Annotated in this window: 74 protein-coding genes and 1 pseudogene; 25 read left to right on the plus strand and 50 right to left on the minus strand. The window is 32.9% G+C overall.

Annotation, left to right across the window (positions count from 1 at the left end; all coding sequences use genetic code 11):
- Positions 1-21 precede the first annotated feature (21 nt).
- Positions 22-399 (plus strand): GtrA family protein, encoded by a 378-nt coding sequence (locus B2G86_RS09375; RefSeq protein WP_078357841.1) that lies wholly within the window; start codon positions 22-24, stop codon positions 397-399.
- A 379-nt stretch (positions 400-778) separates the two neighbouring features.
- Here the strand turns inward: B2G86_RS09375 and lrgB are convergent, their stop codons facing one another.
- From lrgB to B2G86_RS09405, 6 genes are all read right to left on the minus strand, one after another.
- Positions 779-1480 (minus strand): antiholin-like protein LrgB, encoded by a 702-nt coding sequence (gene lrgB / locus B2G86_RS09380; RefSeq protein ID WP_078357842.1) that lies wholly within the window; start codon positions 1478-1480, stop codon positions 779-781.
- Positions 1477-1893 carry an antiholin-like murein hydrolase modulator LrgA gene (lrgA, locus tag B2G86_RS09385; RefSeq protein ID WP_078357843.1) on the minus strand — a complete coding sequence of 139 codons (417 nt, stop codon included), beginning with the start codon at positions 1891-1893 and terminating at the stop codon, positions 1477-1479. Before lrgA ends, lrgB begins: the two co-directional genes overlap by 4 nt.
- A gap of 120 nt (positions 1894-2013) precedes the next feature.
- Positions 2014-2736: a response regulator transcription factor LytR gene (locus tag B2G86_RS09390; protein WP_078357844.1), complete on the minus strand. Its 723-nt coding sequence runs from the start codon at positions 2734-2736 to the stop codon at positions 2014-2016.
- Positions 2736-4490, minus strand: coding sequence for a sensor histidine kinase (locus B2G86_RS09395; RefSeq protein ID WP_078357845.1), 1755 nt, complete (start codon positions 4488-4490; stop codon positions 2736-2738). The genes B2G86_RS09390 and B2G86_RS09395 overlap by 1 nt, the downstream gene beginning before the upstream one ends.
- A 205-nt stretch (positions 4491-4695) precedes the next feature.
- The gene (gene kynA / locus B2G86_RS09400; protein ID WP_078357846.1) at positions 4696-5538 is read right to left on the minus strand and encodes a tryptophan 2,3-dioxygenase; all 843 of its coding nucleotides are present in this window, start codon (positions 5536-5538) and stop codon (positions 4696-4698) included.
- Between the two features lie 2 nt (positions 5539-5540).
- Positions 5541-6161 carry a cyclase family protein gene (locus B2G86_RS09405; protein ID WP_078357847.1) on the minus strand — a complete coding sequence of 207 codons (621 nt, stop codon included), beginning with the start codon at positions 6159-6161 and terminating at the stop codon, positions 5541-5543.
- Between the two features lie 137 nt (positions 6162-6298).
- On the opposite strand from B2G86_RS09405, the gene B2G86_RS09410 reads away from it, so the two are divergent.
- The gene (locus B2G86_RS09410) at positions 6299-8557 is read left to right on the plus strand and encodes an ATP-binding cassette domain-containing protein (protein WP_078357848.1); all 2259 of its coding nucleotides are present in this window, start codon (positions 6299-6301) and stop codon (positions 8555-8557) included.
- Between the two features lie 181 nt (positions 8558-8738).
- On the opposite strand, the gene abc-f is transcribed toward B2G86_RS09410, so the two are convergent.
- Entirely contained in the window at positions 8739-10373 is a 1635-nt protein-coding gene (abc-f, locus tag B2G86_RS09415; RefSeq protein ID WP_078357849.1) for a ribosomal protection-like ABC-F family protein, read from the minus strand.
- A gap of 232 nt (positions 10374-10605) precedes the next feature.
- Positions 10606-11118 carry an immunodominant staphylococcal antigen IsaB family protein gene (gene isaB / locus B2G86_RS09420; protein ID WP_078357850.1) on the minus strand — a complete coding sequence of 171 codons (513 nt, stop codon included), beginning with the start codon at positions 11116-11118 and terminating at the stop codon, positions 10606-10608.
- A gap of 616 nt (positions 11119-11734) precedes the next feature.
- Here isaB (B2G86_RS09420) and B2G86_RS09425 point away from each other — a divergent pair.
- The gene (locus B2G86_RS09425) at positions 11735-12472 is read left to right on the plus strand and encodes a transglycosylase family protein (RefSeq protein ID WP_078357851.1); all 738 of its coding nucleotides are present in this window, start codon (positions 11735-11737) and stop codon (positions 12470-12472) included.
- A gap of 72 nt (positions 12473-12544) precedes the next feature.
- Here the strand turns inward: B2G86_RS09425 and B2G86_RS09430 are convergent, their stop codons facing one another.
- Together B2G86_RS09430 and B2G86_RS09435 are read right to left on the minus strand one after the other, a co-directional pair.
- The gene (locus B2G86_RS09430) at positions 12545-13105 is read right to left on the minus strand and encodes an RBBP9/YdeN family alpha/beta hydrolase (protein ID WP_078357852.1); all 561 of its coding nucleotides are present in this window, start codon (positions 13103-13105) and stop codon (positions 12545-12547) included.
- A 17-nt stretch (positions 13106-13122) separates the two neighbouring features.
- Entirely contained in the window at positions 13123-13482 is a 360-nt protein-coding gene (locus B2G86_RS09435) for a helix-turn-helix domain-containing protein (protein WP_078357853.1), read from the minus strand.
- Positions 13483-13770: 288 nt separating this feature from the next.
- On the opposite strand from B2G86_RS09435, the gene B2G86_RS09440 reads away from it, so the two are divergent.
- Positions 13771-14688: a nucleoside hydrolase gene (locus B2G86_RS09440; RefSeq protein WP_158079034.1), complete on the plus strand. Its 918-nt coding sequence runs from the start codon at positions 13771-13773 to the stop codon at positions 14686-14688.
- Positions 14689-15424: 736 nt separating this feature from the next.
- On the opposite strand, the gene B2G86_RS09450 is transcribed toward B2G86_RS09440, so the two are convergent.
- The 3 genes from B2G86_RS09450 to B2G86_RS09460 all read right to left on the minus strand — a co-directional run bounded on the left by B2G86_RS09450 (position 15425) and on the right by B2G86_RS09460 (position 18275).
- Positions 15425-16807: an amino acid permease gene (locus B2G86_RS09450; RefSeq protein WP_078357855.1), complete on the minus strand. Its 1383-nt coding sequence runs from the start codon at positions 16805-16807 to the stop codon at positions 15425-15427.
- A 242-nt stretch (positions 16808-17049) separates the two neighbouring features.
- Positions 17050-17904: a fructosamine kinase family protein gene (locus tag B2G86_RS09455; protein ID WP_078357856.1), complete on the minus strand. Its 855-nt coding sequence runs from the start codon at positions 17902-17904 to the stop codon at positions 17050-17052.
- A gap of 77 nt (positions 17905-17981) precedes the next feature.
- A complete protein-coding gene (locus B2G86_RS09460; protein WP_078357857.1) occupies positions 17982-18275 on the minus strand; it encodes a winged helix-turn-helix transcriptional regulator in 294 nt (97 codons plus the stop codon).
- A gap of 212 nt (positions 18276-18487) precedes the next feature.
- Between B2G86_RS09460 and B2G86_RS09465 the strand changes: the two genes are divergently transcribed.
- The gene (locus B2G86_RS09465; RefSeq protein ID WP_078357858.1) at positions 18488-19180 is read left to right on the plus strand and encodes a GNAT family N-acetyltransferase; all 693 of its coding nucleotides are present in this window, start codon (positions 18488-18490) and stop codon (positions 19178-19180) included.
- Positions 19181-19237: 57 nt separating this feature from the next.
- Positions 19238-20131, plus strand: a complete 894-nt coding sequence (locus B2G86_RS09470; protein WP_078357859.1) for a VOC family protein — start codon at positions 19238-19240, stop codon at positions 20129-20131.
- A gap of 69 nt (positions 20132-20200) precedes the next feature.
- On the opposite strand, the gene tenA is transcribed toward B2G86_RS09470, so the two are convergent.
- The 5 genes from tenA to B2G86_RS13210 form a co-directional block, all read right to left on the minus strand.
- Complete coding sequence (gene tenA, locus B2G86_RS09475; RefSeq protein WP_078357860.1) at positions 20201-20878, minus strand: thiaminase II; 678 nt, start codon at positions 20876-20878, stop codon at positions 20201-20203.
- A gap of 61 nt (positions 20879-20939) precedes the next feature.
- Positions 20940-22556 carry a poly(glycerol-phosphate) alpha-glucosyltransferase gene (locus B2G86_RS09480; RefSeq protein ID WP_078357861.1) on the minus strand — a complete coding sequence of 539 codons (1617 nt, stop codon included), beginning with the start codon at positions 22554-22556 and terminating at the stop codon, positions 20940-20942.
- A 17-nt stretch (positions 22557-22573) separates the two neighbouring features.
- Complete coding sequence (locus B2G86_RS09485) at positions 22574-24610, minus strand: Mur ligase family protein (RefSeq protein ID WP_078357862.1); 2037 nt, start codon at positions 24608-24610, stop codon at positions 22574-22576.
- A gap of 176 nt (positions 24611-24786) precedes the next feature.
- The gene (locus tag B2G86_RS13565; protein ID WP_142242936.1) at positions 24787-25065 is read right to left on the minus strand and encodes an LPXTG cell wall anchor domain-containing protein; all 279 of its coding nucleotides are present in this window, start codon (positions 25063-25065) and stop codon (positions 24787-24789) included.
- Between the two features lie 68 nt (positions 25066-25133).
- Positions 25134-27029, minus strand: a complete 1896-nt coding sequence (locus B2G86_RS13210; protein WP_420798274.1) for a hypothetical protein — start codon at positions 27027-27029, stop codon at positions 25134-25136.
- A gap of 659 nt (positions 27030-27688) precedes the next feature.
- On the opposite strand from B2G86_RS13210, the gene B2G86_RS13215 reads away from it, so the two are divergent.
- A complete protein-coding gene (locus B2G86_RS13215) occupies positions 27689-28318 on the plus strand; it encodes a hypothetical protein (RefSeq protein ID WP_142242934.1) in 630 nt (209 codons plus the stop codon).
- Positions 28319-28332: 14 nt separating this feature from the next.
- On the opposite strand, the pseudogene B2G86_RS13645 reads toward B2G86_RS13215, so the two are convergent.
- From B2G86_RS13645 to B2G86_RS09505, 4 genes and pseudogenes are all read right to left on the minus strand, one after another.
- Positions 28333-28431 (minus strand): annotated as a pseudogene (locus B2G86_RS13645) (YSIRK-type signal peptide-containing protein); the annotation flags it as partial.
- Positions 28432-29051: 620 nt separating this feature from the next.
- On the minus strand, positions 29052-29408 hold the full coding sequence (locus tag B2G86_RS09495; protein ID WP_078357864.1) for a DUF2200 domain-containing protein: 357 nt from the start codon (positions 29406-29408) through the stop codon (positions 29052-29054).
- 18 nt (positions 29409-29426) lie between these two features.
- The gene (locus B2G86_RS09500) at positions 29427-30602 is read right to left on the minus strand and encodes a YbfB/YjiJ family MFS transporter (protein WP_239700440.1); all 1176 of its coding nucleotides are present in this window, start codon (positions 30600-30602) and stop codon (positions 29427-29429) included.
- 158 nt (positions 30603-30760) lie between these two features.
- Positions 30761-31759: an NADP-dependent oxidoreductase gene (locus B2G86_RS09505; RefSeq protein WP_078357866.1), complete on the minus strand. Its 999-nt coding sequence runs from the start codon at positions 31757-31759 to the stop codon at positions 30761-30763.
- Positions 31760-31981: 222 nt separating this feature from the next.
- Here B2G86_RS09505 and B2G86_RS09510 point away from each other — a divergent pair, with 222 nt between their 5' ends.
- Positions 31982-32269: a putative quinol monooxygenase gene (locus B2G86_RS09510; protein WP_078357867.1), complete on the plus strand. Its 288-nt coding sequence runs from the start codon at positions 31982-31984 to the stop codon at positions 32267-32269.
- A 44-nt stretch (positions 32270-32313) separates the two neighbouring features.
- Here B2G86_RS09510 and B2G86_RS09515 read toward each other — a convergent pair whose 3' ends face one another.
- Entirely contained in the window at positions 32314-33582 is a 1269-nt protein-coding gene (locus B2G86_RS09515; RefSeq protein WP_078357868.1) for a pyruvate MFS transporter, read from the minus strand.
- Positions 33583-34396: 814 nt separating this feature from the next.
- Between B2G86_RS09515 and isaB (B2G86_RS09520) the strand changes: the two genes are divergently transcribed.
- Complete coding sequence (isaB, locus tag B2G86_RS09520; protein WP_078357869.1) at positions 34397-34903, plus strand: immunodominant staphylococcal antigen IsaB family protein; 507 nt, start codon at positions 34397-34399, stop codon at positions 34901-34903.
- Positions 34904-35207: 304 nt separating this feature from the next.
- Here isaB (B2G86_RS09520) and B2G86_RS09525 read toward each other — a convergent pair whose 3' ends face one another.
- Complete coding sequence (locus B2G86_RS09525; protein ID WP_078357870.1) at positions 35208-35918, minus strand: MerR family transcriptional regulator; 711 nt, start codon at positions 35916-35918, stop codon at positions 35208-35210.
- A gap of 360 nt (positions 35919-36278) precedes the next feature.
- On the opposite strand from B2G86_RS09525, the gene B2G86_RS09530 reads away from it, so the two are divergent.
- From B2G86_RS09530 to B2G86_RS09555, 7 genes are all read left to right on the plus strand, one after another.
- Positions 36279-38264, plus strand: a complete 1986-nt coding sequence (locus tag B2G86_RS09530) for a BglG family transcription antiterminator (protein ID WP_338011996.1) — start codon at positions 36279-36281, stop codon at positions 38262-38264.
- A 19-nt stretch (positions 38265-38283) separates the two neighbouring features.
- Positions 38284-38751, plus strand: a complete 468-nt coding sequence (locus B2G86_RS09535; protein WP_078357872.1) for a PTS sugar transporter subunit IIA — start codon at positions 38284-38286, stop codon at positions 38749-38751.
- Between the two features lie 55 nt (positions 38752-38806).
- Positions 38807-39085 carry a PTS sugar transporter subunit IIB gene (locus tag B2G86_RS09540; RefSeq protein WP_078357873.1) on the plus strand — a complete coding sequence of 93 codons (279 nt, stop codon included), beginning with the start codon at positions 38807-38809 and terminating at the stop codon, positions 39083-39085.
- An 89-nt stretch (positions 39086-39174) separates the two neighbouring features.
- A complete protein-coding gene (locus B2G86_RS09545; RefSeq protein WP_078357874.1) occupies positions 39175-40434 on the plus strand; it encodes a PTS galactitol transporter subunit IIC in 1260 nt (419 codons plus the stop codon).
- Positions 40435-40454: 20 nt separating this feature from the next.
- The gene (locus B2G86_RS09550; RefSeq protein WP_078357875.1) at positions 40455-41486 is read left to right on the plus strand and encodes a zinc-binding dehydrogenase; all 1032 of its coding nucleotides are present in this window, start codon (positions 40455-40457) and stop codon (positions 41484-41486) included.
- 40 nt (positions 41487-41526) lie between these two features.
- Positions 41527-41685: a hypothetical protein gene (locus B2G86_RS13430; RefSeq protein WP_088369002.1), complete on the plus strand. Its 159-nt coding sequence runs from the start codon at positions 41527-41529 to the stop codon at positions 41683-41685.
- A 30-nt stretch (positions 41686-41715) separates the two neighbouring features.
- The gene (locus tag B2G86_RS09555; RefSeq protein ID WP_078357876.1) at positions 41716-42753 is read left to right on the plus strand and encodes a galactitol-1-phosphate 5-dehydrogenase; all 1038 of its coding nucleotides are present in this window, start codon (positions 41716-41718) and stop codon (positions 42751-42753) included.
- A 952-nt stretch (positions 42754-43705) separates the two neighbouring features.
- Here the strand turns inward: B2G86_RS09555 and B2G86_RS09560 are convergent.
- Positions 43706-44593 (minus strand): nuclease-related domain-containing protein, encoded by an 888-nt coding sequence (locus B2G86_RS09560; RefSeq protein ID WP_078357877.1) that lies wholly within the window; start codon positions 44591-44593, stop codon positions 43706-43708.
- A 205-nt stretch (positions 44594-44798) separates the two neighbouring features.
- Here B2G86_RS09560 and B2G86_RS09565 point away from each other — a divergent pair, with 205 nt between their 5' ends.
- Positions 44799-45383: a LysE family translocator gene (locus tag B2G86_RS09565; RefSeq protein WP_078357878.1), complete on the plus strand. Its 585-nt coding sequence runs from the start codon at positions 44799-44801 to the stop codon at positions 45381-45383.
- 38 nt (positions 45384-45421) lie between these two features.
- Here the strand turns inward: B2G86_RS09565 and B2G86_RS09570 are convergent, their stop codons facing one another.
- Positions 45422-47065 carry an alpha-keto acid decarboxylase family protein gene (locus B2G86_RS09570; RefSeq protein WP_078357879.1) on the minus strand — a complete coding sequence of 548 codons (1644 nt, stop codon included), beginning with the start codon at positions 47063-47065 and terminating at the stop codon, positions 45422-45424.
- Between the two features lie 214 nt (positions 47066-47279).
- Between B2G86_RS09570 and B2G86_RS09575 the strand changes: the two genes are divergently transcribed.
- Positions 47280-47726: a MarR family winged helix-turn-helix transcriptional regulator gene (locus tag B2G86_RS09575; RefSeq protein ID WP_078357880.1), complete on the plus strand. Its 447-nt coding sequence runs from the start codon at positions 47280-47282 to the stop codon at positions 47724-47726.
- Between the two features lie 217 nt (positions 47727-47943).
- Here B2G86_RS09575 and B2G86_RS09580 read toward each other — a convergent pair whose 3' ends face one another.
- Complete coding sequence (locus B2G86_RS09580) at positions 47944-49293, minus strand: amino acid permease (protein WP_078357881.1); 1350 nt, start codon at positions 49291-49293, stop codon at positions 47944-47946.
- A 250-nt stretch (positions 49294-49543) separates the two neighbouring features.
- Between B2G86_RS09580 and add the strand changes: the two genes are divergently transcribed.
- Positions 49544-50521 carry an adenosine deaminase gene (gene add, locus B2G86_RS09585; RefSeq protein WP_078357882.1) on the plus strand — a complete coding sequence of 326 codons (978 nt, stop codon included), beginning with the start codon at positions 49544-49546 and terminating at the stop codon, positions 50519-50521.
- Between the two features lie 109 nt (positions 50522-50630).
- On the opposite strand, the gene B2G86_RS09590 is transcribed toward add, so the two are convergent.
- Positions 50631-51251, minus strand: coding sequence for an NDxxF motif lipoprotein (locus B2G86_RS09590; RefSeq protein WP_078357883.1), 621 nt, complete (start codon positions 51249-51251; stop codon positions 50631-50633).
- Positions 51252-51410: 159 nt separating this feature from the next.
- Between B2G86_RS09590 and bioB the strand changes: the two genes are divergently transcribed.
- On the plus strand, positions 51411-52373 hold the full coding sequence (bioB, locus tag B2G86_RS09595; protein WP_078357884.1) for a biotin synthase BioB: 963 nt from the start codon (positions 51411-51413) through the stop codon (positions 52371-52373).
- A 147-nt stretch (positions 52374-52520) separates the two neighbouring features.
- A complete protein-coding gene (locus B2G86_RS09600; RefSeq protein WP_078357885.1) occupies positions 52521-53882 on the plus strand; it encodes a CitMHS family transporter in 1362 nt (453 codons plus the stop codon).
- A gap of 336 nt (positions 53883-54218) precedes the next feature.
- On the opposite strand, the gene B2G86_RS09605 is transcribed toward B2G86_RS09600, so the two are convergent.
- The 3 genes from B2G86_RS09605 to B2G86_RS09615 form a co-directional block, all read right to left on the minus strand.
- Positions 54219-55157 (minus strand): mechanosensitive ion channel, encoded by a 939-nt coding sequence (locus B2G86_RS09605; protein WP_078357886.1) that lies wholly within the window; start codon positions 55155-55157, stop codon positions 54219-54221.
- Positions 55158-55386: 229 nt separating this feature from the next.
- Positions 55387-55872 (minus strand): GNAT family N-acetyltransferase, encoded by a 486-nt coding sequence (locus B2G86_RS09610; RefSeq protein WP_078357887.1) that lies wholly within the window; start codon positions 55870-55872, stop codon positions 55387-55389.
- A gap of 164 nt (positions 55873-56036) precedes the next feature.
- A complete protein-coding gene (locus B2G86_RS09615; RefSeq protein ID WP_078357888.1) occupies positions 56037-56366 on the minus strand; it encodes a DUF4889 domain-containing protein in 330 nt (109 codons plus the stop codon).
- 180 nt (positions 56367-56546) lie between these two features.
- Between B2G86_RS09615 and B2G86_RS09620 the strand changes: the two genes are divergently transcribed.
- Positions 56547-57437 carry a fructose bisphosphate aldolase gene (locus B2G86_RS09620; protein ID WP_078357889.1) on the plus strand — a complete coding sequence of 297 codons (891 nt, stop codon included), beginning with the start codon at positions 56547-56549 and terminating at the stop codon, positions 57435-57437.
- Between the two features lie 80 nt (positions 57438-57517).
- Here B2G86_RS09620 and B2G86_RS09625 read toward each other — a convergent pair whose 3' ends face one another.
- Complete coding sequence (locus B2G86_RS09625) at positions 57518-58969, minus strand: SulP family inorganic anion transporter (RefSeq protein ID WP_078357890.1); 1452 nt, start codon at positions 58967-58969, stop codon at positions 57518-57520.
- 88 nt (positions 58970-59057) lie between these two features.
- On the opposite strand from B2G86_RS09625, the gene B2G86_RS09630 reads away from it, so the two are divergent.
- Entirely contained in the window at positions 59058-59600 is a 543-nt protein-coding gene (locus B2G86_RS09630; RefSeq protein WP_078357891.1) for a recombinase family protein, read from the plus strand.
- A 270-nt stretch (positions 59601-59870) separates the two neighbouring features.
- Here the strand turns inward: B2G86_RS09630 and betA are convergent, their stop codons facing one another.
- Together betA and betB are read right to left on the minus strand one after the other, a co-directional pair.
- Entirely contained in the window at positions 59871-61553 is a 1683-nt protein-coding gene (gene betA / locus B2G86_RS09635) for a choline dehydrogenase (protein WP_078357892.1), read from the minus strand.
- A gap of 41 nt (positions 61554-61594) precedes the next feature.
- Positions 61595-63085: a betaine-aldehyde dehydrogenase gene (gene betB, locus B2G86_RS09640; protein WP_078357893.1), complete on the minus strand. Its 1491-nt coding sequence runs from the start codon at positions 63083-63085 to the stop codon at positions 61595-61597.
- Positions 63086-63294: 209 nt separating this feature from the next.
- On the opposite strand from betB, the gene cudC reads away from it, so the two are divergent.
- Positions 63295-63849 (plus strand): choline uptake/conversion transcriptional regulator CudC, encoded by a 555-nt coding sequence (cudC, locus tag B2G86_RS09645; protein WP_078357894.1) that lies wholly within the window; start codon positions 63295-63297, stop codon positions 63847-63849.
- Between the two features lie 175 nt (positions 63850-64024).
- Here cudC and cysC read toward each other — a convergent pair whose 3' ends face one another.
- The 15 genes from cysC to B2G86_RS09720 form a co-directional block, all read right to left on the minus strand.
- Complete coding sequence (cysC, locus tag B2G86_RS09650; protein WP_078357895.1) at positions 64025-64624, minus strand: adenylyl-sulfate kinase; 600 nt, start codon at positions 64622-64624, stop codon at positions 64025-64027.
- Between the two features lie 19 nt (positions 64625-64643).
- Positions 64644-65822 (minus strand): sulfate adenylyltransferase, encoded by a 1179-nt coding sequence (gene sat / locus B2G86_RS09655; RefSeq protein WP_078357896.1) that lies wholly within the window; start codon positions 65820-65822, stop codon positions 64644-64646.
- A gap of 15 nt (positions 65823-65837) precedes the next feature.
- The gene (locus B2G86_RS09660; protein ID WP_078357897.1) at positions 65838-66746 is read right to left on the minus strand and encodes a sulfite exporter TauE/SafE family protein; all 909 of its coding nucleotides are present in this window, start codon (positions 66744-66746) and stop codon (positions 65838-65840) included.
- A 3-nt stretch (positions 66747-66749) separates the two neighbouring features.
- Complete coding sequence (locus B2G86_RS09665; protein ID WP_078357898.1) at positions 66750-67382, minus strand: NAD(P)-binding protein; 633 nt, start codon at positions 67380-67382, stop codon at positions 66750-66752.
- A 25-nt stretch (positions 67383-67407) separates the two neighbouring features.
- Positions 67408-68148 carry a sirohydrochlorin chelatase gene (locus tag B2G86_RS09670; protein WP_078357899.1) on the minus strand — a complete coding sequence of 247 codons (741 nt, stop codon included), beginning with the start codon at positions 68146-68148 and terminating at the stop codon, positions 67408-67410.
- 15 nt (positions 68149-68163) lie between these two features.
- Positions 68164-68934 (minus strand): uroporphyrinogen-III C-methyltransferase, encoded by a 771-nt coding sequence (cobA, locus tag B2G86_RS09675; protein ID WP_078357900.1) that lies wholly within the window; start codon positions 68932-68934, stop codon positions 68164-68166.
- A gap of 19 nt (positions 68935-68953) precedes the next feature.
- The gene (locus B2G86_RS09680; protein WP_404932025.1) at positions 68954-70657 is read right to left on the minus strand and encodes an NADPH-dependent assimilatory sulfite reductase hemoprotein subunit; all 1704 of its coding nucleotides are present in this window, start codon (positions 70655-70657) and stop codon (positions 68954-68956) included.
- Between the two features lie 15 nt (positions 70658-70672).
- Positions 70673-72493 (minus strand): assimilatory sulfite reductase (NADPH) flavoprotein subunit, encoded by a 1821-nt coding sequence (locus B2G86_RS09685; RefSeq protein WP_078357902.1) that lies wholly within the window; start codon positions 72491-72493, stop codon positions 70673-70675.
- A gap of 109 nt (positions 72494-72602) precedes the next feature.
- The gene (locus tag B2G86_RS09690; RefSeq protein ID WP_078357903.1) at positions 72603-73334 is read right to left on the minus strand and encodes a phosphoadenylyl-sulfate reductase; all 732 of its coding nucleotides are present in this window, start codon (positions 73332-73334) and stop codon (positions 72603-72605) included.
- Between the two features lie 225 nt (positions 73335-73559).
- Positions 73560-75182: a BCCT family transporter gene (locus tag B2G86_RS09695; protein WP_078357904.1), complete on the minus strand. Its 1623-nt coding sequence runs from the start codon at positions 75180-75182 to the stop codon at positions 73560-73562.
- Between the two features lie 362 nt (positions 75183-75544).
- Positions 75545-76234: an LrgB family protein gene (locus tag B2G86_RS09700; protein ID WP_078357905.1), complete on the minus strand. Its 690-nt coding sequence runs from the start codon at positions 76232-76234 to the stop codon at positions 75545-75547.
- Positions 76231-76614: a CidA/LrgA family protein gene (locus tag B2G86_RS09705; protein ID WP_078357906.1), complete on the minus strand. Its 384-nt coding sequence runs from the start codon at positions 76612-76614 to the stop codon at positions 76231-76233. The genes B2G86_RS09700 and B2G86_RS09705 overlap by 4 nt, the downstream gene beginning before the upstream one ends.
- A gap of 307 nt (positions 76615-76921) precedes the next feature.
- Positions 76922-77806 carry a cidABC operon transcriptional activator CidR gene (cidR, locus tag B2G86_RS09710; RefSeq protein WP_078357907.1) on the minus strand — a complete coding sequence of 295 codons (885 nt, stop codon included), beginning with the start codon at positions 77804-77806 and terminating at the stop codon, positions 76922-76924.
- A gap of 35 nt (positions 77807-77841) precedes the next feature.
- Positions 77842-79176: a sodium-dependent transporter gene (locus B2G86_RS09715; RefSeq protein WP_078357908.1), complete on the minus strand. Its 1335-nt coding sequence runs from the start codon at positions 79174-79176 to the stop codon at positions 77842-77844.
- 140 nt (positions 79177-79316) lie between these two features.
- Complete coding sequence (locus B2G86_RS09720; protein ID WP_078357909.1) at positions 79317-80390, minus strand: YkvI family membrane protein; 1074 nt, start codon at positions 80388-80390, stop codon at positions 79317-79319.
- Between the two features lie 187 nt (positions 80391-80577).
- On the opposite strand from B2G86_RS09720, the gene B2G86_RS09725 reads away from it, so the two are divergent.
- Positions 80578-81012: a VOC family protein gene (locus tag B2G86_RS09725; protein ID WP_158079035.1), complete on the plus strand. Its 435-nt coding sequence runs from the start codon at positions 80578-80580 to the stop codon at positions 81010-81012.
- 96 nt (positions 81013-81108) lie between these two features.
- Here the strand turns inward: B2G86_RS09725 and B2G86_RS09730 are convergent.
- A partial coding sequence (locus tag B2G86_RS09730) for a sugar phosphate isomerase/epimerase family protein (protein ID WP_142242935.1) occupies positions 81109-81615 on the minus strand: 507 nt, incomplete at its 5' end.

Raw genomic sequence — 81615 nt, forward strand, 5'->3', positions numbered from 1 at the left:
GTTTTATAAAGGAGCAACATCATGTACAAGAAATATGGAGAAATCTTTCGTTTCATTATCGTAGGCGGTATTAACACAATCAATTATTACTGGGTATACTTATTATTGTTAAAAGTATTAGATATTAACTATTTAATAAGCCATATATCAGGATTTATTATAAGCTTTATCATATCGTTTTATCTAAATTGTTATTTTGTATACCATGTACAACCAACATTTAAAAAATTCATTCAGTTCCCTATCACGCAAGTTGTGAATATGGGTTTACAAACATTATTGTTGTATATATTTGTGCAATGGCTACATTTGAACGAAACTTTCGCGCCATTCATAGGACTTGTCATTACAATACCAATAACATTTGTATTGTCTAAGTGGATATTAGTCGATAAATAAAAACACAGAGGGTGAGACAATTAATTGTCTCACCCTCTACTCCTGATTGGACGACGAAAATAAGGATTTTTTGAAAATGAGCTAAGTTGTAGATTAATTAAGCAGTTAATCTAAGAGTTCGGCTAAGTTGTAGATTAATTAAGCAGTTAATCTAAGAGTTCGGCTAAGTTGTAGATTAATCCAGGAGTTAATCTAAGAGTTCGGCTAAGTTGTAGATTAATTAGGCAGTTAATCTAAGAGATCGACCAAGTTGTAGATTAACTAGGTAGTTAATCTAAGACATCTCAAAATTAACACTACATAATGAAAGAGCTTGAGACATAAATGTCTCAAGCTCTCATTTTTGTAATCAAGTCTACTTTCATAGTTACATATCTCTTTATAACAAGAACATCACAAAGAATGGTACGACTGCGACTACTACTATTCCTACTAGAACAAGTGAAATACTTGCCATTGATTCTTCTACTTCACCAAGCTCTTTTGCTGCTGCAACGCCTAATGTGTGTCCACTTGTTCCTAATGCTAATCCTCTTGCTATAGGGTTCGTTATGTTAAATAATTTTAATAGCTTATTCCCTAATGCCATGATAATTACTGCATTTAATATAACAGCTAATGATGTTAACTCTTTAATACCTGATATACCTTCTGAAACTGGTAAAGCTATTGCTGTTGTAGCTGCTTGAGGTAACATAGATGCGATGATATCATCACCAAATTGGAATGCTTTTGCTACTATATAAATAATGACTAATGCAGCTACTGTTCCTACTGCAATTCCCCCCATAATATGGTGCCAATGTTTCTTCAAGACTTCGCGTTTTTTATACAAAGGAATTGCGAAACATATTGTCGCTGGTTCTAAGAAGAAGTTAATAATATCTCCACCGATTTTATAGTTTTCATATGGTATACCTGTAGCTTTTAAAAATACGATACCAACTACCATACTGAAAAATAATGGTGCAAATAAGAAAAATCCATTTGATCGTTTAAATAAATATGTACCGATTAAGAATACTGCAACTGATAATCCAATACCGAAATATGGTGTATTGACTCCTAAATGTTCCATCATGCGTAATCACCTGCCACACGTTTATGTTTAATGTCTTTGACACTTTTAGATGTTTTTTCACTTGGTTTAATAATCATTTGTGAAAATATGCCTGTACAAACGAGTAATAAAATTGTTGATATAATAATCAATAATATGATGAGAATTGGACTTGTACTCAATACGCCTAATGAGTTAATAACTGAAATACCTGCTGGTACGAAAAGGAATCCAATATTATTTGTTAATGCTGTTCCAACCGCTTCTACTTGCTCTAATTTAATAATACCTGTCGTTAATGCGACAAACATTAATACTAAGCCAATTACTGATGCTGGCATTGGAATTGGCATAAAGCTTTCTATTATATGTGATATCAATAATATTATGGATATCGTTAATACTTGCTGAAAGAAGTTATTTACTTTTTTCATTCTGACAACCTCCCGAATTAATCTCTTAAGGTTATCTTAATATGAAAATAATGAATTAAAGCGTTTTCATGGCGAAATGCAATATTTGAAGTCTAAGTTACTAAATAGTTACTGTGAAAATTATACTAACCCTATTTCTGATTTAAACGTTTTCATATAAGAGCGACTTACCTGTAATTTGATATTACCTGTCAATGTTACTTGATACGTAGAATTGAACCAGTGTTCAACAGATTGGATATGCTTTTTATTGATGATACTTGCGCGATGTATACGTAAAAACTTTGTATCATTAAGCTTTTTTTCATAAAAGCTGAGTGGTTCGCTTGTTTCATATTCAGTTTCTACTGTATTTATAGTCGTAACACCTTGATTAACCGAAATTGCAATGATGTCATTTATATTTAATACATAAATACGATCTTCTATTTCAATCGGTAACACTTCATCTTGATTCACTTGTTTTGTCTCAATTGTATGATGGCTTTCAGCATATGTAATTTTTTTAATTGCTTGTTCAATTCTTGATTTTTCAAATGGTTTCAAAATATAGTCTGTAGCTTCTAACTCAAACGCTTGTACTGCATACGTGTCATGAGCAGTTGCAAATATAATATGAGGAACATGTTTCATTTTGTTGATTTTCTTTGCCAAATCTAAGCCACTTTCTTCCATTAAATTAATATCTAAGAAAATGACATCAAATTCGTGAGATAACAATTGCTCTAAAGTTTCTTCGATATTTTCTGCTTCTTCAATTTGACTAAAAGAACCAATTTGATTGAGTAAATATTTTAGTTCATTACGTGCCAATGGTTCATCGTCAACGATAAGTGCTTGCATTACATACCCTCTTCTCTATATTTATGCGGTATTTCAGTACTTACTTCTGTACCTTTATTGCTCGTTTCTATTTGTAATTCTGCCGAGTGGCCACACAATCCCATTAATCTTTTATTTAAATTTTCAAGCGCACTACCTGTTCCCGATTGAGATTCTACAATAGCCTTTCCTATGATGTCTTTCTTATCTTCCGGAATACCTTGTCCATTGTCTTTTACTGATAATTTAATCGATTGATTTTGATTGAGAACAGATACCCAAATTCGATTATCATCTTTTCTATTTGTAAATGCATGTTTAATAGCATTTTCGACTAATATTTGAATGACAAACGGTGGGACAAGTGATGAATGGTTTTGGTCAGGTATATCATATTCAATAACAAAGTGATCAGGATATCTTGCTTGTTCTAAAGCAATATACGCGCGCACTTGTTCAAGCTCTTTTTCTATCGTAATCATATTGTTTCTAGCACCTTGTAAATTAGATCGGAAGAAGTGACTCAGTTGTAACAATAATTGACGCGCTTTTTCATGATCTATTCGGATAAGTGCCGAAATTGTGTTCATTGCATTAAAGAAGAAATGTGGATTCACTTGCGCTTGTAATGACTTAATTTCAGCGTCTTGAAGTAATTGTCTTTGCACTTCTACAGCACCTAATTCTAACTGGCTAGAGAATATTTTAGCCAAACCTTCTGCAAGTCGTTTCTCCACAAATGTTAAATCATGATAATCTGTAAAATATAACTTCAAAGTACCTACAATATCATCATGCACATATAATGGTATGACAATAGCCGCTTCTAATGGACAATTAGGATGTTGACACCCTATATCTTTACTTGTATAAACTTCTTTTTGATCCCCTGTTTCAATTACCTCTTTAGATAAATCTGTAATAATAGTTTTGTCAGGTGTATGATGATCACTTGCGACACCAACATGCGCTAATATATGCGTTTTATTAGTAATTGCCACTGCTGATACCTTCATTAAATCTTTTATAATTTTAGCAGCTTGATGAGCAGAAGATTCTGTTAACCCTTCTTTAAAATAAGGCAAAGTGTGATTAACTAATTTCAAAACATCATGCGTTTGAATAGCCCTCATTTGCTCTTCTTGTTTAACAGTTGAAATGATTATAGACATAAATATTGCCGTACCTAAACCATTTATAATAATCATTGGTAGTGCTATAAGTTGTACAAGTTCCCATGCATCAGCCTTTTGAGAAGAGAATATTAATATACAAATCATTTGTATCACTTCTGTTGAAGCACCTACTATAGCGCTTTGTGAAACTGATAAATAGCCTTTAGATTTCATTGCATATGTACCAAAATAGCCTGCAACCAAACCAATAACAATAGATGATATTAAATAAGTATAAGCATCTGCACCACCTATATAAACTCTAAATATTCCCGATAGTACACCTACAAATACACCTACAAAAGGTCCACCAATAAGACCCGAAACACCAATAGTTAATACACGGGTATTGGCAAGTGATACTTCTGGACCAAGATGTAAATAAATCATACTTGATACAATTTCTCCATTATGAATAGCAACACCAGTAAAGTTAGACAGTAGTGCAAATGAAGAGAATACTATAATTAAACGCCATTTTACATACCATTTTTCACGCTCACCCATCATATTTTTAAAGTACGATGTATTCATTAATATATACGCTACAAGGATAATGAGACCTACACGTTCTAATAGTAAAACAAATAAATTCAACATATTTACACCCATCATTCCTATAATTTTTATTCGATTTTATACCAACAAATATTTTACCATACGAAAGTTGAAAAATATTATATAAAGTGTCATTGTTATATTAATGAATATACTGTTAGCTATTGTTAATATATCGAAAAGAGCTTAGAACATTTACGTCCCAAGCTCTTTCAATTTTTTATCAAACCCTATCATCACATATGCACTATAATTCTGTTCTAAGTTCCCACAATTCTGGGAAGAATGCTTGATCAATGACACGTTTCAAATAGTTAACGCCTGAACTTCCGCCTGTCCCTATTTTAAATCCTATAATTCTTTGTACAGTCTTCATATGTCTAAATCGCCATTGACTATATCTATCTTCAACGTCTGTTAATTTTTCTAGTAATTCATATAGTTCAAAGTAATCTTCTGAATTTAAATAAATTTCTTTAAATGCTTCTTTGACTGAATCATTGCGTTCGTAATTCTTTGTTACTTCTCTGTTTAACACATCTTTATCGATATCGAATCCTGCTCTATTCACTGCTTTAATTGTTTCATCGTATATACTTGGTCTTTCAAGTTGATTTTTTAATTGATTATAAATATTTGGGTCTTTTTCATATATTTTCAACGCGTGTGTTGTTTTATAACCTAGGCTATATTCAATCATTCTATTTTGAAAAGATTGGAATCCAGAAGAGTTTCCTAAATCTTCTCTGAATTTCAAATAGTCACTTGGTGTCATCGTCGATAATACTTCCCATACTTGAATGAGTTGTTTTTGAATATTACCTACTCTTGCTAATTTTTTAAAAGCTTGTTTATATTGATCTAGTTTTATATCTTCACAAGCTGAATTAATTTCATGAATAATCAAGTTCATCCATAGTTCTGAAACTTGATGTACAATAATAAATAATTTCTCATCGTGTGCATCTGTTAAGGTGTGTTGTGCTGATAATATTTTATCTAAACCTAAGTACTCACTATATGTCATATCTTCTGTAAAATCCGTTTTAACACTTTCCCCTTTAATTGATTCATCTTGATAATGGCTCATTATTATTCCCCCTTTTTTGCTATAGTTGCTCTTATTGGTGAACCGTCTGCACCAACGATATTCAATGGTAACCCTATAAAATCATAATATCCTTGTGTAACATCTTCTAATAATAAATTTTCAATATTGATAATATCATAGCGATTAAACGCATGATGATTATCTAAAGTTTTAGAATCTATGTCATCTACTGAAGGTACATCAATTCCAAATACTTTTATACCAATTGATGACAAATAAGCGATTGCTTCTTCAGTTAGGACTGGAACTGTATCCGGAAACACATCAGCATGAGCTTGAGACTTTGTTTTAATCATAATTATTGTCCCTTTAATATCGAAACCTTCTAGTATCTCTCGCGTAATAAGCGCTTCTCCAATTACTTCTACTAAAGTAGCTTCTCCAATTAGTCTATTCACATCAATCTCATGAATCTTTATTCCATCATTATCAAAATGAAATGGTGCGTCCATATGTGTCCCTATATGCGTGCTCATTGAAATACAACCAATATTTACAGACCCTGTTTCTTCTTTAGTTGCAGATAATTCAAAACGGAAAGGCTCATCTCCTGGCCAATTTGCTATATCATTTGTTAATGGTTGTGTAATATCAATCCACATAAACATGCTCCTCTACTTGTGTAATCGTTTTCATTTTACCTTCTTTTAATTCTATTGTACATGAATTCTGATATTTAAGGTGGATACTGTTTAGCAATGAATGATATTTGGGTAAACTCATAATGAGGTGAATGAACATGTCATACATACGTGTACACGGAGCAAACCAGAATAATTTAAAAAATATTAATATAGATATCCCGAAACATCAATTAACAGTCTTCACTGGAAGATCTGGTTCGGGAAAATCATCACTCGTTTTTAGTACTTTAGCAGCTGAATCTGAACGTTTATTAAATGAAACTTATTCAAGCTATGTACAAAATCAACTGACATCTTATGAAAAGCCGGATGTTGATAGAATAGAACATCTACCAGTTGCCATGATTATAAATCAAAAAAGATTGGGTGGAAATTCACGTTCAACTGTAGGAACAATATCTGACATTTACGCTTCAGTTAGACTTTTATGGTCAAGAGTGGGTGAGCCTTTTGTTGGATATTCGAGCGTATTTTCATTTAATAATCCAAGTGGCATGTGCGAACGTTGCCAAGGACTCGGTTATGTTGAAGATATCGACTTAAACGAGTTGTTAGATTATGATAAATCTTTAAATGAAGATGCGATAAAGTTCCCATCATTTAGACCAGATAGCTGGCGTGGCAAACGTTATTTATATAGTGGTTTATTTGATAATGATAAGAAGCTTAAAGACTTTACTAAAGAAGAAATGGACACATTTCTTTATACAAAACCAAAAAAACTTAAAAATCCCCCAGAAAATTGGCCAAAAACTGCTAAATTTGAAGGTTTGATTCATCGTTTTAGACGCTCATTTCTATTGAATGATAATTTCGAAAAGAAACGTTTTCTAGAAGACGTAAATAGAGTTGTCACTTCCCATAAATGTCCAAAATGTCATGGTAAAAGACTAAACGATAAAATTTTAAGTTGTAAAATAAATGGACTGAGCATTACTGATTTTACAGCTCTTTCAATAGATGATGCGATTGAATTTCTAAATAAACTTAAAGACAAAAAAGCTGCATATATTATTAAACCATTATTAGAGCAGTTAGAAGCTTTATCTTATGTTGGATTAAATTATTTAACATTGGACCGTAAGACACCTTCTCTATCAGGAGGAGAATCTCAACGCATTAAATTAATACGTCACTTAAATAGTCCACTATCTGACCTCGTCTATATTATTGATGAACCTAGTGTTGGCTTACATCCTGAAGATATTGAAAAAATAAATGACATTATGAAATCTATAAGAGATAAAGGCAATACAGTACTCGTCGTAGAACATGACCCTGACGTTATTCGTATTGCAGACCACGTTATAGACATTGGACCCGGTGCAGGCAAACATGGTGGTAAAATTACATTCACAGGTACTTATCATGAATTGTTACAATCTGATACTTCTACTGGTAAAGCTTTAAAACGACAACACAAATTAAAAACATTACCTAGAAACGCACAGAGCTACATCAATTTAAAAAATATATCAGAAAACAACTTAGTAAACGTGTCCGTTGATATACCTAAAAATATTTTGTCTGTTATTACAGGTGTAGCAGGTTCCGGAAAAAGTACATTATTAAAAGCAGGACTTAAATCTCAGAAAGAGACTACTTTCATTGACCAAAAACCTGTACATGCTTCAAATCGTTCAAACTTACTAACTTATATGGATCTCTTTGATGAAGTAAGAGAATTCTTCAGCAAAGAAACAGGACTAAAGAAAAGTATGTTTAGCTACAACTCAGAAGGTGCCTGTCCAGAATGTCATGGTAAAGGCGTTATCAAAACAGAACTTGCATTTATGCCTGACTTTTCACAAGTTTGCGAAGTGTGTAAAGGGACCAGATATAAACCAGAAGTATTAGAAGCCAAAGTAAACGGTTATTCAATAGCAGAAGTATTAGCACTAACAGTTGAAGAAGGAATGAACATATTTAAAAATAACAATAAAGTATACACACGTCTTAAACATTTAGAATCAACCGGCCTACATTATATGACTTTAGGACAATCACTAGATACATTATCAGGCGGAGAAATACAACGCGTTAAACTGAGCAGATATTTAGATCAATCCGCTTCAAACCAAATATTCATATTCGACGAACCAACAACAGGACTGCATGAAGATGACATACCAACATTATTAGCATGTTTCGAACAACTCATCCAACAAGGCAACACCGTCATATTAATAGAACATAACTTGACTATGATGACACATGCAGACTGGATAATTGACGTAGGACCCGGAGCAGGCATGAACGGAGGTAAAATATTATATAGTGGTGAACCAAAAGGCTTATTAGAAATAGAAGAATCAGTAACAGCCAAACATTTGAATAGATATGTAGAAATATAGAAAACACCCCACCTAATTCGAAGAAGATAAACTTTCGAAATAGGTGGGGTGTTTTAATATAGGAAGTAAATAAGTTTCATGTTAAAGAGATATCGTGCGTTTTGCTCGGATTTGACTCGAATCGCACGATATCTCCTCAGTCTTCGTGCGATTCTAATCAGACCAATATTAAGATCGAAGTTTATACTTCAAATTCTTCTTTTTCTCTTAATTTTTCTTTAACGTAATCATAGTTTCCTTCAAATTTAGTTAATTTTTTATCTTTTAATAAATATGTTATATCAAATAGCTTATTCAAGAAGTATCTATCATGTGAAACTGCGATGATTGTACCATTATAATCTAACAATGCGTCTTCTATTGTTTCTTTTGCATCTATATCTAAATGGTTTGTTGGTTCGTCTAATACTAGCACGTTAAAATCTTGATTCACAATTTGTGCCCAACGTAATCTCATTTTTTCTCCACCACTTAGACTACTGATTTTATTAAATACATCTTCTCCATAAAACATAAATTGTGCAAGTATATGTCTTGCTTGACCTTCTGTTACATGAACTACATCTCTAAATGTTTCGATAACTGTTTGGTTATCAATATTTTCAAAAGTGTGTTGTGATAAATAACCTATTCTTAAATTAGATGCTCTTTTAACTATTCCTTCATCTGGTTCTATTTGATTAATCATCATTTTTAATAATGTACTCTTTCCTGTTCCATTATCTCCTATTATAGATACATGTTCTTTTCTTCTAATGAGTAAATCAATTTTTTCAAACAATATATCTTCGTACATCTTAGAAACACTTTCTAATTCTATTACATTGTTAGAAACACGTTGTCCTTCTGCTAAATTCACGTTCATTCTTTTATGTTCTAGTATAGGCTTATCTAATTTCTTTATTCTATCCAATGCTTTTTCCATACTTTTTGCCCGTTTAAATAAAGCTGCATTTGGTGGATTTGCTTGGCTTGCCCATAATCTTAATTGCTTAATCGAGTCTTCCATTTTCTTAATTTTCTTTTGTTGTGTTTGATATGCTTCAAATTCATTTATAATTCTTACTTCTTTTTCTTTAACAAAATAACTATAATTACCATGGTATACATGCAATTGACCTTGATCAATTTCTAATATTTGATTAACAGTGTCATCTAAAAAGTATCTATCATGAGAAACTATGACAACTGCGCCTGAATATTGCTTAATAAAATCTGCTAACCAATCAATAGATGAAATGTCTAAATGATTGGTAGGTTCATCTAATAATAACAATTTAGGTTGTTGTAATAGTATTTGAGCTAACCCTACTTTCGTTCTTTCTCCTCCAGAGAGTTTCTCCCACGTATGATTTAATAAATGATTTATTTTTAATCCGTGACTTACTCGTCTTATTTGAGCATCTATTTCATATCCACCTAGTTGTTCGAACAATTCTTGTAATTGCCCATACTTCTTTAATAATAGTTCAATTTTGTCAGTTTCATTAGCCATCTCAGCTTCGATTAACTGCATTTTCTGTGAAATGTTATTAACTTCTTCAAATACTTCAGTTAAACATTCATATACTAGTTTGCCATCTTCATAGTTTGGTAATTGATTCAAATATCCAATTGATATATTCTTCTGCCAGCTTATTTGCCCTTCTGTAGGCGATTCTATACCAGCCATCAATTTTAATAATGTACTTTTACCTTCACCATTTCTTCCAACTAGACCTACACAGTCCCCTTCATTCAAATCATATTTAATATCTTCAAATATAACATCACCTGTATAAGACTTAGATAATTTAGACATATTTATAATATTCATATTGCTTCCTCCAAAATCGTGCTACAAGGAAGCTTGTGTCAGACATTCCTTATAGCTATATTTTTCTTCAAAAAAGACATACTTCACCAATTTTGGAGAAAAATTCGCAAATTTGTTGCGTACGATTACAAAGAATCTGCAACTATGAGCTAAAAGAAACATCTGAAACACCTCCGTTCATCAAAGTTATCTTTATTATATTACTGGTATTGTTATTTTACAATGCGATTCATTATTCTAAATCTTCGCCGATATTAACATTTGTGACGTAATTATCTACTATTGTAAATATAATAAGATTCCCCTCTACAATGAATCTATAATTTTTTCCGTTACTAGTTTCTTCTATAGTATAATCATTTCCATAAACATTCATAATTTGTGATTTAGATATATGTTTCTGTTTCACTGGAAACTTGACACTAGCAGCATAATTATCGTTGTGGTTATTACCAAAATAAAACGTTTGATCATAAGAATTCATATTTTTAAAAGTTTCTCCATCATTTGATTGAGGTTGAACAATTCTATGACCATTCATTGTTACGTTCTTGTACACTAATGCACTGATGAAAGTTGAATCTAAGATAAAGCTACCATCATGACCTGTATTACCTTGATACTTATAGTAAGGTGTTGTTGCAGCTTCGACATCATTACCATCTTGACTAGGGATATTTACTACTCCAAACATTGTTCCGATTGAAATTCCTGTTGCAATTGTTAACTTTGCCACTTTATTCATTTCCACCACTCCCTTTTAGTATAATTGTACACTTACATATTACAATAACATTACAAAGATTTCAAAAATGTTACGTCAAACGTTTTCCATTCTATAAGTAGTAATAATACTGATAATTCAGTCTTCTGATGATATAAATCTATTTAAACTTACTCGCACTAACTATGCAGTCTTTTATAATATTACTTAAAAGCTACAATAATCTTATTAAACTCATAGGATTTACTGAATCTTTATAACTTCAGAAAATTTTTATACTTCTTTCATCGATACTCAAAGCACTTTTCCAATGTTGAATGTCTCTCTTAATATCGAAGTTCAAAACTGTCATGAAAGTATTCCGTACGTAACATCTATTTTCCGGACTTTTTCATACAATTGCATACAATTGGTAAATTTAAGTGTAATATTACAAAATATCTCAACTGTAATTCTTTATTACAATATTTCTTGCACATTGTAATCTTTTGTTATTTGACTGTAATTTACAAAGCCTTTATTTATGTTATTGTTGTCTTGTCCCAATTTTCAGGGGAGAATTTTTAACTAACAAAGAAATCATCATCTTAAATTAAGATACTAATAAATAAAAAATTATTCGGAGGGTTTTACAATTATGAAAAAAGCAATTTTAACTTCATCATTAGCAGTAGCAATCGGAGCAACAGGAGTAGCATCTTCACAAGTAGCAGATGCATCTGAACAAGGCGTAAATAAAGAGCAATTAGCTCAATTAGCTCAATCAAATTCACCAGAACTTAATGAACATGCTGTCCAAGAAGGCGCATATGACATTAATTTCACATTAGATGGATTCGAATATAACTTTGAATCAGATGGATACAACTTTACTTGGGAATATCATGCAACTAATGCAGCTGACACTGAAAGCACTCAAGCTCCAGTAGCTCAACAACAACCAGTTGCTGAACAAAACGTAGCTGAACAAACTCCAGCTCCAGCAGCAAACAACACTGCTAGCGAACAAGCAACTCAAGAAGCGCCAAAACAAGTAGAAGCGCCAAAACAAGAAACTCAAGCACCAGCTCAACAACAAACACAACAAGCGCCAGCTCAAGAAACTAAATCATCTTCAGCTTCTGAAGGTTCAAGTGTAAACGTTAATGATCACTTAAAAGCTATCGCTCAACGTGAATCAGGCGGCGACTTAAAAGCTGTTAACCCATCATCAGGTGCAGCTGGTAAATACCAATTCCTACAAACTACTTGGGATTCAGTAGCTCCAGCAGAATACAAAGGTGTATCACCTACAGAAGCTCCTGAACATGTACAAGATGCAGCAGCTGTTAAATTATACAACACTGCAGGCCCTTCACAATGGGTAACTGCATAATTAATTAAGCAGTACTAAAATTTTATTCAACAAACTAATTCAACGCCCTCGGCAATAGCCGAGGGCGTTTTTTTATTGATTTAATATTCTATTTACATAACTTGCAACTTCCGGAAATGAAGTATAACCATCCCTATCACAAAAGTGTCCATCGTGTTCAATCGTTACAAATTCAGAATTTAACTTTTTCGCTAAATTTTCACTGAGTTTATATGGAACTACGCGATCGTTTGTCGCAATAATACTTATAATATTGGGTACTCTTTCTTTAAGTTTTTCAAAATCTATATTAGTATGCTGAATATAATCATCGAGTTTACTTAATTCCGGGATTTCTTCATAAAATCCTGCAACCAATACAAGACCTTTAATGTTCAACTTACCATCATACTTCGAAAGATAATTCAGCACCGTCACAACACCTAAACTATGCGCAACAATCACATTTTCACCAGAAGTTAAATCCACCTCTGCCTTTAACCTATCCGTCCAATCACTCAATATAGGATTTGAAGAATTAGGAAAATCTAAAATCTTACTATCAACACTAGGAACATGTTGAGTCAACCACTTAAACCAATGCTTTTGACTATTAGCATTGTAACCATGTGCTATATATAAATATTTATTCATAACAATCACCTTTCGATTTAATGTACAAGTGCATTAATGATCCCTATAATAATTCCTCCAAATGGAAAAACGAGCCACCAAAATTTTGAAAAGAACTCCCAACCATTCCTTGGTCTATTATAATTAATATCTTGTTGAGGTGTTTCTCTGTAAGTTTCAATAATCGTTTTCTTTAAATTTTTATCTCCTTTTATTAACTCATCTAAAGATAAATCGAATATATCACTCATTTGAACTAGAATGTCTATGCCAGGATACACCTTACCAAGTTCCCATTTAGAAACACTTTGTCTTGTTACATGTAATTTAGCAGCCAATTCATCTTGTGACCATCCATTAAGCTCACGTTCTTCTTTAATTTTCGATCCAATATTCATGATTATTCACCCCTTTTCTACACTATAGAACTAATCATACAAAAAGTCCCGAAACTATTTTTTGCTTCCCACAGCAACCAGAAGTTGCGACCTTATTAAACCAACTCTTACTTAGGTTATACCCATTTTCACAATTTTTATATTTAGAATACGGTCATACTACCCTCCGTCTCCTAATAAATATAAACATTATTGTAGGGATTACTAGCGTAGAATATCTACAAACATTAATAATAAATAATGTTTGTTATACTAAATAATATAAATATATTTTAAGGAGTGAGTAAATTGGCTATTCCTATTATTATAGATACAGATCCTGGTATAGATGACATCATTGCAATTTCTGCTGCCATACATAGTAAAGATATAGATGTGAAACTCATTACTTCAGTAGGCGGTAATGTTGGAATTGAACATACTACACAAAATGCATTAGATATTGTAAATTATTTAAAAAAAGATATACCTGTAGCAAAAGGTGTCGATACACCACTCATCAATAAGCTTGCTACTGCTGAACATGTTCATGGACATAATGGAATCGGCAATGTGCAATTCAAGACTTCATCTCTAACAAATATTTTAGAAGATCATGCCGTCATAGCAATGAAAGAAACGATTATGAATTCTGAAGAACCTATAACTTTAGTTCCTATTGGTCCATTAACTAATATTGCGTTATTATTTTCACTTTTCCCAGAAACTAAAAGCAATATTAAACAAATTGTTTTAATGGGTGGCGCTGCAGTCGGAGGAAATGCAACACCATTAGCTGAATTCAATATATATGTAGACCCACACTCAGCTCAAATCGTATTTAATCAAGATATCCCTATCGTTATGTGTGGTCTTGATGTAACGAGAGAAACTAAGATTAACCATGATGATATACAAACAATCAAAAAACAAGGAGACTTTGGCAACTTAATAACTGACATGTTAGAAGTCTATAATGATGTAAATTCAGGTGAAAAACACGAACATATCATACATGATTTATGTACAATATTTTATTTACTTTATCCAGAAATGTTCACAACAGAGCGAGCTGACGTTTCCGTTATAACAGAAGGACAAGCAGCCGGATGTACATACACAGAATTTAATAAAGAAGGTAAAGTTGAAGTCTGTATGCATGCAAATAATAAACAATTTAGAGAAAAATTTGTAGAATTCGTAAAAGACATACATCAAGCGAGATAGAGAATAATATACAAGTGAATATTGAGATTGTGCTTACTAGCAGAATTCTGAATTATGCTCCTTAACAACACATCTTACGGACATTTCTCTGAATTATGTCTCTAACACCACATCTTACGGACATTTCTCAGAATTTTGTCCCTAACGACACATCTTACGGACATTTCTCGGAATTATGTCCCTAACAACACCTCTTACGGACATTTCTCAGAATTATGTCCCTTAGCACCCCTCTTACGGACATTTCTCAGAATTTTGTCCCTTAGCACCCTTCTTACAGACATTTATAACGATTTTGTAGTGCTGACGCCTGAGGGAATAGTATGCGTGAGAGACTACAGGCTCGAGCCATACCCCTAGGCAAGCATGCACGTACAAAATCGTAAGGTTATATAAAACTGTATATTTGCAACGATTTTGTATGTGCGGACGCCTGAGGGAATAGTATGAGTGAGAGACTACAGGCTCGAGCCATACCCCTAGGCAAGCATGCACGTACAAAATCGTAAGATTATATAAAACTGTATATTTATAACGATTTTGTAAGTGCTGACGCCTGAGGGAATAGTATGCGTGAGAGACTACAGGCTCGAGCCATACCCCTAGGCAAGCATGCACTTTACAAAATCGTAAAATAAAAAAACAAGCATATCACTGTAAAACTGAAAAGTTCAGTTACGTGATATGCTTATTTATTTTGAGTTAGGACTTCTGTCCCACTCCCGATATTATTTTATTAATATTCACCTTTATCTATTCTATGATAACCTCTTAAGAAATAAATAAGTGTCATTGCTGATAGGAATACTATACCGATAATTACCGATACTCTTGTTTCTGCGTTAAACAACATACCGATTAATACTAAAATAAAGAATCCTAATGTTATATAGTTTGTATATGGTGCGAATGGCATCTTGAATGGATGATTTTTAATTTCTTCTGGATGTTTTTTTCTAAATTGTATGTGACTTAGTAAAATCATAAACCAAGGTACCATACCTGGTAATATAGATGCACTGTATACATACACGAATATATTTTCAGAACCATCTATTACTAATGGTAGTACAATATTTAAGATAACACCTACAAAAATACCAATTGAAATGGCTAACACTGCAAAGAATGGAACGCCTGTTTTCATTACTTTCGTAAATATACGTGGCATTTGTCCTTTTTGAGCTAACGTATATACCATACGACTTGAACTAAAGATTCCTGAGTTACAACCAGACATTGCAGCTGTAATTACAACAAAGTTAATTAATCCTGCTGCTATTGTAATACCAACTTTTGCAAATGTTGCAACGAATGGACTACCTACATTACCTAATTGATCCCAAGGATAAACAGTTACAATAACAAATATTGCACCTATGTAAAAGATTAATATACGCCATATAACACCGTTTACAGCGTTTTTAATATTTTTCTGTGGATCTTTAGTTTCACCTGCTGTAATACCTATTAACTCTACACCTTGATAGGAACCAACAACCATTGATAAAGCAAAGAAGAAGCCTATAATACCATTAGGGAAGAATCCTCCGTGTTCAGTTAAATTGCCTAAGCCTATAGCATTTCCGCCATTTCCTAGCCCAAAGAATATTAAACCGAAACCTGCAATAATCATTAAAATAATTGTCACTACTTTTATCATAGCAAACCAGAATTCAAATTCACCGAATGCTTTAACTGAAGTTAAATTTGCTGCTGCCAATGTAACTACAACTATGACTCCCGGTACCCAAGTTGGTAATTCTGGCCACCAATATTGCATATATTGTCCAACGGCTATAACTTCACTCATCCCTACTACTATCCATTGGAATATATTACTCCATGCGGTTACATAACCTGCAACTGGATGTAAATAATCACTTGCATAGTTAGCAAATGAACCAGTCGTTGGATATAAGTAAACTAATTCTCCCATTGCTCTCATTACTAAATATAAGAATAGACCTGCTACTAAATAAGCAAATATTGCAGATGGCCCCGTCCATTTAATCGTACTTGATGCACCCATGAATAAACCAACACCAATAGTACCACCAAGTGCGATCATCTGTACTTGACGAGAACTAAGACCTCTTTTTAAATGATTGTCTTCCATTATTTCGTGTCACTCCTTGTTTCAATTCATCAAATTTTAAATGCGTCAAACTTCATGGGACAATTATACTATAAAGTGTCAGAAAATAAAGCGTTACTAGAAAGCGTTTTCTGAATTTTATTATTTTAAATGAATTATGTTCATAATATTGTAATTTATTCATAAATATCATCTATTTTCTACAAAAAAGTGATATTTTAACTCTTTCGCTAAAATATCACTCTTGTATTTCCAAGTATATTTTATTGTATTATCTCTGCCATTGTTCTGTTCACGCTTCCTGCATATATAGAACCAAATTTCACTAAATGTACCATTAATAAATAAAGTTCATAAAATTTAATTCTATCATCTGAACCTTTGCTTAAAGGTAAAGCTTCGTTGTATGCATCATAAAATTCATTCGTAAATCCTCCGAACACTTTTGTAGCTCCAAGGTCAAATTCTCTATCACCATATAAAGGTGACGGGTCGAATAGAGCAGGTTCTCCATTAGATAAGAACATGTAATTACCTGCCCATAAATCTCCATGTAATAATGAAGGTTTACTATTATGATTTTCTAAAGTTTTGATTATCTTTTCACGCACTTTTTCAAATAATGAAAGTTCTTCTTTAGACCATAATCCTCTATTCACAATTTCATCTCTCAATTGGTCTAACCTTTGTTCTACAAATATATTAATCCACGTATCTTTCCAACCATTTTCAAAAGTAATATCACTTCCATGATAAGGCAAATGGAATCCAAATTTACCATGTGGCTCATGATGACTGTGTAACTTCGCCACAAGCTTTCCTAGTTCTCTTTGATTTCCAGAATGACCTTCTTCGAGATAACTTAACAATAAATAAGCATCTCCATTAATTTGTCCATGACCTTTAACAACAGGAGCAGTTACATCAGCCGCTTCAAACGCTTCTAAGCCGGCAATTTCAGCTGCATAAAAGTCATCACTTCTATCATGTTGAACAAGCAAAAAATATGGTCCATTTGTCGTTTCTATTTTATATGCTTCATTTACATCTCCACCACTAACTGGTTTCATTTCTTGGATATTATCTATAGGTAATTGTGATTGCCAATCTTTATTCATGACTATCCCTCCTATTTAATAGTGTAAATGAATATGATAACGAGCTCAATTATGGGATATGAGAGGTATATCTATTATCATTTCATCTGTTCAAACTGTTTTATAAAAGGTATTAATTGTTCTCCTTTTTCAGATATAGAATAATATATATTCGGTGGCATAATTTCTTCTATTCTAACTTGTAGAAATTCATTTTCAACTAATAATTCGAGTGATTGTTTAATCTTTTGCTGATCATAACTTTCAAGTTCTGAGATTAAGTCCCTCTCTTCTCTCTCTACATTGCTTAATTTAGCCAATACTATTAACCCATAGTTATGACCTAATTGATTGATGTTAGAAATAACTTTGTCCTCGTTAACTGAACGCATATTTTTACCTCTTCTCGTATAAGGTATTTTGAAAAACTTGTTTAAACTATAACATAACTTGAAAATTATATATTATCTTAACTTTCAAGATTGTTATTATAAGATTTAATGATTTCTTGTTTAGCTACATCGTCTGCTTCAAAATACCCTATTTATTAAATATTTCACCTCCTTTATTTTGTGATACCATACAATAAAGGAGGTTTTCTTATATGAGATATAATAGCTTCAATCAACCTATTGGTGACGAGGTCAAATCTTTCCAGAATCCTAAAAATCCTAGCATTAATACAATTGAAGGTAAGTATAGTAAATTAGAACATTTAAATTCAAGTCATGTAGATGATCTGTTTACACTGTTATGTGCGAAAGAAAATGATGCAAATTGGACATACTTACCGAATGAACCGATTCACGATAGTGATGAATTCAAAGCATTAATGAATACTCGAATTGAATCTCAAGATCCTTATTTCTTTGCGATAATAGACAAAGCAACTGGTAAAGCTTTAGGCATATTATCACTTTTACGAATTAATACTAAAGCTTCATCAATTGAAGTGGGGCATATACATTATTCATCACTTTTAAAAAGAACACGTATAGCTACTGAAGTTCAGTATTTACTTGCTAAATATGTATTTGAAACTTTAGAATATAGACGTTATGAATGGAAATGCGATAGCTTAAATGAACCTTCTAAACGAGCAGCACTTCGATTAGGATTTACATATGAAGGTACATTTAGACAAGCATTAGTATATAAAGGTAGAACTAGAGATACAGACTGGTTCTCTATTACAGATAAAGAGTGGCCAAATATTAAACAACAGTATGAAGATTGGCTAGACGAAAAGAATTTCAATAGTGATGGTAATCAAGTTAATAAACTATCAATTAAATAAATGTTTATTTTCTACTGATTGGGTATTATAAAGGTAAACTGTCGAGGAGATGAATTGATGAATAATCAAAGAATAGTCCCGCACTTATGGTTTGATAAAGAAGCCCAAAAAGCAGTCGATTTTTATATGAAAGTCTTTCCAGAATCAGAAGTTGTAACAGATGTAACTTTTACTGACACACCATCAGGAGAGTCCAAACAGTTTATTTTTAATATTTTTGGTTATAGATTTATGGCAATTAATGCTGGTCCTTACTTTGTGAAAAACCCTTCTATTTCATTTACTGTATTATTTAAACAATCAGAAGCAGACTTATTAGATAAAGTATGGTCTGCACTAGCAGAAAACGGTAAAGTAATGATGGAGTTAGAAAAATACGACTTTAGTGAAAAATACGGTTGGTTAGAAGATCAATTTGAAGTATCATGGCAACTACTAATTACCGATCAAGAATTTGATGACCGTATCAGACCGTCATTTATGTTTATTAATGATAATGTTGGTCGCGCTGAAGAAGCGATCAATTATTATACAAGCGTATTTAAAGATAGTGGTGACACTAGTAAGTATTACTATCCAGAAGGTATGGAACCAGATAAACCAGACACATTAGCTCACGCAGAATTCAAACTAGAAAATCAATATTTTGTTGCATTAGATAGTGCACACAAACATGATTTCAACTTAAATGAAGGTATTTCACTGATGCTGAACTTAGATGACCAAGAAGAAATCGATTATTATTGGGATAAATTGTCCGCCGTACCAGAATCAGAACAATGCGGCTGGGTTAAAGACCAATTCGGAGTTTCTTGGCAAATCGTACCTAAAATAATGGATAAAATGGCTGAAGAAGGTACACCAGAACAAATCAAACGCCTAACCGAAGCGTTTTTGAAAATGAAGAAGTTTGATGTAGATACTTTAATAAAAGCATATGAAGGAAAGTAACAAAAAAGAGAAAGCATTTTGTGCTTTCTCTTTTTTATATATTAATTTTTGTGTTCTAACGCGCTAGTTTTATTTTACTGGTACTGGCCATGTCTCTAGTTTCTCTGCCATTTCCCAGAACATGTATTCATAGTAACTTGTCTTTACAACAATATCTTCTAAACGTTGTAATTCTTCTTCTGTCTTTCCTTCAGCTACGTTATTCATTAATTGAATGCAGTCTTCTTTAGATGAACTGAATTCTTGTGATGCATACATTTTAATCCATTCTCCATATAGTGGATGGTCTTTTGAACCTTCAATTTCTGCTAATTTCAAACCTATATAACTATAACTCCATGTACACGTTAGTATTGCGGCAATAACATTCTCGATTCCACCTTGATGTGCTAAATTCAACATATAACTTGTATATGCTAATGTAGTTTGAGCTGGTTCTGTTTGTTCAAGTTCCTCTTCCGTAATCCCAAATTGTTTAGCATAGCTACGATGCAAATCCATTTCTGTATGCAAAGTATCATAAGCTAAATCGGCGTAAGTTGTCATCATCTGTAAATCTGGAGATTTAGCTGCACCAATAGAAAATAGCCTTGCATATTCAATCAAATATACATAATCTTGCTTTAACCAATGTTTAAACTTTTCTTCATCAAGTGACCCATCTCCTAATCCTTGAATAAAAGGATGATCCATATAAGACTTCCAAATTGGTTCAACTCTTTTAAATATTCTATCTGTAAATTTCATTTATATCCTCCTTATATATAAAAAAGTCATAGTAATATGGTAATAAAATGATGAGAAGCAACTAGTTTTTATTAAAGACTTTTTGATATTGTACATATCCTGACAAATAATGCTCTATATCATCAATACGCACTCTATATCCATGATGTTTGATAAAGAAAGAATTGAGTATATTAGAAGGATTTTTAAAATACATTGCTACTTCTGGATAGAAATATCCTGTTCTTTGATAATTTGCACGTGCATGTATTGTTTTAATAAATTGATCTTCATTCAAATGTTGCTTAACTAATGATTCGAATCCTGTTGATTTTGCTTTCTCAACTAAATGATATGTAGACATCAACATTTCTAAAAATGTTGGGAATGTTGTTTCTCTATTATGAATAAAATCTAAGTAACTAGATACATTCTGAATTCCAAATTTATAGTACTTTTCTTGAGGATCTATTTGCACAAGTTCATTTGTACAATAACCTAACCAATGATCATGATACTTCCAATATTCCTTTTTAATAAATCTTTCGAATAAATTTTTAACAAGATTTAACCAAGTCTCATCATTATCAATTTGGTAAAGTCTTAATAAAGCTAATGCTGCTTCTCCATCATAATAAATAATTCTATAATTTTCTTTCACAGATAAATCTGGATAGTTTAACACATGTATAGTTTTTGCATTTTCATTAATCATAGATGCGATACCACGTGCAACTTTCTGCGCTATATCTATGTATTCCTTTTTATTGGGATTGAATTTCAAGTATTCACAAACTGCAAATATAAATGCAGCATTTTGACCTAATTTAATTTCATTTACATTTTTCGTATCATCGTAAATATGTCCTACTCCGTCAATTTCATATAAATAATGATTAATTAAGTAGTCAATAGCTTTTTCCGCCACAGAGATGTCTTCTTCTATATAAGCCAATCCTTCGATTAATGCATAAGTTGATGAAGAATGTCTCAAATTATTATAAAAAGCTATATTTTTATCAAAATGAGGAAAATAGCCATAATGATATTTACCTTCTTCTTTAATTTCTCCCTTTAAGAAGTGCGCGCTGTTTTTTATTAAAGTATCTATTTCATTATTTAAATTGCTGACTTTCCTTAATCCTTTTGTATATCCACGTTCATCTAAATTATATACACTTGTACCTTCAATAAAATAACCTTTTGTATAAAATTTCAAAACACGTTTCCCCTCATATTGGGTATGACTATACTTTTCCTTTATTCCTTTATATTTTTTCAAATAATTATTAATATTATCTTCTGATAAAATAAATGACTTTTTATCTTTTGAAGGTCTAACAAAGGCATTTGCATTGATTTCTTCAGCTAAGAAAGCGTAATTCCAATTATTATCAAGTGATATACCATAATCAATATAGTTTCTTCGTGTATTAATTAAGTCATCTTTAATTGCATTAAAATCTACCTCTAAAATCTCTATTATAAAGTCTAATTTAACCCATTGAGCAGTCTTACCTGTTTTTTTTCGAAAATCTGCAGCCAATTTCAAGATATTTCTTTTAATATTATTTTGAGTCTTAAAGACTTTAACAGTTGCTTTTTGATCTTTGTTGCCAATACTTACGAATGTAACATCATGCTTAGGATATGACTTATGCATTTCAAGAATTCTATCTATGTCTTTACTTAAATTCATATTTAATCCCCCATTATTTATACTTTGCTTATATCATCACATGATGTAAAGATTGTAGTATAATCTCCATGATTTATTATTCCATGATTATATTTATCACCAAAGATAAATTTATTCTTATTACTTAATAAAATATCTTTGTTGTCATTGTAAAGTTTATATAGATCAAGCACTGTAAATGATTGTCTCTCCTTTTTTCTATACCTGCCTGTCACATTAACAATAGATGACTGTGATAACTTATATTTAATCAGCATATCTTCAATAGTTTTCTTTCTCTCTTTATCATTTATAAAAAGTAAATTTGATAATTGATATATCAATGATGGATGTGGAGATTTAGACATTTCATTCAATAATTCACTTACAGTTAATTCCTTACTCGTATAAAATTCAGAATCATTTGTCGGCCAGTTTTTGAGCTTTATTGTTTTATTTTCTAGATTTATATTTTTTCCATGAATATAATAAAGAATTGGAGCTAATCCACTTATTGTACTAGAATTTTCAACATTGAATTCCTCTATTATTTCATTGGTCTCATTGCTTACTTTAATATAAGATTTGCTATTAAAAATTTTATCAGTTGGATAATCTTTATTCTCAAATTGGTTAGTGAAATTTTCTAATTGATCAGGTAATTTTTGAGCCAGTTTAGGAAATTGAGTATCTGTTACTGAAGATTTCAATAATATTAAAGAATCTTCATTAGTTAAATATAGTAAATCTTTTAATAACAAATCAGGATCATTAAACCAAGTTATATTTTTATTTTTTACTTTATTTACTATTACTCTTGTTTCATCGTCTAAGCACAAGACTATATCAGCATTTGACTTTTCTATATAATCTATTAATTTTTTATGAATATCTTTTGAATGAGCACCTAAATCACTAATTTTACCAATTGCTATAATTTTATTACCTGAGTAATATTTACTTTGACTATTAAATGCCTCTATTGCATTAATCATAGCAGGTAAAGAAGCATTATGTGTATCATCAATTAATGTAACTGTATAATTACAAGTTAGGACTTCTTTAATCTCTAATACTCTTTTAAACGGTTTAAATCTAGATAAATTATTTAAACAATTGTTTATATCTACCTTTAAGTTAATTAAGCAAAGTACAACTGCTAATGAATTTTCAATCATACCTTTACTTATAGATGATAATTTATAATGAATTTCTTTCCCATTATTTTTTAAGGTCATGACCGAGTATCCTTTATTAATAGAATAACCCATTATTTTTAATGATCCTGTATTACTTTCTAAACTATAAGTCAGAATATTATTTGTAACTTTTTTTGCATGATTAATTAATACTGCTGAATGTAATGTATCTTTATTAATTATTGCGACACCATTTTCATTCAATCCATAAAATATTCTACTCTTAAAATGTGCTATATCCTCTTCACTTTTTAAAGTAGATAAATGTGCCGGTCCTATACCGGTTATAATAGCAATGTCAGGCTTTAAAATCAGTGAAAAGTTACCTCGATTATTTAAAGCATTTAATGAAACTTCGAATATAGCAAAATCTGGGTTGCTTGCTAACTTACACATTTGTAATAAAACAGCAATTCTAGTATTACTATTTGCTCTGTTTTCAAGCACTTTATAACCTTTTAACGTTTCTGCTAACATTAAACGGGTTGAGCTTTTCCCCATTGATCCGGTTATAGTTACTATAGGATTTTTAAATTCTTTTCTAATAGTAACAGCTAACACCTTCAATGCCTCAATGCTATCTTCTACTACTATTTGAGGTATTTTGAACACTAAATCATCAATATATTCCTCAGTTATTATAAGTCCTATATTTTTAATTTTTTTATTAAGTTGCTTATTTCCATCCTTTAGTTTACTCTCTCTTTTTAAAAATTTTTTCCAAGAATCAGAACTAATTGAAAAAAATGCAGTTTCTGTATTATTTATATGTATAGTTTGATATTCAAAGTTAGTTATAATTTGTTCCACTTTATCCGTACCATCTATTATAGGTGATTTAAGAATATTGGATATTTCTTGTATGGTATATTTCATGATTTGACCACTCCTAAAGATTAGTAAACAAAATTAAAAGGTATATCTCTTTTAATTTTACTATAACTATTGTTTTATTACTGTTTTTAAGTAATTATATTCTGAATTAAAATAATTATTTATAATAAAGTGGCTAAACCGATAGAGGTTTAGCCACAATCAAACTTAAATATTACTTATTCTTTATTTTGAGATTTTCTTCTTCTGCCAAATAAGAATATTGAGCCAAGACCTGCTAATAACGTTGCAAGTAAAGTACTATCGTTAGACTTCACTTCTCCAGTATCTGGAAGCTTTTCCTTATCTGTGTTTTCAGTGCTAAATTCTAAATTAGTAGAATTACTTACATTATTAGTACTTACTTCATTGTTTTGATCTCCACTGCTTTGCTCATCTTGAGTATCTACAATTCTATTTTCTAAATGATTTAAATTTGAAGAAGTATTATCATTCATTCCTTCACTTACCTCATAACTGCTACCTTTATCATTTAAAACTGAATCAGAATTATTATTAGACCCACCTATATTGTCATTAAGCGCGGCCTCAGCGTTGGCGTCAGCATCTGCGTCGGCATCGGCATCTGCGTCAGCATCCGAGTCAGCATCCGAGTCAGCATCAGCATCCGAGTCAGCATCGGCATCTGCGTCAGCATCGGCGTCTGCGTCTGCGTCAGCGTCAGCATCGGCGTCTGCGTCTGCGTCTGCGTCAGCATCGGCGTCAGCATCTGCATCGGCATCGGCATCGGCATCGGCATCTGCGTCGGCATCAGCATCAGCATCGGCATCTGCGTCAGCGTCTGCGTCGGCATCAGCGTCAGCATCGGCATCGGCATCGGCATCCGCGTCAGCGTCGGCATCGGCGTCAGCATCAGCATCGGCATCTGCGTCAGCGTCAGCGTCAGCATCGGCATCTGCGTCAGCATCGGCATCCGCGTCAGCATCGGCGTCAGCATCAGCATCAGCATCAGCATCGGCATCGGCATCGGCGTCCGCGTCCGCGTCAGCATCTGCATCAGCATCGGCATCGGCGTCCGCGTCCGCGTCAGCATCAGCATCTGCGTCGGCATCCGCGTCAGCGTCAGCATCGGCGTCAGCGTCAGCATCGGCGTCAGCATCGGCATCGGCATCTGCGTCTGCGTCGGCATCTGCATCTGCATCGGCGTCAGCATCAGCATCGGCATCGGCGTCCGCGTCAGCATCAGCATCAGCATCGGCATCTGCGTCCGCGTCCGCGTCAGCGTCAGCGTCAGCATCGGCGTCCGCGTCAGCATCGGCGTCAGCATCGGCATCGGCATCTGCGTCTGCGTCGGCATCTGCATCAGCATCGGCATCTGCATCTGCGTCAGCATCGGCATCTGCGTCGGCATCGGCGTCAGCATCAGCATCAGCATCAGCGTCTGCGTCTGCGTCAGCATCAGCATCAGCGTCAGCATCAGCATCGGCGTCGGCATCTGCGTCAGCATCCGCGTCGGCATCAGCATCCGCATCAGCATCAGCATCAGCATCAGCATCGGCGTCGGCGTCCGCATCCGCGTCAGCATCCGCGTCGGCATCAGCATCGGCGTCAGCATCTGCGTCAGCGTCAGCATCAGCATCAGCGTCAGCATCAGCGTCAGCATCAGCATCGGCATCAGCATCGGCATCTGCATCAGCATCAGCATCGGCATCAGCATCGGCATCAGCATCAGCATCAGCATCTGCGTCGGCATCAGCATCCGCATCAGCATCGGCATCTGCGTCAGCGTCGGCATCGGCATCGGCATCGGCGTCAGCGTCGGCGTCAGCGTCTGCATCTGCATCTGCGTCAGCATCGGCATCGGCGTCAGCGTCAGCATCGGCATCTGCATCAGCATCCGCGTCTGCATCAGCATCGGCATCGGCGTCAGCATCCGCGTCTGCATCAGCATCGGCATCAGCATCTGCGTCGGCATCGGCGTCAGCGTCAGCATCGGCGTCAGCGTCAGCATCGGCATCAGCATCGGCGTCAGCATCGGCGTCAGCATCGGCGTCAGCGTCAGCGTCAGCATCGGCATCGGCATCGGCATCTGCGTCTGCGTCAGCATCGGCATCGGCATCGGCATCTGCGTCTGCGTCGGCATCTGCATCGGCATCGGCATCTGCGTCTGCGTCTGCGTCGGCATCTGCATCGGCGTCAGCATCGGCGTCAGCGTCAGCATCGGCATCTGCATCGGCGTCAGCATCGGCGTCAGCATCGGCATCGGCATCTGCGTCTGCGTCGGCATCGGCGTCTGCGTCTGCGTCGGCATCAGCATCAGCATCTGCGTCTGCGTCGGCATCCGCGTCAGCATCGGCATCCGCGTCGGCATCGGCATCGGCATCTGCATCTGCGTCTGCGTCGGCATCAGCATCTGCATCGGCGTCAGCATCGGCGTCAGCATCTGCGTCAGCGTCGGCATCGTCTTCTATAATAATTGTATCCTCATCACCACTATTAGCAAGTAAATCTACATCAATTAAACCAGAACCTACTGCAGATCTAAAATTATATTCATGTCTTCCTGGCTCATCTGATTCAGGTAGAATTCCACCTTCTGTTAACTGATTTAAATCAATTGTTAGTGTATAAGTAATTCTATTAAGAGCACCTACTGAAATTAAGTTAGGAGCAATTCCATAAATACGTCCCGTATTCGGATCAATATTTAAATCATCACCTGAAATAGTTCCAGTTCTTCTAGGTAATAGAACAGCTAATGAAGGTAAATCGTAATCAATTTTAACAGCATTTCTAAAATTTGGATCAGACATTAGAGCTTGAAATTGAGGTGGTAATTGGAATGTTGGATATGTACTTAATAAACCTAAGTTAATTAATGGTCTTCCTTCTAGTTTTAATTCTAATTGCCCATTATTATGCGTAGCATTCAAATCCATATCTCCAAGAAGCGTTACATCCGCAAGTGCAGCTAATCTTGAACTTATTTGTCTCGAGCTCGTTGGTTCAGTTCTTTGTGTTTTAAATACACCTTCAGGCTGCTTTTCTGTTGATGACGTAGTTTCTTTATCTTGTGTTGGTGTTTCTTCTATTGTGCTAACATCATTTGTTGATTTTTCTTTGTCCAAAGCAAGTTCTTCTTGTGATGAAGTATCTTCATCTTTCGATGGTACATCTTTATCTATTTCTTCTGGTATTTGTTCTTCTGATGCTGGTTCACTAGTTCCTTCATCTTGTGTTGGCGTTTCTTCTGTTACCGGTTCTTCTTGTGATGAAGTATCTTCACCTTTCGTTGGTTCTTCCTTATCTATTTCTTCTGGTATTTGTTCTTCTGATGCTAGCCCAGTAGTACCTTCATCTTGTGTTGGCGTTTCTTCTGTTACCGGTTCTTCTTGTGATGAAGTATCTTCACCTTTCGTTGGTTCTTTCTTATCTATTTCTTCTGGTATTTGTTCTTCTGATGCTGGCCCAGTAGTACCTTCATCTTGTGTTGGCGTTTCTTCTGTTACCGGTTCTTCCTGTGATAAAGTATCTTCACCTTTCGATGGTACTTCCTTATCTATTTCTTCTGATGACTGCTTTTCTAAAGGTGATGTGCTTTTTTCAGTTTGTATATTTTGTTCAATTGATTTTGAAACCGGTTCTTCTTGTGTAGTATTTAAGATATTTTCTTTAGATGTGGGTATTGAATTATCTGCATCTTCTTTATCATCAGAAGCATTGTTTTCAATACTAATTATTGTTTCTTGATTATTTTCACTTGCCTCAACTTTATTTATCCCCGAATATAGCGTCAAACCTATTAAAACTGATCCTGCTCCTACTGAAAACTTACGAATCGAATATCTTCTCTTTTCTCTCATCTCTAACTCCCCCCAAATTATAATATTACACCTTAATGTTACTATATTATTTTAATTTTGCACTATCTTTTTTTATTGTAATTCCAATTTTATACAACCAAGTTATACTTATATAAAATTTGTAAATTGTTATAATTTTACATCTAATGAATATTTATGGATTTTATAGTTGTAAATTCAGTACCTTATGACTATCAATATATTCGAAAATATATAGTAGTTCCTATAACATCTTCTAAATATTTATTAAATAAAATTTTATTTTTCAGACTATATATAATGAATGAAATTTTACGAAATTTTTTCAATTCAAAAATAAATTTTATACGAATATAACAATTTATTCTAAAATAAAAAAACGAAACAAATAATCTGCTTCGTTTTTGAATAAATATTCTTCATTTTCATAAATTTGTGAGGTTCATAAGGTGCTTCAATAAATTTATCACCTTGTCATAATTAATCTTTTGATTTTTCATTTTAGCAATAATGCCATTTGCAGAAATCACTTTCAACATCATTCCTTAAACCAAATATTGTCAATTTCACAATATTTGGTTTAAGGAATGATAGCAATCATAAGAAATGTAACATTTAAGATTCATTGAGTCCCAAGAATCTTACTTTTCTTTTCTAAATATATTCTCTTTTTTCTTTCCTCTTGCAAGTTCATCAATTAGTTTGTCTAAATATCTTATTTCTTGCATTAGTGGTTCTTCGATTTCCTCTACTCTTATTCCACAAATAACGCCTTTGATAAGTTTTCTATTTGGATTTTTGTTTGGTGCTTCTTTGAAAAATGTTTCAAAGTCGGTTTTATTTTCTAAAATTTCTTCTAATTCTTGCTGGCTATAACCTGTTAGCCAAAGGATGATTTCATCTACGTCTTCTTTTGTTTTTCCTTTTTTCTCTGCTTTAGTAACGTAATGTGGATATACACTTGAAACTGGCATTGCATATACTTTTTCTTTTTTCATGTTTTATCCTTCTTTCGTTTATGTTTGTTGACGTTGTCTTTGACTTAAAAATATAGCAATAATCGCTAACACTAATAGTGATGATGCAAAAATAAGTGCACCATTATAATTATTAGTATCTCCAATTAATATTCCTGCAAAATATGGTGCAATAACTTGTCCGAGGCTATAGAAAAATGTTAATAGTGCTACTAAATTTTTACCAGATATTGCACTCATTATTTGTCCTCGTGACATAAATAAAGTCGTTAACCCTAAGAAAGTTCCTCCAAATAAACATGAACTTATAATTAAGCTTATTGTAGTATGTGAAAACACTGGCAATATAACGCCTATAAATTGAAGCATAAATGCAAGATAAATCGCTTTAATATATCCTATCTTATTCCCTAAAACGGACCATAATACACACGAAGGTATTGCTGTTAAACCAACAAACATCCAACTTAATGCAGCATATTCTTTTAGATTTGGTATAGATTCAACAATAGCGACTAAGAAAGTACCTGTAACGATATACCCCGCTCCTTCTAGTAAATAAGCAATTGAAAAGAACACCATAAACCATTTTGTATATGTTTCATTTTTATCAGTCTCAATATTTAATTTCTTTTGCTTCAAATTTAAAGGTTCCTTTATATCTTTCATTAAGAAAATAACAATTGAACCCATTAATAAAGAAGCTACACCTAATATGATCCAAGTAGATGACCATGTCTCGCTATCTGTATATAATTGAACAAAAATACTACTCGTGAATATTCCAATTCCAACACCACTGTATAAAAATCCAGATAAATGAGACTTACCGCCTTTATTTAAACCTTCTAATACGACATTAGAAGCAAGTACAAATACAGTACCGCTCGTAATACCAGCTACAAACCTCAGAACATTCCAAGTAATAAAGTCATGCGTAAAGCCCATAAGTAATACAGAAATAATGTTGATTAATAAATATATTTTTAAATCAATGACCTTGCTTCTCATAATTAAGAATGTAGGAATCATCGCACCAATCAAGTAACCTAAATAGTTGATTGTAGCTAATAATCCAGCGTCTTGATTGCTTAAATGCGTTGCTTTTTGCATGAAAGGTAAAATGGGCGTATAAGAAAAACGTCCAATCGCCATAACAATAAAAAGTGATAGCATACCTAATATTAGTTGTTTATACGCTTTACTAGCTGACAATTTACGCACCTCGTTTTCTCTTTTAAGTAATATTATCTCTCTCATAGCATGAATACACAAGATGAATTTAAAAGAGAAAGAAGAGAAGAAAAATAAAAAGCACGCCATATCCACTATTAATAATTTTGGATTGGGCATGCTTTTTATTTACTATATTATTATGATACTTTAATGACTTGCTTACCAAAATTATCTCCTGTAAATAATTTACGGAATGCATTTGGTATTTGGTCAAATCCTTCATCTATTGTTACTTCTGATTTTATTTTACCTTCTTGTACCCATTGTGCTAATTGTTCACTAGCTTCTTTAACGTCTTCATTAAATTGAGCAACTATAAAACCTTGCATAAGTGCTTGGTTTTTTATAAGTGTTTGTTGTATGCGAGGTCCAATGTCCTCACCTTTAAGATTATATGAAGATATTGCGCCACAAACTGGAATTCGTGCAAATTTATTAAGGTGTTTAAATACTTCGTCTGAAAGTTCTCCACCTACATTTTCAAAATATACATCTATTCCATTTGGTACTGCTTTTTCAAGTTTTTCAGCAAAATCGTCTTTTTTATAATCTACACCTTCATCGAAACCTAACGTCTCAGTTAAATAATTAACTTTCTCGGAGCCGCCTGCTATACCAACAACATGAGCACCTTTAAGTTTAGCAATTTGTCCAACTACTGACCCTACTGCTCCTGAAGCTGCTGAAACAACTACAGTTTCTCCTTCTTGTGGTTTACCAATTTTCAACAATCCTTGATAAGCTGTCATTCCTGGCATACCGAGTACACTTAAATATAAGTAAAACGGTACTTCATTAGAAGCTATTTTAGTTACGTATTTTTGGTTAATGGTTATAAATTTTTGCCAAGGCAATACACCCGTAACAACGTCTCCTTTTTGTAATTCACTAGAGTTAGATTGAACTACTTCAGCTACGATATGCCCGTTAAAAGGTTTATCTAATTCATATGACTGCGTGTAACTTTTTGAATCGTTCATTCTACCTCTCATATAAGGATCAACGGATACATATATCGTTTTTAATAATACTTCGTCGCTATTTGGTTCTCTAACGTCGATCTCTTCATAGCGAAATACATCATCTTGAGGAATACCTTCTGTTCTTTTAGCTAATACTATTTGTTCATTTTTCATGATTTTCCTCCTAATTTATAACTAAAAATTATTCAATTTATTTCCTTTATATAAATAGATATTAGACTTGATTAATAAGAGACTCAAATAATTTGTTTTTACTTTAATTCGATATTTCAATAAAACCATAGAAATTCTAAGCTTTTAAAATTTACTTTTCTATTATGTTCTGTCATGATGCATTATAGTAAATAAAATTGATAGAGAGAAAGAGGTCATCTTATGATTATTATAAATGCTAAATTCGAAGTTCAATCACAATCTGTTGAACAATATGAATCATTAATAAAAAATTTAGTTGAATCATCAAGAAACGAAGAAGGAAATATCGGTTACGAACACTTTAAGTCTACAGAAAAAGAAAATACTTATTTAATGTATGAAATTTGGGAGAACCAAGAAGCAATTGAATCACATAATAATAGTGAACATTTCTTAAGCTTCTTTAGCAATGTAAAACCATTACTAGCTGGACCTGCAGATATTAAAGTAAGTTTAAATAAAGAATAATAAAAAAAATCTATTGCCACTTTTATGGCAATAGATTTTTTGTTTTATACAGTTTTATCTTTAACTAACGGATTATCAGGTTTAATAAAGAACCACATGATAATTGCGAATACTACAGGAACCATCATTAATTGTAATGTCCATGTCCAACCAATTTTGTCTGCTAAGAAACCAGCTAAAATCGGACTTAATAGCGCACCTATATTACCCCATAAGTTCATCCAACCAGAAACAGTACCGGCAAAGTTACGACCTAAGTCTGTAGCTGTTGCCCAACTCATTCCCATTGATAAACCTACTCCACCAAGACAAAGTGATAACCAGAAGATATTCAAGTATAAGTTATCAGTAGCTAAGGCAAAGTATAATGAAATACAGAATACGACGAATCCAGTGATTGCGATAATACCACGTGCAGCAAACTTAGATTTACCGCTTGATAAAATTTTATCTGAAATTGTTCCACCTAACATAATCAGTACAAACATTGCTAACCATGGAGCACCAGCAATGAAGCCCATTTTTTCAAAATCAACATGATACTCTTCGTGTATATATGTAGGTAACCAAATTAAGAATAATGTAATTACGAACTGTACTACAAAGTATTGTGCTGCAATAGCATAAAAGCTAAAACGACTAAAGAAGATTTTCCATGGTGCAGATGTTTTTTCAGTATCCACTACATCACGCGTTTGCATAATAAATTTCTTCTCAGCTTCGTTTACCATTTTATGTTGTTCAGGTAAGTCTTTAGCGATAATTGCCCATAAAATCGCAATAATTATACCTATAAAACCAAAGATATAGAACACTGCTTCCCAACCGAATGAAGTCATAATAGCGATTGTAACGATTGGTGCAATAACTGGTCCAAAATATGATCCGGCTAATAGTGCTGAAGAAGCACGGCCTTTTTCATTTTTGTTAAACCAATAACTATTAAACACAGCATTTGATGGGTACATTGGTGCTTCACCAATACCAAATAAGAAACGTACAAAGTATAGTAAACCATGATTTTTAACAACACCAGTTAAAATCGTAAATGCACTCCACCATAGTAAAGCGATTGTTAACATTTTCTTAGGTCCAAATTTCTCAGCAAGAATTCCTGAAGGTACTTGCATTAAAGCATAACCTAGTGAGAAGAAGGATGCTAAGAACCCGAATTGAGTTTTGTTCATATTTAAATCTTCCATCATCGGCCCAGCAATAATAGAGATGTTTGAACGGTCCATATATGCAATAATCCCTATGATGAAGAATGCTATAGCAAAATACCATCTTATATTAGTTCTTTTTTCATTCATAAATATCCAACTTTCTTAATTAATTTCCCTTTATATTCATGCGGTCATATGATGACTTTAATTATTAGTAAGTCGAATATAGCATAATTAGGAAACGCTTACAATATAAAATTTAAAAAATCGGCATATATTTTATTGTGAATAAATACACAAAACACTTGAATTGACGGGGTCTATCATACAATACTCTGCAAATTTGTGTGTAAATAGATGACCGTAGTTACACTTCTTTCGACTTGTGTGAATATGGATATCTATAGTTACACTTCTTTCGATTTGTGTGAACATGGATATCTATAGTTACACTTCTCTCGACTTGTGTGAACATGGATATCTATAGTTACACTTCTTCCAACTTGTGTGAACATGGATATCTATAGTTACACTTATTTCGACTTGTGTGAATATGGATATCTATAGTTACACTTCTTTCGACTTGTGTGAACATGGATATCTATAGTTACACTTCTTCCAATTTGTGTGAACATGGGCATCTATAGTTACACTTCTTCCAATTTGTGTGAATATGGGCATCCATAGTTACACTTCTTTCGACTTGTGTGAACATGGATATCTATAGTTACACTTCTCTCGGCTTGTGTGAATATGGGCACCCATAGTTACACTTCTCTCGACTTGTGTGAATATGGATATCTATAGTTACACTTCTCTCGACTTGTGTGAATATGGACATTTATGTTCAATCATTTTATTTTTTGGTTTATGTAGTTCATTAAGGGTATCGTAATATTACAAGTTATTTCCTGACACCCAGCCAATAGAGATGTTATATCAATTAAAGGGAGTGAAGACGATGAAAAAAGTATATCAATTGATAGGTACAACTGCCCTATCGACAGGATTATTATTTGGTGTAACAGCTGTCGGAAATACAGATGATGCAATTGCAGCTCAATCAGAGACAGAAACTACACCATGGTATAACTACGACGGATACACATACAATAATCCTAACTTTGTATTAGATTATAATTTTGTTGAATCTTTATATGCGGACAATGTTACAATTAATGGCTATCAAACAGATCCTGACGCCAAAACAGGTACTGGAGGAAAATCCACAGAAGTATACGATACAAAAATAATGAAAGATCAAAACGGTAAAGTTGGAACAATCATGTTTGATGTCAAATCAGGTGTTGTAACAAAAGAAGAATTTAAAAAAGCACATGAACCAACAATGATAGTAGAAAAAGGTGACCAATATTTAAAATATGGAACATTAAACCAATACTACCTTGCATCATTTGATGAAGATGGTTATCTCGTTCATATGGAACTTGGCGTAATACCTCAATAAAAGTAATACTTTAATATATGAAGAAGTTAGTAATATACAAATCTAATTTTATAGAATGTTAAGAGGCTAAGACAAATTAATTTGTCTCAGCCTCTCATCTTGTAAAGATATCCATATCAGCAATTTTACTTAGAACTGCTTTTAACACACCTCTTATCAGCAATTTTACCTAGAACTGCTTTTAACGCATCTCTTTTCAGCAATTTCACTGAAACTTGCTTTTAACACACCTCTTTTCAGCAATTTTACCAACTTTTGTTCATAACGTACCCCTTTATAAACAACACTTTCTACTCTTTTCCTATTAAACATGTGTTTCTATGCAGTAACTCTCAACGCCACAATGTGGGCATTCTAATTTTCTTGTTTGGTAAGTGTGATTGGACTTAAACCATTCTGAGAACAGTGGTTTGAACTCTTGTTGACAATTTGGGCATAAGTAACTTACTACTGAATAGTATTTCTTTGTTGCTATTGCTGCATATATAAAAATAAATGGATATACGGTAATTATGGGTTGCCACTTTTTCTTCTTAATTGATGTGATAATACTACTATATTGAAATGCACCTACTATTAATGATATGCCCATAAAGTTTCTTCTGAATGTTTTCATTTCTTGATGCTTTTTTGATTTGTTTTTTAAATTAAGTACGTTTGATACTGGATATTCACTTTCTTTACTTATATTCTCTCTTATAAATTTAATTTGTTCTACTTGTTCTGACTGCTGTTGTATTCCGTTTTGGAGATCTAATAGTTTCTCGCTTAATAAGATATTCAATGTATTGATTGAATGGTTTGAATTCAATAGTTCTTTTATTTCTTTTAATGAAAAGTTCATATCTTTCAACGTTAGTACTAGTCTTAATTGATTGATGTCCTCTTCAGTATAAAGTCTTCGTTTGTTTTCTGAAGTATTACTAGGGCTAATAACTCCTTTTTTATCATAATATTGAACGGTTCTAACTGTAACGTTACATAAACTTGCTACTTCTCCAGTTGTTTTATTCATATTAATTCCTCCTGTTTCATTTTTCTTATCTCAATTGTACTTGATGACGCAACGTCATTATCAAGCTTTAACTTATACTTTTCTCAAAAAATCCAGGGAAGTCTACCCGCACTATTAATAGTATGTGTTCAAAATAAAACATTTACAAAAGAGCAGTACATTAGGGATTCTCAACTGTTAATCACAACGGTGTACAACTATTTATATAACATTTGTGATTAACGTTTGTACAACTCTTTGATGTGCTGTGTTAAGTTATATTTAACAACAAAGGAGGGATTCAAAATACAGAAGGAAAACTTTAATATCATTTCAGAAATGATTAAAAACCCCAAAATTAAAGGTAAAGACTTAGAATCAATGTTTAACATTTCTCGCAGACAACTAGGATATAGGATTCAAAAGTTAAATGACTGGTTTAAAGAACAAGATTATCCGGAAATCGAACGAACTAGCCAAGGTTATTTTATCGTTGATGACAGAATTAAAGAATTTCTAAATGTTCCAAACGAATCCACCTATCAAGAAAATGAGCAGGTATACACTTCTTACCAACGCGCGCATCTCATTTTGTTGATGTTGTTTAGTGAAGAAGAAGGACTTTCATTAAATCACTTTTCAATAGATTTAGAAGTTAGTAAAAATACTATTTTGAATGATATTAAAAAGTTGAAAGAACTTCTCAAACCTTATGAAGTTAATCTTCAGTATAGTCGTACAAATGGTTACTACTTAGTTGGTGATGAGTTTGAAATACGTCGCCTTCTTATGAGGCTAGTCGATAAAGCATTCACATTGCAAATTTCTCAGTCTGATATTGTAAATGGTTTAAAGGTTGAAGAAGATAAAATTGATTTAATTAATATCCAAATTTCAAAAATCGAACAATATTTAGATAGAAAATTTATTGATCAAAGTACTCGAACATTACCATATAAACTTTACTTAATTTTACGAAGAATCAAGCACGACAAAATCGTTTCATCATTTTCTATTGGTTATGATGACTTATCTGATACAAAAGAATATCAAGCAACAGAAATACTGACATCAACATATTCAGATATTCCAAGACAAGAGAAATTATTTATAACATTGCAACTACTCGCAACAAGTGTTCAATGGTCAGATATCAGTGATGTTCAACATATTCCAGAGTTAAATAAGGCACTCGAAGAAATGATTGAACAATTTGAAAAAATTACTTTTATTAATTTTACTGATAGAGAATCTTTAATGAATCAACTGATGCTTCATATGGAACCAGCTTTTTATCGTATTAGATATGAATTGTCTGATATAGATGGTTTAGAAAATTCATTGAAAGAAGATTATAAAGAACTCTTTCATCTCGTAAAACTATCATCTAAACCTTTAGAAAAGTTTTTCGGTCACTCATTGCCAGAAAATGAAATTGCTTATTTAACCATTTTAATTGGAGGCAGTTTAAGAAGACAAGACGAAGAAATCGAACAAAAAGTAAAAGCAGTGGTAGTTTGCACACAAGGTACTTCCATTTCACAGCTGATGCTACAAGAATTACGTAGTGTATTTCCAGAATTTATATTTCTAGATGCTTTGTCGTTACGTGATTTTAATCAATATGAGTTAGATTTTGACATTGTATTTTCTCCAATGCATATCATGACGAATAAACGATTATACATCACTAAAACAATATTAACTGCTCAAGAAAAACACGAATTACGTCAGCATGTGTTTGGACAATTAAACAACACAATAGAAACTGATATACAAGTAGAAAAAATGCTGTCAATTATCAGAGAGCATGCAACAGTTCATAATGAATCTGAACTTTCCAAAAAAGTTAAAGAACAATTTGAAGATACGTATGCTTATTCCTCTGTGAAGGCATCAACATTATCAATCAATAGTACTTTGAATTTACAAGATCTGTTACCAACGAATCATATACGTTTTGTTCATAGTGTTGTTGACATCGAAGAAGCCATTCGCTTAACAGCCGAACCGCTTGTCAAAATGAAATATATTGATTCTCAATATATAGATAAAATGCATAAAGCTTTCGATGATACTTATATGGTTATCAACCAAAACATCGCAATCCCTCATGCAGAAGGAGACCAAGTCGTTCATAGAACATCAATGAGTATGTTGGTATTGGAAGAACCTCTTGAGTTAAGTACTGGATTCAAAGTTCAAATTTTTGTAGTGATAGCTGCAACAGACAAATTTAAGCATTTGAGACCTCTACTTCAATTGAGAGATATGTCTCAAGATAATGATGCAATTCAACAAATTGTTAAGGCAGATTCAAAAAAAGATATATTAGAAATTATTCAACATTTTTCAAAAATAGATTAAATCAAAGGGGTTGCATAAAATGCAAGATTTAAAAATCGATGTCTCAAACGTCATTCTTGATTTAGAGGCAACGACAAATGTGGAAGCATTGAGTAAGTTATCAGAGGTCATGCGCCAAAACGGTTATGTCAAAGATACTTACAAAGACGCTGTTATTGAAAGAGAAAAATCATTTGCAACTGGTTTACCAACTGTATATTGTTCCGTTGCAATCCCGCATACCGATATACAACATGTCGAATCAAAATCAATAGGTATTGCAGTTCTAAAAGAAACAGTTCCATTTGTCATTATGGGAGAGCTGGAAGAAACAACAGATGTTAAATTAATTTTCATGTTAGCAATGGATAAAGAAGATGCTCAACTTTCATTATTGCAAAAATTAATGGGCATTTTCCAAAATGATCAATTACTATCGTTCATTGCTAATGCAAAAGATAAACAATCAATTGTAGATGCAATAGACAAAGAACTAAGTGAAGCATAAAAAATTAAATGGAAGAGTTGATTCTTATATCGACTCAAATTAGGAGGAAATTATTATGAAACAAGTATTAGTAGCATGTGGAGCAGGAATCGCAACATCAACAGTGGTAAATAACGCAATCGAGGAAATGGCTAAAGAACACAACATTAAATTAGATATAAAACAAATTAAAATCACTGAAGTCGGTCCTTATGTTGATACAGCTGATTTATTAGTTACAACAGCAATGACTCAAAAACAATACGATTTCCCAGTAATTAATGCTCGTAACTTCTTAACTGGTATCGGAATTGAAGATACGAAAAAAGAAATTCTAGAAGTATTACAAAGTTAAAACAACTAAATTTAAAATCTAGCATGAGGTTGAAATAAGAATCATGATATTTCACCCTCATTCTTTTAAAAAAGAGGATGGTGTAGAGAATGAATGGTTTCGTAAATTTTATTCAAGCTTTTCTTGATTTAGGTGCAACGGTTATTTTACCGATTGTCATATTCCTATTAGGATTATTCTTCAGACAAAAAGTCGGTGCAGCATTTAGATCTGGTTTAACGATTGGTGTTGCCTTCGTAGGTATTTTCTTAGTAATTGATTTACTTGTTAACAACTTAGGACCTGCTGCACAAGCAATGGTTAAAAACTTAGGGGTTAGCTTAAACGTGATTGATGTAGGTTGGCCAGCAACTTCTTCAATTGCATGGGCTTCTGTTATAGCAGCATTTATTATTCCATTAGGTATCGTAATTAATGTCATTATGTTGTTAACTAAGACGACTAGAACGATGAACGTTGATATTTGGAACTTCTGGCACTATACATTCTGTGGTGCTATGGTTTATGCAATATCTGGTAGCATTTGGCAGTCACTAGTTGCTGCTGCATTATTCCAAATCGTCTGCTTAAAAGTAGCTGACTGGACTGCTCCAATGATGAGCAAATTCTATGATTTACCAGGCGTATCAATTGCAACTGGTAGTACGATTTCTTATGTACCTGGTATTTTCTTAGTTAAAGGACTTCAAAAAATCCCTGGTATCAACAAATTAAACGCTGATCCAGACACTATTCAAAAAAGATTTGGTGCTTTTGGTGAATCTATCTTCGTAGGTCTTGTACTTGGTTTAGCTATCGGTTTATTAGCTGGATACAATGCTGGAGATGTTATCAACTTAGGTATGTCTATGGCGGCAGTTATGGTATTAATGCCTCGTATGGTTAAGATTCTTATGGAAGGTTTAATGCCTGTATCTGAATCAGCACGTACTTGGTTAAACAAACGTTTCGGAGACCGCGAAATTTACATTGGTTTAGATGCTGCTGTAGCTTTAGGACACCCTGCAGTTATTTCAACAGCATTAATCTTAGTTCCAATCACAGTGTTATTAGCAGTTATTTTACCAGGTAACCAAGTATTACCTTTTGGTGACTTAGCAACTATTCCATTTATCGTAGCATTCATAGTAGGAGCAGCACGTGGTAACATCATTCACTCTGTTATTGTCGGTACAATTATGATTGCTATCTCACTATACATTGCAACTGATGTAGCACCTATTTTCACAAGTATGGCTGACGGTACAAACGTTAAAATGCCATCAGGATCATCACAAATCTCAAGTCTTGACCAAGGTGGTAACATCTTAAACTATATTATCTTCAAGTTCTTTGATTTGTTCAACTAACATTAAGGGGATGACATTACATGAAAGCATTAGTAAAAACAGCACCAGGATTTGGCAACTTAGAAGTGTTAGATAGAGAAATTCCAGAACCAGAAGAAAACGAAGTGAAAATAAAAGTTCATTACGCAGGTATTTGTGGTACTGATGTTCACACTTATGAAGGACACTATAATGTTAACTTTCCAGTAACGCTTGGCCATGAGTTCTCAGGTGAAATCGTGACTGTTGGAGAAAATGTTCAAGATTTCGAAATTGGTGATCGCGTTACTTCTGAAACTACTTATTACATTTGTGGAGAATGTGAATATTGTCAAACAGGTGATTATAACTTATGCAATCATCGAAAAGGTTTAGGTACGCAACAAAATGGTGGATTTACTCAATATCTTGTTGCAAGAGCTGCAAGTGTTCATAAATTACCAGATAACGTATCTTATAAAGCTGCTTCTATGACTGAACCTTTAGCATGTGCACACCATGCAGTATCAAAAATTGATATTAATCAAGGTGATACTGTTGTAGTCATGGGTCCTGGACCAATCGGATTACTTGTAGCACAAGTGGTTAAAAGTAAAGGCGGTAAAGTTGTTATTACTGGATTAGATAATGATAAAGCACGTTTAAATAAAGCTGAAGAACTTAATTTAGATCATGTAGTAAACATTCAACATACAGATTTAAAAGAATATGTAAACAACATAACGAATAACTATGGTGCAGACGTTGTATTAGAATGTTCAGGTGCAGAACCCGCAGCCAAACAAGGACTTGATTTATTACGTAAAAAAGGACGATATGTTCAAGTAGGTATTTTTAAGGATGCTGAAATTCCTTTTGATTTAGAAAAAATCGTTCAAAAAGAAATTAGAGTTGTCGGTAGTAGAAGTCAGAAACCTGCCGATTGGGAACCATCGTTACAACTCATGAGTACAGGTCAAGTTGATGCAGAAGCACTTGTTACAGCTGAACTTGATATTACAGAGTGGGATGAAGGTTACAACCACATTAAAGGTGGCGAAGGGATCAAAGTATTACTACGCCCTATCGAATAAATAAATTATCTTTTATAGATAAAAAAGGAGAATGTTGATTATGGTAGAACACATGTTAGATTTTATGCTTGGACCGATGAGAGGTATTACAGGATTCTATATGGATAACTTATTATTTTGTAATAGTGCTGTTTTTGTAAGTTATTTTGGAGCAAAACTTTTCAAGAAAAAGAAAGTCACTTCAGAACAAACATCATAACAAGTAAGAATAGAGGGGAGGATATCATTATTGAAAGCCCTAAATTTATACAATATTGAAGATTTAAGATTTGAAGAAACAACAAAGCCAGAACTTGAATCACCTGATGATGTCATTATTAAAGTTAAAGCAACCGGCATATGTGGGTCAGATACATCACGCTATAAAAAGCTTGGACCATATAAAGAAGGTATGACATTTGGTCATGAATTTTCTGGTGTAGTTGAACAATTAGGCAATGATGTCACAGACTTAAATATAGGAGATACTGTAACAGGTTGTCCCGCTATCGTCTGTCATAAATGTCATTACTGTGAAAAAGGCGAATATTCCAGATGTGAAAATTTATATGTAATAGGCTCATATGAACCAGGTTGTTTCGCAGAGTATGTTAAATTGCCAGCTAGTAATGTACTAAAACTCCCAGATAATGTAGATTTAGATACTGCAGCAATGGTTGAACCGTCTGCAGTTGTCGCACACGGATTCTATCGTACACGTATGAAACCTGGTGCAACAGTAGCAATTATGGGATGTGGTAGTATAGGCTTACTAGCTATACAATGGGCGAAAATATTCGGTGCTGCAAAAATCATAGCCATAGATATCGATAATCATAAACTAGACATTGCAAAAGAACTAGGAGCAGATTATACAATCAATTCAAAAGAAGAAAACTTAGATGATGCTATCTCAGCTATACCAGATAAAATAGATGTTGCCGTAGAATCAGCAGGATCTCCATTCACAATAGGACAAGTATTAACCTTACCAACTAAAGGTGGAGAAGTCTTATTATTAGGCATCCCTTATTCTGATATAGAAATTAAACGACAACATTTTGAGAAAATATTACGAAACGAACTAAACGTAATAGGATCATGGAACGGTCTATCCGCACCCTTCCCAGGAGAAGAATGGACAGCAACATTACACTATATGTCCACTGGAGAAATCAATGTAGATCCCATCATTTCAGATAGACTCGATTTAGAAAAAGGACCAGAAACATTTTATAACTTAGTAAATAGAAAGCAACATTACGACAAAGTAATCTTTCATCCATAAATAAACATGACCATAAATCAATAATACCTTAAGAAAAAACAGGGGCACGCCATGCGCGCCCCTGTTTTTAATGTTCGACTTCAGCTCCCAATGTTGCTAGTCTGGCTCATCTTGCAATGTTCAGGTTCCCAATGTTGCTAGTCTGGCTCATCTTGCAATGTTCAGGGCCTCAATGTTGCTAGTCTGGCTCATCTTGCAATGTTCGACGTCCCAATGTTGCTAGTCAGACTCATCTTGCAATGTTCGAAGCCCCAATGTTGCTAGTCTGGCTCATCTTGCAATGTTCGAAGCCCCAATGTTGCTAGTTAAGCTCATCTTGCAATGTTCAGGGCCTCAATGTTGCTAGTCAGACTCATCTTGCAATGTTCAGGGTCTCAATGTTGCTAGTCTGACTCATCTTGCAATGTTCAGGGTCTCAATGTTGCTAGTCAGACTCATCTTGCAATGTTCAGGGTCTCAATGTTGCTAGTCAGACTCATCTTGCAATGTTCAGGGTCTCAATGTTGCTAGTCAGACTCATCTTGCAATGTTCAGGGTCTCAATGTTGCTAGTCTGGCTCATCTTGCAATGTTCGACGTCCCAATGTTGCTAGTCAGACTCATCTTGCAATGTTCAGGGTCTCAATGTTGCTAGTCTGGCTCATCTTGCAATGTTCAGGGTCTCAATGTTGCTAGTCAGACTCATCTTGCAATGTTCAGGGTCTCAATGTTGCTAGTCTGGCTCATCTTGCAATGTTCGAAGCCCCAATGTTGCTAGTCAAGCTCATCTTGCAATGTTCGAAGCCCCAATGTTGCTAGTCTGGCTCATCTTGCAATGTTCAGGGCCTCAATGTTGCTAGTCTGGCTCATCTTGCAATGTTCAGGGCCTCAATGTTGCTAGTCAGACTCATCTTGCAATGTTCGATGCCTCATTGTTGCTAGTCAGCCCTATCTTGCAATGTTCAATGACTATCTTATCTATTTTTTTTGGTTTTATAATATCTTTTTGGATTCTTTTTTGTACTACTAAAATACTTATCACATACTCTTCTTATAGTATATCTATTCCCTGCTCCACACCACTCTTGGGCTTCTGATAAAATAAATGCTTCCCCTTTACACAAATAGAGTTCTAACAAATTAAATAAATAAACATTTTGTCGTATATCTTTGAAATCACATAATCTACATTTCAAGTATTTCTTGTGGTCTTCTATTTCAATCGTATTCAATCTCTTACATTTCGGGCATTTCAAACCTGGTCTTAAACAAGACATTGGGACTTTTTTAATATTCTTGTAAATGTGTGAAAAGTCGCTATGCTCTCGTTGAAACATATGTAAGATATTTTCATTTTCTAAAGAATTTTTATTTTTGAGCATATATTTAAGTTTATGTAATTCTGTTGGTAATAAGATATTGAAATGATTAGGTATGGTACCTTTTAAAGTGAATTTGTGGTTTGTAAAAATAAGATAAGAATGCAAGGGTTTGTGAATATTCATGTGGGATATTAAGTAATTTAATTCATGATTGGCTCGCCGTAATTGCTGAAAAGGGGTATAAAACATATTTCCAAATCTGTTTATAAGCTGTTCATCTTTAATAGTATAATCACCAGAATAATGTTTAACCTCAAAGTGACATATAGCATCGTCCGTTACAATTAAAAAATCAATTTGAACACGGTTTTTGTAGCTTATATGAAAATCATATAAATAATGAAGATTAGGATATTCATCTAGAATACGTTTAATGAAAATTTCTCCCTCCAAACCTTTAATATAATTTCTTGTTTCTTCATCAAGTCTGTCCTGGATAATACGATTTTTAATAGCTAATAAATAAGTTTGCCTGTCCATCGATGCACCTCCGAATTTCTTTACAATTATTATAGAGAATACCCAAGAAAAGATAAACTAAAATACTAAAGTTTCACTATCTATTACGTCGGTACTATTTAACCATTTTATTTCATCTAAATGATATGCTACCAATCGTGCATTTACAATCCATCCATCTAAAGATACAATACACTCAATAGTTATACTTGAAAGGGAGTTTTATATGACATTTTTATCTATGACAATTTATGCTATAGTTTCGAGCTTCACGCCTGGACCAAATAACATTATGTCTTTATATTATTCTAAACAAACTGGTCTACGAGGTACAATCAAATTTTGTATTGGTGTTGCACTAGGTTTCTTTCTATTACTTCTCGTTTCAAATTTCTTTAGTAATACTTTATATCACGTCTTCCCAAAAGTACAACTATATATGAAAATTTTCGGGGCAATTTATTTACTTTATTTAGCATACAAAATTGGAACAAGCAAAGGTACTGACGCTCAATCGTTTAGTAGCAGATACAATAATATTAAATTTGGTATGTTGTTACAGTTCATAAATCCCAAAGGTGTGATTTATGCATTAAGTGTTGTTGCTGCATTTATAACACCGAACTTTGAACATTTCTCCGTCCAAATTATCTTAATTACATATTTAGCACTGATCGGGTTCCTTTCCTCTTTCAGTTGGAGTGTCTTTGGTTCAATCTTTAAAAAGTTTATCAATGAACATGAATTAGCATTTAATATTATAATGGCACTTCTTCTCGTCTATACTGCCATCTCCATTCTCTTCACATAAAAGTCCCCCCCTAATCCATGGTTTAGGGGGGATTTGTATTAACTATTTTGTTTTGAGAATGCTTTTCCGATTGCGTCTAGCTTTTCTGGTGCGTCTGAAGCAGTCATTTTTACTTCGATGAAATGCATTTGATTTGGTTCATTGTTAATCTGTAAAAATACATTTTCCAAATCTGCAGATGTTTCTACGTCATGTATTGCTACTTTATCTTTACCACCAAACACTACTGGCAATAATTTGTAATCCCACATTTGAATATCATTATATGGTTGATGTTCGCCGTGGATTTTACGTTCTACTGTATATCCGTCGTTATTAATTACAAAAATAACAGGTTTAAGATCTTCTCTAATCATAGTTGAAATGTCTTGTGCAGTTAGTTGTAATGAACCATCTCCAATTAATAAGATGTTTCTTCTATATAAATTAGACATTTGCGTTCCAATTGTTGCTGGTAATGTATACCCGATTGAACCCCATAATGGTTGGCCAATAAATGTATTATCTTTATATAGATTCAAATCGTACGCACCGAAGAATGAAGTTCCTTGTTCTGCTAATATGATGTCGTCTAGACCGATAAAGTCTTGCATCATTTTAAAATATGTTTCTTGTGTTAATGGTGCATTATTAGGTGTATATTGCCCTTTTTCCTCACGAATATTTTCCGGGAAATTCGCATCGTTCTTATATTCAATATTAAGTAAGCCATTTACAAGATTAGATAATGTAAATTCTGATGCTACAGTATCATTCAATTTGAAGTCTTGATGATTAATCATAACAACATCATCAATATCAAAACCATATGAATATCCAGCTGTCGCTGAGTCTGTTAATTTAGCACCTATATTTAAAATCGCATCACTGTTATCTACATAATTTCTAATATTTTCTTCTGCAATACTCCCATCATAAATACCCATATAATATGGACTTTCTTCATTAAAAGCACCTTTACCTAAAGATAATTGAGCTACTGGTATTTCAGTTTGTTGTACAAATTGTTCTAATTTATCGTGTAATTTAAAGCTATTAATTTCGTGACCTGTAATGATGACAGGTTGTTTAGCTGTTTTTAATTTTTGTTCGATCATTTCTATATATTTAGATACATCTTGTTTCACTGCTTCAGCTGGTTTAAATGCTTCTACTACATCTATTTCAGACTGTGCAACATCAATTGGTAAATGAAGGTGAACTGGTCTTTTTTCAGCAATTGCTGCATTAATTAATCTTGGTATTTCAGTTTGAGCATTTTCAACAGTAATATAACCTTGAGCAGTAGTAATTTCTTTGAACATTTTTCGGTAGTTATCAAACTTACCTTCTCCTAATGAGTGATGAACATATTTTCCTGCTTCTTCAACAACTGTCGTTGGTGCACCAGTAATAGCCACAACCGGTACGCGTTCTGCATAAGATCCAGCAATCCCATTTACTGCACTTAATTCTCCAACACCAAATGTCGTAACCATTGCACTTATACCATTCATTCTTGCATATCCGTCAGCGGCATAACTTGCATTTAACTCGTTAGTATTACCAACCCACTCCATATCATCTCTGCTAACAATGTCATCTAAAAATGCTAAATTAAAATCTCCAGGTACCCCAAATACCTTTTCAACACCAACAGTGCTTAATGCATCCATTAAATATTCCCCAACACGTTTTTTCATAACCTTGTCCCCTTTTCTATATATAGCAGTTATTTAGGTCAATAAACTTGACCTATTAGTGTAAAAAAATAACACCTAAATTCATTATCAAATGTTTAATAATATCCTTAACAATTATTATTATATGCTTACTTATAAATTAAGTCAACTTCATTGACCTAAAAATGAATTTTTTAATCCTATCCTTTATAATAGATGAAAAGGAGTCGACACAATGGATAATAAAAATAATTATGACCATATGCTTTTTTACTTCGCATACAAAACATTTATAAATACAGCTGATGATATTATAAAAAATCACGGCATGAGCAGACAGCACCATAGATTCTTATTCTTTATAGATCAAATGCCAGGTATCACTATGAAAGATTTATTAGATACATTAGAAATCTCAAAACAAGCATCACACGCATCACTCAAGAAACTAAAAGAAAAAGGTTTAATCAGATATGTAGATTCAGATAACGATAGAAGAGTAAAACAACTGTATCCAACTAAAGAAGGCAGTGAACTCGTTCATACTTTAAACAAAGCACAAAACGAACTATTACAACAAACATTTGAAGAAGCAGGCACAGACTGGCACGATATTATGGAACACTTAGCAAGTAAGAAAAGTGGCTTTAAAAATGTTAAATCTATAAAACCAGTTGAATAAAAACGTATTAAAAAGACTGCCAACTAAGTCAGAGACAAATTTGGTAGTTTTTTCTCTTCAATTAACTATCTTTCTATTAAAATACAGACACCTTTCTGTCTGACTTCAGACAACCCGAAGACTTACCAGTGCCTTTTAAAGATTGATTACATTAAATTTCAAAATATAAAAATAAGGCAGAGACAATTAGTTTGTCTCGGCCCTATTTATAATTTTATTAAGGTTTTTTGATAAATGCGTATAAACTAATACTAAAGATAAATATTATACCAATAATCACGGAAACTCTTGTTTCTGAATTAAATAACATCCCAATGACAACGGCAATTAGCATGATAATCGTTATAATATTACTTACTGGTGCGAATGGCATTTTAAAGGGATGGTCTTTGATTTGTTCTCTTTTTCTAAAATTGATATGACTAATTAATATTGCAAACCAAGGTACCATGCCTGGTAAGACACCTGCACTGAATACATAGACGAATATGTCAGTATCTTTTCCTAATATTAAAGGTAAGACAATATTTAATATAATACCTAAGAAAATACCTATTGAAACAGCAATAACTGCGATATGTGGGACACCATTTTTATTTGTCTTATAAAATATTTGGGATATTTGTTTTTGTTTTGATAACGTATAAAGCATACGACTTGTACTAAATATACCCGAGTTACAACCTGACATTGCTGCTGTAATTACGACGAAATTAATAATAGTAGCTGCAGCAGTAATACCTACTTTTGCAAATGTCGCAACGAATGGTGAACCAATATGATTCACTTCGTCCCAAGGATATACTGTTACGATAATAAAGATTGAACCGATATAGAATATTAATATTCTCCAAACAACACCATTAATTGCTTTAACGATATTTTTTTGAGGATCTTTCGTTTCGCCTGCAGTAATACCAATTAACTCGATTCCTATGTATGATCCGAATACGATAGATAATGCAAAGAAGAAACCACTTATTCCACCGGTAAAGAACCCACCATGATCCCATAAATGACTAATTCCAATTGGATTAAAGTTATTGCCGATACCAAATAGTATCAATCCTAATCCTGCAATAATCATTAAAATAATAGTGACGACTTTTATAGCTGCAAACCAAAATTCAAATTCTCCAAACCATTTAACAGAAACTAAGTTTGCTGATAGTAAAATAACAACTACAGCTAAACCAGGTATCCATTCTGGTAAATCTGGCCACCAAAATTTAAAATATGACCCAACTGCAATTACTTCACTCATACCGACAATAATCCAGTTGAATATACTACTTCCAGCTGTTACAAATGAAAATGAAGGATGTATGTAATCATTAGCAAATTTAGCAAAAGAACCAGTATCTGGGTAAACATAGACCATTTCACCTAAGGCTCTCATAATGAGGAATACAAATACACCTGCAATTGCATATGCAAGTAGAACTGAAGGGCCTGTCCATTTAATTGTACTAGAAGCACCCATAAATAAACCTACGCCAATTGTTCCTCCAATAGCAATCATCTGCATTTGTCTTGATGTTAATTCTCTTTTTAAGTTATTATTCATTTTTGCGCCTTCTTAATATGTATATATTGAATTTTCAATAAACATTTTTTTAAATATTTTATTAATATAGCATTTTTAATATCTACATTCCAACTATTCTTAATCAAATAACAAATAAATTTATTAGTTTAATCACAAAATTTACACAATTTCTCTAAATACTATCAGTTTTATCTGAATTTGTTTATAATATACTACTATGTTTACAATTAAACATTAATACAAATAAAAATAGAAAGGATAATTATCAATGACTCCAATAAATAATATCCCCAAGACTGAATTACACTGCCATCTAGATGGATCTGTGAGCATAGAACTTATCCAACAATTAGCACAAGAACAGCAAATACATATTAATATAGAAGATATTCAAGTTGATCAAACATGTGACAGTCTTGATGAATACTTAAAATCTTTCGATACAATTTTAAAAGTATTACAAACAAAAGATAGTATTGAAAAAGCTGTTATAGATGTAGCTCAACAAGCACATAACGACAACATTAAATATATAGAAATCAGATTTGCTCCATTATTCCATACAGATAGAGGACTAAGCGTTAAAGAAATACTAGACTCCGTTAATATAGGCGCAACAAAAGCAGAGTCACTTTATCCAATCAAAGTGAACATGCTTGTATGTGGAATGAGGCATCATGAAAACAAAACGAATATTGACCTCTTTACAGAAGTTAATCAACTAAATAAAGACAATAGTCATGTTATCGGTTATGACTTCGCTGGCCCAGAAGAAGCATTCCCTACTAAGACCATTCAAGAAGCCATTCAGCATACTATAAAGTCAGGAAATCATTTAACATTGCATGCAGGTGAATGCGGATGTATACATAATATAATAGAAGGAATTGAACTCGGCGCTAGAAGAATCGGTCATGGCGTAGCTGCTACGAGTGACAATACCGCACTAGAATATATTAAAAATCACAATGTATTACTAGAAATCTGTCCTACAAGTAACTTACAAACAAAAGCCATACAGACATTGGATGAACTCAACATAAGAAAACTTATAGAACAGAACATTCCATTTAATATCAATACAGATAATAGAACCGTTTCAAGCACCAATTTAAATAATGAATATACCCTATTATATAATCATAATTTAATATCAACAGATGAAATTAAACAGCTAAATATTAAAGCAATAGACCACGCATTTATAACAGATGCAGAAAAAGAAAACTTGAAAACTAAATATTAATGACTATATACAAAAAGCATTTGCCTCTTAAGGCAAATGCTTTTTGTGTATATAGCTAACTTACTTGTATCGATTGTTGGAATTCATATAAGTATTCCATCATAAATTGTTACATCTCAAAGGCGTTTGTTTTAACATTGATTTTCTTTAGAAATTTTTCTATTTTTGCTTGTTGTCTTCCATTTAATTTGCTTTTTTCAGGCATTATATCTTTTATTTCTTTAGTTGAAATAGACCCATTCTTTGTTTCTTTTTCTATTTCTTGAACGCTATTTCCTAATTGTTCAATTGTTTGATTGTAAGCTGTAAAGTATTCACTTACTCTGTTTGTTTCTTTTTGATATCCTTCAGGAAGTTTATTATTTTCTATATAAACTGAAAAGTTTTGATCATTCTTTTTTAATAGTGCTCGCCCTTTTTCTAATTGGGCAGCTTCTTTCTTTGTTAAAGGCTTTTCATCCCATACTTTTTCTTCAATTGTAGATGTAAAACTATATACACGTTCATTTGTATCTAAGTATTTTTGAATGCTTTTATGTATTTCTGACTTTGAAATAGTTTCTTTAGTTTTATTTGATTCGAATACTGTACTTGGTAATTTTGCATTTCCTTTTTTATTAGCTTGTTTTTCTTTATTAGTTGAGCTTGATGCTTTTTCTTCACTATTTCCACATCCTGAAAGTATCATTATTAAACAACAAAACAGGATTGCTGATGTTATTTTCTTCATTTGATAGCCTCACTTTATATATATATTTTAGCACTATAAACACTGATTTCATACCATTATTTGTAATTTATACCACTATTGTAAACCTAATATAAAATATGGTTTACAATAGTGGTAATTATTAGTATTCTATTAATAATCATAAAGGGGGACAACATAATGAATTTAGGCACAAATATAATAAATGGACAGTACTTAACTTTTAATGAGGCGTTAAATATATATCAAGATCCTGAAATCGATACTTTAAAACTTGTGAATGAGGCTTACAAAGTGCGTCACCATTATTATGGTAAGAAGGTAAAATTAAATATGATTTTAAATGCTAAAAGTGGTATTTGTCCTGAAGATTGTGGTTATTGTGGGCAATCAAGAGATGTTAAACAGAAGTCTCAACGTTATGCGCTTATTCCAGAAAACCAAATTGTTGATGGTGCTAAAGTTGCTTCTGACAATAAAATAGGTACATATTGCATTGTGATGAGTGGTCGTGGACCTAGTGATAAAGAAATATCTCATATTACAAGTTCTGTAGAAGAAATTAAAAGAAACCATCCTCAGTTAAAAATTTGTGCTTGTCTTGGTTTAACTAATGAAGAACAAGCTGAATCTCTAAAAAATTGTGGTGTGGATCGTTATAACCATAATATTAATACAAGTGCTAACTATCATGATGAAGTCGTAACAACGCATAGTTTTGATGATCGTGTAAATACGATAAATATAATGAAAGACAAAAACATTTCACCTTGTTCTGGTGTAATTTGTGGTATGGGTGAATCTGATGAAGATATTATTGATATGGCTTTTACACTTAATGACTTAGACGCCGATAGTATCCCTATGAATTTTTTACATCCTATTAAAGGAACGAAATTCGAAAGTATGGATGACTTAACACCTATGAAATGCATTAGAATTTTGTGTATGTTCAGATTGATTAACCCTACTAAAGAAATTCGAATCGCTGGTGGTCGTGAAGTTAATTTAAGAAGTCTTCAATCTTTATCTCTCATGGTCGCAAACTCTATTTTTGTGGGTGATTACTTAATTACCGGTGGTCAACCTAATCAATTAGACTACGATATGATACAAGATTTAGGATTCGAAATTGATTGTTAAAATATTCTGTAAATTTAAGAATTATTATATTCTTTTATTATCTCAAATGATATAATATGTATTAAGTTTTCTATTTCACTTAAATGTGATTTAGGAAACTTTTTAAATTACGTTTTATGTAAGCGCTATATTACAAGGGGGATGTATATGGAAGAACCAAATACACTGCTGACGATAGTTGGATTAGTTATTATTATTTCAATCGTTGCAATGTTAATTATGAAAAAGATTAGTCCAGTTGTAGGTATGATTTTAATACCTGTCATTGGAGCATTAGTGATTGGCCATGGTTTTGGAGACATACGTAAATACGTAGATTCCGGTATTGATCAAGTATTCAACGTAGCAATCATGTTTATTTTTGCTATTATTTACTTTGGTATTATCTCAGACAGTGGTTTATTTAGACCATTCGTTAGAGGTATGATCAAACTAACTCGAGGAAATATCATCATCGTTGCCATCGTAACGACAATTATTGGTACATGTGCACAATTAGATGGTGCTGGTGCTACAACATTTTTATTAGCTATTCCTGCTTTATTACCATTATATAGAGCTTTAAAAATGAGTCCTTATTTATTAGTTCTTCTATTGGCATTAAGTGCCGCTATTATTAATATGGTACCTTGGGGCGGACCAATGGCAAGAACTGCTTCCGTATTAAAAGTCGATAATATTAATGATTTATGGTATCAAGTCATTCCACTACAACTAATTGGTATCGTACTAGCAATATTATTCTCAATTTATCTAGGATTACGTGAGAAAAAGCGTATTTCAAAAGAATTTCCTGATGAAGAAAACATAAAAGTTGATATGGATAAAATTATTGCAAACTATGAAAAAGATCAAGAAGAAAATGCTTCAGTTAAAGGTGAAGCGACTAAACATACTTACATACTTTGGTTAAACTTAATACTTACAGTTATCATCGTTACTATGATGTTACTAGATATCGTTCCACCTGAATTTGCATTTATGCTTGGTGTGGCTATTGCATTACCATTGAACTTCCATAATGTAGATGAACAAATGGAAAGAATTCGTGCACACGCACCTAACGCATTGATGATGGCAGCAGTAATATTAGCTGCAGGTGTATTCTTAGGAATATTAAATGAAACAGGCATGTTAGATTCAATCGCCTTATCATTAATCGCTGTACTTCCAACAGTCGTTGGACCGTACTTACACATTATAATAGGTGTGCTAGGTGTACCATTAGACTTATTAACAAGTACAGATGCTTATTACTTTGCGATTTTACCTATAGTAGAATCAACAGCAAGTCAATTCGGAGTTCCTTCACAATCAACAGCATTCTCATTAATGATTGGTAACGTAATTGGAACATTCGTAAGTCCATTCGCACCAGCCGTATGGTTAGCTGTTGGACTTGCTGAAATAAGTATGGGTAAATATATTAAATACGCATTCTTCTGGGTTTGGGGTTTCTCAATCCTATTGCTAATCATAGCAATACTAATGGGTATCGTTACAATATAGATTTGTCACTTAGTTGATAGACATAAATAGACATTACAATATGAGAGAGCTTGAGACTTTTGTGTCCCAAGCTCTCTTATTGTATGGTGTTAATGTTAATTTAGAGGATTTCTTCGATTAACTACTCTATTAATCTACAACATTCCCAATCTCTTAGATTAACTACTCTATTAATCTACAACATACACAATTTCTTCGATTAACTACTCTATTAATCTACAACTCATCTCATTTTTTCAAAAAACTTTATTTTCATCGTCCTACCCAGACATAGAGGCTGAGACAAATTAATTGTCTCAGCCTCTTATCATTATACATATTAACTTTGTACGCTAATTATTTATCTTTTGATTCAGCTTTACGTTCAATTTTTGATAATGTTTTTTCTGCAAATGACTTACCACCGATACCGAATGAGATAGCAAATGCTACTGCTACTGCACCTAAGATAAGTAAGAATGCTACATTAACAATACTTTGAGCAAAGTTTAATTGATCTAAAGTCATAAATACTGAAACGATGATTACTAAATACTTAACAATTTCTGAAACGAATGTGTTACCTGTTGATTTCTTAATTAATTTAGATAATAAGTTACCACCAACAAAACCAATTAGTAAAATGATTGCTGCTGAAATTACTAATGGTAAGTAACCGATAATTGCTTCACCAATTGTATTTAATACTTCTAAATTAACTGTATTTAATGATTCAACAACGAAGAATAATCCAATAATTGCTGAAATCACCCAGCCTGCAGCTGAAGGAATATCAATACTTTCTTTGTTCTCACCAAAGTTTACATAGTGGTTGTATTTACTAACATTTAAATTAGTTAGTAAGTTTTTAACTAATGTACCTAATACTTTTGCGATAAATAAACCTATTACTAATATTACAATCGCAACAATAATTCTAGGTAAGAAGTCTAATACACTGCCCATCATGTTCTTAATAGGTGTTGATACAGATGTCATGTTTAATGCATCAAACACTGATGGTAAGAATAACAAGAATATAATGAAGTAAGCTAATTTACCAAATGTCTGAATTAATCCTTCAGACTCTGATTTACCACTTCCTGATTCAGTTAACCCCTTTTTCTCTAGCCATTTTTCTACACCAAGTGCACTTAAACCTTTCACAATAACTGTTTTAACTATGACTGCGATAAGCCATGCAACAATTAATAATATAATTGCACTAATCAAGTTTGGTATAAAACCAATAACGCTATCTAAAGCACTTAAAAACGAATCTGTAATTTTACTCATATTTAATTCCTCCTTTCTTGATATGTTACCCTAGTATAATAATAATAATCATATTTTAAATAATATTTTCAACATTATTCTGAAAATATTAATTTTAGATTCAAATTAAAGTTGAACTAATAATTAATATGCTTCGTAGCTACACTTTTCTCCACCTGTGTGAATATAGATAAATTTGAAGCTGAGAACAAATTAATTGTCTCAGCTTCAAATTTTCATTTATTTCCCACTATATATTCTTTATCATTCGCGTTTCACGTAAAACATTTCCTAGTTCTTCAAGCTCATACTTACCGTCTTTTTCAAATCCCATTTTCTCATAGAATTTAACAGTCGGAATATTATCTTCAAGTACCCAAAGGCTTAATTGATCAAATTCAGATTTCATTCTTTTTTCCGCTTCATTCATTAAAAGCGTCCCGATACCTTTATGCTGATATTCTTGTAATAGGTATATAACCATAATTTCACCACATTTGTCACTCGTGTCTTCATCTTTATCTTTACTATACATTAGAAATCCAACAACTTTACCATCGACTTCCGCCACAATACATGGTGCATTAAACATATGATGTTTTTCAATATAAGACTCTAAGGACAAACTATCTAAATAACTGTCAGGAACAATCCCCTTATATGTAGTTACCCAAGATTCATAATGAACTTTAGCTATAGACTCTATATCGGATTCTTTTTTATTACGTATAATCATATAATATCAGCCCCTAATAATTTTATAATTTATATGTAATATTACTATAATCCATTTACATTTAATAGTTCTTATAACTAAGTTTATTAAAATCTTTTTTATAGTCTAGTCAGTTACTAAAAAAACTACCAACAATTTTATATTTGTTGGTAGCTTTTTTTATATTACATTTCCATATCATGTATTTTCATCATTAAGCCGTGTGGTACGTCGTCATGAGTTACTACATCTTTTTTATAAAATGTTTTTCCATCGTCTTTAGAAATCAGTTTCACGAAGTCACCTTTTTTAGGTTTGAAGTCTTTCGTTGATTCCAGTTTAACGTTTTCTGTTACTTCGTTATTTTTCTCGCTCACTACTTTTTCTGCTGTTGTTCCGTTCTCCATATACCCGTAGTATGTGCTTTTTTGTGTTGAGAATAATAATAATGATGCTACTGCTATAGCAAGAACTGCCAAGCCACTAATTAATAATATTGCTGATTTTTTATTCATTGAGAATCCTCCCTAACCTACATCATAAAACGTCTTACCTAATTATGAAATGATCTTCATGGAATCTTCTTAAATTCGACATATTTTTTTAGATGTACAGTTTGAAAAGTTGAATAACTTGCCATAAAAACTAAAAATCATCATAATATTAAGTGAAGAATATCTAAAGGAGTGGAAAAAATGAACCAAGAACAATTTGAAAAAATGAAAAATGGTAAAGGTTTTATAGCTGCACTAGATCAAAGTGGTGGTAGTACTCCGAAAGCTCTTAAAGATTACGGTATTGAAGAAGATCAATATAGCAATGAAGATGAAATGTTTACACTTGTTCACGAAATGAGAACACGTATCGTTACATCACCAGCCTTTACACCAGAAAAAATATTAGGTGCCATTTTATTTGAACAAACAATGGACCGTGAAGTAGAAGGCAAATACACATCAAACTACTTAGCAGATAAAGGTATTGTACCTTTCTTAAAAGTCGACAAAGGACTTGCTGAAGAAGAAAATGGCGTTCAATTAATGAAAGTTATTCCAGGTTTAGATGAATTATTAAAACGCGCTAAAGAACGCAACGTATTTGGTACTAAAATGCGTTCAAATATTTTAGAAGCAAATAAAGACGCTATCGCTAAAGTCGTTCAACAACAATTTGAAATTGGTAAACAAATCATCGAAGCAGGATTATTTCCAATTATTGAACCTGAAGTTAACATTAACGCTAAAGATAAAGAAGAAATTGAAGATATCTTAAAAGAAGAAATCGCTAAAGAATTAGACAAATTAAATGATAATCAATACGTAATGTTGAAATTAACAATTCCAACAAAACCAAATCAATATAAATCATTGATCGAACACCCTAACGTAGTTCGTGTCGTAGCATTATCAGGCGGTTACTCTAGAGAAAAAGCAAACGAATTACTAAAAGAAAATGATGAACTTATCGCAAGTTTCTCACGCGCATTAGTAACTGATTTATTCGCTGGTCAATCATCAGAAGAATTTGATAGCGGATTACAAGACGCAGTAGATTCTATCTATGACGCTTCAGTGAATAAAAATTAATAAATATATAACTCATATTTAAACAAAACCCGTATAAATTCACTATATAATGAATTTATACGGGTTTTTATGTTATTTTCTTATGTTAAATGTCTTTCATTTAGTTGGCTTAATTCTGAAATAATTTTCCTGCTATCAGTATTTAATTGTTTAACATATACTGTATTATTTTTATCTTCAAATTTCTTCACCATTGAATCGATTGCATTTACTGCTGAGTCATCCCATAAATGAGCATGTGTAAAATCTAATTCGATTTGACTATTTTCAATTGAGAAGTCTAACTGATTCATCATTGAATCGATTGAAACAAAAAATATTTGTCCGGTGAATGCATATTTATATAAATTATTTTCTATTGTCTGATGAACATGAACATTTGATATTTTAGTAGCAAAGAACAAAGAACTAAATATTACACCGACTATGACGCCTATAGCCAAATTATGTGTAAACAACACAATCATCACGGTCAGAATCATAACTACAGCATCCGTTCTAGGTGCTTGATTAACGTATTTAAATGATTTCCAATCAAATGTACTAATAGATACCATAACCATTATACCTGCTAAAATTGGCATAGGTACTTGTACTACTACATCTCCTAATAATAAAATCAGTATTATTAGAAAGACACCCGCAGTAAAAGTTGATAATCTACTCGTTGCACCTGATTTTACATTTATAACGGATTGACCAATCATAGCACAGCCACCCATTCCTCCAAATAGCCCTGTGATAATATTGGCAATACCTTGACCTCTAGATTCTTTATTTTTATTACTATGAGAATCTGTTGCTTCATCAACAATTTTAGCAGTTAATAAACTTTCTACTAAACCTACAATTGCCATTGATAAAGAATACGGCAAAATAATTGTTAATGTTTCTAAATTAAATGGAACTTGTGGTATTAAGAAATTTGGAAACGCTCTTGTTATAGTACCTAAATCGCCAACTGTTCTTACATCAGAACCTGTTATCATATACAATGTTGTTAATAAAACAATTGCAATTAGTGGTGCAGGGATTGCTTTGAAATATCTTGGTACAATATAAACAATTAGTAATGTAATACCTATATAAATATATGTACTAATTGAAATACCGAATATATGCTCAAGTTGAGACATAAAGATCATAATTGCTAATGCATTTACAAACCCTATCATTACCGAACGTGGTATGAACTTCATGAGTCTACCAATTTTGAGAATACCTAATATTAACTGTATAATACCCATGAGTATAGTTGCTGCAAATAAATAATCGACGCCATATTCTTTTACTAAAGGTGTTACAATAAGCGCAACAGCTCCTGCAGCTCCAGATATCATAGCAGGTCTACCACCTACAATTGAAGTTATCGTAGCAATAATAAAAGCAGCATACAATCCTACCATTGGATCTACACCTGCAATTATAGAAAATGCAATGGCTTCAGGTATAAGCGCTAGTGCTACAACGATACCTGCTAGTAAATTTTTCCCTGGATTAGAAAACCATTCTTCTATATAAGTTTTTAACATCATACATACTCCTATTTTTTTCAATAGAGTTATTATAAACAAAAAAGTTTCATATGTATACATTTATGAAACTATTGAGGTGAAATTTATGAATTACGGTTATATTAGACCCATTGAATTACATGATACAATTGCTGAACAGCATTCAAAGTTAAGCAAATTTTCTTTAACAATTATTGAAGAATCTCATGCTCAAACTGAAATAAGAAAAGAATTAAATACTTTATTTTATAGTAAATTACAAAGTGGGGATGTATTATACATAACTGATTTGTGTATTCTTGCAGATACCTCATACCAATTAGAAGAATTAATTGCGATTGCCCAGGAAATGAATGTAGAAATTTATATTATTAATGCTGAAGTAACGATTAGCCAAAATAAGCATATGAATTTTAATAAATTTTTAAATCTACTAAACCAGTTTCAAAGCGATATGATTAAATTTAGAACTAAGTCAGGTATCGCAAAAGCCAAAATAGAAGGTAAGACTATAGGAAGACCAAAGCGAAATGATATTAATTTAAAAAACGCAATCGATATGTATCACTCTAAGAAGTATACTTTAGAAGAAATTAAAGAGGCGACAAACATTAGTAGAGCGACATTATATAGACATTTAAATAAATAACAATTATAAGCTAAGTCATAAATAAGGTTTTTTGAAAATATGAGATAAGTCATAGATTAAGTCGGAAGTTAATCTATGAGTTCGGTCAAGTTGTTGATTAACTCCATCATTAATCTAAGACATACTCAAAATTAACACCATTCAATGAAAAGAGCCGGGGACTTAAATGATTTTCATAAAAAATAAGAGCAGAAATTCAATTTTAATAATGAATTTCTGCTCTTATTAAATTTCTAGGACAATTACGTCTTAGCCAACCATCATTTCATTCTACTTCATTATACCTGCGTCTTTATCGTGCACGCCGTGTTTGTAGTAATCTATTTCTTCTGGTTCTAATGGTTTTTTACCTCTTATAATATCTGCTGCTTTTTCTGCTAGCATCAATACTGGTGCGTGGATATTACCATTTGTTGTACGTGGCATTGCTGATGCGTCTACTACTCGTAGATTTTCCATACCGTGTACTTTCATTGTTAATGGGTCTACAACAGCCATTGGGTCTGATGCTGGTCCCATTTTAGCACTACATGATGGGTGTAATGCTGTTTCTGCATCTTTCTTAACCCATTCTAAAATTTCTTCGTCTGTTTGTACTGATGGTCCTGGTGATATTTCTCCGTCATTAAATCGTGCTAATGCCGGTTGAGCTAGAATGTTTCTTGCTACTTTAATTGCTTCTATCCATTCTTGCTCGTCTTCTTTTGTTGATAAATAGTTAAATACGAATTTTGGTTTTACGAATGGGTCTTTAGATTTAATCTTCAGACTGCCTCTTGAGTTAGAATACATAGGTCCAATATGTACTTGGAAACCATGTTTTGTATCTGCTTTTTGTCCGTCATAACGTACTGCAAGAGGTAAGAAATGGAACATTAAGTTTGGATAATCTACTTCGTTGTTTGATCTCACAAATCCTCCACCTTCAAAGTGGTTACTTGCTGCTGGTCCTTTACGTCCAAATATCCATTGTAAACCAATGAAAGGCATTTTAAATTTATTTAAACTTGGTTGTTGTGAAACTGGTACAGAAGATGCATGTTGAACATAAACTTCTAAATGGTCTTCAAAGTTTTCACCTACACCTGGTAAATGTACGCGCGTTTCGATGCCTAGTGAGTTTAAATGTTCTGAATCACCGATACCAGAAAGTTGTAGTAGTTGTGGTGTATTGAATGCGCCACCTGATAAAATAACTTCTCCAGCTCCTACAGTATGTTTCTTACCATTTTTCTTAAACGTAACGCCTGTCGCTCTTCTACCTTCGTAATTAATTTCTGTTACAAAAGCTCTTGTTTGTACTGTTAAATTTTTACGTTTCATAGCTGGTCTTAAATAAGCAAGTGAAGCTGAAATTCTTCTACCGTTATGAATTTGACTATCAAATGGTCCAAATCCTTCTTGTCTAAATCCATTCACATCAGGTGTTTTATTAAATCCTGCTTCTACACCCGCTTCAAAAAATGCTTGGAACAATGGATTTGTTGCTGGGCCTCTTCTTAATTTAATTGGACCATTATGCCCACGGTATTGATCTGATTTATCTGCACCATATGCTTTTTCTAATCTTTTGAAGTATGGTAAACAATTAGCGAATTTCCAACTTTCCATGCCTTCTGGTTCTCCCCATCCTTCATAGTCCATAGGGTTACCACGTTGATAAATCATTCCGTTGATTGAACTAGATCCACCTAATACTTTACCTCTTGTATGTGCAACTTTTCGACCGCCCATATGAGGTTCTCCATCTGTTTCATATTTCCAGTCATAGAAACGATTACCTGATGGATACATAAGAGCTGCTGGCATTTGAATTAACAAATCCCAAGCATAGTCACTTCTACCAGCTTCTAATACTAATACTGTTTTATCTTTATCTTCACTTAAACGACTTCCTAATACTGAACCGGCACTTCCGCCACCGATAATTATATAATCATAAGATTTCTCCATGCTTTAATATCCTCCTATATTTTCAATAATCATTGTTGTTTTTATTTGCTAAACCAATTCACTGGTTCAGGTTGTATATTTGTATAAATGTGTTTAGAAATAATATATTCTTCTAATCCTTCTTTACCTAGCTCTCTACCGATACCAGATTGTTTATATCCACCCCATGGTGCTTGTGCAAAATAAGGATGGAAATCATTAATCCAAACCGTACCCATTTTCAATTTGTTAGCGATTCTATTTGCTTTGCCTATATCTTGAGTAAATACGCCTCCAGCTAATCCATAAATTGAATCATTAGCTAGTTCGATTGCTTCTTGTTCTGAAGAGAATCCTTCAATTGTTACAACTGGACCAAACACTTCTTCTTGAACAATTCTCATTGAAGTATCACAGTTTGTAATAACAGTAGGTTCAAAGAAGAAACCATCTTGTAAGTCTGCTCTTTCTGGACGTTTACCACCAGCGGCAATTGTTGTCCCTTCTTCTTTAGCAACTTCTATATATTTTTCAACTTTTCCTCTATGTTCTGCTGAAATTAGAGGACCCATTTCAGTTTCTTTATCAAAACCATTACCAATTTTAATTTTGTTTACCCTATCAACTAACGCTTCTTCAAATTGCGCTTTAATATCATTGTGTACGATTATGCGTGAACCAGCTGAACAAACTTGACCAGCGTGGAAATATCCACCGTTTAATGCTTGATCAACAGCTAACTCTAAATCTGCATCATCAAAGATAATGTTTGGATTTTTACCACCTAATTCAAGCGCAATGTTCGTTACATTGTCTGCTGCGCGTTTCATAATGTGTTTACCAGTTTCAATACCACCAGTAAATGAAACAAGGTCAACTTCTTTATGAGATGATAATACGTCACCAACTTCTGAACCTTTACCAAGTACGAGGTTAATCACGCCATTTGGAAAACCAACTTGTTCCATTAATTCAAATATACGAATTGTAGTTAACGGTGTAATTTCACTTGGCTTCATAACTAATGAACAACCCGTTACAAGAGCTGGAGCAATTTTCCATGAAGCTTGAAGTAATGGATAATTCCAAGGTGTAATTTGAGTTACAACACCAACAGGCTCTTTAACTATTTTACTTTCTGAATTAGGAATAGGTGATTCAATAATTTCTCCACCATCATTTCCTGCTAATCCAGCAAAATACATAAACACATTATGAATATCATCCATATCTGCAAATGATTCTTCTAATGTCTTACCAGTGTCTAACGTTTCAAGAGTCGCGAGCTCTTCTTTATGTTCTTTTATTAAATCTGCTATTTCTCTAACTTTTTGACGTCTATTCTCGCTCGTCTCGTGTGACCATTCTCCTGATTCAAAAGACTTTCTTGCAGCCAATACAGCTTGCTCAGCGTCTTCTTTAGTACCTTCTGAGACTGAAATCACTACTTCTTGATTATATGGATTAACGATGTCACGAGTCGCTTTGTTTGAAGCTTCGACCCAGTCACCATTAATAAATTGACGTCTTGATAAACGATCTATATATTCCATTTAAATTACCTCCGTTAACTTTGTTAAATTTTTATTTAACGAACTTTACAAACTTATGTTAGCATATAAATATAAAAGGCGTCAAATCTTCAATATCAAATTAAAATCATAACTTTATACAGGTATTACAAATAGACAAGTAAGGGAAAAGCAACTACAATTTAAAAGAATTCATGGTACAATTAAAGTAATTATTGGAGGTGTATGTAGTGGTACGTTCAGATAACTACAAAAAACAATTAGACCAGGCTAAAGACATCGTTATAAATGGAATTGGAGAAACGATGGATTTATATGGTATTAACCGTAGTGTTGGTAATTTATATGGCACGATGGTATTTGAAGGTAGTATGACACTTGATGAAATGCGCGAACAACTCCAAATGAGTAAACCGAGTATGAGCGCTGGTGTTAAGAAACTACAGGAGTTTGATATCGTCAAACAACAATTTACAAGAGGTAGCAGAAAACAACACTTTATAGCTGAGAAAGACTTCTTTATTTTCTTTAATAACTTCTTCTCAAGAAAATGGGATCGAGAAATATCTATTAATATGGATTCAGTTAAAGATGCAGAAGTATTACTAAAAAAAGTTATTGAAGCTGATGGTGTTGACGAAGATACTAAAGAAGAAGCAACTATCATATATAAACAATTAGAAGACTACAAAGTTTATTACGAATGGTTATCGAATATTAGTAGCGCTATTAAAACAGGAGAAATATACAAATATTTCCCTATACCAGAACGTGAAGATAAATAAAGTATTGAAGTTATTTCCAAAGTGAAATTTGATACTGTTTAAATCTGGCGTAATCCGGGTGAATCGCACGAAGACTTCTGAGTTATCGTGCGATTCATCTGAAATCTATACTCAACTAAAAAAGCAGAGAAAATTCTTAGTATTTAAGAATTTTCTCTGCTTTTTATATTACCTATTATAAATATTGATTTTCTTTTAAGTATGACACGATTTTATTTACTGACTCTTCAATACTTTCGTGTTCTGTATCGATTACAATTTCCGGATTAGATGGTTCTTCATATGGTGCATTAATGCCTGTAAATTCTTTAATTTCACCACTTCTTGCTTTTTTATATAAACCTTTAGGGTCTCTTGACTCACATTCATCTAAGCTACATTTTGTGAACACTTCAATAAACTCTCCGTCTTCTAGAATGTTTCTTACGATGTCTCGATCTTCTTTATATGGTGAGATGAATGCTGTCATTGTTACAACACCCGCATCTACCATAAGTTTACCTACTTCTCCTATACGACGAATATTTTCTTTTCTATCTTCTGGACTGAATCCAAGATTTTGATTTAATCCGTGACGTATATTATCTCCATCTAAACGATATGATGTTATTTTTTGTTCAAACAATGCTTTTTCTAATGCTACTGAAATTGTTGATTTACCTGATCCTGATAAACCTGTAAACCAAATAACGACACTTTTATGACCATTTCTTTCTTGTCGTTGTTCTTTTGTTACTTCTGAATCATGCCATGTAATATTTGTTGACGCGCTCATTGTTTCACTCCTCAAGAAATTAGTTTTGTTTCAAGCCTTTAATTAATACATCTGCTACTTCTGGTCTTGAAAATTCTTTCGGTAATTGTTCTCCATTACGCAATTTCTCTCTTACTTTTGTTCCGCTTAAGTGGACATGATTTGATTTATCATGTGGACAAGTTTTAGCTGTTGTCATATTGTCACAAACAGTACAGAAAAATGCATGTTCAAACTTAAAGATTTGAATGCCAATTTCATCTTCATATTGTGAGATTAATTCTTGTGCATCATAAGTTCCATAATAATCGCCTACTCCAGCGTGATCACGACCGACAATAAAGTGTGTACAGCCATAGTTTTTACGTACTAATGCATGCAAAATTGCTTCGCGTGGTCCCGCATATCTCATAGCTGCTGGATATATAACAAGTCTTGTTCTTTCTTCAGGGTAATAATGTTTCAAAATGACTTGATAACTTTCCATTCTAATTTCTGCTGAAATATCGTCAGATTTTGTTTCACCAACGAGTGGATTTAATAATAATCCATCTACTGATTCAAGTGCTATTTTTTGAATATATTCATGTGCACGATGAACAGGGTTTCTTGTTTGGAATCCAACAACTGTTTTCCATCCTAAATCTTTAAATAATGCTCTTGTTTCACTTGGGTCTAAATGGAAATCACTAAATTCATCGTGTTTAGGACGATCTACTAATTGAATAGGTCCTCCAAGATATACATTCCCTTTTTCATATACAAGCTTAACACCTGGATGATCTACATCTGTTGTGCCATATACATTTTGAGCTTCTTTTTCTTTATCGTACGTATATTTCTCTTCAAGCTTTAACACACCATAAAGATGATTATCTTCACCATATAACGCGATGTTAGAACCTATTTCAAAGTTATTTGCTTCTTCTTCTGTTACAGGCAATGTAATCGGAATGCTCCAAACTAGTCCATTTTCTAGACGTACATTTTCCACTACACTTACGTAATCTTTTTCACCTAAAAAGCCTGTTAATGGACTGAAGCCACCTATTGCAATTAGTTCTAAATCTGATAAACTCCAAGGATTTAAAGTTAACTTAGAGAATGACTCTGCTGCTTCAATTAATTGTTCTCTTTCTTCACCTGTAACTTGACGGTTGACCAATTCACCACCATGAGGCTTAATTGTTTCGCTAATTTGTTGAGTTGCTGATACCATTCTGATTCACTCCTATTAATTTATTTGATCTACTTCTTTTGATTTTTGATTTTGAATGTTGAAAGGAAATTTATTATGTTGGTAAAGCGTAAATAATACGAGACCTAACCATGCAACGACAATTCCTATCTTAACTATATAGACTGTTGTTTCATTACTTACAAAACTGCCTAATAACACACTGCTATTTGTAAAAATAATAAGTCCGCCTACAAGTACTGCTAGAACATATACTGGCAAAGTCTTTACTAACCAAGCTGAAAATGGTGCTGCAACTACGCCACCAAATGCTAATGCCACAACCAATAATATGCTAATTTGACTCCATCCAAGGAAAATGATAAATCCTAATGATGTAGAAATTGTTACAAAAAATTCACTCGCTGAAACTGTACCTATAACATATCTCGGTTCTATTTGATTTCTAGATAACAGTAATGGTGTATTGACTGGTCCCCAGCCTCCTCCACCAATTGCATCTAAAAATCCTGCTACAGCACCTTGAGGAACAAGTATAAATCCTGATAACTTTCCACCATTCAGTTTATTATTTTGTTGTTTTTTAAAAACAAACTGATAAATAATGTAGACGCCCATAGATAATAAAAATATTGCTATAAAAGGTTTTATAAAATCACTATGTAGATTGCTGAGTACACCTGCACCAATAAAACCTGTAATGGCACCAGGTAACGCCAGCTTTAAAATAATGCTTTTATCTACATTTTTAAATTTCAAATGAGAAATACCAGATGCTGCTGTTGTTGCAACTTCAGAAAAATGAATCGTTGCTGATGCGATTGCTGGAGCAACACCAAATGTTAATAATAATGAAGAAGAAGTTGCACCAAATCCCATCCCGAGAGAACCATCAATTAATTGAGCTAAAAATCCTACAATCGCAAATATTGTTAGTTTTCGCATATACTACTCCTCTCTTGTTCTCTTTTTAGGTTGTCGTCTTAACCAATTTGTTAATTTGTTTTGTTCATCTTTATCAAAATATTGATCAGATAATATAGATTCTAACAATTGGTTTTTTTCTGTTTTTTCTAGGTTTAATGATTTAATAATTATGCGACTTTCAAATAAAAATTCTACGTATTCTTCATAATCAACAGGATATTGCTTCTCTAAATCATCCAAAATATTACTTACTAACTTTGGACTCGCACCAGTTGATGTCACGCTTATTTGTAATTTCCCTCGTTTTAATGTCCCAGGAAATATAACATTTCCGACTTGTGCATCACTGACCATATTTATAAGACTATGTTTCGGGGCTGACTTTTTAATAACATCGTTTACCTCTTGTTGATTTGTAGCAGATATAATAAAGTCGGCATCTTCCAGATCTGATGATTCGAATATCTTTTTCTTCCATATTATTTTTTCATCAAGATAAAGTTGAAATAAGTCTTCTGTGAGTTCTGGGCTAATAACGTGAATCACAGCATCGCTTTCAAGTATGGCTTTCACTCTTCGTTCTGCTATTTTTCCACCGCCGATAACTTTGACTTGCTTATCTGTAAAATCAATATTGAGCGGAACATATGCCAATAGAAATCACCCTTTATTCATATATTCAAACTTTTTCAGTAGTAAGCGTTTCAAAAACACGGTCTTTCAATGCTTCTTGTATAGAAGGATGATGACCTAAGTGTTTACAAACGATAATGTCACTGTTCATATTATGTTCTTTAGCTGTTTTCTCTATGTGACGCTCTAACACGCCTGTGAACCAAAGATATGGTGCTATGAATATTTGTGAATGTTCAGCTTGTAATGCTACTTGTAACGCATCTTCAAATGATGGCTCACACGCAGCTAAGTAACAAACTTCTACATTTTCAAATTCTGTCGTTTCATATAATGCTTTGCCAATAGCCGTTATATCTATTTTAGTTTGAGGGTTATAACTTCCTCTCCCTACAACAAGTAGTTTTGCGTCTTTTTTGATTGAAATATTCGTTTCTTGAATGCGTTCATTCAGAATAGCTGATAATCTTGGTTGAACACCTAAAGGCTTTCCATAAGTAAATGTAACTTCAGGATGTTTTTTCTTTATTTCATCAATTTCATTCGGTATATCTTTAAAGTAATGACCTGCACTGAGCAATAATACGGGTATAACAGAAATTTCAGTAGCACCATTGTCTATTAATTTTTTTACACCTTGTTGAATATCTGGTTGCGCTAACTCTAAGAAGCAAATCTCCTGTAAAGGAATATCTATTTTCTTTTTAACTGAGTCTATAAAAGTAATAGCTTCTTCTGTTGCTTCTTTAATTCTGCTACCATGACTGACATATAATACGCCTATCATTGTATCCCTCCAGTATTAATAAATGAGTTGTGGAACCTGTTGTTCGTTTGCTACTTCTTCAAACCAACTCATTTTTTCTCTTAGTTTGACGACTTCTCCAATGACAATCATTGCAGGATTTTTAACATGTTTTGATTTAGTGACAATATCATCCAAAGTACCAGTTACAGTTAATTGATGATTTGATGTGCCACAATGTATTAATGCAACAGGTGTATCAGAACTTCTACCATGTTTAACTAACAATCTTTTAATTTCTGGTAGCTTTTTGACGCCCATATAAATACAAAGTGTTTCTGGTCCTAAAGCTAAATGTTTCCAATATTCGTCTTCATCTATAGAATCCTTCATCACGCCTGTTATAAAAGCAACCGACGAGCTGTAATCTCTATGTGTAACAGGGATTCCGGCATAAGCTGGTGCTGCAACACCAGCTGTAATACCAGGAACTACTTCAAATTGAATATCATAATTTTTTAATGTTTCCGCTTCTTCACCGCCACGACCAAATATAAATGGATCTCCACCTTTTAATCGTGTTACGGTATGACCTTCTAAAGATAACTTCACAAGTAATTCATTAATTTCGTCTTGCGTTAATGAGTGATTTTTAGGGCTTTTTCCACAATAAATCATTTTTGTATCTTCAGTTGCATATTCAAGTAACGCTTTATTAACAAGTCGATCATATAGAATGACATTGGACTGTTTAATTGCTTTAATACCTTTAACTGTTATTAGATCTGGATCACCTGGTCCAGCACCAACTAAGAATACTTTGCCCATGCTTCCACCCCTTTTCTGTTTAACTATGAAAGTCTTGTCCTGAGTGCACTTCTTTTATAATGCCTTTACGGATAACAAAGTCTCCAAAGTGTTCACCATCATTTTTTTCTTTACCATATTGAATAATAATTGGTCTTAAACTTTCTAAAATTTCATCTTCACCTATATTTTCTTTATATAGTTTATTTAGACGGTCTCCAGAGAATCCACCACCAAGATACATGTTGTATTTACCTGGTGCTTTACCGATAAATGCAATTTCAGCTAGAGCTGGTCTTGCACAACCGTTAGGACAACCTGTCATACGAATTGTAATTTCTTCTTCATTTAAACCCGCTTCATCTAAAAGACCTTCAATTTTATTAATAAGTGTAGGTAAATAACGTTCTGATTCAGCCATTGCTAAACCACAAGTTGGAAAGGCTACACATGCCATTGAATTTCTTCTAAGCCCTGTATAATTTTCTCCATCTGTAATACCATATTTATCTATAATTTTTTGAATTTGAGCCTTTTTACTTTTGGCTACATTAGCAATAATTAAGTTTTGGTTCGGAGTTAAACGGAAATCTCCTGTATGGATTTCAGCAATTTCTCTTAAAGCTGTTTTTAACTTGTAGTCTTGTGTATCTTTCACACGGCCATTTTGAATAAATAATGTAAAATGCCATTTGCCACTACCTTCAGTCCACCCGTAACGATCTCCATTATGTTTAAAATCGAATGGTCTTGGTTCTTCAATTTCCCAACCTAATCTTGTATTTAATTCTTCACGAATCCAATCTACACCTAGTCGGTCAACTGTATATTTAAATCGTGCATTTGTTCTATCTTCTCTATTACCGTGGTCTCTTTGTATTGTTAATAGTTTCTCACAAACATCTATCGCTTCTTCTTTAGGGAAGTAACCAAGCAATCTACCTACTTGAGGGTATGTCTTCGTATTACCGTGTTTCATACCCATTCCACCGCCAACAGTGACATTAAATCCAACTAATTGGTCATCTTCAATTATTGAAATGAGTCCAATATCTTGTGAATAAACATCTATATCATTTGAAGGTGGAACAGCGATACCGATTTTAAATTTTCTAGGCAAATAAGTCTTACCATACATCGGTTCTACTTCTTCTTTAGTATCAACTATTTTCTCATCATCTAACCAAATTTCATGATACGCTCCGGTTTGTGGTGATAAATGATCACTAATATCTGTTGCAAGTTTATCCACTTCTTTATGTACACCTGATTGATATGGATTTGGGTTACACATAACATTTCTGTTTACGTCACCACATGCAGCTAAAGAATCCATAACTGCGTGATGAATACTTTGCATAGAGCTTTTTAAATTTCTTTTTAAAATTCCGTGAAATTGAAATGCTTGTCTCGTTGTTAATTTGATTGTGTCATTTGCATATTCTGTAGAAATATCATCCATTGCAAGCCATTGATCAGCTGTTGCTGTACCACCTGGAACTCTAACTCTAATCATGAAACTATAAGCAGGTTCTAGCTTTTGTTTACGACGCTCGTCACGGATATCTCTATCATCTTGCATATAACTTCCGTGGAATTTCAGCAATTTTGTATCGTCTTCTGCTATTGCTCCTGTTATTTCATCAGATAAACCTTCTTTAATTGTTCCTCTTAAATAATTACTTCTATTTTTAATGTGTTCCATTTCATCTAATTTTTCGGATAAATTAGTTTGAGTGCTCACAATAATGCCCCCCTCTTAATAAATATCTCTTTGATATCTTCTGTCTTTTTTCATTTGAGTTAAAAAGTCTTCTGCTTCTTCTTCGTTATAATGTCCTTCTTTTTGAATCACATTCAAAATGGATTGATGTACATCTTTGGCCATGCACTTTTCATCTCCACAAACATATAAAGCAGCGCCTTCTTGAATCCATTGATAAAATTCTTTACTATTTTCTTCAATTCGATGTTGTACATACACTTTCTCTTCAGAATCTCTAGAGAATGCCACGCTCAATTTATCAAGCACGCCATCTTTTAACCAACCTTGCCATTCTGTTTGATATAAAAAGTCTGTTGTAAAATGTTGTTCTCCAAAGAATAACCATGCTTTATTATTAAGTTCTAATTCTTCTTTTTCTTGAATATAAGATCTAAATGGTGCTACGCCTGTACCAGGACCAATCATGATAACAGGTGTTTCATTCGTTTTAGGAAACTTGAAGTTTGGATTCTTTTTCAAATAAATTGGTACAGTATCGCCAGGTTCTAATCGTTCAGCGAATTGTACTGAGCAAACACCGTTTCTATCTCGTTCATTTGCATGATATCGAACGGCACCAATTGTAAGATGTACTTCTTCTGGTGTAGCTTGATAACTACTAGCAATTGAATATTCTCTAGCAGGTAATTTTCGTAAAATCTGATGTAGTGCATCTGGTTGTAAGTCTTCTGGTGGAAAGTCATTAATTAAATCAATTAAATCGCGACCTTCAACATAACCGTATATCCAACGGTCTTTTTTAACTTTTTCAGATAACACGTCGTTTCCAAAAATATTAGCTGCTTTTGTAACAATCGGTTTTGTAAGTTTCGTAATTTCAAAATGATTTGTCAGTGCATCACGGAGCGTTAATGTATCACCCGCATCATTTATAGGAACACTTTCATCTGGATTCCAAACGAGTGTTTCAATTAAGTCTGATACTACTTCAGGGTCATTTTTAGGGAATATACCAATGCAATCTCCTGGTTCAAAGGAGTCGGTGAAACCTTCTAAAGATAGTTCGATATGTCTCACTTCCTTATTTGAACCTCTACCATTTAAATTGATGTTTTCAAGTATTTCAGCTTCATATGGATTAGATCTTGAATACGTTTGAGTAGCAGATATATCTTCAGGGTTAACTTTAACTGGTTCAGTTGATTCATGACCTGATATATGACCTATAGAATTCAAGATACCTTCCATCCATTTTTCTGCTGGTTCATCAAAGTCTAAGTCACAATCGACTCTTGAATGTAATCTCTCTGCACCAAGTTCTTCTAGTCTATTATCAAAATCTTTACCAGTTTGACAGAAGAATTCATAAGACTCATCTCCTAAAGCTAAGACAGAATACCTTAGGTCATTTAACTTAGGCGCCTTACGACTATGTATAAACTCATGGAAAGTGATCGCATTATCTGGTGGATCACCTTCACCATGAGTTGCAGTAATAATAAATAAATCTTCGACTTTCTTTAAATCTTTCGGTTTAAAATCTTCCATACATGCAAGATTAACTTTGAAATCTTTTTCTTTTAATTTACTTTCTAATGTTTCTGCTAATCCTTGAGCATTTCCTGTTTCAGAACCAAACAATATTGTGATTTCTCGTGTTTTTGGTTTTGGTTCATTACTAACTGGTGCTGCTGTTTCAACTATTGATGCACTTGGTTCATTACTTTGGGCAGCTGCCGCTGATAAGTAACCACTAAACCAAATCTTTTGCTCCTTAGTAAGTGTTGAAAGTACTTGATTTAGCTTTTCTGACTGTTCTTGATTAAATGGGCTATTTGTTACTGTTAATTCCAAAAATGTCACCTCATCCTGTCCAATTTTTATTTTCATTTTTACTATTCATATAGGAATAGTATGTTTTATACTTAAAAAAAGACTATAAAAAATCTTTTAATGAGATACTTTATTTAGGCTTACTATTTGCTGTATGCAAACCACATTCAGTTTTATTAAAATTATTCCATCTTCCTTCACGTGAATCCCCTGAAGACGAAACTTGTGATGTACAAGGTATACATCCGATACTTGGATAATTGAAATCATGCAATTCGTTATAAGTTAAATCATGGCGTTCCATATACGCCCAAACATCATCCCATGTCCAATAAATTAAAGGACAAACTTTAATAGATTTAAATCTTTCATCTTTATTAATAAAGTCAGTGTTTTGTCTACTAGGTGATTGTTCTCTTCTCAATCCTGAAACCCAAGCTGTCGCACCAGAAAGTACTTCTTCTAAAGGTTTAATTTTTCTTATATAACAACATTGATTTGGATCACTAGTCCACAAAGCTGGTTCATATTGATCAGCTTGCTGTTCTAATGTTAGATCTGGTTTTTTTAATTCGATATTCAACGAAGGATATCTTTCTTTAACACGATCAATTAAGTCATATGTTTCTTGAAAATGTAAATCCGTATCTAAAAATACGATTTTCGCATCTTTTTTAACTTTTGAAATTAAATCTATCAAAATCATACCTTCTGCACCAAAACTACATGAATATACTATAGAATCTCCATAATGTTCATAGGCCCATTTTATGATTTGATAAGCACCTTTAGTTTCATCATCAATATTAATGTCTTTAAAAGGATCTGTGTCAAAACGTTCATAAGTCAACACTTCTGTCATGATATACAACGTCCTCCTTATGTTTATTTCTAAAGCTTTTCTATCTAAAAACCACCTAAAAAACGATAAAATATTTTAAGCAGATAGGATTACTATGAAATAATAAATTATGCTCATTAGCATACCCGATACAAAATATGATGTCAACATTTCTTTTTTAATTTTCAGTTAATTTTATAAATAAAAAAAGTTCGTAATTCATCTGAATTACGAATTTTTTTCAATCTATAAATTATCGTCTTCTTTTTTCTCACTTACTTGAACAATCCTTAATGAACGTCTTTCTACTGCTTTTAGTTTATCTGCACGTTCCTCTAATTTAATCCGATCACCATTTAATGTTCGTATAAATGAAATCATCATCATAACAAATATTATGGTTAAGGGAACACTGGCTAAAATTGAAGCTGTCTTCAATACATCCAATGCTCGTTCTCCACCTACCAACATTAGGGAGAATGGTAATAAACATAAAGCGAAAGCCCAGAATAAACGATTTGCTTTTAATGGTTCATCTATCACTTTCTTTTGAGTTGCTGCCGCTAATATATAAGAGCCTGAATCAAATGTAGTAGCTAAATATAAGAATGCTGATATTAAGAATAAAACAATCATCACTTTTGGAAACGGTAATTGATGCATTACTTCTATAATAGTGGCTTCTGCACTATGCTGATTCAAGAATTGAATGACATCAAACTGGCCAGAAATTTGTAGAAATACTGCATAGTTCCCAAAAATACCGAAGAACAATACACAACCTAATGTTCCATATATAATTGTCCCTAAGACAACTTCTTTCAAAGTACGTCCTTTAGAAATCCTTGCAATAAACAGACCTATAAATGGTGCATATACTAACCACCATGACCAATAGAATATCGTCCAATCTTGTGGGAAGTTCGTCTCTTCTCTTTTCCCAATTCCACCAAACGGTTCTAACCAAGTAGCCATTTGGAAGAAGTTTTTAAGCATATTACCAAATCCTGAAACAGTCGTTTCCATTATAAATACTGTAGGACCAACAATAAGTACAATACCTAAAATTAAGAAAGTTAACCAAACATTAATATCACTTAATTTTTGTATGCCTTTTTTAAGGCCAGTATACGAACTAAATGCAAATATAACTGTGATGATCAGTAAGATTACACTTCTCATGACCATATTTTCACCATCTAGTCCGGTTAACCTTTCTATACCTGCTGAAATTAATGGTACACCAAGTGCTAAAGATGTAGCTGCACCACCGAGCAAACCAAAAATAAATAAAATATCGACAATTTTACCTGGTAATTTGTCTGTTTGTCCCTTTAATATTGGTCTACACGCCTGACTAATTTTATAAATTGGTTTTTTCTTAACAAATACTAAATAACCAATAGGCAATGCTGGTAACACATATATAGCCCAAGCAATTGGACCCCAGTGGAACATGCCATACATCGTTGCATATTGGAGTGCTTCGTCAGTCATACCACTTGCACCATATGGCGGTACTTGATAGTAATATGCCCATTCAATTACACCCCAGTAAAGTATATCTGAACCTATACCTGCGCAAAATAGCATAGAAATCCAACTAAAATTATTGAACTCAGGTTTGTCACTTGCTTTACCTAAAGTTACATTCCCATATTTACCAAACGCTATGTATAATACAAACGCAAAAACAATTAGACCAAGTGTTAAATACCAAGGACCTAATGTATTGGATATCATATCATTAATACTTGTTATCACTTCTTGACTAGCTTTCGGGAAAACCATCATTGGTATAACTGCGATAAGCAATACAGCTACAGTCCCGTAAAATGTCCACCAGTCCATTACTTTATGTTTCTTCACTTCTGAACACTCCTCGTTGTCGATTAATGTACATCGTCAATATAATCACTTTTAATGAACACGATGATTTAAATCACATTGAAGACACTATAGAACTTTTAATAAAAATGCAAATTACATACAAAGGTAATTACGATTATTTATGAATAAATATATATAACGAAGCATTTTTAGCGATTAGAAATATTGCTATAACAGTTGTGTTAAGTTATAATTTAACAAACTAAACAAATCTTTTTTACTTTCATTTAGTATATTTATACGTAATTTATGAATAAAAATTTATATAAAAATATTTTTCATTACGTCGTTTTGTTAATAAAAAAAGAAGTCATGGAAATTTCACACCATGACTTCACATTCTAAATATATGTCGTAATTAAGTACATGACCGGTAACATAATTGCACTTAAGACTGCAGTCAATATCATACCTATTGTACTAAATGCTCCAGCTTCAATATTAGCCTCTAATGCTTTTGCTGTTCCAAATGCATGTGAAGCATTTCCATAAGTTAAGCCTTTCGCTAAATCACTTTTAAATCTAGCTTTACTTATATAGAAATTACCTAATATACTGCCAATCAATCCAGTCGCAATGATAAACATGACAGTTAGTGTATCCGTTCCACCCATTTGATGAGAAACCTCTATCCCAACAGCTGCTGTCATAGATCTAGGCAATATCGTAACAATAGTCGAACTAGGATAACCCATTACATAAAGCACACTATAAATAACAATAAAATTAACCATAATACCTGTTAATACACTCGTTATAATAATCTTAAAGTTTGCGACAATTAATTTTCTATATTTATATAAAGGATACGCTAAACTCACAACAGAACAATCTAAAAATTGATGTATCCAAGAGCCACCCACCATATAGTCCTTATAGTTGAATCCTAGAATAAGTAATACACTCACAATCATGATAGAAGAAATGAGCGCTGGGTTAAGAAGAGGATGTTTATACTTCAGTTGTAATTTCTTAGCGATTATAAAACATGCTAGTGTTAAAAATATCATCGTAATTGTTTTTATAATCATGCTGTTTTCTCCTTATCTTTTTTATTTAACTTTAAAATCTTTTCACAAACATAACCTGATGACAATGCAACTAAACTCGTACTTACAATCAATAAAACGACCATAATAATGTAACTCAGTCCAATTTGATCAGCGATATCCATTACACCTACAATTGAAGGTACAAAAAATAGAATCATAACATTGATTAATTTATTAGCTCCAACCTCAATCCAATGCTCAGGTAAAATACCCGTTAATAGTAAGAAAAACAGAAACCCAAGACCAACAATGCTACCTGCAATCGGTATATGCAGTATCTCTTGTAGCCATTTTCCAACTTGCGTAATTATATATATCAAAGACACTTGAAATAATATCTTTATAAATAGTTTCACCATATAAACACAACCCTTTTAATAAATCGTTATAGACATCATTATATGACCATACGAACTATTAATAAAATACATATTATCGATTACACACATTCCGATTTGGAATAGTTAGTCTAAAACAGAGCCTGTTATTGTGATGAACAAACTGATTTGATATAAAAACCCCCGAAGTTAGGCAAAAGTCTAACTTCGGGGGTTCTCTTAAATTTTTATTGTCATTCTTATGTTGATCTTAGTAGCAGAATTCGGAATTGTGCTCCTTAGCGACAGCACTGCTTACGGACATTTCTCGGAATTTTGTCCCTTATGCTTATTTCCTATCTAGGGAGTCTTTTAAAAATACTATCCATTCTTTTGTAACTTGATTGACGTAAGCGCCTTTTTTCCAGATGAGGCCTAAGTGCCAATATATTTTCTCACCTTTCAGCTCAATCATTCTGACATCTTCACTCATTTGTTCTGCTATACTTCGAGGTACTATTGATAGCCCGAGTCCTCTTTCTATCATATTGCTTATAAATGTTAGCTGGGATATTTTGGCTACGGTTTTTGGATAAAATCCTTCTTTACGACAATTTTCTATAATCATATCTCTTAAGTAATAATCGTCATGAAATAATACAAATTCTTCTTCTCTCAGTTCACTAATTGAAACTTGTGATCTCTGTGCGAGTTTATGTAATTTGTTTACGACTAAAAATAGTTCTTCTTTATACAAAGCGACGCTATTATATTTTGAGGAGTCTACTGGCAATGTTGTCACCCCAATGTCTACTTCATCTTTATTTATATAGTGTTCTACGGCTTTACCGCCACCTTCAGTAACTTCATATGTGACGTTTGAGTATTTTTTATGAAAATTTTCAAGACTATCTGTTATGAGGTCAACTTTTATCATGGGTGATAATCCTAATCTTATATGCCCTCTTTGAACGTCAAAAATATCATTAAGTTCTAATGTTAAGTGATCAAATAGTGTTAAAAATTCTACGGCTTTTTCATAAAAAACTTCTCCCGTATCCGTCAGTTTAATATGTTTTTGTGAACGGTCAAAAAGTGTGACTTCAAATTCATTTTCAAGATTTTTAACTGCTTTACTTATTGTTGATTGTGCTACAAATAAATGTTCTGCAGCTTGTGTCATACCACCATTTCTGACAATCTCCACAAAATATTTTAACTGTTTAAATTCCATTTCTAGCACCTCTTTTCATGGATGTCATTACAAAATTAAAGCGAGAATATAAATACTATAATGATAATGATAGGTATAATATATCTCATTAAGAATTTCCATAATTTGAACCATTTTAGAGATAATTGATTACCAATTTGAAATTCTTTTTTCACAATTGCTTGGTCCATCCTAAATGAGATGAATACTGCAATAAGCAAACATCCAATTGGAAGTAATATATTACTCACTAAATAATCTGTTGCATCGAATATAGATCTTCCAAATATAGAAACATCTGCTAATACACCATATGATAACGAAGAAGGTATACAAGCAATAAATGTAAGTAAGCCAAGTATCCATACGATTTTTGTTCTAGATCTTTTGCCTTCTTTTTCTAAAGCAGAAATAATAATTTCAAACTGACTGAACGATGAAGTCAAAGTAGCAAATAAGAACAATAGTAAAAATAAAGTTAAAAATATTGATCCAAATGCCATTTGGCTAAATACATTAGGCAATACTATAAATAATAAACCTGGACCTTCTGCTGGCTCTAAAGAAAATGCATACACAACAGGGAAAATAGCCATACCTGCTAATATTGAAACTATAATATTCATCGCTGATACTGACGCAGCTGATGTTGGTAGACTCTCCTTTTTACTTAAATAAGAACTATATGTAACCATGCATGAAAATCCTACTGCTAATGAGAAGAATGATTGGCCAAGCGCATATAAGACACCTTCTGCTGAAAAATCTTCAAAATTAAAACTAAAGAAGAAAGATAGCCCTTCAGAAGCACCTTCTAAAGTAACCGCTCTTATAACAAGAATAATGAAAAAGATAAATAATAATGGCATTAAAATATTATTTGCTCGTTCAATACCTTTTTTAATTCCAAAGTTCAATACGATAACATTCATTAAAATAAATACAAATACACCAATCAATACAGTGAAAGGTTGTCCGATAATTTGTTCGAAGACTTTACCATAGTTTGCATCATCTGAAATAAGATTACCCGTTAAACCTAGTGCCGTATAAATCGTTATCCAACCACCTACAACACTGTAGAACGATAATAATAAGAAACATCCGATTACGCCAAGTCTACCAGTTATTCTCCAAGGTGATTTTGGCGCTAAAGAATCATAAGCCGCAACCGCCTCTTTACTCGTAGAACGCCCGATTATAAACTCTGATATTAACATTGGTAATCCAATAAATAGTGTAAATATAATAAATAATAATAAGAAGGCTCCACCACCGAATTGACCAGCAACATATGGAAATTTCCATATAGCCCCTATTCCGATTGCAGCACCAGCAGATGCCATAATAAAACCTAGTTTAGATGACCATTGATCTCTTTGATTATCCATGTTATCCCTCCATTCATGTCTATTAACTCTTTATTGAAGTATATCGTATAATTGTAGACTACACAGTAATAATTTAATGATTTTAACAATTAAGGCTGAGACAATTAATTTGTCCCAGCCTCAACTCTTGAAAAATATATTTAAAGTTCCTTTTTACCAAATTTCATTTTAAATGGTGCATAAATTAGTACTAAGATTAATACTAACCCTAAATAACCAATTAACGGATAGAATATTGCAACTAAGTCTGTAAATCCTACGAAGCTTAATCCTAAACCGACTATGACTGATACTATGTAAAATATTTTAAATGAATTTGTACCTACAAAAGTAAATCTAGAAGCAAATGCATAAAACATTCCCAATCCAGTATTAAATATCATACCAAATATCACAATCGCCATAAACACACCTAAGATAGGAGAAATTTCATTTACAATACCTAACATCGGCATATCTAGATCTCCTACTGTATCTAGTTTAGAGAAAATAGCTAAATGACTTAATATAATCATGACACCTAATGCAAGTCCACCTAATAATCCACCCATACCAGCGATTTTAGAATCTTTTTCAGCGCCACCCATAACAATAGCCATTGATGCACCTACTGCAGTATTAAATGATGCATAATTAATACCAGCTATAAACCAGTTTGGTAATGTAGAAGAGTATGAGTCAGATATTTTATTTAACTCAGCAAACGATGTATCTACTGTGAAGAAACTATAAACTGATATAATTACAATAAAGACAATAAGAAATGGTGTTATGTTTCCGATAATTTTAACAACACCTTCTACTTTCAACATACCTGCTAAAAGAATTAAAACCGTCATAATTAATGTACCGATAATAGGTGCTAAACCAAATTGTTGGCTTAAATTCGAGCCTGCACCTGCTAACATTACGACACCTACACCAAACAGTGTAAAGATAATTACTAAATCAATAGTCCAACCGACTATACTTCCAAAAGCTGATTTACCAGTTACTTTATGTATAACTTCTTTATGTGAATCTGTCTTCATTTTACTTCCGAGCCAAACTAGCATCATACCTACATATGCAAACAGTGCTGTTGTTATGATACCTCCAAATATCCCCATAACCCCAAAACTCGTAAAATACTGTAGGACTTCTTGGCCAGATGCGAATCCAGCACCTACTATGACACCTATAAAAGCACTAGCTATCAAAAAAATTCTTTTCATAAATCTCACTCCCCTTAAATATACTATATCAAAGTTTAGTTCCGATTTTTCAATATTCAACCTATTTTTAGAGAAGAAAGACAATTATTTGAAATCGTTTTCATTTTATGATTTAATTTATTAGTTTAAATAACAATTTCATTATATAATAACAAATAACTCATAATCTAAATTGGAGATGTATAACATGAAATTAGAGAAAATGGACCATGTAGGAATTGTCATTGAAGATTTGGAAGAAGTTAAACATTTTTTCAATACTTTAGGTTTAGAATTAATTGGCGAACAAAATGTCAATGGCGAGTGGATTAATAACATATACGGAGTCGATGCAGTAGAAGCAACAATTGCTATGATGAAAGTCCACAACGGAGAAACCGCAATAGAGCTTATAAAATTCCATAACCAAGTAGAGACATCTAATGAAACTAAATACTTCCCCAAAAATATCGGTGGCAGTCACTTCGCATTTGCAATTCAAAATATTGAGCAAGTTGTCGAGAACTTGAAATCAACATCATCAAATATAATTGGAGAAATCATTCAATACGAAGACCTCTATAAACTATGTTATATAAAAGGACCCGAAGGCATTTTTGTAGAATTAGCAGAAAAACTTTAATAACATATCACTTACAACTTCATAATACACCACCAAATATCCAACTAAAAAAACATGACTTCTGCCCATTTTTATAAGCTGAAGTCATGTTTTTCATTATGCCCACCAAATATTATCTAGTGATTCGTTGATATTCACTGTCTGTAAGTTATGTGCTGCTTTTTGGAAGCCTTCTTCTACTGACATTATAGGATCTTCATGTTCTATACTTACGACATAATCATATCCATTTATTCTTAGTGCACTTATAATATCTCCCCATACTTGTGGGCTATGTCCATAACCAACTGTTCTAAATGTCCATGCTCTTGATTGGACTGAACTATATGGTTGCATGTCTGTTAATCCATACATATTGACATTTTCTTGATCAATATAAGTATCTTTTGCATGGAAATGATGTATTGCACCGGCTTTACCTAGTATTTTAATTGCTGCTATTGGATCTATACCTTGCCACCATAAATGACTCGGATCTAAGTTAGCACCTATTGCATCATTTGTTGCTTCTCTTAATTTCAACAATGTATATGGTGTATGTACTGAGAAACCTGCATGTAACTCGATACCAATTTTGACATTGTGATCTTTAGCAAATTTAGC

It is taken from the genome of Mammaliicoccus fleurettii (genome assembly GCF_002018435.1).
Classification (GTDB): Bacteria; Bacillota; Bacilli; order Staphylococcales; family Staphylococcaceae; genus Mammaliicoccus; species Mammaliicoccus fleurettii.

Bases quoted from the DNA above. Each gene is read 5' to 3' on its own strand.
- B2G86_RS09375 (WP_078357841.1), top strand. From the start codon at position 22: ATGTACAAGAAATATGGAGAAATCTTTCGTTTCATTATCGTAGGCGGT.
- lrgB (WP_078357842.1), bottom strand. From the start codon at position 1,480: ATGATGGAACATTTAGGAGTCAATACACCATATTTCGGTATTGGATTA.
- lrgA (WP_078357843.1), bottom strand. From the start codon at position 1,893: ATGAAAAAAGTAAATAACTTCTTTCAGCAAGTATTAACGATATCCATA.
- B2G86_RS09390 (WP_078357844.1), bottom strand. From the start codon at position 2,736: ATGCAAGCACTTATCGTTGACGATGAACCATTGGCACGTAATGAACTA.
- B2G86_RS09395 (WP_078357845.1), bottom strand. From the start codon at position 4,490: ATGTTGAATTTATTTGTTTTACTATTAGAACGTGTAGGTCTCATTATC.
- kynA (WP_078357846.1), bottom strand. From the start codon at position 5,538: ATGAGCCATTATCAAGATGAATCAATTAAAGGGGAAAGTGTTAAAACG.
- B2G86_RS09405 (WP_078357847.1), bottom strand. From the start codon at position 6,161: ATGTGGATTGATATTACACAACCATTAACAAATGATATAGCAAATTGG.
- B2G86_RS09410 (WP_078357848.1), top strand. From the start codon at position 6,299: ATGTCATACATACGTGTACACGGAGCAAACCAGAATAATTTAAAAAAT.
- abc-f (WP_078357849.1), bottom strand. From the start codon at position 10,373: ATGAATATTATAAATATGTCTAAATTATCTAAGTCTTATACAGGTGAT.
- isaB (WP_078357850.1), bottom strand. From the start codon at position 11,118: ATGAATAAAGTGGCAAAGTTAACAATTGCAACAGGAATTTCAATCGGA.
- B2G86_RS09425 (WP_078357851.1), top strand. From the start codon at position 11,735: ATGAAAAAAGCAATTTTAACTTCATCATTAGCAGTAGCAATCGGAGCA.
- B2G86_RS09430 (WP_078357852.1), bottom strand. From the start codon at position 13,105: ATGAATAAATATTTATATATAGCACATGGTTACAATGCTAATAGTCAA.
- B2G86_RS09435 (WP_078357853.1), bottom strand. From the start codon at position 13,482: ATGAATATTGGATCGAAAATTAAAGAAGAACGTGAGCTTAATGGATGG.
- B2G86_RS09450 (WP_078357855.1), bottom strand. From the start codon at position 16,807: ATGGAAGACAATCATTTAAAAAGAGGTCTTAGTTCTCGTCAAGTACAG.
- B2G86_RS09455 (WP_078357856.1), bottom strand. From the start codon at position 17,904: ATGAATAAAGATTGGCAATCACAATTACCTATAGATAATATCCAAGAA.
- B2G86_RS09460 (WP_078357857.1), bottom strand. From the start codon at position 18,275: ATGCGTTCAGTTAACGAGGACAAAGTTATTTCTAACATCAATCAATTA.
- B2G86_RS09465 (WP_078357858.1), top strand. From the start codon at position 18,488: ATGAGATATAATAGCTTCAATCAACCTATTGGTGACGAGGTCAAATCT.
- B2G86_RS09470 (WP_078357859.1), top strand. From the start codon at position 19,238: ATGAATAATCAAAGAATAGTCCCGCACTTATGGTTTGATAAAGAAGCC.
- tenA (WP_078357860.1), bottom strand. From the start codon at position 20,878: ATGAAATTTACAGATAGAATATTTAAAAGAGTTGAACCAATTTGGAAG.
- B2G86_RS09480 (WP_078357861.1), bottom strand. From the start codon at position 22,556: ATGAATTTAAGTAAAGACATAGATAGAATTCTTGAAATGCATAAGTCA.
- B2G86_RS09485 (WP_078357862.1), bottom strand. From the start codon at position 24,610: ATGAAATATACCATACAAGAAATATCCAATATTCTTAAATCACCTATA.
- B2G86_RS13565 (WP_142242936.1), bottom strand. From the start codon at position 25,065: ATGAATGATAATACTTCTTCAAATTTAAATCATTTAGAAAATAGAATT.
- B2G86_RS13210 (WP_420798274.1), bottom strand. From the start codon at position 27,029: ATGCCGACGCTGACGCAGATGCTGACGCCGATGCTGACGCCGATGCAG.
- B2G86_RS09495 (WP_078357864.1), bottom strand. From the start codon at position 29,408: ATGAAAAAAGAAAAAGTATATGCAATGCCAGTTTCAAGTGTATATCCA.
- B2G86_RS09505 (WP_078357866.1), bottom strand. From the start codon at position 31,759: ATGAAAAATGAACAAATAGTATTAGCTAAAAGAACAGAAGGTATTCCT.
- B2G86_RS09510 (WP_078357867.1), top strand. From the start codon at position 31,982: ATGATTATTATAAATGCTAAATTCGAAGTTCAATCACAATCTGTTGAA.
- B2G86_RS09515 (WP_078357868.1), bottom strand. From the start codon at position 33,582: ATGAATGAAAAAAGAACTAATATAAGATGGTATTTTGCTATAGCATTC.
- isaB (WP_078357869.1), top strand. From the start codon at position 34,397: ATGAAAAAAGTATATCAATTGATAGGTACAACTGCCCTATCGACAGGA.
- B2G86_RS09525 (WP_078357870.1), bottom strand. From the start codon at position 35,918: ATGAATAAAACAACTGGAGAAGTAGCAAGTTTATGTAACGTTACAGTT.
- B2G86_RS09530 (WP_338011996.1), top strand. From the start codon at position 36,279: ATGTTTAACATTTCTCGCAGACAACTAGGATATAGGATTCAAAAGTTA.
- B2G86_RS09535 (WP_078357872.1), top strand. From the start codon at position 38,284: ATGCAAGATTTAAAAATCGATGTCTCAAACGTCATTCTTGATTTAGAG.
- B2G86_RS09540 (WP_078357873.1), top strand. From the start codon at position 38,807: ATGAAACAAGTATTAGTAGCATGTGGAGCAGGAATCGCAACATCAACA.
- B2G86_RS09545 (WP_078357874.1), top strand. From the start codon at position 39,175: ATGAATGGTTTCGTAAATTTTATTCAAGCTTTTCTTGATTTAGGTGCA.
- B2G86_RS09550 (WP_078357875.1), top strand. From the start codon at position 40,455: ATGAAAGCATTAGTAAAAACAGCACCAGGATTTGGCAACTTAGAAGTG.
- B2G86_RS13430 (WP_088369002.1), top strand. From the start codon at position 41,527: ATGGTAGAACACATGTTAGATTTTATGCTTGGACCGATGAGAGGTATT.
- B2G86_RS09560 (WP_078357877.1), bottom strand. From the start codon at position 44,593: ATGGACAGGCAAACTTATTTATTAGCTATTAAAAATCGTATTATCCAG.
- B2G86_RS09565 (WP_078357878.1), top strand. From the start codon at position 44,799: ATGACATTTTTATCTATGACAATTTATGCTATAGTTTCGAGCTTCACG.
- B2G86_RS09570 (WP_078357879.1), bottom strand. From the start codon at position 47,065: ATGAAAAAACGTGTTGGGGAATATTTAATGGATGCATTAAGCACTGTT.
- B2G86_RS09575 (WP_078357880.1), top strand. From the start codon at position 47,280: ATGGATAATAAAAATAATTATGACCATATGCTTTTTTACTTCGCATAC.
- B2G86_RS09580 (WP_078357881.1), bottom strand. From the start codon at position 49,293: ATGAATAATAACTTAAAAAGAGAATTAACATCAAGACAAATGCAGATG.
- add (WP_078357882.1), top strand. From the start codon at position 49,544: ATGACTCCAATAAATAATATCCCCAAGACTGAATTACACTGCCATCTA.
- B2G86_RS09590 (WP_078357883.1), bottom strand. From the start codon at position 51,251: ATGAAGAAAATAACATCAGCAATCCTGTTTTGTTGTTTAATAATGATA.
- bioB (WP_078357884.1), top strand. From the start codon at position 51,411: ATGAATTTAGGCACAAATATAATAAATGGACAGTACTTAACTTTTAAT.
- B2G86_RS09600 (WP_078357885.1), top strand. From the start codon at position 52,521: ATGGAAGAACCAAATACACTGCTGACGATAGTTGGATTAGTTATTATT.
- B2G86_RS09605 (WP_078357886.1), bottom strand. From the start codon at position 55,157: ATGAGTAAAATTACAGATTCGTTTTTAAGTGCTTTAGATAGCGTTATT.
- B2G86_RS09610 (WP_078357887.1), bottom strand. From the start codon at position 55,872: ATGATTATACGTAATAAAAAAGAATCCGATATAGAGTCTATAGCTAAA.
- B2G86_RS09615 (WP_078357888.1), bottom strand. From the start codon at position 56,366: ATGAATAAAAAATCAGCAATATTATTAATTAGTGGCTTGGCAGTTCTT.
- B2G86_RS09620 (WP_078357889.1), top strand. From the start codon at position 56,547: ATGAACCAAGAACAATTTGAAAAAATGAAAAATGGTAAAGGTTTTATA.
- B2G86_RS09625 (WP_078357890.1), bottom strand. From the start codon at position 58,969: ATGTTAAAAACTTATATAGAAGAATGGTTTTCTAATCCAGGGAAAAAT.
- B2G86_RS09630 (WP_078357891.1), top strand. From the start codon at position 59,058: ATGAATTACGGTTATATTAGACCCATTGAATTACATGATACAATTGCT.
- betA (WP_078357892.1), bottom strand. From the start codon at position 61,553: ATGGAGAAATCTTATGATTATATAATTATCGGTGGCGGAAGTGCCGGT.
- betB (WP_078357893.1), bottom strand. From the start codon at position 63,085: ATGGAATATATAGATCGTTTATCAAGACGTCAATTTATTAATGGTGAC.
- cysC (WP_078357895.1), bottom strand. From the start codon at position 64,624: ATGAGCGCGTCAACAAATATTACATGGCATGATTCAGAAGTAACAAAA.
- sat (WP_078357896.1), bottom strand. From the start codon at position 65,822: ATGGTATCAGCAACTCAACAAATTAGCGAAACAATTAAGCCTCATGGT.
- B2G86_RS09660 (WP_078357897.1), bottom strand. From the start codon at position 66,746: ATGCGAAAACTAACAATATTTGCGATTGTAGGATTTTTAGCTCAATTA.
- B2G86_RS09670 (WP_078357899.1), bottom strand. From the start codon at position 68,148: ATGATAGGCGTATTATATGTCAGTCATGGTAGCAGAATTAAAGAAGCA.
- cobA (WP_078357900.1), bottom strand. From the start codon at position 68,934: ATGGGCAAAGTATTCTTAGTTGGTGCTGGACCAGGTGATCCAGATCTA.
- B2G86_RS09690 (WP_078357903.1), bottom strand. From the start codon at position 73,334: ATGACAGAAGTGTTGACTTATGAACGTTTTGACACAGATCCTTTTAAA.
- B2G86_RS09700 (WP_078357905.1), bottom strand. From the start codon at position 76,234: ATGATTATAAAAACAATTACGATGATATTTTTAACACTAGCATGTTTT.
- B2G86_RS09705 (WP_078357906.1), bottom strand. From the start codon at position 76,614: ATGGTGAAACTATTTATAAAGATATTATTTCAAGTGTCTTTGATATAT.
- cidR (WP_078357907.1), bottom strand. From the start codon at position 77,806: ATGGAATTTAAACAGTTAAAATATTTTGTGGAGATTGTCAGAAATGGT.
- B2G86_RS09715 (WP_078357908.1), bottom strand. From the start codon at position 79,176: ATGGATAATCAAAGAGATCAATGGTCATCTAAACTAGGTTTTATTATG.
- B2G86_RS09720 (WP_078357909.1), bottom strand. From the start codon at position 80,390: ATGAAAAGAATTTTTTTGATAGCTAGTGCTTTTATAGGTGTCATAGTA.
- B2G86_RS09725 (WP_158079035.1), top strand. From the start codon at position 80,578: ATGAAATTAGAGAAAATGGACCATGTAGGAATTGTCATTGAAGATTTG.